At 71.9% G+C, this 115,343-nt stretch carries 91 protein-coding genes and 4 pseudogenes (2 of these 95 running past the window's edge); 49 read left to right on the forward strand and 46 right to left on the reverse strand.

Annotation, left to right across the window (positions count from 1 at the left end; all coding sequences use genetic code 11):
• The 7 genes from AB0G79_RS14400 to AB0G79_RS14430 all read left to right on the forward strand — a co-directional run.
• Nucleotides 1–494 carry the 3' portion of an AAA family ATPase gene (locus AB0G79_RS14400; RefSeq protein WP_360805615.1) on the forward strand. The gene continues 2,278 nt to the left of window position 1, outside the view, so 494 of the gene's 2,772 nt are visible here — the last part of the coding sequence; the start codon falls outside the window, past its left edge; the stop codon is at nucleotides 492–494.
• A gap of 132 nt (nucleotides 495–626) precedes the next feature.
• Nucleotides 627–1,463, forward strand: a complete 837-nt coding sequence (locus AB0G79_RS14405; protein ID WP_360805618.1) for an alpha/beta hydrolase — start codon at nucleotides 627–629, stop codon at nucleotides 1,461–1,463.
• Nucleotides 1,464–1,605: 142 nt separating this feature from the next.
• A complete protein-coding gene (locus tag AB0G79_RS14410) occupies nucleotides 1,606–2,691 on the forward strand; it encodes an LLM class flavin-dependent oxidoreductase (protein WP_360805621.1) in 1,086 nt (361 codons plus the stop codon).
• Complete coding sequence (locus tag AB0G79_RS14415; protein WP_360805624.1) at nucleotides 2,688–3,302, forward strand: FMN reductase; 615 nt, start codon at nucleotides 2,688–2,690, stop codon at nucleotides 3,300–3,302. Before AB0G79_RS14410 ends, AB0G79_RS14415 begins: the two co-directional genes overlap by 4 nt.
• 71 nt (nucleotides 3,303–3,373) lie before the next feature.
• Complete coding sequence (locus tag AB0G79_RS14420; RefSeq protein ID WP_360805627.1) at nucleotides 3,374–6,301, forward strand: AAA family ATPase; 2,928 nt, start codon at nucleotides 3,374–3,376, stop codon at nucleotides 6,299–6,301.
• 207 nt (nucleotides 6,302–6,508) lie between these two features.
• Nucleotides 6,509–7,426 (forward strand): helix-turn-helix domain-containing protein, encoded by a 918-nt coding sequence (locus tag AB0G79_RS14425; RefSeq protein WP_360805630.1) that lies wholly within the window; start codon nucleotides 6,509–6,511, stop codon nucleotides 7,424–7,426.
• Between the two features lie 40 nt (nucleotides 7,427–7,466).
• A complete protein-coding gene (locus tag AB0G79_RS14430; protein ID WP_360805633.1) occupies nucleotides 7,467–9,740 on the forward strand; it encodes an NB-ARC domain-containing protein in 2,274 nt (757 codons plus the stop codon).
• Between the two features lie 12 nt (nucleotides 9,741–9,752).
• On the opposite strand, the gene AB0G79_RS14435 is transcribed toward AB0G79_RS14430, so the two are convergent.
• Both AB0G79_RS14435 and AB0G79_RS14440 read right to left on the reverse strand, forming a co-directional pair.
• The gene (locus AB0G79_RS14435) at nucleotides 9,753–10,760 is read right to left on the reverse strand and encodes an alpha/beta hydrolase (protein ID WP_360805636.1); all 1,008 of its coding nucleotides are present in this window, start codon (nucleotides 10,758–10,760) and stop codon (nucleotides 9,753–9,755) included.
• Nucleotides 10,761–10,851: 91 nt separating this feature from the next.
• Nucleotides 10,852–11,811 (reverse strand): helix-turn-helix domain-containing protein, encoded by a 960-nt coding sequence (locus AB0G79_RS14440; protein ID WP_360805639.1) that lies wholly within the window; start codon nucleotides 11,809–11,811, stop codon nucleotides 10,852–10,854.
• Nucleotides 11,812–12,042: 231 nt separating this feature from the next.
• Here AB0G79_RS14440 and AB0G79_RS14445 point away from each other — a divergent pair, with 231 nt between their 5' ends.
• Nucleotides 12,043–12,471 (forward strand): hypothetical protein, encoded by a 429-nt coding sequence (locus AB0G79_RS14445; RefSeq protein WP_360805642.1) that lies wholly within the window; start codon nucleotides 12,043–12,045, stop codon nucleotides 12,469–12,471.
• Between the two features lie 190 nt (nucleotides 12,472–12,661).
• Nucleotides 12,662–13,180, forward strand: coding sequence for a pyridoxamine 5'-phosphate oxidase family protein (locus tag AB0G79_RS14450; RefSeq protein ID WP_360805645.1), 519 nt, complete (start codon nucleotides 12,662–12,664; stop codon nucleotides 13,178–13,180).
• Nucleotides 13,181–13,321: 141 nt separating this feature from the next.
• On the opposite strand, the gene AB0G79_RS14455 is transcribed toward AB0G79_RS14450, so the two are convergent.
• From AB0G79_RS14455 to AB0G79_RS14470, 4 genes are all read right to left on the reverse strand, one after another.
• Nucleotides 13,322–13,897: an antibiotic biosynthesis monooxygenase gene (locus AB0G79_RS14455; RefSeq protein ID WP_360805648.1), complete on the reverse strand. Its 576-nt coding sequence runs from the start codon at nucleotides 13,895–13,897 to the stop codon at nucleotides 13,322–13,324.
• 124 nt (nucleotides 13,898–14,021) lie between these two features.
• Nucleotides 14,022–15,626: a multicopper oxidase domain-containing protein gene (locus AB0G79_RS14460; protein ID WP_360805651.1), complete on the reverse strand. Its 1,605-nt coding sequence runs from the start codon at nucleotides 15,624–15,626 to the stop codon at nucleotides 14,022–14,024.
• Nucleotides 15,623–16,120: a hypothetical protein gene (locus AB0G79_RS14465; RefSeq protein WP_360805654.1), complete on the reverse strand. Its 498-nt coding sequence runs from the start codon at nucleotides 16,118–16,120 to the stop codon at nucleotides 15,623–15,625. The genes AB0G79_RS14460 and AB0G79_RS14465 overlap by 4 nt, the downstream gene beginning before the upstream one ends.
• Before the next feature lie 113 nt (nucleotides 16,121–16,233).
• The gene (locus AB0G79_RS14470) at nucleotides 16,234–16,830 is read right to left on the reverse strand and encodes a CGNR zinc finger domain-containing protein (protein ID WP_360805657.1); all 597 of its coding nucleotides are present in this window, start codon (nucleotides 16,828–16,830) and stop codon (nucleotides 16,234–16,236) included.
• Nucleotides 16,831–16,918: 88 nt separating this feature from the next.
• On the opposite strand from AB0G79_RS14470, the gene AB0G79_RS14475 reads away from it, so the two are divergent.
• On the forward strand, nucleotides 16,919–17,713 hold the full coding sequence (locus tag AB0G79_RS14475; RefSeq protein WP_360805660.1) for an MBL fold metallo-hydrolase: 795 nt from the start codon (nucleotides 16,919–16,921) through the stop codon (nucleotides 17,711–17,713).
• A gap of 6 nt (nucleotides 17,714–17,719) precedes the next feature.
• On the opposite strand, the gene AB0G79_RS14480 is transcribed toward AB0G79_RS14475, so the two are convergent.
• The 8 genes from AB0G79_RS14480 to AB0G79_RS14515 form a co-directional block, all read right to left on the reverse strand.
• Nucleotides 17,720–18,412: a D-Ala-D-Ala carboxypeptidase family metallohydrolase gene (locus AB0G79_RS14480; RefSeq protein WP_360805663.1), complete on the reverse strand. Its 693-nt coding sequence runs from the start codon at nucleotides 18,410–18,412 to the stop codon at nucleotides 17,720–17,722.
• A gap of 297 nt (nucleotides 18,413–18,709) precedes the next feature.
• On the reverse strand, nucleotides 18,710–20,062 hold the full coding sequence (locus AB0G79_RS14485; RefSeq protein WP_360805666.1) for a hypothetical protein: 1,353 nt from the start codon (nucleotides 20,060–20,062) through the stop codon (nucleotides 18,710–18,712).
• Nucleotides 20,063–20,290: 228 nt separating this feature from the next.
• Nucleotides 20,291–21,304: a methyltransferase gene (locus tag AB0G79_RS14490; protein WP_360805669.1), complete on the reverse strand. Its 1,014-nt coding sequence runs from the start codon at nucleotides 21,302–21,304 to the stop codon at nucleotides 20,291–20,293.
• Nucleotides 21,305–21,316: 12 nt separating this feature from the next.
• Nucleotides 21,317–22,381 carry a type III polyketide synthase gene (locus AB0G79_RS14495; protein WP_360805672.1) on the reverse strand — a complete coding sequence of 355 codons (1,065 nt, stop codon included), beginning with the start codon at nucleotides 22,379–22,381 and terminating at the stop codon, nucleotides 21,317–21,319.
• Nucleotides 22,382–22,746: 365 nt separating this feature from the next.
• Nucleotides 22,747–24,468 carry a lamin tail domain-containing protein gene (locus AB0G79_RS14500; protein WP_360805675.1) on the reverse strand — a complete coding sequence of 574 codons (1,722 nt, stop codon included), beginning with the start codon at nucleotides 24,466–24,468 and terminating at the stop codon, nucleotides 22,747–22,749.
• 266 nt (nucleotides 24,469–24,734) lie between these two features.
• Entirely contained in the window at nucleotides 24,735–25,451 is a 717-nt protein-coding gene (locus tag AB0G79_RS14505) for a flavodoxin family protein (protein ID WP_360805678.1), read from the reverse strand.
• Between the two features lie 148 nt (nucleotides 25,452–25,599).
• Nucleotides 25,600–26,262 (reverse strand): response regulator transcription factor, encoded by a 663-nt coding sequence (locus AB0G79_RS14510; RefSeq protein ID WP_360805681.1) that lies wholly within the window; start codon nucleotides 26,260–26,262, stop codon nucleotides 25,600–25,602.
• On the reverse strand, nucleotides 26,237–27,421 hold the full coding sequence (locus AB0G79_RS14515; protein WP_360805684.1) for a histidine kinase: 1,185 nt from the start codon (nucleotides 27,419–27,421) through the stop codon (nucleotides 26,237–26,239). Before AB0G79_RS14515 ends, AB0G79_RS14510 begins: the two co-directional genes overlap by 26 nt.
• Nucleotides 27,422–27,596: 175 nt before the next feature.
• Between AB0G79_RS14515 and AB0G79_RS14520 the strand changes: the two genes are divergently transcribed.
• Nucleotides 27,597–29,855 (forward strand): MMPL family transporter, encoded by a 2,259-nt coding sequence (locus AB0G79_RS14520; RefSeq protein WP_360805687.1) that lies wholly within the window; start codon nucleotides 27,597–27,599, stop codon nucleotides 29,853–29,855.
• A gap of 26 nt (nucleotides 29,856–29,881) precedes the next feature.
• Nucleotides 29,882–30,511: a hypothetical protein gene (locus tag AB0G79_RS14525; protein ID WP_360805690.1), complete on the forward strand. Its 630-nt coding sequence runs from the start codon at nucleotides 29,882–29,884 to the stop codon at nucleotides 30,509–30,511.
• A gap of 60 nt (nucleotides 30,512–30,571) precedes the next feature.
• Here the strand turns inward: AB0G79_RS14525 and AB0G79_RS14530 are convergent, their stop codons facing one another.
• Nucleotides 30,572–31,345, reverse strand: a complete 774-nt coding sequence (locus AB0G79_RS14530; RefSeq protein WP_360805692.1) for a glycosyltransferase family A protein — start codon at nucleotides 31,343–31,345, stop codon at nucleotides 30,572–30,574.
• A 333-nt stretch (nucleotides 31,346–31,678) separates the two neighbouring features.
• Here AB0G79_RS14530 and AB0G79_RS14535 point away from each other — a divergent pair, with 333 nt between their 5' ends.
• From AB0G79_RS14535 to AB0G79_RS14545, 3 genes are all read left to right on the forward strand, one after another.
• Nucleotides 31,679–32,590, forward strand: coding sequence for a hypothetical protein (locus AB0G79_RS14535; RefSeq protein ID WP_360805695.1), 912 nt, complete (start codon nucleotides 31,679–31,681; stop codon nucleotides 32,588–32,590).
• Nucleotides 32,591–33,065: 475 nt separating this feature from the next.
• The gene (locus AB0G79_RS14540) at nucleotides 33,066–33,905 is read left to right on the forward strand and encodes a class I SAM-dependent methyltransferase (protein WP_360805698.1); all 840 of its coding nucleotides are present in this window, start codon (nucleotides 33,066–33,068) and stop codon (nucleotides 33,903–33,905) included.
• Nucleotides 33,902–35,311 carry a phosphotransferase gene (locus AB0G79_RS14545; protein WP_360805701.1) on the forward strand — a complete coding sequence of 470 codons (1,410 nt, stop codon included), beginning with the start codon at nucleotides 33,902–33,904 and terminating at the stop codon, nucleotides 35,309–35,311. The genes AB0G79_RS14540 and AB0G79_RS14545 overlap by 4 nt, the downstream gene beginning before the upstream one ends.
• A 96-nt stretch (nucleotides 35,312–35,407) precedes the next feature.
• Here AB0G79_RS14545 and AB0G79_RS14550 read toward each other — a convergent pair whose 3' ends face one another.
• Nucleotides 35,408–35,620 (reverse strand): hypothetical protein, encoded by a 213-nt coding sequence (locus AB0G79_RS14550; RefSeq protein ID WP_360805704.1) that lies wholly within the window; start codon nucleotides 35,618–35,620, stop codon nucleotides 35,408–35,410.
• A gap of 149 nt (nucleotides 35,621–35,769) precedes the next feature.
• Here AB0G79_RS14550 and AB0G79_RS14555 point away from each other — a divergent pair, with 149 nt between their 5' ends.
• Nucleotides 35,770–36,261, forward strand: a complete 492-nt coding sequence (locus AB0G79_RS14555) for a hypothetical protein (protein WP_360805707.1) — start codon at nucleotides 35,770–35,772, stop codon at nucleotides 36,259–36,261.
• Nucleotides 36,262–36,365: 104 nt separating this feature from the next.
• On the opposite strand, the gene AB0G79_RS14560 is transcribed toward AB0G79_RS14555, so the two are convergent.
• Entirely contained in the window at nucleotides 36,366–36,944 is a 579-nt protein-coding gene (locus AB0G79_RS14560; RefSeq protein ID WP_360805710.1) for a class I SAM-dependent methyltransferase, read from the reverse strand.
• Nucleotides 36,945–37,340: 396 nt separating this feature from the next.
• Between AB0G79_RS14560 and AB0G79_RS14565 the strand changes: the two genes are divergently transcribed.
• The 8 genes from AB0G79_RS14565 (at nucleotide 37,341) to AB0G79_RS14600 (ending at nucleotide 54,028) form a co-directional block, all read left to right on the forward strand.
• Nucleotides 37,341–38,762 carry an extracellular solute-binding protein gene (locus tag AB0G79_RS14565; RefSeq protein ID WP_360805713.1) on the forward strand — a complete coding sequence of 474 codons (1,422 nt, stop codon included), beginning with the start codon at nucleotides 37,341–37,343 and terminating at the stop codon, nucleotides 38,760–38,762.
• A gap of 163 nt (nucleotides 38,763–38,925) precedes the next feature.
• Nucleotides 38,926–39,900, forward strand: a complete 975-nt coding sequence (locus AB0G79_RS14570) for a sugar ABC transporter permease (protein ID WP_360805716.1) — start codon at nucleotides 38,926–38,928, stop codon at nucleotides 39,898–39,900.
• Nucleotides 39,901–39,914: 14 nt separating this feature from the next.
• Nucleotides 39,915–40,790 carry a carbohydrate ABC transporter permease gene (locus AB0G79_RS14575; RefSeq protein ID WP_360805719.1) on the forward strand — a complete coding sequence of 292 codons (876 nt, stop codon included), beginning with the start codon at nucleotides 39,915–39,917 and terminating at the stop codon, nucleotides 40,788–40,790.
• Nucleotides 40,791–40,960: 170 nt separating this feature from the next.
• Nucleotides 40,961–42,571: a glycoside hydrolase family 13 protein gene (locus AB0G79_RS14580; protein ID WP_360805722.1), complete on the forward strand. Its 1,611-nt coding sequence runs from the start codon at nucleotides 40,961–40,963 to the stop codon at nucleotides 42,569–42,571.
• Nucleotides 42,572–42,654: 83 nt separating this feature from the next.
• A complete protein-coding gene (locus tag AB0G79_RS14585) occupies nucleotides 42,655–44,703 on the forward strand; it encodes a glycosyl hydrolase family 28-related protein (RefSeq protein WP_360805725.1) in 2,049 nt (682 codons plus the stop codon).
• Between the two features lie 204 nt (nucleotides 44,704–44,907).
• Nucleotides 44,908–45,918: a LacI family DNA-binding transcriptional regulator gene (locus AB0G79_RS14590; RefSeq protein ID WP_360805728.1), complete on the forward strand. Its 1,011-nt coding sequence runs from the start codon at nucleotides 44,908–44,910 to the stop codon at nucleotides 45,916–45,918.
• A gap of 364 nt (nucleotides 45,919–46,282) precedes the next feature.
• Complete coding sequence (locus tag AB0G79_RS14595; RefSeq protein ID WP_360805731.1) at nucleotides 46,283–49,663, forward strand: CARDB domain-containing protein; 3,381 nt, start codon at nucleotides 46,283–46,285, stop codon at nucleotides 49,661–49,663.
• A gap of 72 nt (nucleotides 49,664–49,735) precedes the next feature.
• Nucleotides 49,736–54,028 carry a discoidin domain-containing protein gene (locus AB0G79_RS14600; protein WP_360805734.1) on the forward strand — a complete coding sequence of 1,431 codons (4,293 nt, stop codon included), beginning with the start codon at nucleotides 49,736–49,738 and terminating at the stop codon, nucleotides 54,026–54,028.
• An 88-nt stretch (nucleotides 54,029–54,116) separates the two neighbouring features.
• Here AB0G79_RS14600 and AB0G79_RS14605 read toward each other — a convergent pair whose 3' ends face one another.
• The 4 genes from AB0G79_RS14605 to AB0G79_RS14620 form a co-directional block, all read right to left on the reverse strand.
• Nucleotides 54,117–55,010 (reverse strand): SDR family oxidoreductase, encoded by an 894-nt coding sequence (locus AB0G79_RS14605; protein WP_360805737.1) that lies wholly within the window; start codon nucleotides 55,008–55,010, stop codon nucleotides 54,117–54,119.
• 35 nt (nucleotides 55,011–55,045) lie between these two features.
• A complete protein-coding gene (locus AB0G79_RS14610; protein WP_360805740.1) occupies nucleotides 55,046–55,675 on the reverse strand; it encodes an NAD(P)H-dependent oxidoreductase in 630 nt (209 codons plus the stop codon).
• Nucleotides 55,676–55,795: 120 nt separating this feature from the next.
• Nucleotides 55,796–57,205: a hypothetical protein gene (locus tag AB0G79_RS14615; RefSeq protein WP_360805743.1), complete on the reverse strand. Its 1,410-nt coding sequence runs from the start codon at nucleotides 57,203–57,205 to the stop codon at nucleotides 55,796–55,798.
• A 100-nt stretch (nucleotides 57,206–57,305) separates the two neighbouring features.
• Complete coding sequence (locus AB0G79_RS14620; protein WP_360805746.1) at nucleotides 57,306–61,241, reverse strand: WD40 repeat domain-containing protein; 3,936 nt, start codon at nucleotides 61,239–61,241, stop codon at nucleotides 57,306–57,308.
• A gap of 369 nt (nucleotides 61,242–61,610) precedes the next feature.
• On the opposite strand from AB0G79_RS14620, the gene AB0G79_RS14625 reads away from it, so the two are divergent.
• The 3 genes from AB0G79_RS14625 to AB0G79_RS14635 all read left to right on the forward strand — a co-directional run bounded on the left by AB0G79_RS14625 (nucleotide 61,611) and on the right by AB0G79_RS14635 (nucleotide 64,716).
• Nucleotides 61,611–62,516 carry a hypothetical protein gene (locus tag AB0G79_RS14625; RefSeq protein ID WP_360805749.1) on the forward strand — a complete coding sequence of 302 codons (906 nt, stop codon included), beginning with the start codon at nucleotides 61,611–61,613 and terminating at the stop codon, nucleotides 62,514–62,516.
• 89 nt (nucleotides 62,517–62,605) lie between these two features.
• Nucleotides 62,606–63,091 carry a hypothetical protein gene (locus tag AB0G79_RS14630; protein ID WP_360805752.1) on the forward strand — a complete coding sequence of 162 codons (486 nt, stop codon included), beginning with the start codon at nucleotides 62,606–62,608 and terminating at the stop codon, nucleotides 63,089–63,091.
• 281 nt (nucleotides 63,092–63,372) lie between these two features.
• Nucleotides 63,373–64,716: a DUF4241 domain-containing protein gene (locus AB0G79_RS14635; RefSeq protein ID WP_360805755.1), complete on the forward strand. Its 1,344-nt coding sequence runs from the start codon at nucleotides 63,373–63,375 to the stop codon at nucleotides 64,714–64,716.
• 350 nt (nucleotides 64,717–65,066) lie between these two features.
• Here AB0G79_RS14635 and AB0G79_RS14640 read toward each other — a convergent pair whose 3' ends face one another.
• Nucleotides 65,067–65,576 carry a MarR family transcriptional regulator gene (locus AB0G79_RS14640; protein WP_360805758.1) on the reverse strand — a complete coding sequence of 170 codons (510 nt, stop codon included), beginning with the start codon at nucleotides 65,574–65,576 and terminating at the stop codon, nucleotides 65,067–65,069.
• A 134-nt stretch (nucleotides 65,577–65,710) separates the two neighbouring features.
• Between AB0G79_RS14640 and AB0G79_RS14645 the strand changes: the two genes are divergently transcribed.
• A complete protein-coding gene (locus AB0G79_RS14645; RefSeq protein ID WP_360805761.1) occupies nucleotides 65,711–67,123 on the forward strand; it encodes an FAD-binding oxidoreductase in 1,413 nt (470 codons plus the stop codon).
• Between the two features lie 151 nt (nucleotides 67,124–67,274).
• Here the strand turns inward: AB0G79_RS14645 and AB0G79_RS14650 are convergent, their stop codons facing one another.
• Nucleotides 67,275–67,745, reverse strand: coding sequence for a DUF5959 family protein (locus AB0G79_RS14650; RefSeq protein ID WP_360805764.1), 471 nt, complete (start codon nucleotides 67,743–67,745; stop codon nucleotides 67,275–67,277).
• Between the two features lie 295 nt (nucleotides 67,746–68,040).
• Here AB0G79_RS14650 and AB0G79_RS14655 point away from each other — a divergent pair, with 295 nt between their 5' ends.
• From AB0G79_RS14655 to AB0G79_RS14665, 3 genes are all read left to right on the forward strand, one after another.
• Nucleotides 68,041–68,421: a YrdB family protein gene (locus tag AB0G79_RS14655; RefSeq protein ID WP_360805767.1), complete on the forward strand. Its 381-nt coding sequence runs from the start codon at nucleotides 68,041–68,043 to the stop codon at nucleotides 68,419–68,421.
• 221 nt (nucleotides 68,422–68,642) lie between these two features.
• Nucleotides 68,643–69,383: an alpha/beta hydrolase gene (locus tag AB0G79_RS14660; protein ID WP_360805770.1), complete on the forward strand. Its 741-nt coding sequence runs from the start codon at nucleotides 68,643–68,645 to the stop codon at nucleotides 69,381–69,383.
• Between the two features lie 231 nt (nucleotides 69,384–69,614).
• The gene (locus tag AB0G79_RS14665) at nucleotides 69,615–70,403 is read left to right on the forward strand and encodes an alpha/beta hydrolase (protein WP_360805773.1); all 789 of its coding nucleotides are present in this window, start codon (nucleotides 69,615–69,617) and stop codon (nucleotides 70,401–70,403) included.
• Nucleotides 70,404–70,563: 160 nt separating this feature from the next.
• On the opposite strand, the pseudogene AB0G79_RS14670 reads toward AB0G79_RS14665, so the two are convergent.
• Nucleotides 70,564–70,713 (reverse strand): annotated as a pseudogene (locus AB0G79_RS14670) (GNAT family N-acetyltransferase); the annotation flags it as partial.
• A 237-nt stretch (nucleotides 70,714–70,950) separates the two neighbouring features.
• Here AB0G79_RS14670 and AB0G79_RS14675 point away from each other — a divergent pair.
• Nucleotides 70,951–71,703 carry a dienelactone hydrolase family protein gene (locus AB0G79_RS14675; protein ID WP_360805776.1) on the forward strand — a complete coding sequence of 251 codons (753 nt, stop codon included), beginning with the start codon at nucleotides 70,951–70,953 and terminating at the stop codon, nucleotides 71,701–71,703.
• Between the two features lie 27 nt (nucleotides 71,704–71,730).
• Here AB0G79_RS14675 and AB0G79_RS14680 read toward each other — a convergent pair whose 3' ends face one another.
• Nucleotides 71,731–71,901, reverse strand: coding sequence for a hypothetical protein (locus AB0G79_RS14680; RefSeq protein WP_360805779.1), 171 nt, complete (start codon nucleotides 71,899–71,901; stop codon nucleotides 71,731–71,733).
• Between the two features lie 837 nt (nucleotides 71,902–72,738).
• On the opposite strand from AB0G79_RS14680, the gene AB0G79_RS14685 reads away from it, so the two are divergent.
• Nucleotides 72,739–76,278, forward strand: coding sequence for an NB-ARC domain-containing protein (locus AB0G79_RS14685; RefSeq protein ID WP_360805782.1), 3,540 nt, complete (start codon nucleotides 72,739–72,741; stop codon nucleotides 76,276–76,278).
• A gap of 131 nt (nucleotides 76,279–76,409) precedes the next feature.
• Here AB0G79_RS14685 and AB0G79_RS14690 read toward each other — a convergent pair whose 3' ends face one another.
• Both AB0G79_RS14690 and AB0G79_RS14695 read right to left on the reverse strand, forming a co-directional pair.
• Complete coding sequence (locus AB0G79_RS14690; RefSeq protein ID WP_360805931.1) at nucleotides 76,410–76,892, reverse strand: hypothetical protein; 483 nt, start codon at nucleotides 76,890–76,892, stop codon at nucleotides 76,410–76,412.
• Nucleotides 76,893–77,311: 419 nt separating this feature from the next.
• Nucleotides 77,312–77,545 (reverse strand): hypothetical protein, encoded by a 234-nt coding sequence (locus AB0G79_RS14695; protein WP_360805785.1) that lies wholly within the window; start codon nucleotides 77,543–77,545, stop codon nucleotides 77,312–77,314.
• 306 nt (nucleotides 77,546–77,851) lie between these two features.
• On the opposite strand from AB0G79_RS14695, the gene AB0G79_RS14700 reads away from it, so the two are divergent.
• Nucleotides 77,852–78,436, forward strand: a complete 585-nt coding sequence (locus AB0G79_RS14700; protein WP_360805788.1) for a GNAT family protein — start codon at nucleotides 77,852–77,854, stop codon at nucleotides 78,434–78,436.
• 142 nt (nucleotides 78,437–78,578) lie between these two features.
• A complete protein-coding gene (locus AB0G79_RS14705) occupies nucleotides 78,579–78,872 on the forward strand; it encodes a hypothetical protein (RefSeq protein WP_360805791.1) in 294 nt (97 codons plus the stop codon).
• Nucleotides 78,873–79,480: 608 nt separating this feature from the next.
• Here the strand turns inward: AB0G79_RS14705 and AB0G79_RS14710 are convergent.
• A pseudogene (locus AB0G79_RS14710) lies at nucleotides 79,481–79,963 on the reverse strand (IS5 family transposase); the annotation flags it as partial.
• A gap of 38 nt (nucleotides 79,964–80,001) precedes the next feature.
• Nucleotides 80,002–81,255, reverse strand: a complete 1,254-nt coding sequence (locus AB0G79_RS14715) for a cytochrome P450 (RefSeq protein ID WP_360805794.1) — start codon at nucleotides 81,253–81,255, stop codon at nucleotides 80,002–80,004.
• Between the two features lie 261 nt (nucleotides 81,256–81,516).
• Here AB0G79_RS14715 and AB0G79_RS14720 point away from each other — a divergent pair, with 261 nt between their 5' ends.
• Entirely contained in the window at nucleotides 81,517–83,175 is a 1,659-nt protein-coding gene (locus AB0G79_RS14720; RefSeq protein WP_360805797.1) for a hypothetical protein, read from the forward strand.
• A gap of 308 nt (nucleotides 83,176–83,483) precedes the next feature.
• Here the strand turns inward: AB0G79_RS14720 and AB0G79_RS14725 are convergent, their stop codons facing one another.
• The gene (locus tag AB0G79_RS14725; protein WP_360805800.1) at nucleotides 83,484–84,164 is read right to left on the reverse strand and encodes a class I SAM-dependent methyltransferase; all 681 of its coding nucleotides are present in this window, start codon (nucleotides 84,162–84,164) and stop codon (nucleotides 83,484–83,486) included.
• A gap of 64 nt (nucleotides 84,165–84,228) precedes the next feature.
• Nucleotides 84,229–85,167: an NADP-dependent oxidoreductase gene (locus AB0G79_RS14730; protein ID WP_360805803.1), complete on the reverse strand. Its 939-nt coding sequence runs from the start codon at nucleotides 85,165–85,167 to the stop codon at nucleotides 84,229–84,231.
• Between the two features lie 543 nt (nucleotides 85,168–85,710).
• Here AB0G79_RS14730 and AB0G79_RS14735 point away from each other — a divergent pair.
• From AB0G79_RS14735 to AB0G79_RS14750, 4 genes and pseudogenes are all read left to right on the forward strand, one after another.
• A complete protein-coding gene (locus AB0G79_RS14735) occupies nucleotides 85,711–87,915 on the forward strand; it encodes a BTAD domain-containing putative transcriptional regulator (RefSeq protein ID WP_360805806.1) in 2,205 nt (734 codons plus the stop codon).
• Nucleotides 87,916–88,105: 190 nt separating this feature from the next.
• The gene (locus tag AB0G79_RS14740) at nucleotides 88,106–89,170 is read left to right on the forward strand and encodes a methyltransferase (RefSeq protein ID WP_360805809.1); all 1,065 of its coding nucleotides are present in this window, start codon (nucleotides 88,106–88,108) and stop codon (nucleotides 89,168–89,170) included.
• Between the two features lie 71 nt (nucleotides 89,171–89,241).
• Nucleotides 89,242–89,544: pseudogene (locus AB0G79_RS14745) on the forward strand (S-adenosylmethionine synthetase N-terminal domain-containing protein); the annotation flags it as partial.
• 20 nt (nucleotides 89,545–89,564) lie between these two features.
• Nucleotides 89,565–90,692: an FAD-dependent oxidoreductase gene (locus AB0G79_RS14750; protein ID WP_360805812.1), complete on the forward strand. Its 1,128-nt coding sequence runs from the start codon at nucleotides 89,565–89,567 to the stop codon at nucleotides 90,690–90,692.
• 179 nt (nucleotides 90,693–90,871) lie between these two features.
• On the opposite strand, the gene pheA is transcribed toward AB0G79_RS14750, so the two are convergent.
• The 8 genes and pseudogenes from pheA to AB0G79_RS14790 all read right to left on the reverse strand — a co-directional run bounded on the left by pheA (nucleotide 90,872) and on the right by AB0G79_RS14790 (nucleotide 98,149).
• Nucleotides 90,872–91,723, reverse strand: coding sequence for a prephenate dehydratase (pheA, locus tag AB0G79_RS14755; protein WP_360805815.1), 852 nt, complete (start codon nucleotides 91,721–91,723; stop codon nucleotides 90,872–90,874).
• Between the two features lie 22 nt (nucleotides 91,724–91,745).
• Nucleotides 91,746–92,900 carry a 3-deoxy-7-phosphoheptulonate synthase gene (locus AB0G79_RS14760; RefSeq protein WP_360805818.1) on the reverse strand — a complete coding sequence of 385 codons (1,155 nt, stop codon included), beginning with the start codon at nucleotides 92,898–92,900 and terminating at the stop codon, nucleotides 91,746–91,748.
• A 284-nt stretch (nucleotides 92,901–93,184) separates the two neighbouring features.
• Nucleotides 93,185–93,580: pseudogene (gene aroH / locus AB0G79_RS14765) on the reverse strand (chorismate mutase); the annotation flags it as partial.
• Between the two features lie 67 nt (nucleotides 93,581–93,647).
• Nucleotides 93,648–93,893, reverse strand: coding sequence for an acyl carrier protein (locus AB0G79_RS14770; RefSeq protein ID WP_360805821.1), 246 nt, complete (start codon nucleotides 93,891–93,893; stop codon nucleotides 93,648–93,650).
• A gap of 45 nt (nucleotides 93,894–93,938) precedes the next feature.
• The gene (locus AB0G79_RS14775) at nucleotides 93,939–94,556 is read right to left on the reverse strand and encodes a beta-hydroxyacyl-ACP dehydratase (RefSeq protein ID WP_360805824.1); all 618 of its coding nucleotides are present in this window, start codon (nucleotides 94,554–94,556) and stop codon (nucleotides 93,939–93,941) included.
• The gene (locus AB0G79_RS14780; RefSeq protein WP_360805826.1) at nucleotides 94,546–94,959 is read right to left on the reverse strand and encodes a hypothetical protein; all 414 of its coding nucleotides are present in this window, start codon (nucleotides 94,957–94,959) and stop codon (nucleotides 94,546–94,548) included. The genes AB0G79_RS14775 and AB0G79_RS14780 overlap by 11 nt, the downstream gene beginning before the upstream one ends.
• Before the next feature lie 7 nt (nucleotides 94,960–94,966).
• Nucleotides 94,967–96,520: a phenylalanine aminomutase (D-beta-phenylalanine forming) gene (locus AB0G79_RS14785; protein ID WP_360805829.1), complete on the reverse strand. Its 1,554-nt coding sequence runs from the start codon at nucleotides 96,518–96,520 to the stop codon at nucleotides 94,967–94,969.
• Between the two features lie 9 nt (nucleotides 96,521–96,529).
• A complete protein-coding gene (locus AB0G79_RS14790) occupies nucleotides 96,530–98,149 on the reverse strand; it encodes an AMP-binding protein (protein WP_360805832.1) in 1,620 nt (539 codons plus the stop codon).
• A 394-nt stretch (nucleotides 98,150–98,543) separates the two neighbouring features.
• On the opposite strand from AB0G79_RS14790, the gene AB0G79_RS14795 reads away from it, so the two are divergent.
• The 4 genes from AB0G79_RS14795 to AB0G79_RS14810 all read left to right on the forward strand — a co-directional run bounded on the left by AB0G79_RS14795 (nucleotide 98,544) and on the right by AB0G79_RS14810 (nucleotide 101,337).
• Nucleotides 98,544–99,011: a nuclear transport factor 2 family protein gene (locus AB0G79_RS14795; RefSeq protein WP_360805835.1), complete on the forward strand. Its 468-nt coding sequence runs from the start codon at nucleotides 98,544–98,546 to the stop codon at nucleotides 99,009–99,011.
• 152 nt (nucleotides 99,012–99,163) lie between these two features.
• Nucleotides 99,164–100,099, forward strand: a complete 936-nt coding sequence (locus AB0G79_RS14800; RefSeq protein WP_360805839.1) for an alpha/beta fold hydrolase — start codon at nucleotides 99,164–99,166, stop codon at nucleotides 100,097–100,099.
• A 323-nt stretch (nucleotides 100,100–100,422) separates the two neighbouring features.
• Nucleotides 100,423–100,548 carry a hypothetical protein gene (locus AB0G79_RS14805; RefSeq protein WP_360805842.1) on the forward strand — a complete coding sequence of 42 codons (126 nt, stop codon included), beginning with the start codon at nucleotides 100,423–100,425 and terminating at the stop codon, nucleotides 100,546–100,548.
• Between the two features lie 135 nt (nucleotides 100,549–100,683).
• Nucleotides 100,684–101,337, forward strand: coding sequence for an NADH oxidase (locus AB0G79_RS14810; protein ID WP_360805845.1), 654 nt, complete (start codon nucleotides 100,684–100,686; stop codon nucleotides 101,335–101,337).
• A 33-nt stretch (nucleotides 101,338–101,370) separates the two neighbouring features.
• Here AB0G79_RS14810 and AB0G79_RS14815 read toward each other — a convergent pair whose 3' ends face one another.
• The 6 genes from AB0G79_RS14815 to rfbA all read right to left on the reverse strand — a co-directional run bounded on the left by AB0G79_RS14815 (nucleotide 101,371) and on the right by rfbA (nucleotide 108,174).
• Entirely contained in the window at nucleotides 101,371–101,979 is a 609-nt protein-coding gene (locus AB0G79_RS14815) for a response regulator transcription factor (RefSeq protein ID WP_360805848.1), read from the reverse strand.
• Between the two features lie 142 nt (nucleotides 101,980–102,121).
• Nucleotides 102,122–103,282 (reverse strand): histidine kinase, encoded by a 1,161-nt coding sequence (locus AB0G79_RS14820; RefSeq protein WP_360805851.1) that lies wholly within the window; start codon nucleotides 103,280–103,282, stop codon nucleotides 102,122–102,124.
• Nucleotides 103,283–103,546: 264 nt separating this feature from the next.
• Nucleotides 103,547–105,829 (reverse strand): TOMM precursor leader peptide-binding protein, encoded by a 2,283-nt coding sequence (locus tag AB0G79_RS14825; RefSeq protein ID WP_360805854.1) that lies wholly within the window; start codon nucleotides 105,827–105,829, stop codon nucleotides 103,547–103,549.
• Between the two features lie 11 nt (nucleotides 105,830–105,840).
• Nucleotides 105,841–106,098 (reverse strand): hypothetical protein, encoded by a 258-nt coding sequence (locus tag AB0G79_RS14830; protein WP_360805857.1) that lies wholly within the window; start codon nucleotides 106,096–106,098, stop codon nucleotides 105,841–105,843.
• Nucleotides 106,099–106,211: 113 nt separating this feature from the next.
• Nucleotides 106,212–107,213 (reverse strand): dTDP-glucose 4,6-dehydratase, encoded by a 1,002-nt coding sequence (gene rfbB / locus AB0G79_RS14835; RefSeq protein WP_360805860.1) that lies wholly within the window; start codon nucleotides 107,211–107,213, stop codon nucleotides 106,212–106,214.
• Between the two features lie 64 nt (nucleotides 107,214–107,277).
• Entirely contained in the window at nucleotides 107,278–108,174 is an 897-nt protein-coding gene (rfbA, locus tag AB0G79_RS14840; RefSeq protein ID WP_360805863.1) for a glucose-1-phosphate thymidylyltransferase RfbA, read from the reverse strand.
• A gap of 417 nt (nucleotides 108,175–108,591) precedes the next feature.
• Here rfbA and AB0G79_RS14845 point away from each other — a divergent pair, with 417 nt between their 5' ends.
• From AB0G79_RS14845 to AB0G79_RS14865, 5 genes are all read left to right on the forward strand, one after another.
• The gene (locus AB0G79_RS14845; RefSeq protein ID WP_360805866.1) at nucleotides 108,592–110,082 is read left to right on the forward strand and encodes a DHA2 family efflux MFS transporter permease subunit; all 1,491 of its coding nucleotides are present in this window, start codon (nucleotides 108,592–108,594) and stop codon (nucleotides 110,080–110,082) included.
• A 193-nt stretch (nucleotides 110,083–110,275) separates the two neighbouring features.
• Nucleotides 110,276–111,445, forward strand: coding sequence for a nucleotide disphospho-sugar-binding domain-containing protein (locus AB0G79_RS14850; RefSeq protein WP_360805869.1), 1,170 nt, complete (start codon nucleotides 110,276–110,278; stop codon nucleotides 111,443–111,445).
• Nucleotides 111,446–111,658: 213 nt separating this feature from the next.
• On the forward strand, nucleotides 111,659–113,047 hold the full coding sequence (locus tag AB0G79_RS14855; protein ID WP_360805872.1) for an NDP-hexose 2,3-dehydratase family protein: 1,389 nt from the start codon (nucleotides 111,659–111,661) through the stop codon (nucleotides 113,045–113,047).
• A gap of 94 nt (nucleotides 113,048–113,141) precedes the next feature.
• Nucleotides 113,142–114,191: an NAD-dependent epimerase/dehydratase gene (locus AB0G79_RS14860; protein ID WP_360805875.1), complete on the forward strand. Its 1,050-nt coding sequence runs from the start codon at nucleotides 113,142–113,144 to the stop codon at nucleotides 114,189–114,191.
• A 51-nt stretch (nucleotides 114,192–114,242) separates the two neighbouring features.
• On the forward strand, nucleotides 114,243–115,229 hold the full coding sequence (locus AB0G79_RS14865) for an aldo/keto reductase (protein WP_360805878.1): 987 nt from the start codon (nucleotides 114,243–114,245) through the stop codon (nucleotides 115,227–115,229).
• A 103-nt stretch (nucleotides 115,230–115,332) separates the two neighbouring features.
• On the opposite strand, the gene AB0G79_RS14870 is transcribed toward AB0G79_RS14865, so the two are convergent.
• Nucleotides 115,333–115,343 carry the 3' portion of a hemerythrin domain-containing protein gene (locus AB0G79_RS14870; RefSeq protein ID WP_360805881.1) on the reverse strand. Its footprint extends 688 nt past the window's final position, so 11 of the gene's 699 nt are visible here — the last part of the coding sequence; its start codon lies beyond the right edge, outside the window; its stop codon occupies nucleotides 115,333–115,335.

The following is a 115,343-nucleotide window of genomic DNA, read 5'->3' on the forward strand; positions in this document are numbered from 1 at the left end:
CCGCCCTGGTGACGGACGACCACGCACTCCTGGAGCGGGCGGTGGACATCCTCCGGCGCGGCCCCCGCCCGCTGGCCCTCGCCGCCGCGTCCGCCGACCTCGGCCGCGCCCTGCTCGCCGCCGGCGACCCCGCCGCCCCACCGGCCCTGACCCGCGCGCACGACCTCTACGCCCGGGCGGGGGCCGACGCCGAGGCCGAGCAGCTCCGGACCGAGCGGGAACGGGCCACCAGCGGCCCCGGCCGGCGCACCCGCCGCCTCCGGCCCCGTACCGACCAGGGCTGGGAGGCACTCACCGCGTCCGAACGGAAGGTGGCCCGGCTGATCGCCGCCGGCCACACGAACCGGTCCGCCGCGGAGGCCCTCGTCGTCTCCCCGCACACGGTCAACACCCATCTGGCGTCGATCTTCCGCAAGCTCGCGGTGCGTTCCCGCGTCCACCTGGCCCGGATCGTCCTCGCGGAGGACGAGACCGCGACGGCCGCCGACGCGTGAGCGAGCCCTGCGCGCCCGTGCAAGGGGCGGTGCGCGGTACGGCAAAAGAGGGCGCGGAACCGGTTCTAGCGTGACGGGCACACCGCGCCGCTCCGACGCGCGGAGCCGTCAACCCGAAGCGAGGAAGCCACCATGCCGTACATCACCGTGGGCCAGGAGAACACCAACCCCGTCGAGCTGTACTACGAGGACCAGGGCGCCGGGCAGCCCGTCGTCCTCATCCACGGCTTCCCGCTCGACGGCCACTCCTGGGAGCGCCAGACCGCCGCGCTCCTCTCCGCCGGCTACCGCGTGATCACGTACGACCGCCGCGGCTTCGGGCGCTCCTCGCAGCCGACCACCGGCTACGACTACGACACCTTCGCCGACGACCTGAACACGGTGATGGAGACCCTCGACCTGCGGAACGCCGTCCTCGTCGGCTTCTCCATGGGCACCGGCGAGGTCGCCCGCTACGTCGCCTCGTACGGCTCCGGCCGCGTCGCCAAGGTCGCCTTCCTGGCCTCCCTGGAGCCCTGCCTGCTCAAGAGCGACGACAACCCGGACGGCGTCGCCCCGAAGGAGTTCTTCGACGGTGTCGTCGCCGCCGTCAAGGCCGACCGCTACGCCTACTACACGGCCTTCTTCCACGACTTCTACAACCTCGACGAGAACCTGGGCACCCGCATCAGCGAGGAAGCCCTCCGCAACAGCTGGGACACCGCCGCCCGCGGCGGCTCCTTCGCCGCCTCCGCCGCGCCGGCCACCTGGTACACCGACTTCCGCGCCGACATCCCCGCCGTCGACGTGCCGGCGCTGATCCTGCACGGCACCGCCGACCGCATCCTCCCGGCCGAGGGCACCGCGCGCCCCTTCCACAAGGCGCTGCCGGCGGCGGACTACGTCGAGATCGAAGGCGCCCCGCACGGCCTGCTGTGGACCCACGCCGAGGAGGTCAACGCGGCCCTCCTCGCCTTCCTGGCGAAGTGACGCCGATCCCCGGCGCACCGCCGGCGACCCACCGCTGAAACACCGTCGACCCGCCGGGGCGGCGCCGGAGACCCCGGCTCCACCCCGGCCCCCCGGTTCCCCGGGTGCGGGAACCGGACGAGCTCAGGAGAGCGCACACCCCATGCAGTTCGGCATCTTCACCGTCGGGGACGTCACCCCCGACCCCACCACCGCGCACACGCCGACCGAACGCGAGCGCATCAGGGCGATGGTCGCCATCGCGCTCAAGGCCGAGGAGGTCGGGCTCGACGTCTTCGCGACGGGCGAGCACCACAACCCGCCGTTCGTGCCCTCGTCACCGACGACCATGCTCGGCTACATCGCGGCCCGCACCGAGAGACTGATCCTGTCCACGTCCACGACCCTGATCACCACCAACGACCCGGTGAAGATCGCCGAGGACTACGCCATGCTCCAGCACCTGGCCGACGGCCGGGTCGACCTCATGCTGGGGCGCGGCAACACCGGTCCGGTGTACCCGTGGTTCGGTCAGGACATCCGCCAGGGCATCAACCTGGCCAAGGAGAACTACGCGCTGCTGCGCCGGCTGTGGCGCGAGGACGTCGTGGACTGGGAGGGCACGTTCCGCACGCCGCTCCAGGCCTTCACCTCGACACCGCGGCCCCTGGACGGCGTTCCGCCGTTCGTCTGGCACGGCTCCATCAGGTCCCCGGAGATCGCGGAGCAGGCCGCCTTCTACGGCGACGGCTTCTTCCACAACAACATCTTCTGGCCCGCCGACCACACCAGGCGCATGGTCCAGCTGTACCGGCGGCGGTTCGCGCACCACGGCCACGGCACCCCCGAGCAGGCGGTCGTCGGCCTCGGCGGGCAGGTCTTCATGCGGAAGAACTCCCAGGACGCCGTGCGGGAGTTCCGGCCCTACTTCGACAACGCGCCGGTGTACGGCCACGGGCCGTCGCTCGAGGACTTCACCGAGCAGACGCCGCTGACCGTGGGCTCGCCCCAGCAGGTCATCGAGCGGACCCTGTCGTTCCGCGAGACCGTCGGCGACTACCAGCGCCAGCTGTTCCTGATGGACCACGCCGGACTGCCCCTGAAGACCGTCCTCGAACAGCTCGACCTCCTCGGCGAGGAGGTCGTCCCCGTGCTGCGGAAGGAGATGGCCCTGGCGCGCCCGGCCGACGTGCCGGACGCCCCCACGCACGCCTCGCTCCGCGCCGTCGGGGAGGTGTCCGCCGCATGAGGCTGACCGTGGTCTCCGCCGGGCTGAGCACCCCCTCCTCCACCCGCCTGCTCGCGGACCGGCTCGCCGAGTCGGCGCGCGACGAACTCGCGGCCGCCGGACGCGAGGTCGCGACGGAGGTCGTCGAGCTGCGCGAACTGGCCGGGCACCTCGCCAACCACCTCGTGACCGGGTTCCCGCCCCCGCGCCTGAGCGCCGCGATCGAGGCGGTGACGTCGGCCGACGGCCTGATCGTGGTGACGCCCGTGTTCGCGGCCTCCTACAGCGGACTCTTCAAGTCGTTCTTCGACGTGATCGACCCCGACTCCCTCACCGGCAAGCCGGTCCTGACCGCCGCGACGGGCGGTACGGCCCGCCATTCCCTGGTCCTGGAGCACGCCGTCCGCCCCCTCTTCGCCTACCTCCGCGCCGTCGTCGTCCCCACCGCCGTGTTCGCGGCCTCCGAGGACTGGGGCTCGGGCGGCGACGCGTACACCGACGGCCTGCCCGGCCGCGTCCGCCGTGCGGGAGCCGAGCTCGCCGCGCTCATGGCGGCGCGCCCGGCGGCCGCGGAGCCCGAGGACGACGTCACCGCCCTGGAACGCCAACTGGCCGACCTGCGCTTCGACTGAGACGGGGTCTGCCCCTGACCTCGGCGGCGGGTGACGCCGGGCGGTTCGCGTGGTTCATACTGTTCCGCCGTATGAGCGTGAACCGAGTGACGACAGGGACCGTGCCCGAGGGGCCCGGCGGCGTGGGGGCACCCCTCCGGGGCAGGGACGCCGAACTGGCGTTCGTCGAGGGGCGGCTCGACGCGCTGGTCCGGGGCGAGGGCGGGATCGTCCGCGTCGAGGGCCCCGCCGGGATCGGCAGGTCCAGGCTCCTCGCCGAGGCCGCGACGGCCGCGAGACGGCGTGGCGTCCGGGTGTTCGAGGGGGCGGCCACGCCCGGCGTCACGTCCGGAGCGTCCCTGCCGCCGGAAACTCCTGTACCTCAAGTGTCTCCTGTACCTCAGGTGACTCCTGCATCTGAGGCACCTCCCGTCCCTGGCATACCCCTCGTACCCCTCGGCCCGCTCCTGGAAGCCGTACTCACCGGAGGCGATCCGCTCGCGTCCGGCCGGCGCCTCCGGGACCTCGCCGCGGCACCCGGCCAGCGGTTCTGGCTGCTCCAGGAGTTGGGGGACCGCCTGCGGGAGGCGGCCGGGAAGGCGCCCCTGCTCGTCGTCCTCGACGACCTCCAGTGGTGCGACGACCTGACCCTCCTCACCTTCCGCACCCTCGCGGCCGCACTCTCCTCGCACCCGGTCCTGTGGCTCGTCGCCGTGCGCGGCGGCACCGTGCCGCCGGGAGTGCGCACCACCCTGGACCGGATCCGTACGGCGGGCGCTCGCGAGCTGGTCCTGGACCCCCTGGACGACGGCGCGGTCGCCCGGATCGCCGAGGACGTCCTCGGCGCCGCACCCGACCCTGACGTCCTGCGCCTCGCCCGCCGCGCCGAGGGGGTGCCCCAGCTGCTGGTCGAGCTGCTCGGCCGACTGCGCGAGGAGGCGGTGACGATCGGGAACGGCACGGCCGGGCTGCCCGCCGGACCTCCCGCCCCACGGCAGCTCCCGTCCGTCGCGCGCCGCCTCGACCAGCTGTCCGGCGACGCACGGGAGCTGGTGCGGGCGGCGGCGGCCGCGGGCGGCACCGTCACCGTGGCGCGCCTCGCCGACCTGCTCGGCAGCTCGCCAGCGGGGCTCATCACCGCCCTGCGGGAAGCCCTGGACGCCGACCTGCTCGCCGAGAGCGGCGACCACCTCGCCTTCCGCCACGACCTGGTCCGCGAGTCGGTGCAGGCCGGCCTCCTCCCGCTCCCACGTCAGGCTCCGCGCCGCGAGGTCGCCGGACCGGCGCCGGGGACACCCGCCGATGCCGCCGCCCCCCACCCGAACGCCGACGCCGACGCCACCGAGGCGGCCCGGCTGCGCACCGAAGCGGCGGAACTCGCGCCCACCGCGCCCGCGGACGCCGCGGAGCGCGGCCTCAAGGCCCTGGAACTCGTCGGCGCGGCCGCGCCGGAGCGGCCGGCGCTCCTCGCCGAGACGATCCCGCTGCTCTGGCAGACGGGCCGGGCCGCCCAGGCGCGTGATCTGGGCACCGCCGCCCTCGCCGCCGGCGGTCTCGGATCCGAGGGCGAGGCGCTCGTCCGCCTCGCCCTGGCACGCCTCTCCGTACCCTTCGACTTCTCCGAGGCGGTCGCCCAGGCCCGCGCCGGCGCGGCACTGCCCGGGATCTCCGCCACCGTGCGCGGACGGCTGCTCGCCATGCTCGCCGTCGGCCTGTCGATGTCCGGCGAGCACGCGGTGGCCGAACAGGTCGCCGAGCAGGCCTGGGAGACCGCCGCGGCCACGGGCGACCGCGGCGCCGAGGCAACCCTGACGACCGTCCGCTCCGCGGTGAGCTTCCACCGCATGGCCCTGACCGAGGCCTTCCGGCAGGCCGAACGGTCCGCCGCGCTCGCCGACGCCCTGGGCGTGAGCACCTCGCTCTGGGTCCCCGAGGCCTTGTGGCACGCCCTGCTCTCGAACACCACGGGACGCACCGCCGAGGCGCTCGCCGTCGCCGAGGAGGGCATCCGGATCACCGGCGAGCAGGGCCGGACGGCCGCCACCCGCATGTGGCGCATGACCCGCTCCCGCGTCCTGCTGGAAGCCGGACGTCTGGCGGAAGCCCGTACCGACTGCGAAGCGGCGACCGCGCCCGACGACCCCGGACCGGGCAACCTCGCCGACGTGACGCTCCGGTACGTGATGCTGCGCGTCGCCCTCCACACCGGCGACCGGGCGGCCGTGCGGACGTACGCGGCGGAGGCGCGGCGCATGCGGGACGACGAGGCGCCCGTCGTCCGGCACTTCGGCTCGTGGATGCTGGCGCTGACGGCCGACTTCGACGGCAGCCCCGACCGTGCCATGGCCGAACTCGACGGGGTGATGACGTCGCCCGCCGAGGCCAGGCCCGCGTACGCCGGTCTGGTCGACCCCGCCGACGCCCCGGTGCTCGTCCGCCTGGCGCTGCGGGCGGGCGCGTTCGAGCGGGCCGCGCAGACGGTCGCCCAGGCCGAGCGGCGCGCCGCGCTCAACCCCGGCTTCCCTTTCCTCGCCGCCACGGCCGCCCACGCCCGCGGGCTCCTCGACAACGACCTGACCCTTCTCGTACGCGCCGTCCGGCTCTTCGAGGACAGCCCCAGGGTGCTGGCCCGGGCGTCGGCGCTGGAGGACGCCGGACGCAGGCTGGCGGCCACCCGCAGGTCCGAAGCGGTGCCGTACTTCGAGACCGGCCTCGCACTCTGGGAGCGCGCGGGCGCCGAACGGGACGTCGCCCGGGTGCGCCGCCGCCTGCGGGCGGCCGGAGTCCGCAAGCGGCCCGCACCGGCCGGAGCCGACCACGCCTGGCCCGAGCTGACGGCCGCGGAGACCCGTGTCGTCCGGCTCGTCGCCCGAGGGCTGACGAACCGACAGGCGGCCGAGGAGCTCTCCCTCTCCCCGCACACGGTGGGCTCGCACCTGCGCCGGGCCTTCACCAAGGTGGATGTCACCTCGCGCGCGGAGCTGACCAGGCTGGTCAGGCAGCGCGACTGCGGAGAGTAGTCGCTTCGTATCCCCCGTGGGCATCAGGGCAATGCACGATTCGTGCGATGTGCCGACGTCGTCGTTTCCTCAGACTGGTCTGGAGCCGCGAGAAGGAGAAGCCCGCGGACCCCCGACCGGGAGAGGAACCACGCGTGACCGTGAGGCAGCAGCGAGCGGGGCCCGAGCCGGCCCTCCGCCCGCACGAACCTACGGCAAGGAACCACCATGCCCCCCACACTGATCTCCCGGGCACCCGGACAGGAACCCCGGCGGACCCCCGCGCCCACCGCGCCTCCCTCCCCCTCCACATGGCTGGTCCGGATGGTCTCCGAGCTGCCGGACACGGACGACGGCAACCACGTCTACCTCGGTGTCCACGTCCGAGGGACCGTCACCGTCGGCCGTGAGCGCGCAGGGACCCTCCTGGAGCCGAACGACCTGGTCTTCTGCGCCCCCGCCCGCCGGCACCTGCTGCGGTTCGGCGAGGACGGCCGGATGATCTTCTTCCGGGTGCCCCGCTGCTACCTGGGCGTCGCCGAACCGGAGCTGGACCGGGTGCTCGGCGTCCCCGTACGCGGCGGGGAGGGCATCGGGGCGCTGGCGTCCTGCTTCCTGACCGCGCTCGCCGCCAACGCGGAGTCCCGCCGCCCCCCGATCGGGGACCGGCACGCCCGCACGGCCGTCCACCTCCTCTCCGTCCTGGTCGTGGAGCTCCTCGAAGCGGAGACGGCGGACACGGCGGAGCACGCCGACGGGGCGTCCGGGGCCGGCGACGAGATCCTCGCCCGCGTCCACGCCCACATCGAGGAGCACCTGACCGACCCCGATCTCTCGCCGGAGTCCATCGCACGCGCCCACCACATCTCCGTCCGGTACCTGCAGAAGCTGTTCCAGAACGACGGCAGCACGGTGAGCCGGTGGATACGGCAGCGCAGGCTCGCGTCCTGCCGGTTCGAACTGGGCCGCTCCACCCGCAGAACCACCATGGCCGCGATGGCCCACCGCTGGGGCTTCAGCAGCCCCTCGCACTTCAGCCGCACCTTCCGCGGCGCCTACGGCATGAGCCCCAGCGCCTGGCAGGCCCTGGCGACCTCGGCCTTCGCGCCGATGACCGCGCACACCCAGGACGAGCGACCGCGCTGAGACGCGCGGGCTCCGTCGTGCCCGACAGGAAAGGAGAGCCGTGTACGGGAAGCAGTCCTTCGCCACCGTGCTGCGCGGCCTGCGGCAGCGCGGCCGGCTGACCATGGAGGAGCTGGCCGAGGCGTCGGGAGTGAGCGTCCGGGCCATCGGCGACATGGAACGGGGACGCAGCCTGGTGCCGCAGCGGCGCACGGTGGTGGCGCTCGCGGAGGGGCTCGGACTCACGGACGAGGAGCGCGAGGCGCTCCTGAGCACGGCACGGGCGGCCCGTCCGACGCGCGCGGTCGCGGCGGCCGGAACGGTCGTCCCCCCGCGCTCGGTGGGGGACTTCACGGGCCGGGAGCCGGAGCTCGCCGTCCTCCGGGGGGCCGCCGAGCGGTCCCGCACCGGCGGCGGCGAGTCGTCGGTGTGGGTCGTCTCCGGCCCCCCGGGGTGCGGCAAGACGACGCTGGCGCTGAAGGCGGCGGCCGATCTCGCGGACGGGTTCCCCGACGGCTGCTTCGTGGTCGACCTGCACGGCGTGGACGGTCCGGTCGACACCGACGAGGCACTGCTGAAACTGCTGAAGGCCCTCGGGGTCTCGGACCGCCGGCTGGCGCAGGAGGACCCGCGGGGCCGCGCCGGGCTGCTGCGGGCGCTGCTGGGCGACCGCCGGTGCCTGGTCGTGCTGGACAACGCCCGCGACGAGCGCCAGGTCCGTGCGCTGCTGCCCGCCGGCGGGCGGAGTCTCGTCCTGGTCACCAGCCGGCGACCCCTGACCGGGCTCGAGGACGTCGACCGCCTCGCGCTGACGGAGATGGCGCGGGACGAGGCCGTCGAGCTGCTGCGGCGGATCCTCGGCGCGCGGCGGGCGGACGCGGAGGCCGACGCGGTGGCGCGCGTGGCGGAGCTGTGCGGACGACTGCCCCTGGCCCTGCGCGTGGCGGGCAACTGGCTGACCGTCCGCTCCGGATGGACCGTCGACCACCTCGTCCGACGCCTGGCCGACGAGGAACGCCGGCTCGGCGCGCTCGCCGCCGGCGACGTACGGGTCGAGGCCGCCTTCGAACTGTCCTACCGTCAGCTGACCGGCCAGGCCGCGCGGATGCTGCGGCTCCTCAGCCTGGTTCCCGGACCGGACATGACCGCCGCCCACGGTGCCGCGCTCACCGCGACCGGCGTCTTCGAGGCCGAGGACGTGATGGAGGAGCTCGTCGAGGCGGGCCTGCTCCAGGCCACCTTCACCGGGCGGTACCAACTCCACGACCTGCTCCGTCTGTTCGGCCGCCACCGGCTGTCCCGCGAGGAGTCGGCGGGGGAGCGGGCAGCGGCGGACGACCGCCTGCGCACCTGGCTCCTGGAGACGGCCGCGGTCGCCGGCCGCTGGTACAAGCCCGGGTACGGGGCGCCGCCGCGTTCCTGGCGGGGCCTGGTCCCGCTGGAGAGCGCGGAGGAGGCCCGTGACTGGCTCCAGAGCGAAGCCCCCTCCTGGCTCGCCGCGCTGCGCGCCGCCGCCCACCGGGGCGAGCACGCCCGGACCGTGGAGACCACCCACGCCATGGACTGGTTCTGCGACCTGTGGGTGCACGGGGGGCACTGGACCGAGGTCTTCCGCCTGGGGGCCGAGGCCGCGGCCGCGCTCGACGACCCGTACATGCGGGCCTTCCACCTCAACTGCCTCTCCTGGGCGTTGAACACCTGCGACCAGCGCTACCGCGAGGCCATCGAACGGGCCGACGAGGCGCTGGGACACGCCCGCCGCGCACAGGACGTCCACCAGCAGGTCTCGGCCCTGGTGCACGCGGCGAGCGGGTACCGGCAGCTCGGCGACGCCCCCCGGCTCGCCGACCGCTCCCTCGCCGCCGTCGAACTGTCGGAAGCGGCGGGCCACTACGAGGCGTGGCCCCAGGCCATGCGCCTGTACGGGAGCGCCCTGCGCCTCCTCGGCCGGGCCGAGGAAGCCCTCACCCTCCACCGGCGCGTCATCGCCTTCCTCGACGCGCCCGACTGCCCGCTCAGCGCGCATCTCGTCGCCATCTTCCGCGCCACCTCGACGCAGGCTCTCGGCCTCGACTACGCCGCACTGGGACGGTGGCGCGAGGCCGCCGACCACCTGCGCAGCGCCCAGACCCAGTCGAACCGCATCGGCATCGTCCACCGCGAGGCCGAACAACTGCTGCACCTCGGAGAGGCCCTGATCGAACTCGGCGAGACGGAGGAAGCCCGCTACGTCCTCCACCAGGTCCTCGCCCTGGGAGACGCGGCCGACGACAAGGAGCTCAAGGCGGCCCGGAGACTCCTGGACACGCGCGTCGGCGGACTGGCGGCGGCATGAAGCCGTGGCGGCTCAGCCGCGATGCCGGTGCAGGGCCACGTGCACGCTGTCGAGGACCTGGACGAGGGCGGCGCGCGCGGAATCCGTGTCGCGGAGCCGGTCGAGGACCATGAACCCGTGGATCGTCCCCTGGTAGCGCAGGGACACCACCGGCACCCCGGCCGCACGGAGCTTCGCCGCGTACGCCTCGCCCTCGTCCCGCACCACGTCGGCCTCGCTCGTGACGACCAGCGCCGGGGGGAGCCCGGCGAGCTGCTCCAGGGACGCCCGCAGCGGGCAGGCGGTCGCCTGGCCCCGCTGCCGTACGTCGGGCAGGTACTGGTCCCAGAACCAGCGCATCGTCTCGCGGCCGAGGAAGTAGCCGTCGGCGAACTCGCGGTACGAGGGCGTGTCGAAACCGGCGTCGGTGACCGGGCAGATCAGCACCTGCTGGAGCAGGCGCACCCCGCCGCGTTCCTTGGCGAGCAGGGTCAGCGCCGCCACCAGGTTGCCCCCGGCCGAGTCGCCCACGACGGCCATCCGGCTCGCGTCCAGACCGATCTCGCCACCGCGCTCGCCCACCCACCTCGCGACGGCGTAGCACTGCTCGACGGCGACCGGATAGCGCGCCTCGGGGGCACGCTCGTACTCGACGAAGACCACGGCCGCGTCCGTGCCGAGGGCGAACGCGCGCACCAGGCGCCGATGGGTCCCCGCGTCGCCGAGAACCCAGCCGAGACCGTGCAGGAACAGCACGACGGGAACCTCGCCGACGCTGTCGGCCGGCCTGACCACCTGCACGCGTACGTGCCCGGTCGGCCCGCCCGGAACGGCGAACCACTCGGTGGTGACGGCATCCTCGTCCCGCGGGTCGGAGGTGCCGGCGCCCTGGAGGACCGCGAGACCGAGACGGGCCTGCTCCAGGTCGTGGACGTGCGCGGACCGCGGATGGGTGGACGGCGGGCAGGAGTACCGGGACAGGAAGAGCCGCGTGGGGTGGTCCAGGACGGGGCGGGGGGACGAAGGGACGAAGCCGGTCACACACGGTCTCCTGCCGAGACGGGCCGAAGCGGAAGGGCGGTACGGCGTACGGGCCGCCCGCGGACGCATGCGCCCCCGCGGGCACGGGAACTCACCCCTGGGCGGCGGCGGCACGCGCGTCGCGCCACTCACGGGGAGAGACGCCGTAGGCGGCGCGGAAGGACCGGCTGAAGTGGGCCGGGCTGCCGAAGCCCCACCTCTGGGCCACGGCGGACACCGTCGGGGCCGTCCGGCCGCGCCGGGCCAGTTCGCGACCGCACTCCTCCAGGCGGCGTTGCCGGATGAGCTGCCCGACCGTGATCCCCTCGCCCTCGAACAAGCGGTGCAGGTAGCGGACGGAGATCCGCTGGGCGCGGGCGATGCGCTCCGGCGACAGATCGGGGTCGCCCAGGTTCCGGTTGATGTGGTCCCGTACGCGCCGCACCAGATGGCTGGGCGCGTCCGCGTCCGTGCCGCCCGGGTGGGCCCGCTCGGCGATCAGCGTGGCGAACAGCTCGACGACGTTGCCGGCCAGCCGGTCCGCGACGGTGGGCGGGTAGCCGGCGGCGGGGGAGGAGGCCAGGGTGGCCAGGAACGGCAGCAGCATCGCGCCGAAGCCGTCCCCGGTGCCGATGGCACTGCCGGTGACCTGCCGGATGTCGCCGTCCGGCACGCCGAGCGTCCGGCGGGGAAGCTGGAAGACGTGCGTGGCGAACCGCCGTGGATAGTCGAAGGAGTACGGCCGCGTCGTGTCGTACACCACGAGGTCACCCTCACGCACCTCGGCCCGCCTCCCGTCCTGTACGAACGTGGCCGTGCCGGCCACCTGGACGCCGACCGCCACCAGCGCCTCGGAACACCTGGCGATGAGCGCCGGCGTCCGACTGACGCGCTTCGCGTCGGCCTCCACGGTCGAGACCTGGAGGTACCCGAGACGATCGGCGGAGATCCGCCCGTCGAACGGCCCGTCACCCCGCGGGGCGACCTCCATCGGCACCAGCGTCCTGCTCACCGCGTCGTTCCAGAACGCGACCTTGTCCTGGTCCGGCACGGAGGCGGTTGTGAACACCACGCTCAATTTCTCTCCGCTCAGGGAAGTGACTCCGGGGTTGCGACGGGCGGGGACAGGACGCTGCACCTACCCGGAACACGACCGCCGGGTTCCCACCCGCGAGGAACAGCCAAGCAGCGGCCCGACGGCGGCTCCAGGCAGAACCACAGGCAGGAATCGGCAGAACCCACCGCCGACGCCACCCGCGAGGGAACAGGGCATCGAGACGGGGCGGCCGGGATACTGACGAGCGTGACGCCCACGACTCCCGCGGAGCCCAGGTCTCCCATCACGCCCACGACACCCGCCACGACTCCCGCGAACCGGCCGAAGAGCTCGGCCTCGACACCTCCCTGGCCGAGGGCGGAGACCTGCTGTGGGTCGTCGACCAGCGCGTCACCCGCCCCGGCCCCACCCCCGCCCCCGCGCAGGCTCCACCTGATCTACCGCTTCCACATCACCCCCGACGTCCGCGCCACGCTCGCCGAGCGGGAGCTGGAGGAACTCCCCGACGGGAGCCACGAAGTGGGGGCCATCGAGTGGGTCGACCACCGCAGGACGGCGGACCTGCCGATCTTCCCGCCCGTCGGCCCCGCCCTCGCCGCCCTCCACGACCCCCGCGCCACCGTCGGCGACGCCGCCCCGGCGACCGTCACGGACGACAACCACACGTGGGTGTGACCCTGCTTGACAGTCACAGGCCCGAGGCGGTGCCCCCTACCGCCGCCCCGCGGAATGACCCATCTCATGCCCCGAAACACTCCGCGACCGCTCTCCAAGGTCTGTGCCGGAACCGAGTTTTGACGGCACTGTCGACGGGCGTGGCCGCCCGGGCGGGAGAGCTCCGGGGCAGGGCGTGGGATACTTGATCATGCCTGTGACCAATCCGTGGCTGGCCGGCCCGATTCCGAAGCAGCGACTCGACCGCGAGCGGCTGGAAGAGCGCATACTCAATCTGCTGTCGTCGCAGAACATGTGCGTGATCGCGACGGCAGGACCGGAGGGGCCGCTCGCGACGCCTGTGCGGTATTTCCATCTCGACTTCGCGGTGATGTTCTCCACGGCTGCTGGTTCGCCGAAGATGAGGAATCTCGCCTCGGATCCCCGGGTGTCTGTGGGGATCTTCGCTCCGCTGGTCGGGCAGGCCAGCAGCCGAGGTGCCCAGCTCTTCGGTCGGGCTCGTGTGCTGTCCGAAGACGACGCTGATTTCGGGCACTACTGGCCGGCCTTCCGCTGGCAGTCCGACCACGTCGAACGGTCGCGTTCTCTCGACGAGTCGCCGACGGGGCCGCTGGTCGTCATCGAGGCCGAGCGGATCGTCTATACCGAGCACTGGCTGCGGCGCGAGGGGTTCACGCCGCGTCAGTTCTGGACCCGCACGGACACGTAGCCGGGATCCTTCGTCAGGCTGCCGGACTGGAACCCGCCCGATTGCCGAGACGGGTCCAGAACGCGGTGAAGCGCCGGTGGGCCGTCGCTCCCGACGGCCCACCCGTGCGGACTGCACCGTCCCTGTCACGAGAGACGACCTCTAAGACGTCAGCCAGTCGCGGAGGATCCTGCTGACGGACGGCATGGCGACGTACGTCATGAGGAGGTTGAGGACGGCGGCGGTGATCGCCGTGCTGAGCACCAGCGGGAGAGCGGTGAGGTGCGGTGTGAGGAGGAAGCCGGCGAGGAGGGCGAGGGGGTAGATCGCGAGGGTCGCGCTGATCGCCATCTTCCAGCGGGGTGGCGCGGGCCGGGTCGAACCCGGCTTCGCGAACCACGTTTCCATGCCGGTCAGGGTGCGGCGGGCTATCTCGATGTGGTGGTGTCCTCGGCAGTCGGCGAACCAGGACGCTCGCTCGGGTGACTCCTGCCAGGCCTGGCACGCCGCCGCGTTCCTGAAGCGGTGGACGAGGAACCAGGGTGCCTCGCCGCCGGAGGAACGGAAGAGGCCGTACCCGAGGTGACCGGGGAAGGCCGCGGCGGTTTCGAGGATGCCTCTCGCCCAGGCTTCGAAGGCGGCTTCGTGGCCGGGTTCGACCCGGCGGGCTATCAGGAGGGTCACCTCGCCGGTGTCGGCGGGGACGGTGGCGTGTTCGAGGCGGGTGGTGACGGACACGGCTTCTCCAGGGTGATCACGCCGCGCCACGCCGTACTGTACGCGTTCCTCTACGACGGTCGGCCCGCGCCCGTGATGTCGCGCCGGGGCGGGCCGTGCCGGGGTGAGGCCGGGTGCGGTTCGGTCATTCGGTGGTGAAGTCGCCCATCATGGCCATGTCCTCGTGTTCGAGGTTGTGGCAGTGGAGCATGTACGTGCCGGTGTACTGGGTGAACTGGGTGGCGATTTCCAGCGTTTGGGCGGGCCGGAGGTCGATGGTGTCCTTGAGGCCGTGGTCCTGGGGCCCGGGGGGCTGGTTGTTGCGGCTGAGGATCTGGAAGTGGTTGAGGTGGACGTGGAGCGGGTGGTGGAAGTTGGTGGTGAAGCGCCAGATCTCGGTGGTTCCCAGCTTGGGCTGGGCGAAGTCGTAGCCGGGGATGTAGGGGCGGCCGTTGATGGTCCAGCCGGTGTCGTTGCCGGTGAGGTGGAAGTCCCGGGTGACGACCGCCTTGGCGGGGTCGAGGCGGGGGATGGTGCTGAGCCTGGCCGGCACGCCGGTGGTGTCGCGGGGGGCGTCGTGGCCGAGGTCGAAGCGCATGACGTGGCCGGTGGGGCCGGTCGCGTACGCGTTGCGCAACTGGACCTTGGTGCCCGGCGCGTAACGGGAGAAGTCGATGACGACGTCGTAGCGTTCGGCGGGCGCGATGTCGAGGGTGTCGTGCGTGACGGGTGTCTCCAGGAGGCCGCCGTCGCTGCCGATCTGGATGAAGGCGTCGCCACCGGGGGGCGGGGGATCGAGGTACAGGCGGTAGGGACGGGCGTTGGAGGCGTTCAGCAGGCGCAGGCGGTAGCGGAGGCGCCGGGTCGGGTGGACGGGCCAGGCGGCGCCGTTGACCAGGATGACGTCGCCGAGGACGCCGTTCATGTAGTCCGTGGTGACGCCGGGGGTGCGGTGGCGGGGGTCGACGGCGGGGTACTGGAAGGTGCCGTCCTCGTTGAACGCCCGGTCGGTGATCATGAGCGGGATGTCGCGGTCGCCCTTGGGCAGGGGGAGCCGTTCCTCCTCGTCGTCGTGGACGAGGTGGAACCCCGCGAGACCCTTCCAGACCGCGGCGCCGGTGTGGCCCATGCGGTGGTCGTGGTACCAGAGCGTCGCGGCGCGCTGGTCGAAGGGATAGGTGTACGTGCGCGTGCCGTCCGCGAGGTCCATGGCGGCGGCGTGACCGCCCCCGCCGCCTCCGGAGCCGCTGTGCATCGCGTCCATGGCGGCCATCTCCTGATGGACGTCGTGGGCGGTGTACGAGCCGTCGGCGGGAAGGATCAGCGAGGTCGGGTAGCCGTCGCTGGAGGCGGGGGTGTGTCCGCCGTGGAGGTGGACGACCGTGGGAAGGTCGAGTTCGTTCCGGTGGCGCACGACGGTACGGCGACCTGACCGGGACACGATCGTGGGTCCGGGGAAGGAGCCGTTGTAGGTCCATGCCGGCGTCTTCAGGCCCGGCAGGATGCTGAGATCGGCGTGCCGCGCGGTGATCTCGTACGTGTCGGTGGTGCCCGTGGTGCCTGTGGGCCTCAGGACCGGAGGGATCGGCAGCGCGGTGGCGTAGGCGGGCGGGAGCGCGGTCCGGCTGCGCAGGAGCCGGCCGGGGTGTCCTTCGCGGGCGTACGCGCTCAGCAAGGGCCAGCCGGCCGCGGTGAGGGCACCCGTACCGAGGACCGCCCCGCCCGCGGTGAGGAGCGTACGGCGCTTCATCGGGCCGGCTCCCGGTGGACGGACACCGCGGCGGCCGGGGCGGCCGGAGCGGGCTCTCCGGCCGGGATGTCGCCGCCGCCGGTGGCGGGCGTGGCGGTGGAGGCGGGTTCGAGGGCCGGGGAGGCGGCCGGCAGGGGGGTGGTGAGGGCCCGGTGGGTGAGGAGGGCCACGCACGCGGTGAGGACGGACCCGAACAGGACGTGGAGGGCGACCGCGCGGCCGATCCCGAGGGCGATCTCACCGACGAACGCGACGACCAGGACGGCGGCGAGGGGCAGCGGCGCCTTGGGGCCTCCGGCGCGGCGCACGAAGTAGGCGGCGACAGCGGTCAGCAGGGCGGTGACCGTCAGGACGCGTGCGCTTGTTCCGTGGAGGGCGAGCATGTCGTAGTGGCCGCCGAGGAAGCCTCCGGCGAGTGCCGCCTGGAGGAGCACCAGGACGGCCAGCAGGACGGCGGTGACACGCAGGGTCAACAGGGATGCACGTAAGGACATGGCATTGATCCAACCCGAGTCGTCCGCATGGTCGCAACCGTGACTCGGTTCCCCGGCAAGGGAGTTGAGTGGCTCTCAGGTGGGACTCCAGCGGTCCTCCGGCAGCTCCCCGGTCAGGGCGAGGCGTGGGTGCGGCGGGCGTAGGCGCGGGCGGCGCGGGCGCGGTCGCCGCAGCGGACGGAGCACCACTGGCGGCGGCCGTGGCGCAGCAGGTAGCGGGTGCAGGGTGGGGACCCGCAGGCGGTGAGCCGCTCGGCGTCGGAACCGGTCAGCAGGTCGGCCGCGTTGGCGGCGAGCGTCGCCAGGGCGCGGTCGAGGATCTCGTGGGTGGGGCACTGCGTCGCGCGGTAGGGGCCGGTTTCCTCGTCCCAGCGCAGCAGTGCGGCCGCCGGGGCCCTGCCCAGTGCGTCGTTGACGGCCACCAGGGACTCGGACGGGGCGGGGAGGCCTGCCACCCGTGCGGCGAACAGCGCCCTGAGGTGCCCGCGGAGCGAACGCAGTTGTGTCGCGCACGTCTCCCGCACCCCGGCGTCGGCCGGGGCCAGTCCGTGCGCGGAGAGCCACAGGTTGGTCGTCGCGGGGGTGTCGAGCAGGTCGACGTGCTGACCGCCGGGCAGCGCGATCGCGCTGTTCACGAAGGCGATGGCGAGGTGGTCCTCGGCGCCCGGTGCGGGTGGCGGCAGGGCGTCGCCTGTCTGGGACTCATCCATGATTCTCATGTTACAGCTTGCCCTTGTCCGTGAGAGGGGGCTAGCTTCCTCTCACGGATAAGCGACTTCTCAAACGTGAGGCATTCTGATGACGGCGATACCTGTCCGTGTCTTCGGCGGTCCGACGGCCCTGTTCGTCTACGGTGGCCTGCGCTTCCTCACCGACCCCACCTTCGACGAACCGGGCGACTACGACGTGCCCGGCGCACGGCTGACCAAGACCGCGCCGTCCGCCGGCGCACCCGAGCGCGTCGACGTGGTCCTGCTCTCCCATGACGAGCACCCCGACAACCTCGACATCGCCGGGCGCGCCTTCCTCGCCGGAGTCCCGCTCACGCTCACGACCCCCGGGGGCGCCCGGCGACTCGGGGGCGCCGCCCAGGGGCTGGCCGACTGGGAGTCGGTCGAGCTGCGGCGCCCCGACGGCGGTGCGGTGACCGTGACCGGCGTGCCCGCGGTCCACGGCCCCGGCGCCCGCGAGGACGTCGAGCCGTTCACCGGTCAGGTCGTCGGCTTCGTTCTGACCGGGCAGGGCCTGCCCACGGTCTACGTCAGCGGTGACAACGCCTCCCTCGACGCCGTCGAGCGGATCGCCGAACGGTTCGGCCCCGTCGACACCGCCATCCTGTTCGCCGGAGCGCCGCGCTTCGACGTCCTCTTCGGCGGAGCGGTGATCGTCCTGGACAGCGCCCAGGCGGCCGAGGCCGCGCGGATCCTCGGCGCCCGCCGGGTGGTCCCCGTCCACTACGACGGCTGGGCCCACTTCACCGAGGGCCGCGACGCCCTGCGTGCCGCCTTCACCGCCGCGGGCCTCGTCGACCGCCTCGATCTCGATCCCGTTCTCGATCCCGTTCTCGATCCGGCTCTCGACCGCGAGGCCTGAGCATCGTCAGATGCCGCAGCTGGACGCCGACCAGAAGCGGCTGGCCCGGTGGTCGACGTGGGTGTGGTCGCCGTGGTCGGGGTAGCCGGGGCCGAGGATGCCGTTGAAGCCGTGGTTGCGGGCCTGCTGGGCGAGCAGGCACAGGGAGTGGGGCCCGGAGCCGAGGTCGGCCGCGTCTCCGTAGAGGTGGCGGCTCGTCGTGGCGCCGCCGGCCGCGGCGTTGCAGGTCTGGCTGCGGAAGCCGCTGGTGACGCGGATGCTCTGGTCGCCGAGGGCGTGGCGCAGGGCCTCCAGCTTCCACATCGTCCGCAGCGCGTTGGACTTGGCGGTGGCCGCGCTCACGGCGCCGCCGGCCCACGTGGTGTTGCAGTTGTTGAGCTCGGCGTAGGAGAAGTGGAGGGGGGTGCAGTCGTCGTCCTGAAGGGCGTAGATCTTGCTGAAGGTCGCAGGCCCCGCGATGCCGTCGGCGGCGAGTCCGTAAGCGGCCTGGAAGCGTTTGACGGCGGCGGCCGTCGCCGGGCCGTAGTCGCCGTCGATCGCCAGCACGCCGCCGTACCCGGGGTATCCGGCCACGCGGATCTGCAGCGCCGTGACGTCGGCGCCGGTCGTGCCCTGGGAGAGGGTGCGCGACCAGGTGTAGCAGGCGTCGGCCTGGGCGGTGCCTGCGGTGGCGACCACTCCGCCGAAGGAGGCAGTCATGACCATGACAATCGAGAGCAGCAGGCGAAGGGGCAGGGAACGCGGGGGGCGTCGTCGCATCGGTCCTCCATGGCCTCACGGATTCGAGGTGACCCAGTGGTGGGCGTCCCCCCGAGACTGACGGCACGGTCGACGCGCGTCAACCACGCGGGGCCGAACGTCATTTGTCGAGCCAATGGCGCCCGGACGAACGCGACGGCAGCCGCACCGACGCGACGGCATCCGCACGCCGTCCCCGCTGCCGTCCCGCGCCCCCGCCCACCAGGTCACCGCGGACGGCCCGCCGGCCGTCGTCACTCAGCGGCCGAGCAGGACGAGGGCCGCGCGGGCGAGGAACCGGGGGTCGGTGAGGGCCTTCGGGGGCAGTTCCATGTTCACCACTCCCATGTACCGGGCGTTGACGGCGGAGTCGCGGACGGACGCCTCGGTGAGGCGGTCGGCGACCCACTTCTGTACGCGGTACCCGCGCGGGTAGGGGCCGGTGACGTGGGGCTGCACGAGGTCGGCGGTCGTGGAGAGCTGCCATGCCCCGTCCACGACGGCCTCGGCGAGCCGGAAGTAGCCCCAGGCGGGATCCCGCGGAGACGGGTGGGAGCGGAGGTGGGCACCGAGGGCGTTGGCCGCCAGCGCCGACAGGGTCAGTCCCTGGCCGTAGATCGGGTTGACGCCGGCCAGGGCATCTCCGACGACGACGAGCCCACCGGGGAAGCGGCTCAGCCGTGAGTGAACCCGGCGGCGGCTCTCGACGAAGCGGTATGTCCTGACGTCGCCGATCATCTCGGAACGGTCCGCCACCGTCCTGATCGGGGCGACGCAGCGGCGCATCCGCCGGAGGAACTCCTCGCGGTCGGACCCGGGCCGGTGGTCGGCGTAACCGGCGAGGACGACCGACCACCGCTCGCCCTCCACGGCGGCGAGGGCGCCGGGTTCCGTCAGGGTGGGCTGGTAGTCGGATGCCGGACCCGGGCTGGAATGGGCGATGACGGTGCTGCCGAGCTCGTCGCCCCGGTGGAACAGGGCCGTGGCGTACCCCAGGTCGATCCTCATGCGGTCGACGGGCGCCGGGTCCCAGCCGTGACGGAGCAGCCAGTCGTCCAGCGGGCTGTTCCGGCCCATGGCGTCGACGACGAAATCGGCGTCGAGCGTCTCGCCGACCTCCGCGCCGACCGCCTTGCCGACCGGATCTCCGACCGTCTCGCCGTCGGGGGCGGCCGTGTTCACGCCCACCACCCTGCCGTCTCGGAAGACGAGTCCGGTGGCCTGCGCCCGGCTGAACCGTACGTTGTCGACGGCGGCGACGCGGCGCCGCAGGTGGCTCTCCAGGAACGGCCGGGTGGCCCCGAGCATCCGCGCGCCCCGGACGGGCGCCTTCAGCCGCCCGTCCAGGTAGAAGCGCACGTCGTCGCCCTCGCCCAGCAGGGCGCCGCCCTTCACCAGCTCGTCCGTCACCCCGGGGAACCAGCGTTCCAGCTGCGTGTGGCCCATGGACAGCAGGGCGTGGAGCTGGTGGCGCTGCGGGGTCCGCCGACCGAGGCCGTCGTCCCCGATGACGTCGGGCTCCAGCACGACGACGTCCTCGGCGTGCTCGCTCAGCACGCGGGCCGCGAACAGCCCCGCGTAGCTTCCGCCCATGACGATGGCCCGCTTCACGTCAACCCCCACCCCGGCACAGGTGCCGAGCCCTCGAACGCCGTTGCCGACGCGGTGTTCCGTACACGCCGACCTGGACCCTACCCCGCGTCCACCGGCGCCCTCGGAGCGGTCACCGCCCCGTACGTCGCAACGGATCGCTCGGACCCGTGAACGGGCCCGAGCGATCCGTGTGATGTGGGTGATCCATGTGAACCCGTGTGATCCGTGTGGTGCGGACGATCCGGATCAGTGGTCGGTGGACTTGTGGGCGATGGCGAGGGTGGCGGGGGTGCCGGTGTCGTGGAAGGTCACGCGGGTGTAGCCGGCGTCGGTGAGCCAGGTCGTGTAGTCGGCACGGGTCCAGGTTCCGCCGGTGTTGCTCTTGGCGAGCATCTCGGAGGCGAAGAGGAGGGGGAAGGACGGTCCGCTGCGGTCGTCGTCGACGATGTAGTCGCAGACGATCAGGGCGCCGCCGGGCTTGAGGGTGTCGCGGATCCTGGCGAAGACGGTCGTGTTGTCCTCGGGGCTCTCCTGGTGGGCGATGTGGGAGTACAGGGCGATGTCGTAGGTGGCAGCGGGAAGGGGGGTGGTGTGGAAGTCGCCGTCGAGCGTGGTGAACCGGTCGGCCAGGGAGTGACGGCTGAGGAGGCGTCGGGCGATGTTGTTGATGGGTTCCCAGTCGAGCTGGGTGACGTGGGCCGTGGGGTTCTGGCCGAGCCAGACGGAGGAGAAGATGCCTGATCCGCCACCGATGTCGAGGATGTCGAGGTCGGGGGTGGTCGCGATGCCGAGGACGTCGGAGGCGGTCTCGGCGGCGGGGACGGAGATGCCGGCGATGGCGGTGACGACGTTCTCCCAGTGGGGGTTGTCGGCGACCTCGACCATGGGCTGGGTGCCGGGGCCGCCGGTGGTGAAGACATCGAGCCGGCCGCCGAGTTTGTCCATCTCGGCGAGTTTGAGTTGGGCGAAGCCGCTGATGTCGGTGGGTTTTCCCTCGACGAGATAGTGATCGGCCTCGGGTGTGTTGCGGTACGCGCCGTCCTGGGTCGTCAGAAGACCGAGGCCGACGAGGCCGTCGAGGAGGGTCTGCGTTCCGCGCGGGGCGAGGCCGGTCTTCGCGGCGAGTTCGTCCGGGGTGGTCAGCCCGTGGTGGATGTGGGTGAACAGGGAGTTCCGGGTCGCGACGCCGAGGAGTCCGGTGGCCCAGTAGCCGCTGGCGATCTCCAGGATGCGGCCGGGGGAGGGCTGGGTGCTGGTCATGGATCCTTCTCCTCAGTGACGAGTGGGCGTGGTCGTGTGCCAGGACCCGAGGGCCATTTCGGCGGTGATGCCGGGGCCGAAGCCGGCCACGATGCCGGTGGCGCCCGTGGCGAGAGCGTTCTCGTCGAAGAGGCGGCGGGCGGCGTCGAGGACGACGGCGCTGGCGATGTTGCCGTACTCGGTCAGAGTGGCGGTGGAGTGCCGGAAGGTGTGGAGGTCGACGCCGAGGTACTTGGAGAGGTCCGCCAGGATGCGGGGGCCGCCGGCGTGGATGATGTAGAAGTCGAGCGCGCCGATGTCCCAGCCGTGGTCGGCGGCGAGGTCGGTGAGGACGGGGGCGAGGGGCTCCATGGTGCCGGGGACGCGGCGGTCGAGCTGGAAGTGGAAGCCGGTGGAGCGGACGGCGTACGAGATCCAGTCCTCGGTGTGGGGGATGAGGTAGGCGGCGTTGCGCTCCAGCCGGATCCCCTCTCCGCCCTGGCCGCGGACGACGGCGGCGGCCACCGCGTCGCCGAACAGGCCGTCGGACAGGAGCGAGCCGATGTTGTCGTCCGAGGGCTGGTAGCAGAGGGAGCACAGTTCGCAGGAGACGATCAGGACGTTGGCGGTCGGGTAGGCGGTGGTGAAGTCGTGGGCGCGGTTGATCGCGGCACCGCCGGCGGCGCAGCCGAGCTGGGCTATGGGGATCTGCCGGGTGTCGGTCCGGAATCCCATGCTGTTGATGAGCCACGCGGTCATCGACGGCATCATGAAGCCGGTGCAGGACACGAAGATGATGGCGTCGATGTCCCGCGCCGCGAGGCCGGCGTTCGCGAGGGCCTCCTCGATGACGGCGGGGCACCGCTTCTTCGCCTCGGCCTCGAAGACGCGGTTGCGTTCCTCGAGGCCGGGGTGGCGCAGCGTCTTCTCGATCGGCTGCACGATGTGCCGCTTCTGCACACCCGTGTTCCGGATCAGCCGGAGCGCGAGAGGCAGCTGGGGCTTTCCGCGGTGCGCCTCCTCGGCGAAGTCCAGGGTCTCTTCCATCGTGATGATGTACTCGGGCACGTTCACCGACGGTTTGCACAGTGTGGGCATGATGGTCGATCCACCTTCTGGGAGAGTCGGGAGGGCATTGGCAGCGGGGCGCCTCTGTACTCTCGGCGAAGCCGCTTGCTCTCGACTTGTCCTCAACTTGGGATCGAGTTCACCCTGACCAACGCTCGAGCACGACCGCTCCGTGGGCTTGAGGCACGCTCGGGACGTACGGAACCGGGCGCCGGCGGCGTCACGTCCCCCCGTACATGCTGATCACCCTGGGGATACTCTTCGCCGTCACCCCCGTGGTCGGCCTTCTGTACGCGCTGACGCTCGGCGAGGGCTCGGAAGCCCCGCCGTCGAGTGAGACGTGGGAGGTCTCAACCCGGCCGCGCGGAAGCCCTGTTGGTTGCCCGTCCTGTCGCTCAGTAGGCCGTTCCGTCGGCGTGCCGGCCGGGCGAGCTGGTCAGCGAGCTGATGGTGTCGTGCTTGACCCAGCCGCCGGTCGCCGAGCCGTCGGGGCTCCGGTTGACGGACACGCCGTCGGAGCCGGCCTGGGTCGAGGTGTAGGACATCGACTGGACCGTCGTTCCGGTCGAGTCCCGCAGGACGACCTGGTCACCGCTGTTGGACAGGTTGAGGTCGCCGGTGCCGGCCGCCACCGCGACGACGCCGGCGGGGATCGCCGAGACGGCGCCGAACACCGTGATCGCCTTGCCGGGCTCCAGCGTCGTACCGGCCGCGAACGTGTGGCGCACGGCCGTCCCGTCCCGGAGGGTCCATCCGCCGAGGCCGACGGCCGTGCCGCCGGTGTTCACGATCTCGACGGCCTCGCCGGCGGTGCTGCTGCCCGGTTCGTTGGCCAGCACCTCGTTGATGGCGACGTTGGCGGGGCTCCCGCCGGTGGTGACGGTGACGTTCCGGGTCGTGGTGTGGGTGGCTCCGCCGTTGTCCGTCACGGTCAGCGAGACCGCGTAGGTACCGGCCGACGCGTAGGTCACGGACGGGTTCGCCGCCGTCGAGGTCCGGCCGTTGCCGAAGTTCCAGGCGCGGTTCACGACGGTGCCGTCGGAGTCGGTGCTGCCGTCGGTGAACGTGCAGGTGAGCGCGGCACAGGAGTGCGTGTACGAGGCGGTGGGCTGCTGGTTCGCGCCGCCGCCACCGCCGACGGCGAAGTCGTAGCGGGCCAGCACCGGGTAGTGGTCACTCGTCGTCGCCGCGTAGTTCGGGACGTAGGCCTGGGGCTGGAAGGCCTTCGCCGAGCCCGCGACGTACTTGGCCTGCACCTCGTTGGTGGTGAGCTGGTGGTCGATGAAGTCCGGGTAGCCCGCCGTCGACGGCACGCCCGCCAGCGAGAGGGCCCGCGTCGGGAACGTGTAGCGCGCCGCGTCGTTCACGAAGTTGGCGTACGGCGAAGCCTTCCCCGAGGTGATGGACGTGTCCACGTCGTCGTTCCAGTCGCCGACGACGAAGACGTTCTGCGTGGGATGGGTCGCGTCGAGGTAGGACTTCAGGGCCTGCGACGCGGGGCTGCGCAGGTTCCACGCGTCCTGGGTGGAACCCGCCTTCGCGTGCAGGACGATGAAGACGAGGTCACGGGTGACACCGTCGAACGTGCCGCGCAGCGTGAACTCCACGGGCGGCCGGCCGGCGAAGTCGCTGTTCTGGGCGGTGAGGATGACCTTCGCGCCCACCAGGGTGGCCAGGCTGGAGCGCCAGACGAGGGCGACCTTCTGCTCGGTGTTGCCGAAGTCCGAGTAGTACTGGGCTCCGTTCGTCACGATCGGATCGTTGGCCACGACCCCGGTGTACCCGGGCATGCCCGCCACGAGGGTGTTGAACGCCGAGGTGCTGACGACCTCGGAGAGGCCCCACACGTCCATGTCGGTGCCCGCCATGACGTCGCGGACGTTCCGCTGCTGCAGCGCCTCGTCGGTCGGGCCGTAGTTCGAGGCGCCGAACCACTCGACGTTCCAGTTGCCGACGTCGAGCTGTGTCGACGATCCCTGCGACGGAACCGTGGCGGCGGCGCTCGCCGCGGGGGCGGTGGTGAGCGCCGCCGCCACGGTCACGGCGGCGGTCACGAGGGCGGTGGCGAGCGCGGCGGCTCGGCGGGGGCGTTGCGCCGGTATGCGGCGAGGTGACATGAGGTGCCTTTCGCGAGCAGTTGCGGACAGTTCGCGGAGCACCGCACCGGGGGTCTGTGGGGGGACACGCCGTGGCGGCAGGGCAGTTCTACGCGCGTCGGGTTGCGCGCGGGAGACGGGAGGGTTTCCCCCGCGTGTCACTTCTACGCGCGTTGCACAGTGTGCACCGGCCGCCGACCGCGACGCCATATCCCTGACACAGAGCTTCTGTTGGGCGGCGGTCCCGGTGGTCGGCGCCGGTGCCGGGACCTGCCCGGGAGGTCTGCTCAGCGGTGCTCGGGGTTCTCGAAGTCGAACCGGCAGCCGGCGTCCCACTCGGAGCGCTGGTTTCCGTACGCGGGGATGCCGCCGGCGTCCTTGAGCATCCTGGCCAGGTGGAGCTGGTTCCAGGTCATGAAGGTGGTGTTGCGGTTCGTGAAGTCGTTCTCCGGTCCGCCCGAGCCGGGATCGAGGTACGACGGGCCCGGGCCGGCCTCGCCGACCCAGCCCGCGTCCGCCTGGGGCGGGACGACGTAACCGAGGTGCTGGAGGCTGTAGAGGACGTTCATCGCGCAGTGCTTCGCGCCGTCTTCGTTGCCGGTGATCAGACAGCCGCCGACGCGCCCGTAGTAGGCGTACTGGCCGCGCTCGTTGAGGATCGACGAGCAGGCGTACAGGCGCTCGATCACCTGCTTCATGACCGAGGAGTTGTCTCCCAGCCATACGGGCCCGGCCAGGGTCAGGATGTCGGCGGCCATGACCTGCGAGTAGATCACCGGCCACTCGTCGGTCTCCCACCCGTGCTCCGTCATGTCGGGCCAGACACCGGTCGCGATGTCGATGTCCACCGCCCTCAGCACGTCGACCCGCACGCCCTGGCGCTCCATGATCCCGGTGCTGATGTCGATCAGCCCCTGCGTGTGGCTGCGCTCCGGGGAGCGCTTCAGGGTGCAGTTGATCACCAGGGCGCGCAGATCGGCGTACGACGTCGTGGGGTCCGGCACGGAATCCTCCTCCGAGCGCTCCGGGAGTCCGGACAGGACGTGACGGGACCGGAGACCACCCGGCTCAGCTCACCACCTCCTCACCCGGGGCGCTCGCGGGGCTGGGCCGGTCGCCTGACAGCGCCACCCGCTCCGGTGCCCCGCGCGCTCAGTTCCCGGGGAGGACGCGGCGCGTCTCGTACGCCCACATCGCGATCTCGACGCGGTTACGGGCCCCGAGCTTGGCCATCAGGCTGGCCAGGTGCGTCTTCACCGTGCTGAGGCTGATGTGCAGGGCGTCGGCGATCTCGGTGTTGGTCAGCCCGCGGGCGACGGCGAGGAGCACCTGCTCCTCGCGGGCGGTGACGGGGGAGACCGGCTGGGCCACGGGCCGGGCCGCGGGCAGGTCCGCGAACGCCTGGAGCAGCCGCACGGTGACGCTGGGCGCGATGAGTGCCTCGCCGCCGGACGCCGACCGCACGGCCTGGGCCAGGAGCTCCGGCCCGGTGTCCTTCAGGAGGAAGCCGCGGGCGCCGGCACGCAGCGCGCCGTAGACGTACTCGTCGAGGTCGAACGTGGTGATGACGACCACGGCCAGTGGGTCGGCCACCCCCGGCCCGGCGACGAGCCGGGTGGCCTCCAGTCCGTCGATCGCGGGCATGCGGATGTCGAACAGACAGACGTCGGGGCGCAGTTCGCCGGCCAGCCGTACCGCCTCGCGCCCGTCGGCGGCCTCGCCGACCACCTCGATGTCGGGCTGGGCGTTCAGCATGATCCGCAACCCGGTGCGGATGATCGTCTGGTCGTCAGCGACGAGGACGCGAATGGACACGGCGCTCGCTCCCCGATCTCGGAAGTTCGGCTTCGACATGCCAGCCCCGGTCGGTGCCCGGGCCGGCCCGTAGTGTGCCGCCGAGCAGCGTCGCCCGCTCGCGCAGTCCGGTGAGCCCGTATCCGTCCCGCCCCCGGCCCGTGCGCCGGCCGTTGTCGCGTACGGTCACCCGTACCGCATGCCGTTCCGCGGCGACCCGGACGACGAGGTCGGTCGCGTCGACCGCGTGGCGCAGCGCGTTGGTCACCGACTCCTGCACGATCCGGTAGACCGCCGCGTCCACGGCGGGCGGCAGCGCGTCCAGCTCGCCGTCGAGCCCCAGGTCGACCCTGAGGCGGCCCCCCGGGGTGCGCACCAGACGCTCCAGGTCCGCGACTCCGGCAGGGGGCGCGAGCTCGGCACCCACCCCCCGGTCGCGCAGCGTGGCGACCATGGCACGCATCTCCTCCAGGGTGCGCGCCCCTTCCTCCTCGACCCCCTCCAGCGCCGTGACGGCGGCGGCCGGGTCGGTTCCCGCGAGCACCCGGCCCGCCTGGGCGATGATCACCATCGCCGACACGTGGTGGGCCACCGTGTCGTGCAGTTCCCGGGCGAGCTGCTCGCGCTCGCGGGATCGCACCTGCTCCAGCTGCCGGTCGCGGGCGGTCACCCGGAACCGTACGGCGGCACCGAGCACGCCGGGCAGCATCAGGAAGGCGAGACCCACGAGCTTCTCGGCGACCGGGGTCCCGTCCACGACGACGACACACAGGGTGCCGACCGCGAGGATCACCGCGCCGCCCAGCACGATCTCGCGTCCCGATCCCCACCGGGGCAACGCGTAGACCAGGACGAACACGATCGCGGCGGTGTTCAGACCGACGGGTTCGGGCAGCGAGGCGACGAGCGCGGCCACCGGCAGCAGGGCCACCGAGGCGAACGCCAGCGCCACCGCCGTCAGCGGGTGGGTGCGACGCCACAGCGTCAGCACGCACAGCCACACCGCGAACGCCACGGCCACCGGCCGCCACACGACATCGTCGCGCAGGGCGGCCTCCAGCGCCACGACGGCAAGGCCCGCGGCGAGCAGCGCCCAGTCCCGTCGTACCCGGGCGGGCGCGCCGGGCGGCCGCGGTTCGGTCCACAGTGTCCGCAGGGTTCGCAGGTCGTCTCGGAGCACGGTATCCAGCCTACGGACCGCGGCGTGACGCGCATCGGCCGAAAGGACGGGTCGTCACTCCGCCCCGGGGCCGACGGATTCGAGGCCCCGGGGCCGATGTCCCGGAGAGCCCCGGCGACGAGCCTCGGAACAGGCGGCCGTACAAGGACGGCCGAGGAGGTCGTGGGAGGAACCGATGCTCTCGAAAGCCCTGTTGCGCGTGGGAACGAGCGCCGCCCGCCATCCCTGGCGGGTGATCGCGGCATGGCTGGTCGCCGCCACGCTCGCCGTCCTCGCCGCCGTCGCCTTCGGCGGGCGGACCGCGGACTCGATGACGGCTCCGGGACTGGACTCCCAGCGGGCGGCGGAACTGATCGAGCGGGCCGGCACCGGCCAGGAGGGGATGACCGCGCAGGTGGTCGTCACTCCGCGCGACGACGGTGCGACGTTCTTCGGAGACGGCGGCGGCGACGGCGACGACGGCGCGCGCTCCGCTCTCACCCGGCTGCGGGCCGAGCTGAACCGGCTGCCGCACGTGCTCGGCACGAGCGACCCGGTCGGGGCACTCGACGCGGGCGGGGACACCGCCGTGCGCGGCGGCCTGGTCTCGGCCGACGGGCGGATCGCGGTCGTCCGGGTGCAGTACCCCGACCAGAGCCGGCTGTCGGCCGAGGACCTCGACGCGCTCGTCGACCTCGGTGACCGACTGCGTGCCGAACTCCCCCTCCGCATAGAGATGGGCGGGGGCCTCTTCTACGCCTTCAACGACCCCGACGGCGGCGTGAGCGAACTGATCGGCCTCCTCGCCGCGGCGGCGATCCTCTTCCTGGCGTTCGGCTCGCTCGTCGCCACCGCGCTGCCGATCGGCATGGCGGTCTTCGGACTGACCGTCGGCATCGCCACGATGACGGTACTGGCGGGGGTGACGGAGGTCCCCACCTTCGCGACGGTCCTGGGCAGCATGGTCGGCCTCGGAGTGGGCATCGACTACGCCCTGTTCGTGCTCGCCAGACACCGCGAGTACCTCGCGGACGGGCTCGGTCCCCGCGAGGCGGCGGGGCGCGCGGTGGCCACGGCGGGACGGCCGGTGGTCTTCGCCGGCGGCACCGTCGTCGTATCGATCCTCGGCCTGGCGGTCGCGCACGTACCGTTCATGACGGTGGGCGGGATCGCCGTCTCGATCGTCGTGCTGACCATGGTGGTCGCGTCGGTGACGCTGCTGCCGGCCTTCCTCGGAGCGGCGGGCCCACGCCTGGGGCGCGCGGGCCGGATCGGCCGGGCTCTGCGGACCGGGAGGACGAGCCGACTCGCACGGCGGGGCGCCCCGCCGGAGGAGGCCGCCGCCCGCGCCGCCGGATGGCGTCGCTGGATCGGGCACGTCACCCGTCACCCGGTGCCGTACGCGATCGGCGCGGCGGGGCTGCTGCTGACCGCGACCGTGCCCGTCCTCGGTTTGCGCGCCGGCCTGCCCGACGACGGCTCCCTGCCCCGGAGCCGTACCGAGCGACGGGCGTACGACCTCGTCGCCGAGGGGTTCGGTCCGGGCACCAACGGCCCCCTCGTCATCGCCGCGGACCCCGCCGGTGATCCGGGTGTACTGGACCGGCTCGGCGCTTCGGTCGCGGCGGACCCGGGCATCGCGTCCGTCGCGCCGACGCGCACCGATCGGGCCACCGGCATGGCGACCCTCGTCGTGTTTCCGACCAGCAGCCCGCAGGACGAGGCCACGGCCGACACCATCGCCCGGCTGCGCGCCGACGTGCTGCCCACGGCGATCGGGAACGGCCCGGCCAGGGCCCACATCGGCGGCGCCGCGGCGAGCCTGTCCGACGTGGGCCGACGCACCAGCGAGCGGCTGCCGTTGTTCGTCACCACCGTGCTGGCGTTGTCGTTCCTGCTGCTGATGCTGGTCTTCCGCTCGGTCCTCGTCCCGCTCAAGGCGGTACTGCTGAACCTGCTGAGCATCGGCGCGTCCTACGGGATCATGGTCGCGGTGTTCCAGTGGGGCTGGGGAGGAGCGCTCATCGGGCTGGAGGCGACGGTGCCGATCGTCTCGTTCATCCCGATGTTCCTCTTCGCCATCCTGTTCGGCCTGTCGATGGACTACGAGGTGTTCCTCCTCTCCCGTGTACGCGAGGAGTACCTGCGCACCGGCGACAACCGCAGGTCGATCGTCGACGGTGTCTCGGGCACCGCCCGGATCATCACCTCGGCCGCCCTCATCATGGTCGCGGTCTTCCTGTCCTTCGTGGCCACGGAGGACCCCTCCACGAAGATGTTCGGCCTCGGCCTGGCCACCGCGATCTTCGTCGACGCCACAGTCGTCCGCATGGTCCTGGTACCCGCGACCATGACCCTCCTCGGCCGCGCGAACTGGTGGCTGCCGAAGTGGCTGGACCGTGCACTGCCGCGCGGGTCGTCAGACTCCCGTGCGGCGACCGTCGCCGGATGGTGACGGCGCAGGTCAGGTACGGTGCGAGCATGATCGAGAGCCTTCCTTCCGACGTTGACGTGCCCGGTGACGTGCTGCTCGCCGGCTACTTCGTCGCGCTGCCCGAACGGCTCCACGGCGCGGGGCTGCCCCGTGCGGAGCGGCTGACGTCGGCGTCCGCCTGCGTGATCGACCAGTTTCCGGCTGACGGCTGCTGGTTCGCCACGGCGCGGGAGGCACTCGCGGCCTGCCGGCCGCTCCCGCTGCCGGCGGAGGCGCGCCTGTACGCCCTGCTGGTGCCCTCCGAGGACGTCGGCGGCTTGGTCGCCGACATCCTCGCCGCGCGGACGGACGAGCCGGTGCTGCTCGCCCGCCTCGGCGGTCAGGGCTCCGGCGAGGCCGCCCCGCGGGTGCCCGAGGGCGGGCACGAGCTCGGCTGGGAGGTACTCGGTTACGACGGCGGCCTGCTCCACACATGGCTCTGCAACGACCTGTACGAGGACGGCAGGCTCGACCTCGGTGTGGAGACCGACGAACGCGGCCTGCTGCCCGACCGGCAGACCGCCCGACGGGTCGCCGCCTGGGCCAACGGTCGCGGAGACACCAAGCCGGTCACCTGGTTCCCCGGCACCCTGATCGAGTGGGACATCCTGGCCTGGAGCCGTTTCGGCCCCGTCTGACCGAGGCCCTGACGCCCCTGCACGGCGGTCGTGGTTCCGTGCGCGTGCGGCGGAGCGGTGTCAGATACGGGACTTCCGCAGCGAGTGCCATGCCGCACCCGCCAGGGCACGTGTGGACCGGGGGACCGAGAGCTGCTCGTGTTCGCGGTACAGGGACCAGTTGTAGGGGATCAGCGCCATCTTGTTCGACGACAGGGATCCGGCGCGGCCGGCCCGGTAGACCGCGAGAGGCTCCCGCAGCGCCGCGGCGTCCACGCCGTCGCGCATGATCGACAGCCAGAGCGCGTAGTCCTGCCGCTTGGGCATGTCCGGCATCAGCCGCGTGCCCAGGATGGTGCGGTCGTACATGGCGGTGAGGGCCCCAATGTGGTCGTGGACCAGCATCGCGCGGTAGTCGACCCGGGCCGGAGCCCACACCACGCGCTCGCTGGCGACGAAGTCGACGGCCTCCCCGCCGTAGTCGGCGTCCATCTTGTAGTACGAGGTGAACGTCAGCGGCGTCGAGGCCGTCGCCGCGAAAGCGAGCTGCTTCTCCAGCTTGGCCGGCAGCCACAGGTCGTCGGAGTCGAGGAAGGCGACGTAGTCACCGCGGGCCCGCGCGATGGCGCGGTTGCGGGCGCGGGCCGCACCCCCTTGCTCCTTCACCGGCTCCGGCAGGACCCGCTCGTCCTGTCGCGCGAACTCCCTGAGCAGGTCCATCGAACCGTCCGTGGACCCGTCGTCCGTGATCAGGAGTTCCACGTCGGCGTGGGTCTGCGCCAGCACCGATCGCACGGAGGGACCGAGCGTGGCCGCCGCGTTGTATACCGGCATCACCACGGAGACCAAGGGCACGGAGATGCTCCTCACTGAGATCGGCGGGGTCGCGATGGGGGTGTGGGGCCGGTCGTCGGCCCCGGTCAAGGCTACGCTCCCGCGCGCCGGCCGGTGGAGACGGCCCGGCAGGGCGTCGTCGGCGCCCGGTCCGCGATCCTCGGGAAGTCGGCCGCCCGCGTACCCGACACATCGTTGTCGGTGCCCACTGCTAGCTTTCCGGGGTGCTGCTGAGGAGATCATTCCGCCACCCCCTCGGCCATTGACCTGTCAGGTACCTGCCAGGTTCATGGCTTCTCGGCAGCCACCGATGTTCACGTACCGCACCACTCACGGCACAAGGAGCACCACTCCATGAACACGACCCGCACCTCCCGCCTCGCCCGCGCGGCGGCCGTCCTCGCGGCGGCGGTGACCCTCGCGGTGACGGCGGCCCCGCTGACGGGTACGGCACAGGCCCACGAGGCCGTCACGGGCACGCTCACCTTCGCCGGCGACCCCGGCGAGTACGTCTCCGGCGGACAGTCCCACACCCTCACCCCCGAGACGACCGACATGTTCGACGTCACGGGCCCCACCTCCCAGTCCTCCGCCGGTGCCACCGTGGTGACCCCGGAAGGCGAGCGCTGGTTCCTCTCCATGTCGGCGCCGTACGGGCAGAAGCTCCAGGAGGGCTTCACGTACACGAACACCCGCAGCTGGCCCGAGGCCGGACCCGAGGACCCGCAGCTCCAGTTCTCCGGTGACCGCTCCTGCGAGAGCGGCACCGGCTCCTTCACCGTCTCCCACATCGCGTACGGCCCCTACGGCTACATCCGCGAGATCGACGCCACCTTCGAGCGCACCTGCGCCGGCGCCGCCCTCCCCGTACGCGGCGAACTCCACGCCCGCATGCCCGAGCCGCCCGCCGTCCTCACGGTCGACGTCGGCCTGGACCCCGCCGGCACCGTCGACGCCCGCACCGGCGAGATCACCGTCGGCGGCACGGTCACCTGCAACAAGACGGCGTACGTCACGCTCAACGTCAGTGCCCAGCAGACCCAGAGGAAGGGCGCCGCCACGGGCTCCCACGAGAACCTCTCCGTCCCCTGCCGGCCGGGCGGCCCGGTCCCGTGGACCACGTCCTTCCCGAGCAACATCGACCCCACGGCCGCCTTCCGGCCCGGTGCCGCGACCCTCAACACGTACGCCACGGCCGACGACCGCGACTACCCGACCACGGTCACCCGCTTCGACACGACCGCGCTCACGCTGACGCGCGGCTGATCGGATCAGACGTGACCTGACGGCGAGGGCCGCCACCCCGGTACCCCGGGGTGGCGGCCCTCGCCGAGAGCGGCCCGTCCCGGCCGCACTCATCCGGTGTCGGCGTTTCGGCCATCGCCGCCTTGAGGCGGATCCCCGCCCCGTACGGGTCGATGTACAGCGCACGAACGCACTTTCGCTCAATCCCGGGGTTCGAATGGCGTCCGATTCACCTGCCCACGGAGCGGGCCCCCGCGTCGTTGAGCCCCATGACAGCCCCACACGACCTCCGGAGGCACGCGATGTCCGTCATGCCGCCATCCGCCGACCACATCCGCGACCTGCTCACCGAGTACCCCGACCGCCTCGCCGCCTCGCACGGACTGACCCCTCCGCCCGGCCCGAGGCGGCTCGGATCGACACGATGCCGACCCGCTGTACGCGCTGTAGCCGGGGTACCCGTAGGAGGACCGACCCGATGCCGGAGGGAAGAGGTATGACCGCCAGCGCGAGGAACCACCAGCCCGAGGGCCTGTTCACCTCCCTGGCAGCCGACTACGGACGCCACCGACCAGGGATTCCCGCCGGCCCGGTGGCCCTGCTCGCCGACGCGGTGAGGGAGGTGGCACGGCCGGTACTGCTCGATCTCGGCACCGGGACGGGGCAGGTGCCGGTCGCGCTGCTGCCGGCCGTACCGCGGCTCGCACGCGTGGATCTGGTGGACGCGGACGCGGACATGCTCCGCGAGGCCGCCGCCGCCCTCGCCCCGCTTCCCGACGGCAGCCCCGCGGGCTTCCACCACGCCCTCGCCCAGGACTTCACACCGCCGTACGAGGGCTACCGGGCGGACCTGATCACGTGCGCCCGGGCCTTCCACTGGATGCCCCGTGCCGACGTTCTCGCGATGGCCGACCGTGTCGCGGCTCCCGGCGCCACCGTGGCCGTCATGGGCGACGGCAGCCTGTGGACCTGCGCCGCACCGTGGGCCACGGAGCTGAAGCGCCTCATCCAGTCCCACCTCGGCGCCGAGCGCCGAGCCGGCCCCACGGGCGTGTACGGCGGACCGAAGCGTTCCTACCAGGACGACCTCGCCGAGTCGGCCTTCGCCCGTGTCACCGAGCACCGGTTCCCGGTCCGCCGCACCTGGACGCCGGACGGCGTGGTCGCCCACCTCCGCAGCACCAGCTTCGCCCGCGCCGACCTCTTCGAGGATCGGCACGCCCGGTTCGAGGACGAGGCGCTGACGCTGCTGGAGCGGCATCACGTGACCGGCGGGCTGATCGAGAACGCGGTGTTCGAAGTGCTGCTCGCACGCCGTCCGCGAGGTGGCCGGTGACCGGAGAGCGATACAAGACGCCGGTCGACGTCCACCTGATCGCCGTCCGCGACGGGGAGCGGGGGCCGGAGGTCCTGCTGTCGCGCCGCGCCGGTTCCGTCTACGCCGCGGGACTCTGGCACCTTCCCTCGGGGCACCTCGACGGCCCCTTCGAGGACATCGTCACCGCCCTCGTCCGCGAGACGGGGGAGGAGACCGGCCTCGTCGTGGATCCGGACGACGTGCGCGCCGCCCTCACCGTCCACCACCGCTCGCCGAGCGGGCACGCGAGAATCGGCGTGTTCTGCGAGGTCCGCACCTGGTCCGGGACGCCCGGGGTCATGGAGCCGGACGTCTGTGACCGGATGGAGTGGTTCGGGTTCTCCGCCCTGCCGGAGCCGATGGTGGCTTACTGCCGGGCCGGCTTGGACGCGTACCGGACGGGCGCGCGGATGGCCGTGCACTTCCAGGAGCCCGGCGACCCGATCGCGTACGACCGGTTCGTGGACCGACTGGTGGTGGTGCGGGATTCCGGCCCCTGCGGCCCGGTGACGGAGAAGGCCGCGATCCCCGAGTCGGCGGTGCGCGCCTTCGCCGAGCGGGCGATCGGCAGGATCGGCGGCTGGACGGACGTGGGCTGGCCGGCGCGAGAGGCGAGCCGTGTCTGGCGCGCGCACGGAGCCGAAGGCGGCGAGTGGTATGTCAAGGTCCACCAGAACGACCGCTTCCACCGGCGTGAAGTTGCCGCGTTGCGCGGCTGGGTCACCGCACTGGGGGCGGCGGCGCCCCGGCTGGTCGCCGCCGACCACTCGCTCCGCGCGGTGGTACTCACCGCAGTGGGCGGCCGCCCACTGCACGGCGCCGTCCACCCGCCCGAGCAGGAGCGCCGGATTTTCCACCGCATCGGGCAGACGGCGGCGGCCATCCACCGCAGCGCGCCGGCCCGAACCCCCGTGGACGCGACGCCGCTGGGAAGACTGGATCGGCACCTGACCGGGGCACGGCCCCACCTGGCGCCCGGCGACGAGGAGTTCATCGAGTCCATCCGCACCACCGCCGTGGCCGCCGCGGGCACGGCGCCCCTGGAGAGCGTGCCCACGCACGGTGACCTCCAGCTCCGCAACCTGCGCTGGGAAGAGGCCACCGACACCCTCTACGTCATCGACTTCGAACGCTCGGAAGCCGGCCCGGCGCTCCGCGACTTCGTACGCCTCTCCGACGCCTGGCACGGCCGCCCCGACCTCTTCCAGGCCGTGATGGACGGCTACGGCCGCCGGTTCACCCCCGAAGAGGAGGCCCAGCTCACCGTCCTGTCCGTCCTCGACGCCGTCTCCGGCATCTCCTACGGCGCAGCCCACGGCGACCCCGAACTGATGGAGCGCGGCCTGCGCACCCTGACCCGACTCCGCACCGCGCGGAGCTCGTGACCCCCATCCCACCCACCACGAGGAGCAGCACGCTGACGTACACCACCCGCGAGCCGCGCGTCGGCTGCTCGAAGTGGCCCCGGTGTCCGAGGCGCGTCACATGGTGTGGCTGTGGGTCCGGACCGGCACGTCCAGGCGGGCTCCGAGCGCGGTCAGGACGTCGGGGCAGAAGTAGTACCAGGGCAGGTGCGTGATAGCGCCGTCAGCCGTCTCGGCGCGCAGGACGTCCTCTCCGTCCTCGGGACCGCTGCCCTCGGCCGGAGTCGCCCACATCAGGACCAGGGGGCGGCCGTCGAGCTCCCGGACCACGGATGGTCCGACCGGCTGGATGTGATGGTGGTTCGCGCCGAGATGCCCTGTGCGGCGCCGGGGACGGCGTTATGTAGGGAATCGAACGGAATCGGATGAAAGTTCGCCATCCGGTCATTCCCGAATCATCCAACCTCAGGAGTCGCACGATGCGCCCCATCAGAGCGGTCGGCCTCGGCACGGCCACGCTGGTCACCTTCCTCGCCTTCACCCCCGTCGCGGTCGGCGCGACGGACGCGGGCTCCGCGCCGGCAGGGGGGAAGACCCTCACCTTCCTGGCGGAGGTGCAGCAGCTGACCCGCTTCCCCGTCACCCCCGGCACCGTCTCGCAGGGCGACCGGGTCGTCGTCCGCTCGGACCTCTTCGACGAGGCGCACAACAAGGTCGGCGAGACCCACGGCTCCTGCACCACCACCCGGGGCGGCACCGACGAAGCGGAGCAGTGCCTCGTGACCTACGTCCTGCCGGACGGCCAGATCACCACGCAGGGGGTGTACTTCGACTACGTCGACCAGGGACCCTTCGACTCCGCGATCACCGGCGGCACCGGGAAGTACGACAAGGTGCGCGGCTCGGTCCACTCCGAGACGATCGCCACGGACCCGAAGGTCGTGAGGCGCTTCACGATCCACTTCGTCTGACGGTCCCCGACGTCCACCTGACCCGGAACCAAGCCCTCTCCGCGGGTCAGGGGGGCGTCCAGGACGGCTCACCCTTCAGTTGCCGTCGTCGTTTCTCGCGTGCGTCAGCCTGTGCGCACCGCCATCAGCAGGCCGCTCGCCCATGCCAGACGGACGCATCGGAAGTCCTTCCGTTCGTCCAGGTCGGCGAGAAGGCGCGTGACGGAGGCTTCGTGGTCCCGGGACCGGCCGGGCTGGGGGAGGAGGTCGTCGATCAGGTACGTCCCGCCGGGAGCCACGAGGTCCAGGGCCCGGTCGAGGTGGGTGAACTTGCCTGGCCAGGTGTCCGCGAACACGAGGTCGAAGGGCGCGCCGTCGTAGTCCTCCAGCCATGAGCCGCCGTCTGCGGAAACGAAGGTCACCCGCGGGTCGGTGCCCAGCCGCTCCTGGGCGAAGGCCTGGAGCGCGGGGTCGAGTTCGAGGGTGGTCAGACGCGACGCGGGGTCCATGCCGCTGAGGAGCCAGGCCGTGCCCTCCCCGACTCCGGTGCCGAGTTCGAGGATCCGGCCTCCGGGGCGGGTGGCGGCCAGCGCCGCCAGCAGACTTCCTGTGCGGTCGTCGCTGGACATCGTGAAGCCCGCCTCGCGTGCGTCGGCACGTAACACGGGCAGGGCGGTGGGGAGATGGGCCGGGGTGTCGTCCATGTGCAGATGATGCGAGGGCCGTGTCCGTTCGGGCAAGGTCGAATCTCACCCGGTGGACGGGCCCGCCCATGTGCCGGGCCGGACCGTGTTGTTGCGGCACCGCCACCCGCCCCGGGTGGATCGCGCCCCCTCGCTCACGTCGTGTACCGCGACAGGTTCCGCAAAGACTGAAGGACATCGCGCAAATTTTGCGCTTCCGAGTGCGTCGGTCGGCGGGGCATCGGGCCTGGTCGGGTCAACGTTGGTTGGGTGAGCTTGAGTTGTCGAGCATTTACGAAATCAGCGCGATATCTTGCGTTCACTTGTCGGCGGTGGTTGAGTGTGCCGCGCCCCACCAGGCAGGTCCACGGCCGTGGTGGGGCGACCTCCACGCTCTTGCCCGAAGGGGACCACTCCATGAGAAGTGCCAGGCACCGCCGTACCCGCCGCGCCAGCGCGGTCACCCTCGTCTCCGCCGTGACCCTGACCGCGCTCGCCGCCTGCGGCACCAGCAGCAGCGGCGACGACGCCGAGGGCGCTTCCTCGAAGCCGACCGGCCCGGTCGACGCCTCCGCCCCGCTGGACCCGAAGACCAAGGTGACGGTGACGATCGACTGCATGCCGCCGGCGGCCAAGGCGGCCGAGCTCAAGGAGTGGAAGGAGGACGTCGCCGAGTTCAACAAGACGTATCCGAACGTCACGATCGAGGGCCGTTCCACGCCCGGCCAGTGCCTGGAGCCGCCGCGCTTCACCGCGATGCTCAAGGCGAAGTCCCAACCCGACGTGTTCTACACGTACTTCACCGACCTGCCGCAGGTGCTCTCCGAGAACGGCGCCGAGGACATATCGGCCTACGTCACCGACAAGTCGGTCCCCGCGCTCAAGGACATCGACCCCAACGTCCTCGGCTCCCTCAAGCAGGACGGCAAGCTCTACGGCCTGCCCACCAGCAACTACACCATGGGCCTGCTCGTCAACCGCAAGCTCTTCAAGGACGCCGGTCTCGACCCCGACGCCCCGCCGCGCACCTGGGACGAGGTCCGCGCCGCCGCGAAGAAGATCGCCGCGCTCGGCGGGGGCGTCTCCGGCTTCGGCGAGTACTCCGCGGGCAACACCGGCGGCTGGCACTTCACCGCCCAGCTCTACAGCCTCGGCGGGGACGTCGTCGACGCGAGCGGCACCAAGGCCGCCTTCAACAACGACCTGGGCAAGCAGGTCGTGAAGAACCTCCGGGCGATGCGCTGGGAGGACGACAGCATGGGCAAGACCCAGCTGCTCAAGTGGGGCGACCTCCAGAAGCAGATCGCCACCGACAAGCTCGGCATGTTCCTCGCCGCCCCCGACGACATCGCGTACATGGTCCAGCAACTCGGCGCCAAGTACGAGAACTTCGGCATGGGACCGATTCCCGGCGGCAAGAACACGCTCGCCGGCGGCAACAACTACATGATCAAGAAGGGCATCTCGTCCGACAAGATCAAGGCCGCGATCGCCTGGCTCAACTTCAAGAACCTCACCGTCGGCAAGGGCCAGTTCGACTGGGCCCGCACCAAGGCCGACCAGCTCCCGGTCGGCATCCCGCAGCCCAACTTCTGGCTGAACGGCTCCAAGACCACGGACGACGCCGCCCGCCTCCAGCACGCCACCATGCCGGTCGCCAACTTCAAGACCTTCATGGACAACCCGGTCCCGGGCAAGGCCGAGCCGCCGAAGGCGCAGGAGATCTACAAGGTCCTCGACAACGTCATGTCCGGCGTTCTCACCAACAAGGACGCCGACGTCGACAAGCTCCTGTCGACCGCGGAGACGCAGGTCAACCAGGTCCTGGCCAACCAGTGACGGCACCGGGCGGGGCGGATCCCACGGCGGACCGCCCCGCCCGGCTCCGCCCCAGCACCGCGTCGGCCCCCGCCCCAGCACCGCGTCGGCCCCCGCCCGGCCCCGTCCCGGCCGTCCCGTCGGCCGGCAGACACGGCAGTCAGTCCCGTACCAAGGAGCACGCATGTCGGCCCCGAGCCCGACCCCGAGCACGGCGGAGCGCCCCCGCCACCCCGAGCGGCACCCCGCTCGGAACCACGAGCGGCGGCCCCCGGCCACCGGTGCCTCCCTGGCCAGGAGCCTGCGACGCAACCTCACGGCCCACGGCTTCCTCCTCGGCGCCGTCGTCTGCTTCGCGCTGTTCTCGTGGTACCCGATGGTCAGGGAGTTCCTCCTCGCCTTCCAGAGGACCGAGAACGGCGAGTCCGTCTGGGTCGGCCTCGACAACTTCCGCACCGTCTTCAACGACCCGGCCTTCTGGCAAGCCTGGGCCAACACCCTCTGGTACACGGCCCTCGCCCTCGTCCTCGGCTTCCTGGTCCCCTTCCTCCTGGCGATCACGATCAACGAGTTCCGGCACGGCAAGGGATACCTGCGCCTCCTCGTCTACCTCCCGGTCATGCTGCCGCCGGTCGCCGCCGTCCTGCTCTTCCAGTACCTGTACGACCCCGGCTACGGCCTGCTCAACGAACTGCTGGGCCTCCTCCACCTGCCCGGGCAGCAGTGGCTCCAGGACGCCGACATCGCGATGCTCTCCCTCGTCGTCGCCTCGACCTGGATGAACATGGGCGGCGCCACCCTCATCTACCTCGCCGCGCTCCAGGGCATCCCGGGCGAGCTGTACGAGGCCGCCGAGCTCGACGGAGCCGGACTGCTGCGCAAGATCTGGCACGTGACGATCCCGCAGACGCGCCTGGTCCTCTCGCTGATGCTGCTCATGCAGATCATCGCGACCATGCAGGTCTTCGTCGAACCGTTCCTGCTCACCGGCGGCGCCGGCCCGGAGGGGTCCACGACCACGGTCGTCTACCTCATCTACCAGTACGCCTTCAACTTCAACAACTACGGTGCCGCAGCCGCCCTCGGCCTGCTCCTGCTCGTACTGCTCGCCGGGTTCTCGGCCGCGTACGTCAAGCTCAGCCGCTCCGAGGAAGAGTAGTCCGGGAGACCCGCATGTCCACACGTACGCTCATCTCGCCGGCCGTCCTCGCCAGGTCCCGCGGCAAGCGCCTGTACTGGGGGGCCTTCGCCCTGGTCACCGGCGGCTTCACCCTGGTCTTCCTCGGCCCCCTCTACTGGCTGGTCTCCAGCGGCTTCAAGGACACCCAGGAGGTCGTCCGCACCCCGCCGACCCTGGTGCCGGAGAGCTTCACCCCCGGCAACTACAGCCGCGCCTGGGAGGTCATGGACCTCTCCTCCCTGCTCTTCAACACCTTCTTCTACGCCTTCGGCGCGCTCGCCTTCCAACTCGTCTTCGACGTGGCGGCGGCGTACTCGCTGTCCAAGCTCCGGCCCGTGCTCGGCAAGGCCGTGCTCGGCATGATGCTCGCCACGCTGATGATCCCGGCGACCGTCCTCGTCGTCCCGCAGTACCTCACGGTGCTCGACGTGCCGATCGTCGAACGCAACCTGCTCAACAGCCCGTGGGCGATCTGGCTGCCCTCCGTCACCAACGCCTTCAACATCTTCCTGCTGAAGCGCTTCTTCGACTCCATCCCGAAGGAGCTGCTCGACGCCGCGTCCATGGACGGGGCGAGCCCGACCCGGATCCTGTGGTCGATCGTCCTGCCGGTCTCCCGGCCCGTCCTCGGGGTCGTGTCGATCTTCGCGGTGGTCGGCGTCTGGAAGGACTTCCTCTGGCCGATGCTGACCCTGCCCGACCCCGCGAAGCAGACCCTCAACGTCGGCATCTACTCGCTGTCCAACGGGGTGCCGGTCAACGTCCTCATCGCCGCCCTCACCATCGCCTCCCTCCCCACCCTGATCGTCTTCCTCGTCTTCCAGCGCAACATCATGGGCGGCCTCACCGCCGGCAGCGTCAAGGGCTGACCCGCCCCCGGCCCAGACGCCCCCGCACCACCACCAGCGCCCGCCGTACCACCTCCCCAGCCCCCCGCCGCACCGACTCCCCTGCCCCCTCGCCGTACCACCTCCCCAGCCCCCCGCCGAACCGACTCCCCGGCCCCCGCCGCCGTCCACCTGCCCGAAAGGACCGTTCCGTGGCAGCCCCTTCTCCGTCCCGCACCTCCGACTGGTGGCGCGACGCCGTCATCTACCAGGTCTACCCGCGCAGCTTCGCCGACGGCGACGGGGACGGCACCGGTGACCTGGCGGGCGTCCGGGCGAGACTGCCGCATCTGGCGGCGCTCGGCGTCGACGCCGTCTGGTTCACGCCCTGGTACGACTCCCCGATGGTCGACGGCGGCTACGACGTCGCCGACTACCGCGCCGTCGACCCCGCCTTCGGCACCCTCGACGAGGCCGAGAAGCTGATCGCGGAGGCCGCCGCACTCGGCCTCCGCGTCATCGTCGACATCGTGCCCAACCACGTCTCCGACCAGCACGCCTGGTTCCGGGAGGCGCTCGCCGCAGGACCCGGAAGCGCCGCCCGCGAGCGCTTCCACTTCCGCCCCGGAAGGGGTGAGCGGGGCGAACTCCCGCCCAACGACTGGCCGTCCCAGTTCTCCGGTTCCACCTGGACCCGCGTCCCCGACGGCGAGTGGTACCTGCACCTCTTCACGCCGGAGCAGCCCGACCTCAACTGGTCCCATCCCGATGTCCGCCGCGAACACGAGGAGGTGCTCCGCTTCTGGTTCGAGCGCGGCGTCGCCGGGGTCCGCGTCGACTCCGCCGCCCTCCTCACCAAGGACCCCGACCTCAGGGACTTCACCGAGGGCGTCGACCCCCACCCGTACATCGACCTCGACGAGATCCACGACGTCTACCGTTCCTGGCGGGCGGTGGCCGACGAGTACGGCGGCGTCTTCGTCGGCGAGGTCTGGCTCCCCGACGCCGAGCGCTTCGCCCGCTACCTCCGGCCCGACGAGCTCCACACCGCCTTCAACTTCACCTTCCTCGCCTGCCCCTGGGAACCGGACCGGCTGCGCGCCACCATCGACTCCACGCTCGCCGAGCACGCCCCCGTCCACGCCCCCGCCACCTGGGTGCTGTGCAACCACGACGTCACCCGCACCGCCACCCGGTACGGCCGCGCCGACACCGCCTTCGACTTCGCGACCAAGCGCTTCGGCACCCCCGCGGACCTGGAGCTCGGTACGCGCCGGGCCCGCGCCGCCGCGCTCCTCACCCTCGCCCTGCCCGGCTCCGTCTACGTCTACCAGGGCGAGGAACTGGGCCTCCCCGAGGCCGACATCCCCCTGGACCGCATCCAGGACCCGATGCACTTCCGCTCCGGCGGCACCGACCCCGGCCGAGACGGCTGCCGCGTACCCCTCCCCTGGGAGGCCGAGGCACCCTCGTACGGCTTCGGCCCCCCGCCCGGCACCGAACCCTGGCTGCCGCAGCCCGCCGACTGGGCCCGCTACGCCGTGGACCGGCAGCTCGCCGACCCCGGCTCCATGCTCACCCTCTACCGCACCGCCCTCGAACTGCGGCGCACCGAGCGCGGTTTCGGCGACGGACCGATGGACTGGATCCCCGCCGCCGACGGCGTCCTCGCCTTCACCCGGGACCACGGCCTGACCTGCGTCGTCAACCTCTCCGCCGAGCCCGCCACCCTGCCGCCCCACACGGCGCTCCTGCTCGTCAGCGGACCCATGGGCGCCGACGGCACCCTCCCCCCGGACACCGCCGCCTGGTTGCGCGCCTGAGCCGCCGGGCCCCCGGTCCGGCGTACGACTCCGCCGCGGCGCCCGCGCGCCGCGGCTCCCTCCCGTCCGAGAAGCGAGCCCCGATGATGAACCCCCGCCGCGTCCGTCCGCGTGCCCGCGCCGGTGCCCGAGCCACCGCCGTCGCCTGCGTGCTCCTCTGCCTCGGCCAGGCGGCCGCCACCACGGCGACCGCACGCCCCGGACCCGCCCCCGCCACGGTCACCGACTCCGCGCCCGCCGTCACCCGCGCCGGCCTCGACCCGGCGCTCGTCGCCGGCCGGGGCGCCGAGGTCGCCTTCGACGAGCAGGAGGCGGAGCACGCCCGTACCACCGGCACCGTCATCGGCCCCGACCGAACCCCGTACACCCTCCCCTCGGAGGCGTCCGGCCGGAAGGCGGTGCGACTCGTCCCCGGGCAGTACGTCGAGTTCACCCTGCCCCGCGCGGCCAACGCGCTCACCGTCCGCTACAGCATCCCCGACGCGACCGGCGGCGGCGGGATCACCGCGCCCCTGGACGTCACCGTCGACGGCCGCCACCGCAGGACGATGACGCTGACCTCCGCGTACTCCTGGCTCTACAACCAGTACCCCTTCACCAACGACCCCGGCGCCGGCCCGCTCCACCCCGACTGGTGGCTCACCGAGTGCGCCTGCGTCCCGGCCTCCACCACACCGGCGCCCGTCTTCCCCACGCCCTTCCGGCCCACGCACTTCTACGACGAGCAGCGCCTGCTGCTGGGCAGGACCTTCGGGGCGGGGGAGCGGGTACGGCTCACGGTGCCGGCCGGCAGTCCCGCGTCCTGGACCGTGATCGACCTCCTCGACACCGAGCTGGTCGCCCCGCCGCACGTCGAGCGCGGCGGGATCGACGTCCGGCTCCTGGGCGCCGACCCCACCGGCCGGGCGGACGCCGCCCCCGCGATCGAGCGGGCCATCGCCCTCGCCCGCCGCCTGGACCGGCCGGTCTACCTGCCGCCGGGTACCTACCGGGTGGACCGGCACATCGAGGTCGACGACGTCACCCTCGTCGGCGCCGGGAACTGGCACACCGTGCTCAAGGGCCGCCAGGTCACCCTGCCCGTCCCGGCGCCCGACGGCTCCCGCCTCACCGGCGTCGGCCTCTACGGCAGGCCGGCCGCCGAGGGCGGCAGCCGCGGGGTGCATCTGCGCGGGTTCGCGATCGAGGGGGACGTCCGCGAGCGGATCGACACCGACCAGGTCAACGCGATCGGCGGCGCGATGAGCGATTCCACCGTCGACGGCCTGTACCTGCACCACACCAAGGTCGGGCTCTGGTTCGACGGCCCCATGCGGAACGTCCGGGTCACGAACAACGTGATCGCCGACCAGATCGCGGACGCCCTCAACCTCCACACCGGCGTCACCGACTCGCTCGTACGGAACAACTTCGTCCGCAACACCGGAGACGACGGCATCGCCCTCTGGTCGGAGAAGACGGCCGACGCCCGCAACACCGTCGACCGCAACACCGTGCAGTCACCCACCCTCGCCAACGGCATCGCCGTCTACGGCGGCAGCGACACCACCGTCAGCGGCAACCTCGTGGCCGACCCCGTCCGGGAGGGCAGCGGTCTCCACGCGGGCGCCCGGTTCGGCGCCGAACCCTTCACGGGCGCGCTCCGCTTCACCGGCAACACCACGGTCCGCGCCGGCACCCTCGACCTGAACTGGCGGATCGGCCTGGGCGCCCTCTGGCTCTACGCCCTCGACGGTTCGATCGACGCCGACGTGCGGGTCACCGGGGACCACTACCTCGACTCCACGCACAACGCGATCATGATGGTGAGCGAGTACGGAGTGAAGGACCGGTTCTCCATCCCCGCGGTCCATTTCAAGGACATTCGCGTCGACGGGACGGGGAACTCCGTCCTCAGCGCCCGGACGAAGGGCTCCGCCACCTTCGAGAACGTCGACGCCCGCAACGTCGGGGCGGTCGGCGTCAACAACTGCGGCTCCTTCAACTTCCCGGCCACCGGGTCCGAGTTCGCGCTCACCGACCTGGGTGGCAACGACGGCGGCTGGCTGGCCCCGTGGCTGCTTCCCAACACCCTCACCTGCGACGACCGGCCGCCGGTCGTCGCACCCCCGGCCCCCGCGCCCTGGTCCTGACCCCGGGGCGCGAGGGTGCCCGCGGGGAGCTCCGCAAGGACTCCCCGCGGGCTTCGCCGCGCGTGAGGTCCGCCCGGCGATCGACCTGCCCTACTACCTGCCCTGCGACCTGCCCTCCGACCTGCCATTCACCCTGCAATCCGGCTTGCTGAACAAGGCGGGTTGACGCAATCTTTTTGCAGGATTTGCGCTAGAGTTGCGTGCATGACGCGACGACTTGCTCAAGTGGCCAAGAAGGTGGGGGTCAGCGAGGCGACGGTGAGCCGGGTCCTCAACGGCAAGCCGGGGGTCTCCGATTCCACCAGGCAGGCCGTGCTCTCGGCTCTCGACGTGCTCGGCTACGAGCGGCCCACGCAGCTGCGGGGCGAGCGCGCGCGGCTCGTCGGTCTCGTCCTCCCGGAGCTGCAGAACCCGATCTTCCCCGCGCTCGCCGAGGTCATCGGCGGGGCGCTCGCCCAGCAGGGGCTGACCCCGGTGCTCTGCACCCAGACGAAGGGCGGGGTGTCGGAGGCCGACTACGTGGAGCTCCTGCTCCAGCAGCAGGTGTCCGGCGTGGTCTTCGCCGGCGGGCTGTTCGCCCAGGCGGACGCCCCGCACGACCACTACTACCGGCTGGCGGAGCGCAACATCCCGGTCGTCCTCGTCAACGCGTCGATCGAGGGACTCGACTTCCCCTGTGTCGCCTGTGACGACGCCGTCGCCATCGAGCAGGCGTGGCGCCACCTCGCCTCCCTCGGCCACGAGCGGATCGGGCTCGTCCTGGGGCCCGAGGACCACGTGCCGTCCCGCCGCAAGCTGGAGGCGGCCCGCGTGGCCGCCGCGGCCGCGGGCACGGCGTGGGACGACGTGTACTTCGAGCGCGCCGTCTTCTCGCTGGAGGGCGGGCAGGCGGCCGCGACGCGCCTTCTGGGCCGGGGTGTCACCGGCATCGTCTGCGGCAGCGACCCGCTGGCGCTGGGCGCGATCAGGGCCGCCCGGCGGCGTGGCCTCTCGGTCCCCGGGGACGTCTCGGTGGTCGGCTTCGACGACTCCGCCTTCATGACCGTCACCGACCCCCCGCTGTCGACGGTGCGCCAGCCGATCGAGGCCATGGGGCGCGCCGCCGTGGACCTGCTGATCGCGCAGATCCAGGGCGCCCAGCACCACCTGGGGGAGCTGCTCTTCGAGCCCGAGCTCGTCGTGCGGGGATCGACGGCCCCGCCGCCGACGCGCTGACCCCCTCCGGTCACCGATAACCGAACAGAAGGCCCATCACGGCACCGATATCCCGCACCGAGCGGTGGGACATCGGTGCCGTCGGCGTTTCCGGGGAAAGTCGTGTGTCTGCGAGTCGACGGAGACCGTTGACAAAGTCGTCATCCAGTAGAAACCTTGCGGGCTGACGGCGCAAATGAGCCACAGAGTTACTCAAGAACACGGCAGTCCGTCATTCGATCCCTATTGGATTCTCGTCGGATTCCTGTCGGGCCCCAGAGCGCGTGATCCTGCCGAACCCCCCAGCCCCCTGCGCGCGACCCTGCGAGGGCCGCTGCGGGCCGAGACGGATCACAGGCCCTGCCCGCATCGCGGAGAGGTCACCATGAGAGGCACACATCCGAGCAGGCGATGGGGGGTCGGCCTGCTGACGGCGGGCCTGATCTCCGCCGGACTGCTCCCCGTCCCCGCGCAGGCCGCGGGCGAGACCAACCTCGCCCTCGGCAGAGCGGCGACGGCCGGCGGCGCGAACGGCGGCTATCCGGCCGCCAACGTCACCGACGGAAGCCAGCAGTCCTACTGGGAAGGCCCGTTGGGCTCCTTCCCGCAGTGGGTGCAGGTCGACCTGGGAGCCCAGGTCGACCTCGACCACATCACGCTCAAACTGCCGACCGGCTGGGAGACCCGCCAGCAGTCACTCGCCGTCCTCGGCAGCGCCGACGGCACCGCGTTCAGCACCCTCGCCGCCGCCCAGGCCCGGTCGTTCACCTCCTCCGCGGCCAACACGCTGACGGTCGACCTGCCGACGGCCACGGCCCGCTTCGTCAGGATCCAGGTGGGCTCCAACACCGCCTGGAACGCCGCCCAGCTCTCCGAGCTGGAGGTGTACGGCGAGACCGGAGGCGGCGGGGACCCGGGCGACCCGCCCCCGGACACCGGCACCAACCTCGCACGCGGCAAGCCCGTCGAGGCCACCTCGACCACCCAGAACTACGCCGCGGGAAACGCCAACGACGACAGCACGTCGACCTACTGGGAGTCCGCCGGCTTCCCCGCCTCGCTGACCGCGAAGCTCGGCGCGGACGCCGACGTCCAGGCCGTCGTCGTGAAGCTCAACCCGGACGCCGCCTGGGGACCCCGTACCCAGTCCCTGGAGATCCTCGGCCGCGCCGCGAACGCCACCGGCTTCACCACCCTGAAGGCCCGTGCCGACTACGCCTTCAGCCCGACGGCGGGACAGAACACGGTCACCATCCCCGTCACCGGCCGCGTGTCCGACCTGCGCCTGACCGGCTTCTCCAACAACGGGGCGCCCGGCACGCAGGTGGCGGAACTCCAGGTCATCGGCGTCTCCGCCCCGGCCCCGGACCTCGTCGTCCACGAGATCGCCTGGGAACCGGCCACCCCCTCCGAGGCCGACGCCGTCACCGCCGAGGTCACCGTCCGCAACGCGGGCACCGCCGCCTCACCCGCGACCACCGTGAACGTCAGCGCCGAGGGCGCCGTCGCCGGCGCGGCCGCGGTCCCGGCCCTCGCGGCCGGCCAGTCCGCGACCGTCGACGTGCCCCTCGGCAAGCGGCCGGAAGGCTCGTACACCGTCTCGGCGGCCGTCGACCCGACGGACACCGTGCCGGAGCTCGACAACGGCAACAACAGCCGCACCGCCGCGAACAAGCTGAACGTCACCCAGACCCCGGGCCCGGACCTCACGGTCACCGGCATCACCCCCAACCCCGCCGCCCCCGCGGTCGGCACCCCGGTCTCCTTCACCGTCAGCGTCAAGAACCGCGGCACCGCCGCCGTCCCGGCCGGCAGCGTCACCCGCCTCACCGTCGGCTCCACCACCCTGAACGGCACCACCCCCGCCCTCGGCGCGGGCGCCACCGCCGAGGTCCCCGTCAGCGGCACCTGGACGGCCACCGACGGAGGCGTCACGCTGACCGCCACCGCCGACGCCACCGCGACCGTCGCCGAGACCAACGAGAACAACAACGTCCTCGGCCGCTCCCTGGTCGTCGGGCGCGGAGCCGCCGTCCCGTACACGGAGTACGAGGCCGAGCGAGCCGCCTACCGCGGCACCCTCCTGTACACCGACGCCACCCGGCCCTTCGGCCACACCAACTTCGCCACCGAGTCCTCGGGGCGCGAGTCGGTGCGCCTCAACTCCACCGGCGACTACGTGGAGTTCACCTCCACCAACGCCGCCAACTCGATCGTCGTACGCAACTCCGTCCCGGACGCCCCGGGCGGCGGCGGCCAGGAGGCGACCCTCAGCCTGTACGCGGACGGGCAGTTCGTCCGCAAGCTGAGCCTCTCCTCCAAGCACAGCTGGCTCTACGGCACCACGGACCAGCCGGAGGGGCTCACCAACACCCCGGGCGGCGACGCGCGCCGCCTCTTCGACGAGTCCAGCGCCCTGCTGACCCAGTCCTACCCGCCCGGCACCCGGTTCCGCCTCCAGCGGGACGCGGGCGACACCGCCGCCTTCTACGTCGTCGACCTGATCGACCTGGAGCAGGTCGCCCCGCCGGCCGCGAAGCCCGCCGAGTGCGTCTCCATCACCCAGTACGGGGCCGTGCCCAACGACGGCATCGACGACACCGACGCCCTCCAGCGCGCCGTCACCGCCGACCAGAAGGGCGAGATCCCCTGCGTCTGGATCCCGGCGGGCCAGTGGCGCCAGGAACAGAAGATCCTCACCGACGACCCGCTGAACCGGGGGCAGTACAACCAGGTCGGCATCAGGGACGTCACCATCCGCGGCGCCGGCATGTGGCACTCCCAGCTCTCCACCCTGACCCCGCCGCACCTGGCCAACGGGATCAACCACCCCCACGAGGGCAACTTCGGCTTCGACATCGACGACAACACCAAGATCTCGGACATCGCCATCTTCGGCTCCGGCACCATCCGCGGCGGCGACGGCAACGCCGAGGGCGGCGTCGGCCTCAACGGCCGCTTCGGCAAGAACACGAAGATCGCCAACGTCTGGATCGAGCACGCCAACGTCGCGGCCTGGGTCGGCCGCGACTACTCCAACATCCCCGAGCTGTGGGGGCCGGGCGACGGCCTGGAGTTCAGCGGCATGCGGATCCGCAACACCTACGCCGACGGCGTCAACTTCTCCAACGGCACCCGCAACTCCACCGTCCACAACTCCTCGTTCCGCAACACCGGTGACGACGCGCTCGCGGTGTGGGCCAACAAGTACGTCAAGGACACCTCGGTCGACGTCGGCCACGACAACCACTTCCGCAACAACACCGTCCAGCTGCCCTGGCGCGCCAACGGCATCGCGATCTACGGCGGTCACGGCAACACCATCGAGAACAACGTGGTCTCCGACACCATGAACTACCCGGGGATCATGCTGGCCACCGACCACGACCCCATCCCCTTCTCCGGGCAGACCCTCATCGCCGACAACGCCCTGTACCGCACCGGCGGGGCGTTCTGGAACGAGGACCAGGAGTTCGGCGCCATCACCCTCTTCGCACAGGGGCCCGACATCCCGGGCGTCACCATCCGGGACACCGACATCCACGAATCGACCTACGACGGCATCCAGTTCAAGACCGGCGGCGGCGCCATGCCGAACGTCAAGGTCACGAACGTACGGATCGACAAGTCGCTCGGCGGCTGCGGAATCCTCGCGATGAGCGGCGCGCGCGGCAGCGCCACCCTCACCGACGTCACCGTCACCAACTCCGCCAAGGGTGACATCTGCTCCCAGCCCGGCACGCAGTTCGTCCTCAACCAGGGCTGACACCCCCAGGCCCGACGCCCCCAGGGCCGACGCCTCCCACGCTGACGCCCCGACCGCACGAAGAGAGGAACGATGAGAACCCCCACATGGCGTTCACGGTGCCTGAGCGCCGCGATCGCGACCAGCCTGCTGGCGCTCGGCGGCCCCCTGACGGCCGCCCACGCCGCCGGTGGACCGAACATCGCGCTCGGCGACCCCGCCTCCGCCTCCGGCGCCCAGTCCGGCTACGCCGCCGGCAACATCACCGACGGCGACCAGGGCACGTACTGGGAGAGCGCCGGAAGCTCCCTGCCCCAATGGGTGCAGACCGACCTCGGCACCGCCACCCGCGTCGACGAGGTCGTCCTGAAGCTGCCCGCCGGATGGGAGGCCCGGAACCAGACCCTGTCCCTCCAGGGCAGCGCCGACGGCACCAGCTTCACCACCCTGAAGAGCTCCGCCACCTACACCTTCAGCCCCGGCTCGGCCAACACGGTCACCGTCTCCTTCCCCGCCACCCAGACCCGCTTCGTCCGGGTCCACGTCACCGCCAACACCGGCTGGCAGGCCGCCCAGCTCTCCGAACTCGAGGTGCACGCCGCCGAGGGCTCCTCCGCGAACCTCGCCGCGGGCAAGACCCTCACCGCCAGCAGCCACACCGAGGTGTACGCCGCGCCCAACGCCAACGACGGCAACCGGGCCAGCTACTGGGAGAGCGCCAACAACAGCCTGCCGCAGTGGCTCCAGGCCGACCTGGGCGCCGCGCTGGCCGTCAACAAGGTCGTCCTCAAGCTCCCCGCCGGCTGGGGCGCCCGCAGCCAGACCCTGAAGATCCAGGGCAGCACCAACGGAACCCAGTTCGCCGACCTCTCCGCCTCCCAGGCGTACGCCTTCGAGCCGGGCAACGACAACACCGCGACGATGACCCTGGACTCCACCACCACGCGCTACGTGCGCGTCCTGGTGACCGCGAACACCGTCCAGCCCGCCGCGCAGATATCCGAGCTGGAGGTCTACGGCCCGGCCACCGGCGACACCCAGGCCCCCACCGCCCCGGCGAACCTGGCGTACACCCAGCCCGCCACCGGGCAGATCAAGCTCGACTGGGGCGCCTCCACCGACAACGTCGGCGTCACCGGCTACGACATCTACGCGAACAACGTCCTGCTCACCACGGTCGCGGGCAACGTCACGAGCTTCACCGACAACCGCCCCGCCGACCAGACCGTCTCCTACCGCGTCCGGGCCAAGGACGCGGCGGGGAACCAGTCCGCCGACAGCAACACCGTCACCAGGACGGGCGACGCCGGCGACACCCAGGCGCCGACCGCCCCCGCCAACCTGGCACTCGCCGAACCGGCGAGCGGCCAGGTCCGCCTGACCTGGACGGCCTCCACGGACAACAAGGCCGTCACGGCCTACGACGTCTACGCGAACAACGTCCTGCGCGGCAGCGTCCCCGGCACGACCACCACGTACACCGACACGCAGCCGGTCACCGCCACCGTCACCTACCACGTGGTGGCCAGGGACGCGGCGGGCAACTCCTCCGTCGCCTCCGCCGCCGTCACCCGCAACGGCACGGGGGGCACCGGCTCCAACCTCGCCGTCGGCAAGCCGATCGAGGCGTCCTCGGTCACGGGCTCCTTCGCCGCCGCCCGCGCCAACGACAACGACACCGCCACCTACTGGGAGAGCGGGGGAGGCGCCTATCCGGCCACCCTCACCCTCAGGCTCGGCGCCAACGCCGACCTCGACCGCCTCGTCCTCAAGCTCGACCCGGCCCAGGCGTGGCAGGCCCGCACCCAGACCGTCGAGGTCCTGGGCCGCGAGCAGAACGCGAGCGGATTCACCGGCAAGGTCGCCGCGAAGAGCTACGCCTTCGACCCCGCGAGCGGCAACACCGTCACCATCCCGCTGACCGCGCGACTGGCCGACATCCAGCTCAGGATCACCGGCAACTCCGGTGCGCCCGGCGGCCAGATCGCCGAGTTCCAGGCCATCGGCGTCCCCGCGCCCAACCCGGACCTCGCCGTCACCGGACTGTCCACGAACCCCGCCTCCCCCGACGAGGACGACGAGATCACGGTCTCCGCCGTCGTCCGCAACGGCGGTACGGCCCCGGCCGCGGCGAGCAAGGTGGCGGTACGGCTGGGCGGCACCAAGGTCGCGACCGGGCAGGTCCCGGCCCTGGCGCCGGGCGAGCAGGCCACCGTCCCCGTCTCCGTCGGCGTGCGCGCCTCCGGCTCGTACGAGCTGAGCGCGGTCGCGGACGAGGCGGGTGAGGTCCCGGAGCAGAACGAGACCGACAACCTCTACACCCGGCCCACCGCCCTCGTGGTCAAGCCGGTCGCGAGCGCGGACCTCGTCGCCGCGTCCGTGACGACCGTCCCGACGAGCCCGAGCGCCGGGGACGCCGTCACCTTCAAGGTCGCGGTCAGGAACCAGGGCACCGAGGCCACCTCGGGCCCCGGCCAGGACGTCACGCTGGAGCTCGTCAACGCGCAGGGCGGTGTCGTCAGGACGCTCACCGGCTCGCACGCCGGCGCACTGGCGGCCGGGGCCGGCGCCGAGGTGAGCCTCGGCACCTGGACCGCCGTGAACGGCTCGTACACCGTCAGGACCGTCATCGCCGCCGACCCGGGCGAGCTGCCGGTCAAGCGGGAGAACAACACCCAGAGCCGGCCGCTGTTCGTCGGCCGCGGCGCCGACATGCCGTACACGACGTACGAGGCCGAGGACGGCACCGTCGGCGGCGGGGCCGCCGTCGTCGGACCCAACAGGACCGTCGGCGACGTGGCCGGAGAGGCGTCGGGCCGCAAGGCCGTCACCCTCGACGCGACCGGCGAGTACGTCGAGTTCACCACCCGGGCCGCCACCAACACCCTCGTCACCCGCTTCTCGATCCCCGACGCCCCGGGCGGCGGCGGCATCAACACCACCCTCGACGTCTACGTGGACGGCGTCCTCAAGAAGGCCATGCCGCTCACCTCGAAGTACGCGTGGCTGTACGGTGCCGAGGCCGGCCCCGGCAACGACCCGGGCTCCGGCGCCCCCCGCCACATCTACGACGAGGCGAACCTGATGTTCGGGGAGACCATCCCCGCCGGCAGCAGGATCCGTCTCCAGAAGGGCGCGGCGAACTCCGCCGCCCACTACGCGATCGACTTCGTCAGCCTGGAGCAGGTCGCCCCGGTGGCCAACCCGGACCCGGCGACGTACACCGTCCCGGCCGGCAACACGCACCAGGACGTGCAGAACGCCCTGGACAAGGTCCGCATGGACACCACCGGGAAGCTCGTCGGCGTCTACCTGCCGCCCGGCGACTACCAGACCTCCAGCAAGTTCCAGGTCTACGGAAAGGCGGTCAAGGTCGTCGGAGCGGGGCCCTGGTACACCCGGTTCCAGGCGCCGGCCACGCAGGACAACACCGACATCGGCTTCCGCGCCGAGGCCTCCGCCAACGGCTCGCTCTTCAAGGGCTTCGCCTACTTCGGCAACTACGTCACCCGCATCGACGGGCCCGGCAAGGTCTTCGACTTCCAGAACACCGCCGACATCGTCATCGACGACATCTGGAACGAGCACATGGTGTGCCTGTACTGGGGCGCCAACACCCACCGGATGACGATCAGGAACTCCCGGATCCGGAACATGTTCGCCGACGGCGTCAACATGACCAACGGATCCACCGACAACCTGGTGACCAACAACGACGCCCGCGCCACCGGCGACGACAGCTTCGCGCTCTTCTCGGCGATCGACGCGGGCGGCGCGGACATGAAGAACAACGTCTACGAGAACCTCAGCACGACGCTCACCTGGCGCGCGGCGGGCCTGGCGGTCTACGGCGGCTACAACAACACCTTCCGCAACATCCACATCGCCGACACCCTGGTCTACTCCGGCATCACCGTCTCCTCGCTGGACTTCGGCTACCCGATGAACGGCTTCGGGACCGTCCCGACCAAATTCGAGAACATCTCGATCGTCCGCGCCGGCGGGCACTTCTGGGGCAACCAGTCCTTCCCCGGGATCTGGATCTTCTCCGCCTCGAAGGTCTTCCAGGGGATCAGGGTGAGCCACGTGGACATCGTCGACCCCACCTACAGCGGCATCATGTTCCAGACCAAGTACAACGGCTCGCAACCCGAGAACCCGGTGAAGGACACCGTCTTCACCGACATCTCCATCACGGGCGCGAAGCGGAGCGGTGACGCCTGGGACGCCAGGTCCGGCATCGGCGTCTGGGCCAACGAGATGCCCGAACCGGGACAGGGCCCCGCCGTCGGCGAGGCGACCTTCAACTGCCTGCGCATGCAGGACAACGCCGAGAACATCCGGAACACGACCAGCACCTTCAAGATCAACATCAACCCCTGCTGATCCGCGGAGGAACACGGGCGAGGCGCCCGTAGGCTCCCGCGCCGGAGGGCCGAGGTGGACGACACCTCGGCCCTTCGGCACGGGAGCGTCACGGCAGGGGCGTGCCACCGGTGGCGTTGACGATCTCGCCGGTGATGTACGAAGCCCGGTCGGAGGCCAGGAAGACGTACGCCGGAGCCATCTCGGCCGGCTGCGCGGGCCGCCCCAACGGCGACTGCTCGCCGAACGTCGTGGCGTCGGGCATCGTGGCCGGGATCAGCGGGGTCCACACCGGTCCCGGCGCGACGGCGTTGGCACGGATGCCGCGCTCGGCGAGCATCTGGGCCAGGCTGTGGGTGAACGACACGATCGCGGACTTGGTCATGGCGTAGTCGAGGAGGTGCGGACTGGGCTGGTAGCCCTGCACGGAGGCCGTGTTGATGACACAGGAGCCGCGGGGCATGTGCGCCAGCGCGGCCCTGGTGAGCCAGAACATCCCGTACAGGTTGGTCTTCATCACGCGGTCGAACTGCTCGGTGGTGATCGCCTCGATGCCGTCCGGCTGGGCCATCTGGTACGCGGCGTTGTTGACGAGCAGGTCGATGCCGCCCAGCTCACCCACCGTCCGGTCGACCAGGGCGGTGCACTCGTCCTCGTTCCGGATGTCGCACAGGACGCCGACTCCGGTGCGGCCGGCCGAGGTGATCAGGCGGGCGGTCTCCTCGGCCTCCTCGCCCTCCTCGGGCAGATGGGTGAAGACGACGTCGGCACCCTCCCGCGCGAACGCCAGGCAGACGGCCCGGCCGATCCCGGAGTCCCCTCCGGTGACCAGCGCCTTGCGGCCGCGCAGCAGCCCGGAGCCCCGGTACGTGTCCTCCCCGTGATCGGGACGGGGGTCCATCGCCTTGGTGGATCCGGGATGCTCCTGGTCCTGCTCCGGGAACGGCGGACGGGGGTGCAGCCCTACCGGATCGACGAGGTGAGCCTGCTGGGGGGACGGCATGACGGTCTCCTTTCGACGAGGCGGGGGGAGGAGGATCAGGAGGTCGGCGGGTACGGGTCCCCCTTGAGGCGGCGCGCGAGGTGCGCCGTGTTGGCCGCCAGCGCCCTGGTCGCGGCGGCGGTCTTCTCGGGGGTCTTGTCGAGGTCCTGGAAGTCGGTGCCCTGCATCGCCTCGCCGACCCAGTAGGTGACGGCGTTCGGGGCGAGGGAGAAGCCGACGTCGTTGAGGCCCTGGAAGAGCTCGGCGCTCACGTGGTGCGCCCCGTCCTCGTTGCCCACGACGCAGACGGCCGCCACCTTGCCGTAGGTGAGCATGCGGCCCTCGTCGTCGCTCTCGCCGAGCTCGGCGTCGAGACGTTCCAGGACGCGCTGCGCGACGCTCGACGGGTGGCCCAGCCAGATGGGGGTGCACAGGACCAGGATGTCGCAGCCCAGGACGGTGTCGCGGATCTCCGGCCAGGCGTCGCCGTCGCCCATGTCCACCGCGACGCCGGGTTTCACGTCATGGTCGACGACCCGGATCACCTTGCCGGTGACGCCGTGGTCGGCCAGGGCGGCCATGGCCTGCTCGGCCAGCAACTGGGAGCTGGACGGCTTCGGGGACGGGGACAGCGTGCAGACGAGCGCGACGGCACGCAGGGGAGTGGTTTCGGTCGTAGTGTTCACATGGCCCGACTACCCCGGTGATCGCGAGGCATCCCCCTGACCGTCGCGGCGCCCGCCGGACGCGGCCGGGGCTGCCGTCCGGCGGTTTCCTTCGGTGCCCGTGTGTGGCAGGGCCGCAACTCAGCGTGCCGGCAGCCCCAGACGTGCACGGGCGTTCTTCAGGTCGGCGGCGAGCGCGTCGCCCACCGGATCCCCGTCGCCCCTCAGCACGCCGACCAGAACGCCCGCTCCGGCCAAGGCCTTCTCTTCGGCCTCGCGCAGGGGCACCGTCACGGCGGAGTCGCCGCTGTTCAAGGCGGTCCAGCGCTGGGCGGCGTCGCAGAGGAGCAGCGCCTCCCAGAGCACGCGCAGGGCCGAGGAGAGGCGGTCGGACGCGATCAGCCGGTGGCCGATCCGGGTGAGTGAAGTGACCTGGTGAGGCACCGCGCTGACCACGTTCATGCGGCCGGTGGCGGAGAACCTGGCCCCGTCCCCGCCGCAGAGGGACAGCCGGAGCGTCCGGAGCTCCAGGGGATCCAGCGCGTCGGCCCGCACACCCTGCGCGAGCCTCGTGGACTCCGTCCGCTCCGCTTCCAGCAGCGCCTCTCGGAGACTCGGCGCGAGCGCCGACCTGAACTCCCGCTCGACCTCCGCGATCCGGTCCTTCGGCCCGCGGGACGCCATGGCCAGATGCCCGGCCGCCTCCGCTTCCCGCCCGGCCTCTCTCAGGTGAACACCGATCCGGGCGTGTGCGCCGGCGCTTCCGGCACCGCCCGGTTCCGAGGCCTCCAGAATCAGCCCGTCCACGGCCAGCGCCGCGTCCCACTCCCCGCGCGCCGCCTCCAGCATGGAGACGACCGGGGCGGCGAATCCGATCGCGTACGGGATCGTCCGGGGCTCGAGCCGGCCCATCTCCCGGTACCGGGCGAGGGACTCCTGGCCGCATTCCAGAGCCAGTTCATGGTCCCCCACCCGCAGTTGGACCGCCGCCCCGACCGCGAGGATCCGGGCCGCGTCCTCGGACCGGTCGGAGAAGGGGGCGAAGGCGTGCGCCCGCATGTACCCGCCGATCGACATGTCCAGATCGCTGAGGGCGCTGAACGGACGGTCCCACTCGGCATGGGCCCGGGCCCGTCGCAGCCGGACATCGGCCGTCAGCAGCACCGCGGGAACCGGGCCCGCCTCCTGCGGCTCACCCAGCCGCTCACCCTCCTCCCGGACGGCGAGCTGCTCCGACTCCATTCGCAGGTACAGCTCCTCGGCCCGGTCCAGGGCGGCGACGGCGCCGCCCGGGTCGCCGGCATCGGTCTTCGCCCGTCCCATGGCGTAGAACAGTCCCGCTCTGGCCTGGGGAACCTCAGGCAGGCCCGGGGAGCCCGCGTCCAAACGGTCCAGGGCGTGCTGTGCCCGCGCGAACTCGGCCAGCGCCTGTGCGGGCCCCTGACTCTGCTCGACGGCGAGTCCGCGTTCGTAGGCCGTCCGGTACTCCTGGATCGCCTGCTCGGTACGATCCCGGTCCTGCGAGGCTCCACGCCGCCGAAATATCTTCATGTTCCCTGTATTCCCCCGGAGTTGACTTCATTCCCTGCCGTCCAGTCCAGCGTCGACATCCTGTCACGGCGTCGCCCCGGGATGCCTGGGGTTGCGCGTCTCAAAGGGTGGAGCAGCCCCGGACGAAGGAGATGTCGGGAAGGAAGGTTCTCCAGGCCGGTTTCGGGAGTGCGCCGTGTGCGCGGCGGCAGACCGCGGTGGCGGCGGTGCGCGCGTCGATTCCGTACGACGCGAGGTCCACGTGGCGTCCGGAGACGCGCAGGGTCGTGCCGTCCGCGCTGAAGCTCAGGCCCATGACGGAGTCCCCGGCCGTGGGCAGGGGCAGGCCGAGAGGGGTGCGGGAGGCGGTCTCCCAGATCTGGACGGTGCCGTTGCCGGCCCCGACCGCCAGCAGGCGGGAGTCAGGGGAGAAGGCCAGCGCGATGACCGCCCGCGCGCCTCCCGGACCGCCCGCGCGCCTCAGCTCGCCCAGCCTCTCCCGCGCCCGCCCGTCCCAGAGCACGACCCGGCCCGTGTCGTCCCCCGCGGCCAGGAGCGTGCCGTCGGGGCTGAACGCCAGGACGCTCGCGCCGTCGACGCGCCGGTCGACCGCGACCTCGGTGCCGTCGGTACGCCGTTCCACCGCGACCTCCGTACCGTCGTTACGCCGTCCCCCCGCGCGCTCACGGTTCGCCGGCAGGCTACGGACGGCGCCGTCGGTGGTGACGAAGAAGCTGCCGTCGGGGGCGACGCCCACCCCGTGGCCCATGACACCGGGCCACGACGTGACCACCTCGCGGCGACGCAGGTCCCACAGGTGGGTCGAGTCCATGCCTGGGGGCTGCGTCAGGAGCAGTGACCGTCCGTCGGGGGTGTACGTGATCGAGCTCAGGCCCGTCAGGCGGGGCCGCCCGGGCAGGACGAGGTCCTGCCTGTCGGCGACGCGCCGCCGTGACACGTCCCAGAAGGTCACGCGCTGGGGCCGGTTCGGGGACCGGGTGCCGTCCGCCGCGTCGGTTCCGTACAGGAGTGTCCGGCTGTCGGGGCTGAACGCGAGGAACGCCAGGCAGCCCGGGAACCTTCCCTGCGCGGGCCCGCACGGCAGTCCGGGCAGCTCGGTCCAGCCGCCGCCGGGCCGCAGCTCGCGGAGGTGGAAACGGACCCGGAGCCCCTCCCGCCGGGCGACCGCGAGCAGCGTGCCGTCGTCGCTGAACACGGTGTTCAGGGCGGGCGAGCGCTGCCAGTCGGGGGTCAGGATGCCGCGTATGTCCAGCGTTCTCACCGAACTGCCCCAGCGGAGCGAGGAGGTGGAACCGACCACGTAGCTGAGGCGGCCCTCGGCGAGGTCGAAGCGCAGCTGCCCGGCGTCCTCCCCCGCGAGCGGGAACCGGAACACCGGTGCGCCGCCCGCGTCGTCGGTCCGCCAGACGAGCAGCTCCTCCCGGTCGGTCGTCGCGACGAGGCGCGCGTCGGCGCTGAACCGCGCCTCGACGATCCCCGGGTGTTCGACCAGGCGGCGCTCCCTGCCCGTGGCGATGTCCCAGGTGCGGATCCCCTCGTCGTCGACGAGCGCGAGGGCCCGGGCGTCGGGGGTGAACTGCGCCGCCTCGTTCACGCACTGGTCGCGGGACGTGGTGGGCGCCCACGCGGTCGCGAGTCTGCGCCGCCGGTCAAGATCCCACAGCTGGAGCGGCTCGCCGGGCCGGCACCAGGCCAGGAGGGTGTCGTCGCGGCTGAGGATCGCGTCCTGGACGCGCAGCGGACCGCGCCGCTCCGCCGTGTGCCGGAGATCCAGCGCGGTCGAGGTGGCGAGGGTGAGGACCTCGCCCACCCGGGGCTCGCGCCAGGGCAGGGAGGGCAGGGTCAGCCGTACCGCTCCGCTCACCGTGTCGCGCACGACGGCGCGCTGCCGTCGGCCTCCGCGTGCGCGGGCGGCGGGATCGGCTTCGTACGTGACAAGGAGGCGCCCGCCGGATCCCGTGGCGGCGCCGTCGCCGGCACCGGTCGACAGAGGCCGTCCCGTGCGTCCGGTGGCCAGGTCCCGCACGCCGACCTGCCGCGCCCGGGTCGGATCGCCGCCGAACTGGAGGACCTGCCGCCCGTCTCCCCTCACGGGCGCCGCGTGGTCCAGTGCCTTGCCGAGGCCCGGCATGACGCGTCGCTGCCGCCCCGTCCGCACGTCCCACTCGACGACGTTCCCTCGGCCGATGCTGAGCAGGGTGCGGCCGTCCTCGCTCAGGTGCCGCATCGTCCCGGCGCCCGTGTCCGGGTCCGTGAACAACCCCAGTTCGGGCTGCGTCATGCCGCTCAGCAGCGCCGACCTCGTCTCGGGCAAGTCGGCCACGTGCCAGGCCGCGAGGCCCAGGCGCATGGACGTGACCGGGTCCGACAGGCGCAGGCTCTCCGCGACCCCCGCGACGCGGCGGGCCTCGTCCTCGACGCGCCGCCGCTCGTCCGCCCGGTCCTGCTGCCAGGCGACCAGGCCCACGAGGAGGGCGAGCACCAGCAGGGTCGACAGCACGCCAGCGCGGACGCGACGGCGGCGCTGCTCGCGGGAGGCGGCCCTCGCGCTCGCGGCGAGGAACTGGCCTTCGAGTCGCGTGAGTTCGCCGCTCTCCACGGAGTGAGAGGTGAAGGACTCCTGGGCGGTGGACAAGCGGAGCCCCCGGTAGAGCGCCCCGGGGTCGCGGCCGAGCTCCTGCCAGCCGGCGGCGGCTTCGGTGAGGTGGCGGAGCCGGCGCAGCCGCTCGCGGTCCTCGTCGATCCAGCCGCGCAGCCGCGGCCAGGCGGTCAGCAGCGCCTCGTGGGCGAGATCGACGGTGTCGTGGTCGCGGGTGATCAGGCGGGCGCCGACGAGCCGTTCGAGGACGACGGCCATGTCCCCGCTCCGGGTCGCCGCTCCCTCGGTTGCCTCCGCTCCCCCTGCTCGGCCGGCTTCCCCGGTTCTCTGGGCTCCCTCGGCTCCCTCGGCTCCCTCGGCGCTGACGTCCGGGAGGAAGCCCAGTTCGGTACGGGGAACGGGACGGCGGGTGTCGTGCGCGCCCAGGCCGGGTGCGACCAGGCGCAGCAGCAGATGGCGGGCCGTCCGGCGCTGCGCGGGGGTGAGGCCGTCGTAGGAGGCCTCGGCCGTACGGGCGATCGCCCCGGCCAGGCCGCCCGTCTCGTGGTACGCCGACTCGGTGAGCGTCCGGCCGTGCCGTCGACGCCAGGTCTCCAGCAGCGCGTGCGACATCAGGGGCAGGCCGCCGGGCTGATCCGCCAGCTCGCCGATGATGCGCGCGGTCAGTGAGCGTTCCACGAGGAGCCCTTGGGCGGCGGCGGGTTTGGTGATCGCCTCGCGCAGCTCGTCCTGGCTCATCGGCCCGAGGAGCAGGGTGGCGGCACCGGCCGCGTCGGCGACGCGCTGGTCCTGGGCGAGGTGCCCGTAGAAATCGGCGCGCACCGCGATCAGGACGCGCCCACCACGCTCCGGCCGTGTCGTGTCCAGCAGTCCGTCGAGGAAACGGGCTCGCTCGGAGGCGTCCGAGCACAGGGTGAAGAGCTCCTCGAACTGGTCCACGATCAGCAGCGAACGGGGCACCGTGGCCGCGGGGTCGAGGAGAGAGGCGTGCGAGGTGGCCGGGCGCGGGCCGGGAGTGAGGACCTTGATCGCGAACGGCCGCCCCTGGGAAGCCGGCTGGTGCCTGAGCCGGGCGACGAGGCCCGCGCGGAGGAGGGAGGACTTCCCGCTGCCGGAGGGCCCCGACAGGACGGCGAACGGCTTCTCCCGGACGAGGTCCGCCAGTTGCCCGGTGACGCGGTCGCGTCCGAAGAACAGATCGCGGTCGCTCGCCTCGAACCGGGCCAGTCCGCGGTACGGCGCCGGGGCGGCGTCGTCGTCCGCGGCGAGCCGCTCCCGCGCCACCGCCCGTTCGGCCTCGCGCCACTGCTGCTCCCACGCGGCCTCGTCCCCGCCGCAGGCCCGTACGTAGGCGAGGGCCACCGGCAGGGAGGGCAGCAGTTCACCGGCGGCGGCCTGGGCCAAGGTGGTGGTGGAGTAGTGGGCCCGTCTGGCCATCTCCCGGTAGGTCAGCGGTCCGGCTTCGCTGCGTAACTTTCGTAACTCCGAGGCGAACCGGGCCACCGGCCCAGCGGTCGGATCCAGCTCTCGCTCACGGCGCCCCACGGCAGTCCCCCCATGTCTCCAAAGGTCTCGAACCATCAGTACGGGCTTTGTCCAGAGTGATGGAAGGGGGTTGCCGGACAACTCGCCGACGCCGAAAACTCGAGGTCAGCGGCCACCGGTCGCCGGTCAGCGCCGCAGCCGGCCGCCGGCGGACAGACCCACGGCGAGCAGAAGGGAACCTGCGCACATGCACATCAGCAACGTCACTTCCGGAAGAGCGGCCGTCCTCGCGTCGTCCATGTCGGCAGAGGGAGGCGGGACGTGGGACGACGACGCGTCCTGATCGCCCTGGTGGCGATGGCGGCGATCACCATCGGGGGTCTGGCGGGTTGCAGTGAGGAACGCGCCCCTGAGCCCACCGTGCCGGCCCGCGAGCTCACCGGCCCCGAACAGGCCCGACTGGGTTACGCCGAAGAACTGCTCGTGCAGCGGTGCATGGAGCGGAAGGGGTTCCGCTACCGCGCCCAGCGCCCCCTGGAAGGCGTGGAGCTGCAGAACTCCGGGTTCGTCCTCGACGACGTCGAGTGGGCCCGAGCGCACGGGTACGGCAGTGACGTCGGCCGGAAGGTGGAGGCCGCACGGCGCGACGACCCGAACCGACTCTACGCGGAAGGCCTGTCCGGAGCACGTCTCGCCCAGTACCGGGCCGCTCTCCTCGGCGGACCGGACAGCCGGAAGCTCTCCGTGGACCTGCCCACGGGACAGCGGGTCACCGCCGAACTGGGCGGCTGCCAGGCCCAGGCGGGGAAGGAGCTGTACGGCGATCCCGAGACCTGGTTCCGCGTCGACACGATCGCCGTCAACCTGCTGCCGCTCTATGTGCCCCAACTCGTCAAGGACGAGCGGTTCGCCGACGCGGTCGACGCGTGGGCACGGTGCATGCGGGGCAAGGGGCACGACTACGCCGATCCGAACGAGATAGACGCCGCGCTGCCGGCCCTCCTGAAGAAGCAGAGCCCCGCCGCCGCCCGTACCACCGAGGTACGTCTCGCGGTCGCGGAGGCCACCTGCGCCCACTCGTCCGGCCTCGCCGCCACGGGGGAACGGCTGGAGCGCGAGTACCGACTCCGGGCGAGCAAGCCGTACGCCTCGGAACTGGCCACCCGGAGCCGTCTGCAGCACACGGCACTCGCGCAGGCTGGGGAGATCGTCGGCAGCCTCGGCTGACGCGTCCGCCGAAGCCGCCGTACACACAGACTTCCGCACCACCGCGTGCGGAGAGCACATCCCGTCACCCACGAGAAGGAGCTCTTCTGATGCTGACCCTACGCACCACCCTGGCCACACTCGGCCTCCTCGCGGCCGGAACGACGCTGCCGCTGACCGTCGCCTCACCGGCCGCGGCCGCGGACTGCGGCTCGGAACTCACCACCTGGAAGGAGTCGGGATACGTCCTGGCCTGGGGCGGTCCCGGCTGCGCCGGCGACCCCCTCGGTCGCGCCGCCGGGAATGACCCGGACTGGGGTCAGAGCGGCGGCGGCTTCACCGGCTCCGACACGAACCAGGCCGAGTCCGTCGTCAACGGCGGCACCTACAGCGACGGTGTCAACATCGTGGCGTTCTACGACTACACCGCCTACAGCGCGGCCAACGGCTACGGCTGCCTCAAGCGGGGCATGAAGATCGACAACCTGTACAACGAGTACTTCATCAACCCGGCCGGGACCCAGCTGCGGCGCATGCACAACGCGATCTCGTCCCACCAGTGGGTCACGACATCAGCCTGTACGGCGTACATGTAGTCAGCCGGCCCTGCACAACCTGTCTCCCGCGGACCGAGCGGCTGCGCACCCCGGTGCGCAGCCGCTCCCTGCCGCGCCCCGCGGCGGACCAGGGCCGGACGACGTTCGTGTCGGATTCCTGGCGGACAGGAACCTCGGCCGCGACCACGTGGTGGACCTGGTCGGCCGGATCGTCGCAGGGGCCGCGGGCGTCAATATCGAGGACGGTACCCGTCCTCCGGCGGCGGCTACCTTGCAGCACAGCACAGGGGCAAGGCTCGTTGCAGGGAAGGGGAGCGGCAATGGTCGTCGAGGTGGGGTACGCGCAGGCGTGGGACACGGAGCTGTGTGCGCCCTGGCGGCCGATGTCCGCCGACGAGGCACGGGCACGGGATGCCGCCGGGCTTCCGTACGCGGTGGTGTACCGGGAGCGGGGGCCGGAGCCGGAGCCGGAGCGGGGGCGGAAGGCCCCACTGGAAGTCCGGCTGGTCTCCTGGCGGGACCACTACGTCGGTCTGTGGGTCTACGACGCCCAGGGCCGCCGCACCCACGACCTCGACATGCGGCTCCTGGACGACCCGTCGCGGCTGCTGCGCCGGTACTCCGTCGGCTGGTACTACACGGGCCCGGAGATGGCGGAGTTCGACGAGGCGTGCCCACGCGTCACCGTGGAGCTCTTCCCGGACGGCAGGGGCCGACGGACGGAGCAGCGACAGGGCGGGGGATCCTCCACCACCTCGCCCGCACTCCGGGACGACGAACGCTGGATGGACCGCCCCGCCTTCGGGGAGTGGCCACTGCTCTCGGCCCAGGTGCACGGGCTCGCCGAGCCGCCGGCCTTCGAGCCGGCCGAGGTCACCGAGGCAGCCGAAGCAGCGGAGGCAGCGGAGGCAGCCGAGGCAGCAGAACCGGGGGACGGCCGTACCCCCGCTACCTGTTGGCGTCCGCCGCGCCCCGCGCAGCCCGGGCCGATCAACGCGTTGTTCCGGCCCGGAGTGCGTGTGACCGACGGCCACCACCCCGAGATGACCGTCGTGGAGCCGCGCCGGGTCGGCACCCTGCGGGTGCCCAGCGGACGGCTGGCCGTCGCCGACCCGGACACCGACGGTGGCGACAGGCCGAGCATCACGGTCCCAGTCCCGCCAGGGGAGTACGTACTCGACGAGGCGCGGGTCCGGTACACCTACCACTGCGAGTGGCGGAACGCCGAGGTCACGAGCACGGAAACCACGGCTGTCCGGCTGCTCGTCAGTGAGACCCCGGCCGCGACCTGGGAGATGGCCCTCGGCCCGGACGACGACCCCCGGCTGTTCGTCGAGCAGCAGGCGGCCGGCTTCGACACGGACGGCGCCACCGGCTCGTTCGCCGACGCCGGAGCCTGGCAGCCGCTCACAGCGCTCTTCGAGCGGGGACTGATCCAGGGAGAGCCTGACCTGGACGGCTACGAGGACATCGACGACGAATCCCTGTTCATGCAGCGCACCTGGGACGAGCCTTCCGGCGGCGAGCTCATGGCCTTCGCGACGACGGGAGACGGCACCTACCCGGTGTGGATCGGCCGTTCCGGGGCCGGTGAGGTCACCTGCGTCGTGGTGCTGGTGGAGGGCATGCCGGAACTGCTTCCGGAGCACGACGGAGCCGTGTGACGGCCGTCATGCGGACTCTCGGACGTGGCCCGGCGCGGGCCCGGGTGTCGAGCGCGCGGCCGTGGGAGTCCGTGTTGCCGGTCGCGCGGGCCCAGCGGGAGGCGGGGCGACATCAACGGGCGAAGCCAAGGCGTGCCCCACCGGACAGGCAGCTGGCCTGAACCGCCCGGCCGCCGTTCGGTCTGCTCCGGTTCCGCTGTGGCTCCAGTCCGGCTTGAGCGGGGTCTGTTTCGGTTTGAGCCGGACTGCTTGCGCTCAGCGTCCCCGTTGGGTGCGCGGCCCGGTGTACCGGGGCTGGGTCGGCCGGTGGGGAAGCACGGCAGGTGTGTGCCCTCCTCTCTGCCTGCCCGTCAGTTCGCTTCCTGGTGGCGGTGGTTGGTGATGGTTTCGAGGGTGGTGCGGAGGGCGAGGATGGTGTGAGTGCCGTGCTGTTGGGCCCAGGTGTGTTCCATGGTGTTGAGGATGCGGGCGGCGGCTTGCTGGCCGGCCTTGCCCTGGGGGGTGAGGCGGATGAGTTTGGCGCGGCGGTCCGTGGGGTCGGGAGTGCGGGTGGTGTAGCCGGCTGCTTCGAGTTCGTCGACGATCTCGGCGATGGCTTGCTTCGTGAGGCCGGAGCGTTCGGCGAGGGTGGTGAGGCGGGTGCCGTCGGGGTCGATGAAGCGGAAGACGGCGCCGTGGCGGTACCGGATGTGAGTGAAGCCCTCGTCGTGGAGCTGTTGGTGCAGTTGCTCGATCGTGAGGTCTCTGGCCTGGGCGAGGAGGGTGGGGAGAGGGACCCGGGGCGAGTCCGTGGTGTCAGGGGTCTCGGCTGTGCCGGTCGGCTCGGCCGTGCCGGGGCTCTCGGGGCTCTCGGGGGTCATGGGGGTCCCTTCTGGCGGGGTCGATATCGTCAGGGGGCTTGACTATAAATTGGTTCGGTTGCTTGACTAACTCTAGCGGTGTGAGGTTCCCGGCCGCGAGAGACCGTATGTCACCGATGAGGAAGAAGGATGTCGTGAGTGGTTCGGGTGTGGAGAACGGTCAGGCCGCCGGCGTCGGACGTGAGGTGCTGGAGGCGTTACGCGGCCGGGTGACCGGGCCGGTGCTCGTCGCGGGCGACGAGGGGTACGACGAGGAGCGTGCGGGGAACCAGACCGCGCGTTCGCACCAGCCCGCCGTCCTGGTCGGCGCGGCCTCCGCGGCGGACGTACAGGCCGCGGTCGAGTTCGCCGATGCTCAGGGGTTGCCGGTCGCGGTGCAGGGCACCGGGCACGCGCTCGCCGCGGTCGCGGCCGAGGGCGGTGTCCTGGTCAACACCTCCCGGATGACGGAGGTCCGTATCGACGCGCAGGCCCGGACGGCGTGGGCGGCGGCGGGGGTGAGCTGGAACCAGGTCATCCAGGAAGCCGCTGAGGTCGGGCTCGCGCCGCTCGCGGGCTCCGCCCCCGGCGTCGGCGTCATCTCGTACACCCTGGGCGGTGGCCTCGGCGTGCTGTCCCGCCGTTACGGCTACGCCGCCGACCACGTCCGGTCCATCGAGGTCGTCACCGCCGACGGTCAGCTGCGGCAGGTGACGCAGGAGTCGGATCCGGACCTGTTCTGGGCGCTGCGCGGAGGCCGGGACAACTTCGGTGTGGTCACCGGTATCGAGATCGACCTGATGCCCGTTCCCACCCTCTACGGCGGCGGGCTGTTCTTCGACTTCGCTTCCGCCCCCGAGGTCCTCCAGGCCTACATCGACTGGACGGCGGGTGTGCCCGAGGAGATGACGTCGTCGCTGGCGATCATCTTCTTCCCCGACGCGCCGGTCCTCCCGCCGCCGCTGCGCGGCCGGCACGTCGTCCACGTCCGGATCGCCTACTCCGCCGATGACCTGGGGCCGGGCAAGGACCTGATCGCACCGCTGCGGGCTCTCGGCCCGTTCAACGACACGGTGCGCGAGCTGCCGTACGCGGAGATCGGCACGATCCACAACGACCCGCCCGTGCCCGGTGCGGCGGAGTCGGTCACCACGATGCTCCGCGAACTCGACGCGGACGCGGTCACCTCGCTGCTTCAGCTGGTCGGCCCTCACGCTCCGGTCCCGCACGTCGTCGAACTGCGCCACCTCGGCGGCGCGTTGTCCCGCCCGGCCGCGGTTCCCAACGCGGTGGGCAACCGTGACGCCGCCTACCTCCTGAACGTGGTCTCGCGTCTGGAGCGTGCGGAGCTCGTCGACATCCAGCCCGCGCACGACCGGCTCCTCGAGGCGCTTGAGCCGTGGAGCACCGGGGGGCGCGCGCTGACGTTCCTCAACGGCCGCCGGGACACCGAGCACGTGCGTTCCGCCTACGAGTCCGACGACTACCGGCGTCTGACCGAGCTGAAGGCCGTCTACGACCCGCGGAACACCTTCCGCCTCAACCACAACATCCCCCCGGCCTCCTAACGGGTCGGCGCCCGCCGACAGCGGGATGCGGCGCGGGACGCAACCGAGACCCCGTGACCCGCCACTCGCCACCGGCCACCCGCCACCGGCCGCGGTGTCGGCGGCCGGGTGCACAGCAGCCCCTGGACGGACCGTCCGGGGGCTGCCGCGTTCACGGCTTGCGACGGGGGCTGCGCCCATGGACTCCTGGCGCGGTCTCGGTGACCGTCGGAGGCCAGGCCAGCCGGACCCGATCCAGGCGTCGGCGGTGCTCGGCGATCCAGTCTTCCTGCGGCCGTGTGCCCATGGCCACGGTGAGGCGGTCGGGGTCGCTGACATGGATCGACAGCCAGCCGTCGTGATGCACGTGAACGCCGAGGCTCAGACCGCGGTCTCCGCCGAGGTCGGCTGTCCGGCCCGGTCCCAGGCCGGACAGCTCCTGTTCCCAGCCGTCCAGGTCGCGGGGGAAGAGGTAGAGCTTGAGCCGGGCGTCGACGAAACTCGCGGAGACGAGCACGTCCGCCTGGAGAACGTCCTGGCCGGCCAGGACGCCCGGCTCGGAGCGCCCTGTGACACGCACGATGCACCGGTTCCCCTCCTGATCGGCGAGGTGGATCAGATCCAGCGGAGCGGGTTCCGTCATCGAGCTGCTCGCTTTCCTTCGTGGGCCGGCGCGGGCGCCCATCGTCTCCTGCGGCCGTACGGGCGAAACAACCGGCCCCAGGCCTGGAGTTGATGACTGCCCCAGGTGCTATTTCCTCAGGCCGTGAGGATCTGGCCCGGTACAGTGACGCCTCGGTCGAGGGAGGCTCGCGTGGCGGCCGGGGCCTGCGGGTCGGGCGGGGTGAGGGAAGTCAGAGGTCCTGTCCGGCATGTCGAGGGACGGGTGGGGCGGCGGCTCACGCCCGCTCAGGGGACACAGGGGAGGGATTTCGCGCATGTCGTCAGGATTCGGGTTTCGCCCGTCCGTACTCGCTGTTCGGTTCGTTCTGGAACTGGTGTCGCTCGTGTGCTTCGGGGTCTGGGCCTGGACGGCCACCCCAGGGCCCTTTCGGTACGTCCTCGCGGTCGCGGTCCCGGTCCTCGTGGCCGTGCTGTGGGGCGTGTTCGCCACCCCCGGCGACCAGTCCCGCTCCGGGGAGACGGTGGTGGCGACCCCCGGCGCGCTGCGGTTCCTCCTTGAGCTGGCCGTCTTCTTCGGCGGCGCCGCGGCCCTGTACGCGGCGGGATCCCATGTGCTGGCCCTCACGCTGGCCGGCGTGCTGGTCGTCTACCACGCCCTGTCGTGGGACCGCGTGGTCTGGCTGTTCCGGAACTGACCCTGGACATGACTGCACGCCGCCCGGGGCCGCACCCCGCGTAAAACCCGTTGGCGGGGGCGGGGCGGGCACTGCTACGTTGCCGGAGGCCGTGTGAGAGATCGAGGAGGTGGTACCCGTGAACGCAGTATCGACGTGGGTGCTCCCCTCCGGGGTCACGGTCGGGCGATAGGCAGGTCGTCCGGGAGCGCCGTTCCTGTGCACTCCCGAAAGGCACGACCATGCATGTCACTTCCGAGCAGCGCCTCGATGACGGCGTCCTCGAACGCGAATTCACCCTCGGCGAGGTCCCCGGCATCCTGTGGACGCCCGCATCCGCATCCGTATCAGCACCGGCGCCGCTGATCCTGCTCGGCCATCCTCCCCTGGGGCTGCGCAGGATGTACCCCCGGCTGGTGGCCCGGGCCCGGCAGTGCGCTGCGGACGGCTTCGCAGCGGCCACCATCGAGCTCCCGGGAAGCGGCGAGAGGCCGCGTCGGCCCGCGGCCGAGCAGGCCCGCGCTGACCTGCGCCGCGTGATGGAGACCGGCGAGCCGGTCAGCGACGAGATCGTCGATGCCCTGATCCTCCCCCTGGTGGACAAGGCGGCCCCGGAATGGCAGGCCGTCCTCGACGCCCTCCTGTCGCGGCCCGAGATCGGCGGCCCGGTCGGGTACTCGGGGGGAGTGATCTCCCTGGGCGTCCGGCTGGCGGTGGTCGAACCGCGTATTTCGGCCGCTGTTCTGTTCGCCGGGAGTTTCGTTCCTCGGGCCGTCGTCGAGGAGGCCCGACAGGTCACCATCCCCCTGCACGTGCTGTTGCAGTGGGACGACGAAGGAAACGACCGACAAGCGGCCCTGGACCTGTTCGACGCCTTCGGCTCCCCGGAGAAGTCGCTGCACGCCCACATGGGCGGGCACACCGGCGTCCCGCGGTTCGCGGGGGACGCCGCGGCCCGGTTCTTCACCCGGCATCTGAAGTGAGGCCGGGCCGTTGACGGGCAGGGGCGGACGGGCGAGGTCTACTTCGACGGCGGCTCTAGCGTCCGGAGGGGATCCGACCGGCTCTTCCGCCGTCTGGTCGAGGGGACGCCGGGCTCAATGACACCAACGCGTCGATCGGCTACCCGACCTGAGCGCGGCTGCCCCTTCGCCGGCGCCGACACGTTCTCCGGCCTCGCGACGGACTGTCAGAGCGGCCTCTAGCCTGATCCCATGGCGGTGGTGCGGTTCGGTGGTGTTGATGTCTCCTATACGAGGGCGGGCCGCGGGCCTTTGGTCGTCCTCGTTCACGGGGCGGGGATTGACGGGCGGATGTGGCGGCCGCAGGTCGATGCACTCGCGGACGAGTTCACCGTGGTGTCCTGGGACGAGCCCGGGTCGGGTCGCTCGGGCGATCTCCCTTCGGGTTTCACGCTCGGGGACTTCGCCGATGCTCTCGCCGTCGTGATCGAGGACGTGGGGCTCGGGCCGGCACAGGTCGCGGGGCTGTCCTGGGGCGGGACGGTGGTGTTGGAGCTGTATCGCCGCCGGCCGGAGCTCGTGCGGTCCCTGATGATGGTGGACACGTACGCCGGGTGGAAGGGTTCGCTGCCTCCGGCCGAGGTCGCCGCGCGCGTCGAGGGAGCACGAGCGATGCTGGCGGTGCCCCGTGAGGAGTTCGACCCGACGCTTCCCGGCCTGTACGCCTCCGGTCCACCCGAACGCTTCCTGGGCTTGCTTGAGGAGATGAGCGGTGATGTCCGGCCGGAGTCGATGGCCGTTGAACTCTCGTTGATGGCCGAGGCCGACCAGAACGATCTGCTGCCGCGGATCACCGTCCCCACGCTTCTGCTCTGGGGCGAACTCGATGCCCGCTCGCCTCTCTCCGTCGCCCGCGCCTTCCGCGACGCGATCCCGCACTCCGAGCTCGTCGTCCTTCCCGCTGTCGGGCACATGAGCAATCTCGAGGCCCCGGAGGCGTTCACCGCCGCGGTCAGGGCCTTCTGCCGTACGCACGCCTGAGGGCGGCGGGAACGCCCGCGGGACTGACGAGTCCGCGGTGGTGTCCGGTGGTGTGGTCGGCACGACGCCCCCGCCGCAGCGAGCCACGGCTGGGCGTCACCGATCGCCGTGGCCGCCGCCCCGGACGGTCGGCGGGCCGCGTGCGGTCGCGTCAGCGGGTTCAAGCGGGCGGTACGACCGGGGACCGCAGACCGAGCCACTGCTCGGCATCCCAGGCTTGGAACCGCTCCATCTCGGTGAACCCCAGCTTCGCCGCGAGACGCATCGAACCGACGTTGGCGGTCTGAGTGGCGAGCACCACTGACTCACCGACCGCACTCGATGCGGTGCCACCGTCCTGACCGGCAACCGCCTCCAGGCGTTCATCGTCGAGGCAGCCAGTCTGCGACGCCGCCATGAGCCAGTCGGATGACACACGCTCGTAAAGCCGTGCCTGCCCAGCTGCCTGCGTCCCGGGGTTCGGGAAGGGGCCGGGGAGAGATGCGCCGTTCTGCCGGAGGCGGAACAAGGCCCGCAGCGGATGCGGGGGTTACTACGGTGAGGTCCTATGACGACGATCACCGGGCGAGCGATCACGTATGCGGCTGATGGCGTGACGATGGTGGGGTACCTCGCGCTGCCGGCCGGTACCGGTCTCCGGCCTGGCGTGTTGCTCGGGCCGGAGGGTATGGGGCTCAGCGACGTCGAGCGTCGCCGGGCCGACGCTCTGGCCGGGCTGGGGTACGTGGTGCTGGCCTTCGACCTTCACGGCGGGCGGTATCTGGGGGACCCCGAGGAGATGCTGGCCCGTTGCCTGCCCCTGCTCGCCGATCCCGGGCGGATGCGGGGTATCGGTCGTGCCGCCTTGGAGGTGTTGCGTACCGAGCCACAGGTCGATCCCGGGCGGATTGCCGTTGTCGGTTACGGAACCGGGGGCGCGATCGGGGTGGAACTCGGGCGTGATGGCGTGGACCTGCGCGCGATCGGAACGGTCAATGGGCTGACCACGGGCCGTCCGGGTGAGGCGGCGCGCATAAGTTGTCCGGTATGGGCCGGGGTCGGGTCGGAGGACCCGATCATGTCGCCCGTGCTGCGGGACGCGTTCACCGCGGAGATGCAGGCCGCGGGTGTCGACTGGCGCCTGACGGTCTACGGCGGCGCTTCCCACGCCTTTCACCACCCGCCGGTCGACCACCCCACGGTTCCCGGTGTCGGCTACCACCCGCGGCACGCGGGGCGCGCCTGGCGTGACGTCGTCGGCCTCCTCGACGAGTGCCTGCCCGTGACTCAGGAGCCGGGGACTGGGGGACCGGGGGCATGACCCAGGCAGGCAGCGGACCATCCGGTGTCAGTCCTGTTCTCGGTAGGGGACGTGGTTCTCGCGGCCGGGGTGGCTGAGGACCGTGCCGACGTCGGTGGGGCGGGCGTACGGGTAGGACAGGTTTCGGTCTTCCAGCCGCTTCCAGCTGCGGCTGCCGCCGTCCCATTCCGAGCTGTCGATGGTGAGCAGGAGGCGCATCGGTGTCCCCTGCAGGTCTCGCAGTCCATGGGATACGCGTCGGTGGTGTGCCTGGAGGCGAAGCCGCCGACGCGCCAGCCGGGTGGGATGGACAGGTCGTACTGGTAGCAGACCGGCCCTGCTGCGTTCGTGTTTGCGTTCGTGTGTACCTTCGCCGGTCGCCGGGCTTCTTCCTCCCGGCCTTCCTCTTCCCGGCCTTCTTCCTCCCGGCCTTCTTCCTCCCGGCCTTCCTCTTCCTGGCCCAGAACACCTGGAGCAGGTCACAGCCGTCCGGCCCTTCCGGAAGGTCGGGGATGTCTTCGCGGTACAACCGCGCCAGGGCGATCATCGGCAGCGGATCCGCCTGCGACAGCCCAGGGATCCGATGCTCGCGGTGCAGCTCCCGCAGCAGCGCCCGTTGCTCCTCGTTCGGGCCGTGGGCCTGGTCGCGGGCCCACGCGGCGGCCAGGACCCGGCGGTACCGGTGTGTGTCGGCGGGGCGCCTGCCCCGCCCTCGGCCGTGTGCCTCACCACACACCGGCCACGGCTCGTCGGCAGGCCAGAGCATCACCCCGCCCACCGAGCCGGCCGATGCCTGCGGGCTGCCAGGACGGGAGGGTGGAGCCGTGTCGTCGTGCCTCGGTACGCGGACCGTTGCGGGAAAGGCAGGCGGTGACCCCGCCGATTCGCCCGCCGGCCCCGTTCCCTCCCGGAGCGGTGAGCAGTGCCGTTTGTCGCCGAGTGCGGGTGTCCCGGCCGGTACTTGCCGACGCATCCCGGCCGGTACTTGTCGCGGGCGGCTGACGTCCGTTCCGCGCCCTGGTTATCGTCGGGGCAGTGAGGACAGGGAGGTGGCCTGTGCGCGGTGCCGTCAGGGGTGCGTTGCTCGCCGGGATCGCGGCGGCCGTGGCCGTGCTGGGCTCGCTCGCCGCCAACGCCGCCACGTCCGCGGATCGTTGGCCGGGTGCGCTCGACCGTATCCGGCAGCAGCCGTGGTGGTGGGTCGCCGGACTCGGCGTCGCCGGGATCGCCGTGGCCGTCGTCCTGGCCTGGCGGCAGGAGCGCCCCGCCGCGGTGGCCGGTGATCCGCCCGTCCCGTCCGCGCTGACCGTTCCCGACTGGGTGGTCGACCGTGCGGAGCGGGCCCGTACGGTCAAGGCGGTGTGCCGTGCCCGGCGTGGCAGCCGTACCGTCGCCATCACGACCGCCCTCGAAGGCGCGGGCGGCTTCGGCAAGACGGTACTGGCGCGGGCGGTGGCCGCGAGTCCGCGGGTACGGCGGCACTTCCGTGGCCGGGTCTACGTCGTCACGATCGGCCGGGATGTCCGCAGCCGGGCGGCCATCGCCGCGAAGGTGGCCGAGGCCACCCGTTTCGTCACCGGGGACACGACGGTCTTCGACGACCCGGCGCTGGCGGGCGACCACCTCGGCAGGCTTCTCGACCGCCGTCCCCGCACGCTGCTTCTCCTCGACGACGTCTGGGACGCCGAGCAGCTCGACCCGTTCCTGCGCGGCGGCGCCCGCTGCGTCCGCCTCGTCACCACCCGCGTTCCCGGCGCGCTGCCGCGCGGCACCGAACGCGTGCGCGTCGACCAGATGTCCCCCGCCCAGGCCCGCGCGGTCCTGACCTGGGACCTGCCCGCTCTCCCCGAACCCCTGATCCGTGACCTCCTGGAGGCGACCGGGCGCTGGGCCCTGCTGCTGCGCCTCACCAACCGGCTGATCAGCCGCCGTATCGCCACCGGCACCGCTCCGGAGGACGCTGCGGCGGGGACTCTGCGAGGGCTCGTCGCGTACGGCCCCGCGGTGGTCGACGCGGACCCGGTCACGCTCGACCTGGACGATCCCGCCCGCCGCGCCCAGGCCGTCCGGGCCACGGTGGAGGCGGCCCGGGCCCTGCTGCCACCCGGCAGCGACCGGCGCCTCGCGGAACTGTCCGTCTTCGCGGAGGACGAGTCGATCCCGCTCGCGCTGATCGCCCGCCTGTGGGCGGCGACGGGCGGTCTGACGGAGGAGGAGAGCCGTACGCTCTGCGCCGCGTTCGACGGGTTGTCCCTGGTGTCGCTGACCCCTGACCACGGCGGCCGCGTCGGCCTCCACGACGTGCTGCGCGACTACCTGCACAAGGAGTTGGGCGACGCGGCCGCGGCCGTCCTGCACGGCACGCTCGCCGACGCCTTCGGCCCGCGTCCCTGGGAGTCGGCCGAGGGGTACGTCCTCGACCACGCGATCGAGCACCTGCTCGCAGCGGGGCGGACCGGAGACGCGGAGCGCGTCGCGAGCGACCTGCGCTGGATCGAGACCCGGCTTCACCAGCGCGGCCCCATGGCGGCCTGGGCCGACCTGTTCGACGTCCCGACCCGGAACGCGGCCCGGCTGGCCGACGACCTCACCCGAGCCGCCCACCTCCTCACCCCGACCGACCCGCCCGAGCTGCTGACGAACGTCCTGCACAGCCGCCTGGAGTCGCTGCCGCTGTGGCGCGAGCGGATCACCGGCCGGCAGGACGCCCCCGAGATCGCGGCCCGGCCGCTGCTCCGCAACCGCACCACCCCGCCTGACCTGCCCGAACCGGCGCTGCTGCGGACCTTCCTCGGACATACCGGACCCGTGTGGTCCGCCGCGGTCCGGTCCGACGGCACGTCACTCGTCACGGTGGGGGCCGACGGGATGGCCCGGGGGCTCGACCCGGACAGCGGCGGCGAGTTCACCGTCGACGTCCGGGGCCCCGGACGCTTCAGGGTCCTCGCCCTCACCCCGCACGGCACCGCCCTGGTGACGGGCGGCCCCGGTCGCCACTTCCACACCTGGACCTGCGACCGGGCCACCCCGCCGACCCGGACCGTCGGGCCGGTCGGGGGCCGCGGGGCGTCGGTGCGGGCCCTGGCGGCGTCCACCAGCCGGATCGCGACCGTCGCCACCGACGGCACCCTGGAGACATGGGACTGGAGCGGGAACCACCTCGCCCAGCACGTCCAGCAGGACGACCAGCACACCTGCGTGGCGTTCTCGCCCGACGGCGTGTGGCTGGCCGTCGGCGGCCGACGACGAGTCCGGCTGGTGTCCTCGGACCTCGCCCAGGTCCAGGACCGCGGCCCCACCGACGGGGCCCCGGTGAACGCCATCGCCATCGCGCGGGACGGCAGCTGGATCGTCTCCGCCGAGGCGAACGGGGTACTGCAGGTCTGGGACGAGACGCCGCCCCACCAGGTGCGGCGGATCTCCGCGCACCGGGGACCCGCCACCGCGGTCGCGGTCTCGCCGGACTGTACGTGGCTGGCCAGCAGCGGCGAGGACGGCACCGTCGCCGTCTGGGACCGGCGGACACGGGAGTGCCGCGCCCGCTACGCCGCCCACACCGGCCCGGTCCACGCCGTCGTGATCACACCGGACGGCCGCCGGGTCATCAGCACCGGAGAGGACGGAACGGTACGGGTCTGGGACAGCAGCGGACCGGAGCGGATCCGCTCGGGCGACGGCGAGGGCATGCGGACGGTCACCGTCGTCGGAGACGCCGACCGGCTTGCCGTCACCCACCGCGACGGGACCACCCGGCTCTGCGACTCCTACGGGGACACCTGGAGCAGGCCCCTGACGTCACGTCACGAGGAGTACCGCGGGCCGGTCGCCCTCGCACCGTACGGCGGCTGGTACGCAGCGGGCCACCTGCACGGTGTCGAGATCAGGACCGTCGGCGAGCCGGTGACCGTGGATCCCGCCGTCCTTCCGCTGGGCCCCTCCACCACCGCGCAGGCTCTCGCCGTCGCTCCCGACGGCAGGTGGCTCGCCGTCGCCGACTCCGCGGGAGCGCTGCAGCTGTGGGACCGTCTCCGGGAGGTCAGGACGGCGACGGTGCCCGGCCCGTGGGGCGCGGACGGCCAGGCGCACGCCGGGGCCGTCGCCGTCGCCGTGGCCGTTGCCGTCGCGCCGGACGGGACCTGGCTGGCCGTGCTGCGGCACCGGCCGCGGTCGGGGCGGACCGGTGCCGAGTCCCTGGTGCAGGTGGTGCGCCTCGCGGAGGGCGGCGTCGTCGCAGGCCGCCAGGTCCAGATCCACCGCAACGAGAAGCTCACCCGGCTTGCCGTCACCCCCGACGGCAGCCGCCTGGTCACCACGTCCCTGAGCGGAGACGTGAGCCAGTGGGACCCGCGCACCGGCGTTCTCCTGACCACCGTCACCGACCCCGACGGCCCCGTCAACGGCCTCGCCGTCTCACCCGACGGCAAGTGGATCGCCACCGCCGGCTCCCTGCTCCGCGTCCGGGACGCCGCCACCGGCCGGACCGTCGCCGGCGTCAGGGCCGAGACCCCGCTGCTCTCCTGCGCGTGGCTTCCCGATGGCCGCGGACTCGTCTCGGTCGGCGAACGCGGGCTGTACTCGTACGAGTTCCGTGCCTGAGGTGGCTCGACGGCCCCCCGGCATCGCGCCGCGTGCTCACCGCACGTCTCCGTGGTGCCCGTAACCAACGGCGTGCGGAAGGCATGACGGAACCCGGCGGAACCCGGCGGCACGCGGCCCGCAGGTGTGCGTCAGGCCGTGTGCTTGTGCATCACGTCGAGGTAGTGGCGGTCTCGGTGAGGCACGTGGTTGTCCCGGCCGGGGAGGCTGAAGACCGCGCAGACGTCGGCGGGCCGGGTCAGGATGCTGGACTGCTCGCCGAAGGTGAGGGTGTCGTTGACGTGGTGCGCGCAGCCGGCGTCGTCCAAGGCCGTGACCAGCTCCTCCCGCAGCACCGTGCCGTCGAACGGCTCCGCGCCGGGTAGGAGGAGCGCGGGGAGTCTCGCGGGTGCACCGGGCCAGAGGCGGATCTGGATGCCGCTGACCGCCCGCTGGGTGACGGTCAGGTCGAGTCCGCCCCAGGAGTACGGGTACCCGTCGGTGCCGGGCCCCTTCATGCGGATGACGGGGTGCGGCCGTCCCGGACCGAGGAGCTCCTCGGCCTCGGCCAGGGGCATGCCGCAGTGAAGCCGGCCGATCCGGCCGGTTCGCGCGAAGTCGACGAGCGTGTTCATCAAGGTCACGGAGCGACTGTGTCACTCCCCCCGGCCCGTACGCACGCCGGTATCAGCACGAGAACCCGCGGGTTGGCGAGGGGCGGGTGAGGGTGCTTCTGGCCGGCCGCCGACTGCGGCCGGCTCCCGGAGTTTTCCCGTACCTGGCAGATGGGGTGCGCCAGGGACGGCGGGCAGGCCTCCCAGGAGGCAGGCAGGTCAAGCAGGACGCGGTGGCCGCATCCGAAGGCCAGTGGATGCGGCACGTACCCCGCCGGGTGCGTACTCGGGAGACCGGTCTGCGGGCAAGGGCACGTGGGCGCTGTACCAGGCCCGCACGGCACCAGCTCGCTCGGCGTCCGTGCCGACCCGCAGGTACTCGACCGACGCCGCCGTCACACGGCTCGCCGGGGATCGTTCGCGCGGTACCTGAGGCCGTGTCAGTCCACGGTCGGCTCCAAGTAGTACTCGTAGGAGTCGAAGTCGAAGTCAAGCCCAGTGAGCGGGGCGAGCTTTGCCGCGTGCTCCTGTGTCACCAGGTACGTGTCACCGAGATGATCGGGAGCCGCAATCTCGAATACTTCGGCCAGCGTCTTCTCGCCGATGTGGGAGATGTCCCATCTGTCGTCGGTGAAGTCCTCGTCCTTCGGGTACTGGGCGATGCGGTAGATCACTGCTCTGCCTTTCTCGTGGGGTCGCGCGGTTCGGTCTGCTCACCGTGCGGTAGCCGAACTCCCCGACGTGTTCGCCGCTCTTGTTGTACACCTCGATCGTGCCGTGCTGGCGGTCGCGTACTCGTGGGTGGCGCCCTGGGCGTGGCGAGGCATCCGTCCATCGCGAGGGGAGCGGCATGCTCACGAATTCCGGCAGCAGCGCTGCCGCGTCAGATGCGAGGGCCCAGGTCCAGGAGCGCGTACGCGCCCCTCGGCCGTCGATAAATGGATGGTCCGGGGCGTGGGCGGCCCGGCAGGATGCTCCGCATGACATTGCCCACGCCCGAACTGCACACCGCCCGCCTGCGACTGCGTCCCCTTGACGAGGCCGATGGGGAGGCTCTTTACGCGCTGCACAGCAGCGCCTACGTGATGCGCTACTGGGACTCCCCGCCGTGGACCGATCCGGCTCGTGTGGGGCGCTTTCTCGCGACCAGCCGGAGGATCGAGGAGGAAGGCACGGGGGCGCGCCTTGCCGTCGAGCGTCTCTCCGACGGTGCGTTTCTCGGCTGGTGCGGTCTGACGAGTTGGAATCCGGAATTCCGCAGTGCGTCCCTGGGGTATGTCTTCGACCCTGAAGCGTGGGGCCACGGCTACGCGACCGAGACTGCGCATGCGGTCCTGCGGTGGGCTTTCGACACTTTGGATCTGAACCGCGTTCAGGCCGAGACCGATACGCGAAACGTGGCGTCGGCCCGGGTCCTGGAGAAGGTCGGCTTCGTCCGCGAGGGCACTCTCCGGGAGGACTGTGTCGTCAACGGAGTCGTCTCGGACTCCTGGGTCTTCGGCCTGCTGCGTCGTGAGTGGCAGCCGGAGGTTGTGCCGACGGCCGGCCTGCGCGGGGGTGCGTAGGGGCAGCCTGGGCCGGACCGGCCTGGCCCACCGTCTATCGGCGCTTGAGGGCTGTCCCGCAACTACGGTCGACAGGTACCCTCGCGTACTTCTGCACCACGCATCTGGGGCCAGTGCCGGTGGGCGTGACATCGTGGCGACCATGGGTGACTCAAGGGCGTACCCGCTGTTCAGGAGCGCCAGCGCAGCGGACACGCTCACGCTGGCACGGCGCCTGTGCTCGCTGTTGGAGAAGCGGGATGAGGTTGTCGAGCTGACCGCTGAGCTGCAAACGGCCGAGGACGTGCGGAAGATGGCGGGGGTGCTGCCGAAGGCTGTCTACAACGCACAAGGCGTGCCATTCGACTCGTATCAGTGGACTCACGAGTACCGGTTGGACACGTTGCCCAGGGATTCATACGGGCTCGTGACGTTGCTGCCGTTGCCCGGCAGGTGACCGAGGCGACGGACAGCCGCGCCGTGGCCATCAGGCATGACGCGACGATCCCGGGCTAAGTCGTCGTTTCTTATGGCGTCTCGATTGGTGGGATCCGTTGTTGCGGTTCAGTGCGGATGCCTGGTGCTGCGCACGTACGACGGGTCGGCGTCATGCGGGAGGTACCCTGCGGTGCCTGTGCGATGGCTGCTGTCGGCCTGCCCGCAGCCTGCTTCGGGTTCCCTCACCTGCTCCAGCACCGCGGATCCGTCCGGCCTGACCGTCAGACGCCCGCCGTTCGAGGCCGACCAGACCCCTTGCACGTCGCTGAGGACGAGTGGAGGGTCGTCAGGGGCATCGGTCAGGTCTATGAGGAAGTTGGTCAGTGCCGCAATGACGAGCGCTCCGGCAGCAACCGACAACCAGAGGAATACCCTTGGCCGATCATTCACTGAGGCCCTCCCTCAAGGCAGGTGACCTGGGCATCTCCCAGTTCCCGCTTTCGCCTCAATCATGATCCCGACAAGGATCAGAGGGAACCAGACTTGAAACCGGGGCGACCGTTGCTGGGTTACGAGGCGAGCGATCGGGCCTTTCCTGCTCGGACCTTGCTGCCGGAAGCCAGGGGGCTTCGCCGGCCTCTGGCGCCGAGGCCCGCGGCAGGACCGGATGGGCGGGATGCCACGCGCCAGCGGCTCCAGGCCCAGACTGTCATGCATGGTCGCGCAGGAGATGCCCAGAGACAGCGGCAGTCCGTTGCGGTCGGTGATTCAGGTGGATCTTCGATCCCAGCTTGCCGCGATCGGTCGGATTCGGTCCCGTCAGTGGCCCCCTTTGCAGCCCGCAGACTGAACGAGTCGGTCGCGCACCGCGACCAGTCCAGCTCGCCTCGCGCCCCGAGTTCGTCGAGGATCACGCGGTAGAGCCGAGCCCAAACCCGGTCCCGGCTCAACTGAGTGAACTGCCGGTAGACCGTGGGCCAGGTCAGGCCGGGCCGGGCCGAACACCGGCGGCAGCTGCCGCCACGTGCAGCCCGACTTCGCCACGAAGGTGATCGCCGCCAGAGCCTCACGGTCACCCGCCCGACGCCTGCCACCGCCCTGCGGACGTATCACCACCGTCGAACGATCGCGTGATGAGAAGCGGCGTTTTAGTGGTGGTTGAGGTGGACGGGGAGGGTGGTGGTGGAGTTGGAGAAGAGGGAGGGGACGGGGGGGAGGGTGGTGGGGTTGGTGGCGAGGGTGAGGTGGGGGTAGCGGGTGAAGAGTGGGGGGAGTGCGGCCATGGCTTCGAAGCGGGCGAGGTGGGGGCCGATGCAGATGTGGGGGCCGGTGCCGAAGGCGAGGTGGCGTTTGTTGGTGCGGTGGATGTTGAATTGGTTGGCGGTGGGGCCGTATTGGTTGGGGTCGCGGTTGACGCCGCTCCAGGGGGCGAGGATGGCGTCGCCTTTGGGGATGGTGATGCCGGCGATGGTGATGTCTTCGGTGGGGAAGCGGGCGGGGAAGTTTCCGACGGGGGAGTCGTAGCGGAGGGTTTCTTCGATGACATGGTGCCAGGTGTTTTTGTTGCCGGTTTTGATGTGGTGGTGTTGGTCGGGGTGGGTGAGGAGGGCGCGGGTGGCGTTGACGATGAGGCTGATGGAGGTTTCGTGGCCGGCGCCGATGAGGGTCCAGAGGGTGTCTTCGAGTTCTTCGTCGGTGAAGGGTTCTTCACCGTGTTCGGGTGGGGTGGTGAGGAGGGCGCTGGTGAGGTCGTCGGTGGGGTTTTTGCGGCGCATGGTGAAGAGTTGTTGGAAGTAGTCGTGGCGTTCGTTTTGTGAGTCGATGAATTGTTGGGGGGTGGTGTCGGTGCGTATGACGGTGTCGATGAGTTCGCGGAAGCGGGGCCACCAGGGTTCGGGTATGCCGATGAGTTCGCAGATGACTTGCATGGGGAACGGGTAGGCGTAGTGCTTGCGGAGGTCGACGATGCCGTCGGCGTCTGCGTGGTGGGGGAGTTCGTCGAGCATGGTGGTGACGATTTCGTCGATGCGGGGGCCCATGCGTTCGACGCGGTTGCGGGTGAAGGCTTTGGTCAGGGGTCGCCTGAGTCGGCGGTGTTCGGCGCCGTCGCGGGCCATGAGGTTGTTGAGGCGGATCATGCTGAGGAGTGGCCAGTCGTCGGGGATGTCGCCGCGTTTGAGGGCTTCCCAGGTGCGCCAGTCCCGGCCGACGCGGGGGTCGGTGGACAGTTCGGTGAGGAGGGTGTAGTCGGTGACGACCCACATGGTGACGTTGCCGGGCAGGACGGCGCGGATGACGGGGCCGAGGTCGCGCATCAGTGCTGACTCGTGGTGACGGTCCGCGCCGGTGGGGTCGAGGGGGAACAGGGGCACGGGGCTGGCGGGGGGTGTCTGGTCGGTCATGGCGGGTGTTCCTCCTGGCTGAGGTGAGACCGGCAGCCGGGACGCTACCGACGCGTCTTCGGGTTTCGCTCGAACGCCCGTGCAGCCGTGCGTGGGGTGTGTGGCCTGGGGTGTGTGGTCGGTGGTTAGTCGTTCTCAAGTGGCTGTTGGTGTGCTTTCCAGGCCGCGCTCAAGTGGGACTGGAGCCGGCCTCGAGTCGGCCTTTCGTGTTGAGAAGACAGGTGATCACCCATGACGGCCCGTACGCGTTTTGTTGCCGCCTTGAACGACGCTGTTCCCGCTCCCCGGCCCGCCGCCGTGTCCGGGCCGGTGGCGCTGTCGCGTGAGCTCAGTCCGGGGGAGCGCTGGTACTGGATCATCGACCAGCTCTCCACCCTGAACGTCTGCGCCCGTGTCCGTGTCGAGGGGGACGTCTCCGTGGCGCGGTTGCGGGCCGGGCTCGCCGCTCTCGCCGCGCGCCATCCCCAGCTGCGTGCCGCGATCCTCGCCCCTGCCACGCCCGGCGGCGGGCCGCGGTTCGTGCCCACGACGCGGCCGATCCCGCTGCGCGAGGTCCATCTCGGTGATCTCCAGCCGGACCGCTGGGTGAGCGAGGTCGACGCCCGTGAGTTCACCGAGTCCGTCGACTGGGCCGGCGGGCCGCTCGCCCGCGCCGTCGTGATCAGCCACCCCGGCCAGGTCCACGACCTCATCCTCACCGTCCCCCACGTCATCGCCGACGGCACCACCGCCCTCGCCCTGCTGCGCCAGTGGGTCCGCCTCGCCCACGACTCCCCGACCACCCCGGCCGGTCTCGACACCCCGACCAGCCCGGCCGGTCTCGACACCCCGACCGCTCAGGACACCCCGGCCGCCTCAGCCGAGCTGGAGGGTTCAGCCGAGCGGGACGGTTCAGCCGGCCCGGTCGGCCCGGTCGGTCCGGTCGGTTCGGCCGTCCGGGTCGGCCCGGTGGGTGTGGTCGGGTCTGGTGGCGAGGGTGGTGGGGGTGGTGGTGTGGTGGAGGGGTTCGAGCCGTTCGAGGCTCTCTTCCCCGAGCCGTTCCGGCTCGGTGCGGTGTCCGGGCACGACGACGGCCCCGACCCCGGTGACGGCCCCGACCCCGGTGACGGCCCCGGCCCCGGTGCCGGTACCGGTGGTGGTGCCGGTGGTGGTGGGGGAGTGGATGACGGTGGTGGTGGGGTGGCGGGGCGGTTGGTGCCGGAGGTGTTCGTGCCGTTCGCTCAGCGTCGTACGCGGGTGCTCCACCGCTCGATCGGTGCGGGGGACCTGAGGCGGCTTGTGGGGGTGTGCAAGCAGCAGGGCGCCACGTTGCACGGTGTGCTGGCCGCGGCGTTGGCGTGTGCGGTGGCCCGGGACGCGGGGGCTGTTCCCGGTGCGCCGTTCGCGGTGGGTTCGCCTCTGTCGCTGCGTGAGGAGTTGTCGCGTCCGGTGGGGCAGGACGAGGCGGGGTGTTTCGTGTCGGCTCTGCACTCGGTTGTCGATCAGCGTCCCGATGACCTGTGGACGATGGCCCGGTTCATCAAGGACGACCTCGCCACCCGCAGGAAAGCGGGCGAGCAGTACGGGGTGTTCCATCTCCTGGCGGCGCAGGGGCCGGCGGGTGTCGCCGACAGCGAGCCGTTCATCCGTTACTTCGAGGAGAACGGGCCGTTCAACTTCTTCGTCTCCAACATCGGCCGGTTCGATTTCCCCGACACCGCCGGTACGTGGCGGATGTCGCAGGCGCAGTTCGTCGGCGGGATCTCCGTCGTCGGCTACTTCGGTTCCTCCGTGACCACCAGTCATGGCCGGCTGGCCTGGAACTTCACCTACATCGACCGTGCGGTGGCCGCGGACCGGGCCGAACGTATCGCCGACACCGCCCTCGCTCTCCTCCACGACGCCACCACCACCGCCGCCGGGGCGGCCGGCGGTTCGTGACCCTGCTGCCCCGCTCCGCCTGCCCCGCCCCGCCGTGGCCTGCCGTGGCCTGCCTGGCGGTGGCCGGTCGTTCGTGCACGGCGGCGGGCCGGCCGCGGCCACCAGGAAAAGAGACGGATTCCCGGTGGCCGCGGCCGGCCCGCACCGCAAGCAGCCGCGTGAGCGGGCCGCACGAACAGCCGCACAAGCAGCCGCACAAGCAGCCACCCGAGCGGCCGTGTGAGCGGGCCGCACGAGCAGCTGTGTGAGCGGGCCGTGTGGGTGGCCGCACCTGGCCGTTACTGCCGGTGTGGCCGGTGTGGTGTGGTTCAGTGGAGTTTGAGTGCGAGTTGTACTCCCTGGTGTATCGGGAGTGTCAGTGACAGGTAGCCGTTGGCGGGGTCGGCGATGTAGTCGCGGAACTCCTCGTACACCCCGCGGCCGATGTCGAGGTCGACGTCGTCGATGACGACCAGGGCCCCGGGCCGCAGGGCGGGTTCGACGGTCTTGAGGATCGGCAGTCTGAGGTCGAGCCAGCCGTCGAGGAGGACGAGGTCGACGGGCTGGTCGAGGCCGCGGAGGGTGTCGCGGGCGTCGCCGATCCTGAGGTCGACGAGGTCGTCGACGCCTGCCGCGGTGAAGTTCTCCCCGGCTGCCTGTGCCTTGTCCTTCTGCAGTTCGGTGGTGATGACCCGCCCGCCGCCGTTGTCACGGACCGCGGCCGCCAGGTACAGCGTCGAGATCCCGAACGAGGTGCCGAACTCCACGACCGTGCGCGCCCGGACGGCGCGGGTGAGGAGGTAGAGCAGCTTCCCGCCCTCGCGTGAGACGGACATGATGATGTCCTTCGTCCGCTCCGCGAGTTCAAGGGCACTCATCTCGAAGGGGAAGTCACCGCCCAGCGGCACGCCGGCCGCCGCCCACTCGGCCGCCAGGTCCTGCTGGTCCTCGGCCGCCAGCAGACGGCCGAGGGTCGCCGCGAGGGCGCCCGATTCCAATGTCGAAGACATGACTTACGAAGCTCCTTCCATGTGCGTGTGGGCGTCGCCCGGCATGCCACCGGGCCGCCGGGTGTCAGGGGATCAGGACGGTCTTGCCCGCGAGCTTGAACGCGCCGAGCTCCTCGTGGACCTCGCGGAGTTCCGCCAGCGGCCGGCGCTGCGCGACGTGGATGCGCAGTTCGCCCGCGTCGACGAGCGCGACGAGTTCCGCGAGGCGCACCGCGTCGCTGTGGCCGAAGACCTGCGCGTTGCGCACACCGCGGCCGGTCTCGGACAAAAGGCCCGGCGGAACGGTGTTGGCGAACACGCCGCCGTCGGTGACGAGTCCGGCCAGCGCGGCGAGTTCGTCCTGTTCGGGGACGAACACCAGGTTCAGCACCACGTCGAACGTCTGCCCGGCGACGGCCTCGAGCAGCGGCGTCGCCGTGTAGTCGATGACCCGCTGCGCGCCGTAGCCCTCGACGCGCTCACGGCTCGCGGGCCCGGCCGTCGCGGTCACCTGCGCGCCGGCCCGGGCCGCGAGCTGGACGGCGTAGCCGCCCACCGCACCGCCCGCACCGTTGACCAGGACGCTCTGACCCGCCGTGAGCCCGCCGTGCTCGAACAAGGCCTGCCAGGCCGTCAGCGCCACCGACGGCAGCGCCGCCGCGTCGGCGAGCTCTCCCGTGCGCGGAGCGGCGACCAGCACCTCCGCCGGCGCCACCGCGTACTCGGCCGCCGCGCCCGGACCGTCGATGGGCAGCCAGCCCACCACCCGGTCGCCGGCCGCGAACGCCTCGACGCCCTCACCGACCTCGACGACCTCACCGGCGACGTCGTAGCACGGCACGTGCGGCAGCGCCACGTCGAACACCTGCCGCACGAACCCCGCCCGCAGCGTCGCGTCGACCGGGTTCACCGCCGCACCCGCGACCTTCACCACGACCTGCCCCGCACCCGCCACCGGACGCTCGGCGTCCTCGTGGACCAGGACATCGGACTCGCCATAGGAATGAAAACGAACAGCCTTCATGATCGAATCAGCCTTTCTTCACCATCGACTTGAAAACGCACGCCGCTGCCGGCCGGCGACGCCCCCGGCAACCGGCCGTCACTCCGGCCCGCGAAGCGGCACGGAAAAGAACGTCGCACAAAACCGGTACCCCCGGCGCCACACACACGGAAACAGGGCCGAAAACACGTGCCGATCCGGCCCGGAACTCACCGGCCCGCCGCGCACCTTCCATTTCTTAGCACCAAAACCCCGAACGCGACCAGACGAAACAGCCGTACCCGAGTCGTATTCAAGGCCCGCTCAAGCGACTTTTGAAGCCGTGTCCGTAGCGTCGGCCAACGATCCCTGACAACTGGGGTGGGCGGGTGAACCGAGCACTTTCCGGCCCGCATTGCTGTGTCAGAACCCGGTATACGGCTATCCGGAAGGGCTCGTCATGACGAACACCACGCCCCTCGCCACCCTCAAGCGTTCGGGCCCCGCACAGTGACCGCCATACCCCACACCCGCGCGCACGGAAACGGCCACGTGCACGGAAACGGCCATGCTGTTTCTTCTTCCGTGGCGGAATTCCGTGCCCTCGGCCCCGTCCAGGCATCGATATCCGGCCGTCCCGTCGATCTCGGCGCGCCGAAACAACGCACCCTTCTCGCCCTGATGGTCAGCCAGGCCGGGCAGACGGTCACCACCGACGTCATTCTCGACGCCCTCTGGGAAGGAAATCCGCCGCCCTCGGCGATGACCTCCCTCCAGGCTTACGTGGCCAAAATACGCAAGGTCCTCGAACCCGGCCGCGCCCCCAGAACCCCCGCGACCATCCTGCGTACCCGCCCCCACGGCTACGTCCTGGACACCCCGGCCACCGGCATCGACGCCCACTGCTTCACCACCCACGCCGACGCCGCCCGCCGTGCCCGCGACCACGGCGATCCCACCCGCGCCCTCGCCCACGCCGACGCCGCTCTCGCCCTGTGGCGAGGCGTGCCCTTCACCGAGGTCAGCACCGTCCCCCTCGTCGTCCCGGAAGTCGTCCGCCTGGAGGAGGTGCGCCTCTCCCTCCTGGAGATGCGCGGCGAAGCGCTCCTCGCCCTCGGCGCCCACGAAACCGCCGCCGCCGAACTCAGCGCCTTCGTCACCACCCACCCCCTGCGCGAGTACGCCTGCGAACTCCTCAGCCTCGCCCTGTACCGGGCAGGCCGGCAGGCCGACGCGCTCGACGCCCTGCGCACCTTGCAGACCAGCCTCTCCGAGGAACTCGGCATCGACCCCACCGCCCGCCTGCAGCACCTGCGCCAGCAGATCCTCCACCAGGACCCCGCCCTCGACTGGCACCCACCCCAGCCCCAACCCCCCGCCACCACCCCCGCCCCCACCCCCACCTCCGTCACTCCCGCTCCCGCCGCCACGCCCGCGCCCACGCCCGTACCCGTACCGGCTTCCGTGCCCGCTCCCGTACCGGCTTCCGTGCCCGCTGCTGTGCCCGTGCCCGTTCCGGCTCGGGGTGGTCGGAGTGCTTTCGTGGGGCGGGAGGCGGCGCTGCGGCAGCTGACCGAGGCTCTGGCTGCCGCGGAGGCCGGACGCGGGCAGGTGGTCACGGTCACCGGGGAACCCGGGGCCGGGAAGACCAGCCTGCTGCGCCGTTTCGCCGAACGCTGCGGCGTCCCGGTCCTCATGGCGACCTGCCCCGAACACATCGCCGCACCCCCTCTGTCCCTGTGGGAACAGGTCCTGCGCGCCGCCGCCACCGCCTTCCCCGGCCATCGGGCTCCCGAGTCCCTGACCGCCCTGCTCGCCGAAGCGGCCCGCACCCCCAGCGCCCCCAGCGCCCCTGAGGTGCCGGAAGGCCCGGAGGGGCTGTCCGGGGCCGTCGTCCGGCATCTTTCGGCGCTGTCGGGCCACGGAGCGCTGGTGGTGATGCTCGACCACGTCCACCGTGCCGACACCGCCTCCCTGCGCCTGCTGGCCGGCCTGGCCCGGAGCGTGCCCGGCAGCCGGCTCCTCCTCGTCGTCTCCTACCGCCCCGACGACCCGGCCCTCGCCGACACGCCCGCGGCCGACACGCCCGCGGCCGGTATGCCGCCGGCCGGTGTGCCGCCGGTCGGTGCGGCCTGGGCGACGGCGGCCCCGCCCGGTGCGAAGGCGGTACGGATCGTGCTGCGCGGCCTCACCCCGGACGACACCCGGGCCCTGGCCGGCGTGCTCATCGGCCACGAGATCAGCGGGGTGACCGCCAAGGCCCTGTGCGCCCGTTCCGGAGGCAACCCCGCCCTCCTGCGCGAAATGATCACCCTGCTCGCCGGCGAGCAGCGCAACCCTCCCTCCCACACGCCGGTAGCGGCCCCGGTCCGCGAGGTGGTCCTGCACCGGGTGGGACGGCTGCCGCCGCCCGCCGCCGAGCTCCTGGCCGTGGCCGCCGTCGCCGGCCGCCACTTCGACGTCGAGGTCGTCGCCGACGTGGCGTCGATCGAGATCGACACCGCCCTCGCGGTCCTCGACAGCGCGATCGCGGCGGGCCTGATCGACGAGGACGGCGACCGCCTGGGCTGGTTCCGCTTCACCGACACCCTGGTCGCCGACGCCCTGTACGAGACGACGGGGCGGATGCGCCGGGGACGGCTGCACCTGCGGATCGAGGCGGCGGCCGGCCGCGCCTGGGCCGACCAGCCCGCCACCTCCCTCCCCCCACCCCCCACCACCACAACCACCACCATCCCCGCCATCCCGGCCGTCCCCGCCGCCAAGGCCAGTGCCCGCCACCGCACATGAACCACCCCCACCCGCGCCACCCCAGCCACGGCACCACCCCCCAGCACCCCCAGCAACCCCACCACCCCAGCACCCCCCCCAGCACCCCCCAGCACCCCCAGCACCCCCAGCACCCCCAGCACTCCCAGTACCTCGAGTGCGTGGAGTGCTTTTTCTGCCCCGACAGTGACGACCCAAGGGATTTCGTTCGATGACTGCACATGACACCCTCGCCCGGTTCCGCGAGTACATGGTGGGACCCGCCCGGTTCGCGAACCTGCTGTCCTGCTTCGAGCTCGGCCTCATCGACGCGCTGCGCGAGCGGCCGGGCCTGAGCGCGGCCGAGCTCGGCGCCCTGTGCGGCGCCAAGCCCGACGCCGTCGCGCAGCTGCTGAACCTGCCGGTCAAGGAAGGCTTCGTCGCCCACGACGAGACGACCGGCACCTACCGTCTCGACGCGCTCGCCGACGTCGCCCAGGCCGACCTCCAGCGGGTCCTGGACTTCATGGGCAAGATCAAGGCCACCACCCTGCGCCAGCTGTACTACCTGACCGAGAGCGTGCGCACCGGCACGATCGTCGGCCTGCGGGAGCTGTACGGATTCGACGGCGACCTGTACGGGGCGATGGCCGTCCACGCGGACCTGCGCGAGCCGTGGTCGAAGCTGATGGACTCCGTCACCGACCGCATCGACCCCTGGTTCTTCGACAACATCGACATCCCCGCCGGCTCCCGCGTCCTCGACCTCGCCGGCCACACCGGCCTCGGCGCCATCCACACCTACAAGTTCAAGGGCTCGCCCGGCCTGCGGGTGACCACCTTCGACCTGCCCGACAAGCGCGAGGACGCGCTGCGCAACTTCCGCGACCACGGTGTCGAGGACACCTCGGCGTTCATCGGCGGCGACGTGTTCGACTCCGTGCCCGCCGGGTTCGACACCGTCCTGATCAAGCACTTCCTCAACATGTTCGACAAGGACGACGTCCTGCGGATCCTCGCCAACCTCCACGCCTCCCTGCGGCCCGGCGCGCAGGTCCACGTCCTCGTCCCGATCTACGCCGAGAACATCAAGGACTCCTGGAGCGTGGACTACTACCCGTCCTTCTTCCTCGGCTGCGCCACCGGGCAGGGCGGTCCGCAGAAGCTGTCCACCTTCCGCAGCTGGTTCGAGGAGGCGGGCTTCACCGTCACCCGCGAGATATCCCAGAACCCCGCCGACCTTCCCCCGGACGCGCTTCCGCTCCAGGGCATCCTCACCGCCACCCGCAACGCCTGAAACACCCCGCCGCCCGACCGCCCCGGGGCCCCCACACGCCCGCGGGCCCGAACGCTTTCGACGGGAGGACCATGTCCAGCCGCCTGTCCACCTCGCAATCCGTCACCGAGAAACACCCCGACAAGACCGCCGACCAGATCGGCGACACCATCCTCGACGCGCTCCCGCGCCTCGACCCCGCCGCACGCGTCGCCGTCGAAACCCTCGTCACCACCGGCCAGGCCCGCATCGCCGGAGAGGCCACCACCGCCCGCGTCGACATCCCCGCCCTCGTCACAGACAAGACCCTCGACATCGGCTACGACTCCGGCGCCAAGGGCTTCGACGGCGCCTCCTGCGGCATCTCCGTCTTTCTGGGGGCCCACCACCCCAACCGAACCCCCGGAGGACCACGATGACCCCGCAGGCGGCACGCCGCGTGCTGATAGTGGGCGCCGGCATCGCCGGCATGTCCGCGGCGATCACCCTGCGACGGGCCGGAGCCGAGGTCGACCTCATCGACATCCAGCCCGACTTCACCGTCGTCGGCGCCGGACTGACGATCACCGGCCCCACCCTGCGCGCCCTGGACCAGCTCGGCGTGTACGAGGAGGTCGCCGCCCACGGATACACCGGCGACGGCATCCGCGTCTGCGCCGTCGACGGCACCCACCTCACCGACATCCCCACCCCCATGCCGCCCGGCTCGAAGGTCCGCGGCTCCGGCGGCATCGGCCGGCCCGTCCTCTACCGCATCCTGTCCGGCCGCGTCCTCGCCGCCGGCGTACGCCCCCGGTTCGGCCTGTCGGTGGAGGACATCACCCAGGACACCGACGGCGTCACCGTCACCTTCAGCGACCACACCCTGGGCCGCTACGACCTCGTCGTCGGCGCGGACGGCATCTCCTCACGCACCCGCCGCCAGATCTTCCCCCACGCCCCCAGCCCCCAGTACACCGGACAGAGCGTGTGGCGCACGTTCGTCCCCCGCCCCGAAGGCGTCGACCGGCGCCACTACTTCCTCGGCGGACCGGTCAAGGTCGGCTGGACCCCCGTCTCGGCCACCCGCATGTACATGTTCGTCGTCGAACGCACCCCCCGCCGCATCCGCACCCCCGGCGAACTGCCCGCCGCCCTCGCCGAACTCCTCACCCCCTACGGCGGGCACATCGCCGGATTCCGGGACGCGATCGGCGAGGACACCGAGATCGCCTACCGGCCACTGGAGTCCTTCGACCTGCCCGGCCCCTGGTACCAAGGCAGGGTGATCCTCGTCGGGGACGCCGCCCACCCCACCACCCCGCAGCTCGCCTCGGGCGCCGGCCTCGCGGTCGAGGACGCCCTCGTCCTCGCCGAGGAACTCGCCCGCCACGACAGCGTGACGGCCGCGTTCAAGGCCTACGCCGACCGGCACGAGGCACGCTGCCGGTTCGTCGTGGACAGCTCCATCGAGATAGGCCGGCTCGAACAGATCCAGGCACCCCCCGCCGAGCAGACCGCCGTCGTCGAAGCCGCCCTCGCCCGCCTCGTCGAACCCCTCTGACAACGCGCCCCCCCCGGCAGGGCAGCGCGACACCCCCCCGGGACAGGGCCGCGCGCACCCCCGGCAGGGCAGCGCGCCGCCCCCGGGACAGGGCAGCGCGCCGCCCCCGGCCAAAGGGCATGCCGGGGGCGGCGCGCGGGTCGAAGAACAACCCCCCTCACGAACCAGGCGGGGTGTTCTCAGGTGGTGAGGACGGGGCGGGGCTGCTCCGCGCGGGGATAGCTGCCCAGCACGAACGCGGCGTGCCGGCGGGCGAGCGCCGCGACGACGAACCCGACCTGCGGGTCCTCGACGTGCCCTTCGCATTCCAGCAGGAACGAGTACGTGCCCAGCCCGAAACCGCCCGGCCGGGACAGCACCGCCGTCAGCGGCACCGACGAGCGCACGAACTCCTCCAGCACCGCGTGCAGATGCTGCATCTTGTCGGCCAGCGGAACCACCAGACTCGTACGGTCCACCCCGGTGGGGTGGGCCACCGGCATCGGCGGCCGCGTGACCTTCACGAAACGCGTCACCGCGTCCCTGCGGTCCCCGATCCCCGAGGCGAGGACCTCGAGCCCGTAGCGGCGCAGCGTGCCCGGCGCCGCGATCGCCGCACGGTGCGACGCCCCCGACGCCCCCACGTCCCGGGCGGCCTGCGCCGTCGACGGCGCGGTCACCACCGACGCCCCCGGCAGATGGGTGTGCAGCCACGTCCGGCACTGCGCGTGCGCGACCGGATGCGTCACCACCTCCCGTACCGAAGCCAGGTCACCGCCCGGCGCGACAGCGAGCGCGAACTCCACCCGCAACAGCGTCTCACCGACGATGCGCAGGTCCTTTCCCGCGGTCAGCGAATCGACGGACTCGGTGACCGACCCCTCCACCGAGTTCTCCCACGGCACCACGCCGGCCGCCGCCTCACCACGGCGGACGGCGTCTAGCGCCTGACGGACCGTCGGATACGGCACCGCCGAGGAGGCGGGCACGCCCAGCCCGTTCAACGCGGCTTCCGTGAACGAGCCGGACGGCCCCAGATAGGCGATGGACATCAACAACTACCTCCGCAATCACTCAGAGCGCACTCCACGCCCCGGCCACCGCGATGGCCTGCCGGGGATTGAGCCGCGGGTCGCACAGCGTGGTGTAACGCCGGTGGACGTCGTCCGACTGGGCCGGGCTCCAGACACACTCGGTCACATCGTCCGGCGTCGTCTCCAAGTGCAGGCCGGCCGCGACGCCACCCGCCTGCGTGACCGCCTCCTGGAAAGCCACCACCTCCTCGATGACCGTCTGCACCGACCGGGTCTTCAGCCCGCCCGGCGTCTTGATCGTGTTGCCGTGCATCGGATCGCACAGCCACGCCACCGCGTGCCCCGCCTCCCGCACCGCCGCCACCAGGCCCGGCAGCCGCCCCGCCACCTGACCCGCGCCCATCCGCGCGATCAGCGTCAGACGGCCCGCCTCACGCCCCGGATCCAGCCGGGAGCACAACTCCACCAGCTCCGCCGCCCCCATCGACGGACCGACCTTGCACGCCACCGGATTGACGACACCGGCCAGCAGCCGCACGTGCGAACCCTCCACGTCCCGCGTCCGCTCACCGATCCACGGCAGATGCGTCGACGCCAGATACCGCTCCCCGCCCTCCGCACGCCGCAGCAACGACCGCTCGTAGTCCAGGACCAGCGCCTCGTGACTCGTCCACACCGGCGCACCCGTCGGCGGCATCCACGCCCCCATCCGCTGCCGCAGCAGCGAGGTCGCACGGCCGGCCGCGTCGTAGCAGGCCAGCATCCGCTCCGCGTCCGCCCGCCGCTCCTCCACCGTCGCACCCGGCCCGTTGACCAGATGACCGCGGTAGACCGGCAGCTCACACCCGTCGACCACTTCGGTGGGAGAACTGCGCGGCTTGGCGAACTGCCCCGCGATCCGGCCGATCCGGATGACCGGCCGCCCGGTGTTGACCTTCATGACCCCCGCGAGCGCGTCGATCAGACCGATCTTCCGGTTCACCGCCTGCGGCCCGCACTCCGCCGGATCCTCCGCGCAGTCCCCGGCCTGGACGACCTGATACGTCCCGGCGGCCGCGCCCGCCATCAGCAGGCGCAGCATCTGCACCTCCTCGAAACCCACCAGACCGGGCCGGACGGCGAGCTCGGCCCGCACGGCGGCCGCACGCGACGCGTCCGCCCACACCGGCTGCTGCTCCGGCGCGACCAGCCCCACCGGCCCAACAGATCCAACAGACCCGGCGGGGTCGGCGGGTTCGGGAAGTCTCAGCTCGTGTTCACGTACGGGGGATGCGACGGGCATCGCGGACATGATCATGCTCCTAGGGGGAGAGAGTCAGCCCCTGGCGCCGGGGCGGGGGCGGGGGCGGGGGCGAGCGCAGGCACGGACGCGAGGGCCGGCACCGGCGCGAGCACCGGAGCGGGCACGGGAAAAGAAGCAGGGGAAACAGGCGAGGAAACAGGCGAGGAAACAGGCGACGAAGCGGGGGAGGGGGCGGGGGCGAGGTCGGGGCGCAGGGCGGCCGCCCCGCCGAGGTAGACGTGACGGATCGCGTCACGGGGCCGGGCACTGTGCGCGTGGACCAGGATCCGCACGACACGCGCCAGCGAACCGGGCACCGCGATCTCCGCGGTGCACAGCAGCGGCACGTCGCTCAGGCCCAGCTTCCTGGCCGCGGCCGCCGGGAACGCCGACCGCAGGTCCTCGGTCGTGGTGAAGACGATGCTGATCAGGTCGTCGTCGGCCAGCGCGTTTCGGTGAAGGATCTCCCGAAGCAGCTCGACGGTGGCCTGCTCGATGGATACGGGGTCGTCCGAGGCGACCTGGATGGCACCGCGCACACCGCGCACGGCGTAGGAGGCGGGCGCGGTCGCCTGACGGGTCGGGGTCGTCACTGGCTGGCTCCTGGATGTCTCGCGGAAAGCAGAGGAGAGAGGGAGAAAGCGCCGCGTCGGGCGGTGCTCAGACCGTCTGCCGGGTCAGCAGCTCGTGCAGCGCGGCGATCGTCCGCGCCCGCGGCAGCTCGTCCACGGGCAGCACCACCCCGTGGGTCTTCTCCACCCGCGCGACGATCTCGATCAGGTTCAGCGAGTCGGCCAGGTACTGGTCGAAGAGGTCCGCGGTGTCGTCGACCTCCTCCGGGGCCAGGACCAGGATCTCCGCGACGATCCCGCGGACACGGGCGAGCGCGCTGTCGGTGTCGTTCATCAGGGAAGTCCTTCACATCTCGAAACGGCTTACGGGACACGGGTCTCAAGCCGGGTCCGGAACCCCAGCAGGGACCGGAACCACAACAGAGACAGAGGAAGAGGCAGAGGCAGAGGCAGAGGCAGAGGCAGAGGCAGAGACCGGGGCCGGGGCCGGGGCCGGCGTGGGGGCGGAGGCGGGGGCCGGCGCGGGGGCCGGGTCGGGGAGCAGGGCCGAGGGCGGCCGGGACACGACGAGCATCGACGCCACGCTCACCACCGTCCGCCCGCCCACCCGCGTCTCGCCCGCGAACTCGTTGACCGCACCGGAACGGTGCACGAGCCGCACATGGTGCTCCAGCACGTCACCGGGCAGCGCCGGCTGCGCGTACCGCAGGCCGCGGACGCCGACCATCAGCGGGATCTCCTCGGCCGGGCCGAGCCCGGCCAGCGACCACAGCAGCGACACGGCCTGCCCGAACGACTCCAGCAGGAGCACCTGCGGATAGGCGAACGCGCCGATGCCGGCGCCTTCGGCGACGTCCCGGTAGCAGTCCTCGCCACCCGTGACCGCCTTCGTGGCCACCAGCGCGCCGGGCGGGGTGTACTCCGCCACCGTGTCCAGCAGCAGCATCGGGGCCCGCTGCCGCAGCCGGCGGCGGATCTGACCGTGGTCAAGCAGCACCGGACACCGCCCCCCGAAGCGTCACGGACACGTCCGCCGCGAGTTCGCCGTCCGCGCGCAGACCCCGCGCCCTGACCGCGACCACACCGTCCTCGCCCCTACTCACCAGCAAGGACAGCTCCAGTACGTCACCGGGGAACAGCGGGCGGGCGAAACGCGCCCGCTCGATACCGGCCAGCCACAGCTCTTCCCCCACCGCGTGGCCCGCGGCCTGCCGCACGCAGTCGACGAGCAGGACACCGGGGAAGATCGGGAAACCCGGGTAGTGGCCGGTCATCTGCGCACGCGCCCGGTCCACGGGCACCCGCACCGTGACACGCGCGCCCGCGGCCGTCCGCTCGACCACCGGCACACCGGCCAGCGCGTCGAACACCTTCGCCGTGGGGGACAGGGCAGCAGACACGGCCGGCTCAGCCCAGACCCGGCTCGGACAGGAGCCGCTTGGCGAGCTCCTCCACGTAGTCGGTGATCGTCACGTCGTGGTCCAGGTACGGCACCACCTCACGCGTCGCCTCGTACAGCCGCCGCGTCGCCGGCGACAGGCCCTCGGTGCCGCGGATGTCGACGGCCTGCGCCGCGCACAGCAGCTCGAAGGCGACGACGTAGGCGACGTTGTCGAGGACCTCGGCCGCGCGGCGGGCGGCGACGAAACCGAAGGACACGATGTCCTGGAAGTCACCGGTCGAGGTCAGCGACTGGATGGAGATCGGCATGGACTTCGCCCGGGTCTCCGCCGTCAGCGAGGCCGTCATGAACTGACCCCCCATCAGCCCGAGCCGCAGGCCCGGGTCCTCCCGGCACAAGAACGCCGGCAGGCCCTCGCTGTTGGACTTGTCGAGGAACCGGTCGATACGCCGGTTGGACAGGTTCATCAGCGTCGTCATCGCGATCGCGAGGTGGTCCATCGCCATGGCCACGTACTGGCCGTGGAAGTGCCCGTTGTGGAACACCTCCGCCTCGTCGGGGTCGATCAGCGGGTTGTCGTTGGAGGAGTTCAGCTCGTCCTCGACGACCTGCTCGATCTGCGCGAGGCTGTCCACGACGGGGCCGAGGATCTGCGGCGTGCACCGCACCGAGTAGGCGTCCTCGATGGACTTCGACCCCGCCTTCGCGGTGTCGCCCATCTCGCCCGACAGCAGGTGCTCGGTGTCCAGCTCGTCGACGGCCAGCGTCGAATCGGCCAGCGTCTCGTAGAGGAACCGGGCCACCGCCTGCTGCCCCTTGTGCGGCTTGAGCGCGTGGACCCGCGGGTCGAACGGCTTCGTCTTGCCCGCCAGCCCCTCCACCGACAGCGCCGACACCAGCAGATAGGTGTCCAGCAGCCGCCGCGCCTTGGCCAGGTTGAGACTGCCCAGGCCCACCATGCCGGACGTGCCGTTGATCAGCGCCAGGCCCTCCTTGAAACTGAGCTCCATCGGCTCGATGCCCACCCGCGCCAACGCCTCCGCACCGGGCAGCACCTCGCCGTCCAGGCGCGCCTTGCCCTGCCCTATGCACACCAGCGCGATCGCGGCCAGCGGACCGAGGTCGCCGCTCGTGCCCAGCGACCCCTTCTCCGGAACACACGGGATGACACCGGAGTTGCGGACCGCGATCAGCTTCTCCAGGTTCTTCAGCGAGATCGCCGAGTTCCCCCGCGACAGCGACACGATCCGCGACGTCATGATCGCCCGCACCGTCGTGTCGTCCAGGTGGTCGCCCACGTTCGTCGCGACCGCGTTCAGCAGGTTCTCCTGGAGCTGCCGGGCCATCGTGACCGGCACCAGGTAGTTGACGAACCCGCCCATGCTGGTGTTGACGCCGTAGATGACCCGCTCCTCGGCGACGAACTTCTCCAGCGTCGCGCGCGAGGTCGCCACGCGGGAACGGACCGTGTCGTCGATGGCCACGGGAGCGGCCCCGGTCGCCGTCGAGGCGACCTCGGCGAGCTTGACCCGCCGGCCGATGGACAGGGTGAAAGTCACGTCAGGCTCCTAAACGTTCGTCACGTGTCGTACGGAAGACGCCCCCCGCGGGGACGTCAGCGTCCTGGCGAGCGCGGCACGGTCGACCTTGCCGTTCTCGGTCAGGGGAAGCTCCGGCACCACCCGGACCTGCCGGGGCACCATGTAGGCGGGAAGCTCGGCCGCGCAGAACGCCAGCGCCGCCCCCGCATCGAAACCCTCGAAACCCTCGGGGCCGGCGGGGCCGTCGAGGACGACGGCCGCCAGCAGCACGTGGTCACCGGCCCGCGGCACCAGCAGCGCCGCGGCCGCGCCCACACCGTCCAGGCGCGTCAACGTGCTCTCGATGTCACCGAGTTCCACCCGGTTGCCGTGGATCTGCACCTGGAAGTCGGCGCGCCCCACGAACGAGCAGCCGCCGTCCGCGTCCAGACGCGCCAGGTCACCGGTCCGCAGCACCTTCTGCCCGTGCCGCGGATCGACCGGGTCGTCCACCAGCACCTTCGCCGTGGCCACGGGATCGTTCCAGTAACCGCTGAACAACGAGGGGCTGCGCAGATAGATCTCACCGGTCCGGCCGGGCTCGGTGACCACCTCGCCCCGCTCGTCCACCAGCGTCATCTCCGCACCCGTGTGCGCGCGGCCGATCGACAACCGCTCCACACCGGCCGGCAGCGGCGAGGGAACCTCGGTGAACGAGGCGGCCATCGACTCCGTCGCCCCGTAGCCGTTGACGATCCGGACACCCGGCAGCCACTCCTGCAGCCGGCGCAGCTCCGGGACGGGGAACTCCTCGCCCGCGAACACCACCGACCGCAACTCCCCGAGCTCCTTCAGCAGCTCCGGATCGTGGCGCAGCACCGGCCGCCACAGCGAGGGAACCCCGTGGACCTGCGTCACCGACGCCTGACGCAGGAAACCCGTCATGCGCCGCGGCGAGGACAGGTCCTCGCGCCTGACCGGCACCAGCGCCGCGCCACTGGCGAGCGCCACACCGATCCCGAACAGCGCGAAGTCGAACTGCAGCGGCGACGTGCTCGCCACCCGGTCCTGCGGCCCGGCCAGCCGGTCGTGCACCATCGCCCGCAGGAACGCCACGATCGACCGGTGGCTCATCACCACACCCTTGGGGCGGCCCGTCGACCCGGACGTGAACACGATGTACGCCGTGTCCCCGCCCAGCACCGACCGCCGCCGCCGCACCCGGCGGGCCGGAGCCCGCTCCACGACCAGACCGCCCCGGCCGAACCGGGCGGCGCCCTCCACCGCCACGGCCTCCCGCACGGGCAGGCCCTCGGCACGCGCCAGGAGCGCCGGCTCGACCGCGTCCACGATCGACGCCAGACGAGAATCGGGGGTCTGCGGACTCACCGTCACGAACGGCAGCCCCAGCATCGCGCAGGCCAGCAGCACCGCCACCGACGCCGCGGACGTGTTCGCCTCCACGACGACACGGTCACCGACGTCCAGACCCAAGGAGTCCAGGACGGCCGCGTACTGCTGGACCAGATCGTCCAGAGCACCGTAGGAGACCTCGCGGAGGACTCCCTCCTCGTCCGCCTCCACCACCGCGGGCTTGCCCGGGGTGACGGCCGCGGGCCCCATGAGCAACCCGTAGAGGTTGTCCACCGACGGACGCGGGCGTTCCATACTGTCTCCCTTGCCGGTTGAGTCGAGAACGGCGGACGGGCCGCCGGCCCCCGCCCGTCGCCGTCACGCGCATCGCTGTCGCTCGTGGACGCTTGCGGGGGCTGCCGGGACACACCGTGGAACACCACGATGGGCGTGCGACTGGAGCCCGTCTTGAGCAGCGGTGTACGGGCAGGTCGGCGCCCTGCCGAAAACCGGCCACCCCCACCCCCGGCCGGCCGCCGCCCCCGCCGCCGCCCGGCCGCCGGTCTTGCCGCCCGCACCGCTCCAGCGCCGTACGAGGAACAGCCGAGGGACAGCCGAGGGACAGCCGAGCGGGCCGCCCTAACGTCAGCGACCGAACCGATCCGAACAAGCCACAGGCCCGAAGCGGCCGACGTCCCAAGGAGCCCGCATGTCCTCCGAGCACGAGTTCAAGCTGCCCGGCGCCGACCTTCCCGCTCCCGACGCCGAACTGCGCAAGAAGCGCGAGGCCGTCGTCGCGGAGCACACCATCGCCGAGTCCGCCTGGGACATCGACGGCGTCCTCGCCACCTTCCCCCGCGGCGGCGTCTACCGCGTCATGGCCTACGAGGAGAGCCCCTTCATCGGCGAGGAGGCCATCAAGAAGGGCTACTTCGCCGAGCTGCAGCGCGCCTTCCCCAACCCCGAGCACGACCTCTTCCACGTCCACCACACGCCGACCGCGGTGATCCTGGAGGCGCAGATGCGCGCCAAGCAGGAGGCGGACTGGCGCGGCATACCCAACCGCGGCAAGACCGTCGAGGCCCCCGTCGCCGTCTTCTTCCACTTCGACGGCGACGTCCTGATCGACGAGACCCTCTACTTCGACATGGCCACCTTCGCCCGCCAGCTCGCCTGACACCCCCGGCGCGCACGGGCCCGGCGAGCCGGGGCGCACCCCTTCGGGGGCACCCCGGCCCCCGGCCCCCGGCCCCCGCCACCCCCTCACCGCTTCACGCCTTCACCGCTTCACGCCTTCACCGCCTCGCCCAGCGACAAGGACCACCACCCATGCGCGCGTCCAGGACCGGCACCACCCCACCCGCGCGGACCCACTCCGCCGGCGTACGCCCGCTCCTGCTCGACGCCGCGGGCCTGACCCTGTCGGGACTCCTCGCCCAGCCCGCCCACCCGCCGAAGGCGACCGTCGTCGCCGTCCACGGCGGCGGCATGCGCGCCGGCTACTTCGACGGCCAGTCCCACCCCGACCTGTCCCTGCTCACTCTGGGCGCCCGCCTCGGCTACACCGTCCTCGCCCTGGACCGGCCCGGCTACGGCCACTCCGCCCTGAAGGCCCCCGAGGGCCTGACCCTCACCGAGCAGGCCGACGTCCTCACCGACGCCCTGGCCGCCTTCGCCCGCCTCCACCCCACCGGCCAGGGCTTCTTCCTCCTGGCCCACTCCTACGGCGGGAAACTCGCCCTCACCACCGCCGCACGCCACCCCGGCCTGCTCGCCGTGGACGCCTCCGGCGTCGGCCACCGCTACGGCACCGACCCCGCCGCCCACCGCCGCCTGCGCCGCCACCTGGAATGGGAACGCAACTGGGGGCCCCTCGCCCTCTACCCGACCGGCACGTTCCGCGACGCCGAGACCCTCATCGCCCCCACCCCCGCCCGCGAAGGCGCCGAAGTACCCCTGTGGCCGGGCATGTTCGACGACCTCGCCCCCCGTGTCACCCTCCCGCTGCGCCTGACGTTCGCCGCGCACGAAGCCTGGTGGAAGCACGACGAGGCACACCTCGCCGACCTCACCGCCCGGCTCTCCCACGCCCCCGTCCTCAAGGTCGAACGCCAGGCCGGAGCCGGCCACAACATCAGCCTCGGCCACGCCGCCCGCTCCTACCACCTGCGTGCCCTCGGCTTCTTCGAGGAATGCCTCCAGGTCACCGACGACGAGCGGGCCACCACCCCCGCCCCCCGCGCCCCCGCCCCGGCCGCCGCCTGAAACCACCGGCCCCGAGCCGCAACCAGGCCCGGCTCAGGCCCGGCTCAAGCCGGACCCAACCCGTACTCAAGTCCCGCTCAAGCCGGACTCCGCTCCGGGGCAAGTCCGGCCCAGGCCGCGGGCAAGCCGGGCTCAAGTCCCCCGCAAGTCCCGCGACCGGTCACCTGCGCCACGGTGGGTCCCGTCCCGACGGCGGACCCCCCGCACCCCCGGCACCCCCGTGCTCCCGGCACCCCCGCACCCCCGTGCTCCCGCACTCCCGTGCCTGTGCGTCCCGTGCCTGTGCGTCCCGCCGTCCCCCCGTCCCTTGTGAGGGAGACATCGTGGAACGCTCCGCAAGCCCGCTGCTGACCCTGGTCCTCAAGCGCGCCCGCTTCGCCCTGCACCGGCTCGCCGCGGCGGCGAGCCCCCAGCCCGTCCCTGTCCCCGCCGCCGTCAAGACCCCATGATTTCCTCACGTCTTCGGTGTGAGTCCATCGCTGCTGAAGTCACGGCAAGCGCATTCATACTGAAGCGTGAGCGTATCCGCGGGGGAAGAGCCAGCCTTTCGGTCGGCTCCCACAGCCCGAGGAGGTGTGCCGGTCATGATTCCCGCCCCCGAAGACGCCCCCCTGCGCCTGCACCATCTGTGGTCACTCCACGAGGACACGGCCGTCGGGTGGGACGAGGAGGGCCAGGCGCTGCTGCTGAGCGGCCCGCAGGGCACCGAACGCATCGAGGCGCCGGCGAGTGTCGTGGCCGAGGCGCTGCACCGCATGGAGATGGGGCCCATCCGCCTCGCGAACCTGCTGCCGCCCCCCGACGCGTCCCACCCCGCCGCGGGAGACACCCGTCACGCCGGCCAGGACGGCTACACCGCGGTCCTGTCGGTGCTGCGGGACATCTCCCACCTGGTGATCAGGACCCTGTCCATGGAGGACCTCAAGGGGCCGGTCCTGTCCGTCGTCCCGGCCCGCCGCACCGCCCGCTTCGTCCCGGCGGCGGTGCCGCCGCAGCGGACGGTGGGTCTGCGGGCGGGGGTGACGATCACCGTGCGCGGCAACGCGTTCTGGCTGGAGTCGCGGACCCTGGAGCACCGGGTGGAGATCCACCGCCCCGAGGCGATGTGGGTGGTGTCGCTCCTGGCGTGGCCGACGACACCCGACGCCCTGGTCGAGGTCGCGCCGCTGCCCGCGGAGCTGACCCTCGCGATCCTCGCGCACCTCGCCGGCGCCGGCATGACCGTCACCGGCCCCTGACCGCCGCGCGCCGGATTCCGCGCCCCGTCCGGGTCACACGAGCCAGCCCGATTCGCGGGCGATGCGGATGGCGTCGACGCGGTTGCGGGCGTTCAGCTTGGTGACGACCGTGGTGAGGTAGTTGCGTACGGTGCCGACCGACAGGTGCAGCTGGGCGGCCATCTCCTGCGGTTCGGAGCCCTGCGCGGCCATCTGCAGCACCTCGGTCTCCCGTATCGTCAGCGGGCTCTCGCTGCCGCCCCAGGCGGCCAGGGCCAGTTGCGGGTCGATGACCCGCTGCCCGGCGGCGATGCGCCGCACGGCCTGGGCGAGGTCGCTGGGCGGGGCGTCCTTGAGGAGGAACCCCGACACGTGCGCGGACATCGCCCGGCGCAGCGTGCCGGGCCGGCCGAGGCTGGTGAGGATCAGGGTGCGGCACTCCGGCAGCCGCTCGTGGAGGAGTTCGGCCGCGCTCAGCCCGTCCATGCCGGGCAGGTCGATGTCGATGATGGCCACGTCCGGCCGGTGCTCGCGCGCCAGGCCGAGGATCTGGTCGCCGCGTTCGAGCTCGGCGACCACTTCGAGGTCGTCCTCCAGATTGAGCAGGGCCACCAGGGCGCCACGGACCATGTGCATGTCTTCGGCCAGGAGGATCCGGATCATCGTCGCCGTCCACCGTTCTTTCACTTACGGGAAACTTGTCGGACCAGCCGCTGACAAGGCTGCTTGCGCCACGCGGCTCACGGGCCGCGGCGAAAAAGGGGGGGAATGCGGGGAGGGGAAGGGAGCGCGAAGGGGGGCGGGGTCAGGCCGGTGTGCGGGCCGACGGCTCGTGCTGCCTGACCGGCGCCCGGGCCGTGAGCCGGAACAGCTCCTCCGCCTCGCCGCTGTCGGCGGGGGAACAGGTACCGCCCTGCGCGGTCAGCCGGCCGCCGATGTCCTCCAGGCGCCGCTTGAGGTTGCCCAGGCCGCTGCCGCTGTGCGGGGACGGCGGGTGGGAGCCGGCGACCAGGCCGTCGTTGGCGATCGACAACGTGACGACGTCGTCCTCGACACTCGCCGATATCCAGCAGCGTTCGGCCTTGGAGTGCCGCAGCAGATTGGTGACGCCCTCACGCAGCACGGTGGCCAGGACGGTGGACGTCACCCGGCCCAGATGGTCGATGGCGTCCTGGGTGTCGACGCTCACGTCGATGTCGGCGGCGGCCAGGACCGACTGGGCGGAGGTCAGTTCGGAGGCCAGGGACATCTCCCGGTAGCCGCTCGCCACCCGCCGCACGTCCGCCAGCGCCTGACGGGAGACGACGAGGACCTCGTCGACCTCCTCGCACGCCCGGTCCGGGTTGGCGGGGATGAGACGGCGGATCAGCTCGCTCTTGAGCGTCACCGCCGACAGGCTGTAGCCGAGCAGGTCGTGCAGGTCCCTGGAGAACCGTAACTGCTCGTTGCTGACGGCCAGCCACGCCAGGTCCGCGCGGGCCTTGTGGAGCTGGTCGACCAGCCCCGTCAGACGGCTCAGACCGTAGACGACCAGCCCCGTCAGCGCCGTCGTCTGCGCCAGGTAGGCGATGTCGACGACCCCGCGCCCGCCCAGGACACCGGTGGCGGCCATGCTCAGCGCCGTCAGCCCGTACAGCGTCCAGCCCGCCGCCCCGGTCCGCAGGACCAGCAGCACCGACCCGGCGAAGAACCCGGCCATCGCGCCCCAGTACACCCCGAACCACACCAGCGGCAGGTACGTCAGCACGCCCTGCGCGGCCAGGGTCAGCATGTTGGTGCGGGTGCGCGCCGTGTCGATGCCGGGCGCCGAGTGCCGTAACTGCAGCAGGAACACCAGCGTCAGGCAGACCACCGCCAGACCCAGGCCGTACGCGTCGAGCGACAGGGAGAGCAGGTTGAGGAACGTGATCCCCAGATAACAGCCCAGCGCGGCCAGCAGAATGCCCCGCGCGGTCCTGGTGGCCACACTGCCCTGGTCCCGCGAGGACCCGGCATGCGACGGGGATCTGTCCGGACCGGCGCCGTCCATTTCTCGTCTCCCCCTGATTTCTCGACGAAAATCCGAACAACAGGCCGCCATTCTAAGCAGGTTGGATGATCTGCGGGATCAACCCGTACGGGTGCGTCGCCGCCCCGCCGCAAAGGCCGGGGCGGACGGTCCGCACCACGGGCACGCCGCACGCGCACCACCGGGGCACCGGGGGAGCACCACCGGGGTGCCGGGGGAGCCTCAGACGAACAACGGGATCGGGTTCAGAGCCTCGTACGCGGTGGGCCGCTCCAGCCTTCCCAGCGCCACCGGCACGTCGAACAGACGGCCCGGCGCGTAGCGGGCCCAGAAGTGCCGCAGCCCCGGAACGATCACCTTCACCACCGGCATCCCGATGTCCGGCCGCGTCTGGTCCAGCGCGAGGAGCTCGAGCCCCTTGCCCGCCAGCAGCGAGGTGATCGCCGTGACGTCGTCCAGGAGATCGTCACGCACCTCGTACGCCCAGCTCGCCGGCGTCCTCGCCGAAACCGCCGGATCCGGCGCCAGATAGGGCTGGTTGGCGACGGTCGCCTGCCGCCACCAGCGCACCGGCAGCGGATCGGTGATGCCGTACCCGCCACCGGGACGGTCCCGGTTGACGGCCGGAAGCAGCTGCCCCGCCTCGGTCAGCGCCCGCCGCAGCGCCACGGCCGGGTCGAAGTGCGCCCCGAACCCGAACACGATGTCCTCCGTCGGCCCCTCCACCCGCCGCGACAGCGCCACGATCGCGGGAATCCCCAGATCCGAGGTGAGGTCCAGCGCCCACAGCTCACGGCCCAGCCGCTGGTGCCCCTCACGGATCCGCCCGATGTACGGCTCGTGGAAGGAATCCAGGTCGATGCCCGGCTGCGCCGTCCGGTTGTACCACCACAGGGCCACCGCGTCGCGCTCCACCAGCTCCATGAACCCCTGCAGCAGCGCGTCCTCCGGACTGCTGCCGGCCGCGTTGCCGTTGGAGTCCGCGTACGGGCCCGGCGCGCCGGCGGTCGCGGAGAAGTACAGCATCGAGGTGGGCAGCAGCCGCTGGCGCCGCTCGGTCAGCGACCACACCGGCGTCCACTCCACCGGCCGCGAGGCGTCGAACGGCTCGGGCACGTGGTGGAACGGCGAACCCGACCGGTTCCACCGCTCCCGCTCCCGGAACTGCCGCTCCGCGTACAACTGGCAGGCGTTGGGGTGCAGCGCCTGCTCGCCCAGGCCCCGCAGGCTGTCGACGACGACCGGCTCGTCACCGTGCCGGGTGCCGGAGTACCGCTCCACCGCCTCGCACAGCGCGCTGGTACGGGCCTCGGTGTCCGTCAGCCCCTTCCCGCCGCTCTGCGAGCGCAGCCCGGCCGGACCGCGGTCCCGCATCGCCAGGTTGTGCCCCGACACGTAGGTGGTGGCGAACTCCGGCGCGCCGGGGGAGGGCTCCAGGTGCGGCACGATCCCGGTGATCGGGCTCACCAGGTGCTGGTGGCGCTTGAGGAGCTGGTCCGGGCTGAGCGCCCGGTGGTCCCCGCCGTGCCCGGCCTTGGGCCGCGACACCGGCACGAACGGCGCCGCCACCCGCCGGCCCGTCAGACCGCTCACCCCGCACGAGGGGCACTGCGGGATCCGGGACACCGTGTGCACCCGCGTCTGCAGGGTCAGCGTGTCGACGGTGCGGACCGAGCCCTGGTCCGCGTAACGCAGCCCCGCCAGCCACTTCGCCGCCTCCAGGACCGCGCTCTGCGCGGCCATCACCCGCCCCGCCTGCAGCGACGCGGCCGGCCGCAGCAGTGGCCGGTCAAGGCCCAGAGCCCGCTGGAGCGGCCGGTCGTAGCCGCGGTGCTGCTCGAGCCGGTAGGCCAGGCACGACCAGCACGGCCCCTCACCGGGCCGGAAGAACGGACCGATCCACGGCTCGAACCCGCACAGCCGCGTCAGCAGCCACGGCCTGCCCGCCGCCCGGTGCTCCGCGTCGACCCGCTCCAGCTCGGGGGAGAGGTAGTCGTCGCACAGCACCAGCGTCAGATCGGTGTCGGAGTCGGTGACGCTGAGCCCGGACTCGACGCTCGCCGCCAGCACCGGGCCCGCGTCGACACCCGCCAGCGGAAGGACCCGAAGCCGCGACCCGTCCAGACCCGCCGCGGCCCGCGCCCCGTCCAGACCCGCCAGGTCCCAGTACGCCTCGGCGACCGGATCACGGCCCGTCGCCGCCCGCCCGGGACGGTCGAACCGCAGCAGCCCCGCGTCACACAGCAGCCGCAGCCCGTCCTCCGCCTCCTGACGCGTCAGCGCCGGCGCCGCCGCGGCCAGCACCTCGGCCGGCGACCGGGTGCCGTCCAGCAGCGGGACCAGCACATCGGCCAGCAGACCGTGCAGCGTGGTGACACCCTGACGGGAGACCAGATACGTCGCCTCACCCGGAACGGTCGCCGGACGCAGATGATGCCGGAAACCCACCAGGCTCGAAACGTCCCGGAAGAAGGCCCGCCCGGCCTGCGCGGAGAGGGGGGACACCGACTCAGGTGTCATATCCAGGCCCCCCCGACCGCGTCGCCCTCGACACCCGCGAACGCCGCGGCCGAGGCGAAACCGGTGGGGGGCGGGCCGGCGCACAGGGTGAACGAGGCGGCGCCCGGCACCGCCGGCGAGGGCGCCGCGCACAGCGTGAACAACGCGGTCGACCCGAAGGCATGGTCAGGGAGTTCGACCACGAGGAACGGACGCGCGGGAGCCTGCGGGGTCATGCGCGCCGGGACGGAGACGGTGGCACTGGCGTGGCTCATCGGAGAAGGTCCTCACTGACGCGATCGGCTGGTGCTCCAATGGCCAGGATTCTTCGTGAGCCAGTGAGGTGACGGACAGTGTCGCCTTCACCGGTGGCGGGTGAAGTTCTCACTCAACCGGAGCTCCCACCTCCGTCGGCCTCCCCCTTCAAAGGCTCCCACCAATCACGGTTCTCGCGATACCACTGAACAGTTTCGGCCAGCCCCTCCTCGAAACTCTTCCGCGGCTTGTACCCCAGCTCCCGACGGATCTTCGAGCAGTCCACCGAATACCGCCGGTCATGACCCTTGCGGTCCGCGACGTACTCGACACTGTCCTCCCAGGTCGCCCCGCACGCCGCGAGCAGCAGCCCGGTCAGCTCCCGGTTCGACAGCTCCGTACCGCCCCCGATGTTGTACACCTCGCCCGCCCGGCCCCGCGTCCGCACCAGCTCGATGCCCTGTACATGGTCATCGATATGCAGCCAGTCACGGACATTGCCACCGTCCCCGTACAACGGCACCTTCCGGCCGTCCAGGAGCCGCGTCACGAACAACGGGATGAGCTTTTCAGGGAAGTGGTGGTGCCCGTAGTTGTTCGAGCAGCGCGTCACCCGCACGTCCAGACCATGAGTCCGGTGGTACGACAGCGCGATCAGGTCACTGGACGCCTTCGACGAGGAATACGGCGAATTCGGGCTCAGCGGATCACTCTCCGGCCATGAACCCTCCTCGATCGACCCGTACACCTCGTCCGTCGACACGTGCACGAACACCTCGACACCCGCACGGTGCGCCGCGTCCACGAGCGTGTGCGTGCCCACCACGTTCGTCCGCACGAACTCCGCACCGCCGTCGATCGACCGGTCCACATGCGACTCCGCCGCGAAGTGCACCACCTGGGCGTGCTCCGCCATCAGCTTGTCGACCAGCTCCGGATCGCAGATGTCACCCTGCACGAACGAGAACTGCGGATGCGCCCGCACCTCCTCGAGGTTGGCCGGATTCCCCGCGTACGTCAGCTTGTCCAGAACGGTCACCGACACGTCCCCCGGACCGTCCGGTCCCAGGACCGTCCGCACGTAGTGCGAGCCGATGAACCCCGCCCCGCCCGTCACCAGAACACGCGTCGTCATGACACGCCCGCCCGGTCGCAGCCCGGGACAGCAGGTCGTATCGCATCCATCGGTCGTTCCCCTCTCACGCTACGCGGACGGTCGGCATCGGACGGTGGCGGGCGGCGACCTCGGAGACGTACTCCCCGTACGCCGTCCCCGCCATCTCCTCACCGAGCCGCCGGCACTGCTCGGTGGTGATGAACCCGCGGTTCAGCGCCACCTCCTCGACACAGGCGATCCACACGCCCTGCCGCTGCTCCACCAACTGCACGTACTGCGCCGCCTGCAGCAGCGAGTCGTGGGTCCCCATGTCCAGCCAGGCGAACCCGCGCCCCAGCTCCGTCAGCCGGGCCCGGCCCTGCGCCAGGTACGCCAGGTTCACATCGGTGATCTCCAGCTCGCCCCGCGCCGACGGCGAGAGGTTCTTCGCGATCCCCACCACGTCGCTGTCGTACAGGTACAGCCCCGTCACCGCGATGTCGGACCGCGGATGGACCGGCTTCTCCTCCAGCGACACCAGCCGCCCGTGCGCGTCGACCTCCCCGATCCCGTACCGGTGCGGATCACGCACCCGGTAGCCGAACAGGTGCGCCCCGTCCAGGCGGCGCAGCGCGTCGTCCAGGAGCACCGAGAACCTCGGCCCGTGGAAGATGTTGTCGCCCAGCACCAGCGCGACCTGGTCGTCGCCGATGAAGTCCGCCCCGATCACCAGGGCCTCGGCGATCCCGCGCGGCTGGTCCTGCTCCGCGTACTCGATCCGCAGACCCAGCCGCGAACCGTCCCCCAGCAGGGAACGGAAACTGCCGGAGTGATCCCGCGAGGAGATCACCAGGATGTCCCGGATCCCCGCCAGCATCAGCACCGACAACGGGTAGTAGATCATCGGCTTGTCGTAGACCGGCAGGATCTGTTTCGACAAGGCGCCGGTCAGCGGGCGCAGCCGGGTGCCGCTGCCGCCGGCGAGGATGATGCCCTTCATCGCTCGACGTTCCTCTCTTCTCGGGGGTTGATGCGGCAAGGGGGCCCCACGGCCCGCACGAGTCCCGCAAGCCCGATGGTGTGGCGGCCCGATCGAGCGCCGACGGAGAAGAACTGGAGACCCCGCCCCCCGACAGCCCCCCCGACAGCCCCCCCGAGAGACCCCCGCCCCCCGAGAGACCTCCGGGGCCCCCGAGGACTGCCCGGGGGCGCGCGGGGCGCGCGGGGAGGGCGCTTCGGGGGGCGCGTGCCGGATTCCACCGGCGCTCGAGCACACCTTCCTAGCCTCGGTGCGACGCCCGCGCGGCGTCACCAACGGCACACGGCGCCCCGCTCAGGCACACCGGCGCCGCGTCAACGGCTCACCGACGACCGGCCGTTGTCCCCCCCCCTGGTGGATTCGGAAGGAAAACCCTGAATGAGTACTGACAAGGTCACCGCCGGCGGCGGTGCGGCCGGGGCGGGGAGGTCCCCCGGCCTGGCCACACTGATCACGGCCCTCGCCACCTTCATGGCCGGGCTCGACAACCTGGTGGTCCTCGTTGCGCTGCCCACCATCAGGGACGAACTCGGTGGCAGCCTCGAAGACCTCGAATGGACGGTGAACGCCTACACCCTGTCCTTCGCCGTCCTGATGATGTTCGGCGCCGCCCTCGGCGACCGCTTCGGACGCCGCAAGGTGTTCATCGGCGGCCTGCTGGTCTTCACCGCCGCTTCGGCCGCCGCCGCCATGGCACCGGGCATCGGCGAACTCATCGCCGCCCGCGTCGTCCAGGGCGCCGGCGCCGCCGTCATCATGCCGCTCTCCCTCACCCTGCTCACCAGCGCCGTCCCCGCCGCCAAGCGCGGCGCGGCCCTCGGCATCTACAGCGCGGTCGGCGGCCTCGCCATCGCCGGCGGCCCGCTGGTCGGCGGCCTGGTCACCGAGAACCTGTCCTGGCAGTGGATCTTCTGGATCAACGTGCCCGTCGGCCTCCTCCTCGTCCCCGCCGCCTGGCGCGGACTCGCCGAGAGCCGCGGATCCGACAACCGCCTCGACATCCCCGGCACCCTCCTGGTCAGCACCGGCATCCTCGGCATCGTCTACGGCCTGATCCGCGCCAACGGCCACGAAGGCTGGGGCGCCCCCCTCGTCATCGGCCCCATGATCGCCGGCGTCGTCCTCGTCGCCGCGTTCGTCGTCTACGAACAGCGCTCCAGCGCCCCCATGCTCCCCATGCGCATGTTCCGCAACCGGGCCTTCAGCGCCGTCAACGCCGGCGGCCTGCTCCAGGCCTTCGCCATGTACGGCGTCGTCTTCCTCATCACCCAGTTCATGCAGAACATCCAGCACATGTCGCCGACCGAGGCGGGCGTGCGGATGCTGCCGTGGACCGCCATGCCCCTGCTGATCGCACCCGTCGCCGGCATCATGTCCGACAAGATCGGCGGACGGCCCGTCGCCGTCTTCGGACTCGCCCTGCTCGCCGCCGGCTTCGCCTACTGGGCGCTCGTGATGAGCCCCGACTCCTCCTACGTCGAGCAGCTCCCCGGCTACCTCCTCGGCGGAGTCGGCGTCGCCTGCTTCTTCGCCCCGCTCATCAACCTCACGATGAGCTCGGTCGACGTCGCCGAACAGGGCATCGCCTCGGGCTCCACCTCCGCCATGCGCGAGCTCGGCGCCGCCCTCGGCGTCGCCGTCCTCACCAGCGTCTTCACCCACAACGGCGGCTACGCCTCCGGGCAGAACTTCGTCGACGGCTTCGTGCCCGCCCTCTGGGTCGGCGCCGCCGCCATGGCCGTCGCCGCCGTCGCGATGCTCTTCGCCACCCGGCCCGCCGGCCAGACAGAGCAGGACGACACCGACCCGGGCACCGCGGACACCGCGGCGGCCACGAGCGCCGAACCGGTCACCTCCGGCGCCCGCTGACCCCGCCCCGCACACCGGCGACCCGCGGCCCGACACGACCCCACCTGTCGGGCCGCGGTCCGTCCCCCCCCACACACACAAACGCACACACGCACACACGCACACGCACGCACGTGGACGCGTACGCACGCCACCCGGCTCGGGCCCCCTGCCCCGGCCCCCTCCCCGCCCCGGCAGAAAGGCCGCGCACGACATGAAGGTCCTCTTCGCAAGCCTCGGAAACTACGGCCACGTCTTCCCCCTCATACCGCTCGCCCAGGCGGCGCACGAGGCCGGACACGAGGTCTGGTTCGCCACCCACGCCCAGTTCCACCCCACCGTCGAGAAGGCCGGCCTGCGGCCCGTCGCCGCCGGCCTGACCGTCCCCGAGGCGTTCATCGAGGCCGCCGGCGGCCAGGCGTTCCTCGACGCCAACGGCGGCGACGTCAAGGCCAGCGACATCCCGCCCGAGGTCCTGGCCACCCTCGCCGTCAAGGCGTTCGGCTCCGTCCTGCCGCGCCGCGTCCACGCCGACCTCACGGCCGCCATCGACACCCTCGCACCCGACCTCGTCGTCTACGAGTCCCTCAACCCCGGCGCCGCGTTCGCCGCCGCCGCCACCGGCGTGCCCGCCGTCGCCCAGTCCATCGGCCCCGCCACGCACAACCCGCAGATCGTCGCCGAACTCTTCGCCACCGCCGCCGACCTCGGCGTCGCCGGCAAGCTCGGCCACGACGCCGCCCTGGGCAACCCGTACATCGACATCTGCCCGCCCGCCGTGCAGAACCCCGACTTCCTCGCCTCCGGCGTCCACATCATCCCGCAGCGCCCCACCCCCTACGGCGAACCCGGCGAGCTGCCCGCCCACGTCACCCAGGGAACGAACCCCCTCGTCTACCTCAGCTTCGGCACCGTCGTCACCTCCGCGCAGCGCCTGCGGACCGTCATCGACGGCCTGCTGCCCCTCGACGTCCGCGTCCTGGTCGCCACCAGCTCCCTGGTCGACCCCGCCGACCTCGGCGACCTCCCCGACCACGTCACCGCCCTGCCCTGGGTCCCGCAGGCCGAGGCACTGCGCCACGCCGACGTCGTCATCCACCACGGCGGCCACGGCACCACCCTGACCACCCTCGCCGCCGGCCTGCCCCAGCTGATCCTGCCCGCCGAGGGCGACGGCTTCGGCAACGCGCCCGCCGTCCGCGCCACCGGAGCCGGCCTCACCCTCGTCGGCGACGAGGTCACCTCCGAGGCCGTCACCGACCGCGTCCGGGCCCTGCTGACCGACCCCGCCCACCAGGACGCGGCCCGCGCCCTCGCCCAGGACATCGCGGCCCTGCCCGGCCCGGCCGACACCGTCGCCCGCTTCGCCGAGTTCACCGGCTGACCCCACCCCCGTACGCACCACGCACCACCCGTACGCGGACACGACACGCACGGCCGTGCCCCGCGCCCCACAGCGAGCGCGGGGCACCGCCATACCCCCCCCGCGGGTCGTCCCGCGGGGCTCCAGCCGAGCCCGAGGCAGCAGCGAGGACCCCGCCCTAGCGTTCGCAACGAACCGGCCACCGCGCCCGTACCGTCGAAAGGAAACAGCCAGATGCAGCCCGAGGTGAACGGCGCCGACGACTTCCTCGCGTCCGCGCTGGTGTCGAAGTCCCCGCTGACCCCCGACGCAGGCGCCTTCCTCATGGAACGGGAGGAATCCGCCTCCTACGACGTCGAACGCGTGCCCCTGGCCGCCCTGCCCAACTGGCACCTCGGCGACCGCCTCACCCGCTCCGACGGCAAGTTCTTCACCGTCGAGGGACTCTCCGTCCGCACCGACTTCGGACCCCTCGCCCAGTGGTCCCAGCCCATCATCGTCCAGCCCGAGATCGGCATCCTCGGCATCATCGTCAAGCGGTTCGACGGCGTCCTGCACTTCCTCATGCAGGCCAAGATGGAACCGGGCAACACCGCCTTCGTCCAGTACGCCGCGACCGTCCAGGCCACCCAGAGCAACTACCGGCGCGTCCACGGCGGCAGGGCCACCCCCTACCTGGAGTACTTCCTCGAAGGCACCCGCCGGCGCGTCCTGTTCGACCAGCTCCTGTCCGAACACGGCTTCTGGTACCTGAACAAGAGAAACCGCAACATGATCGTCGAGGTCCCCGAGGACGAGGACGTCACCGTCGAGGACGACTTCACCTGGCTCACCCTCGGCCAGCTGCGCCACCAGCTCCAGCTCGGCAACCGCGTCAACATGAACGCCCGCACCGTGCTGTCCGGCATAGCCTACGGAAACGGCGACGGCACCCGCCCCTCCTACGCCGAGCAGCCCGACGCCTTCCACGCCGACCTCCTGGCCTCCCACCACACACCGTTCACCGACACCCACCTCGCCGCCACGCTGACCTGGCTCTTCGACCAGAAGGCCACCTACAGCCTCGACGTGCGCCGCACCAGCCTCGCCGACATGGACGAGTGGATCTGCGACGACGACAGCATCCGCCACCGCGACGGCCGCATCTTCGACATCATCGGCATGTCGGTCAAGGCCACCAGCCGCGAGGTCGGCACCTGGTACCAGCCCATGCTCGAACCCCGACCCGACAACGCCGTCGCCCTCATCTGCCAGCGCCGCGGCGGCGTCCTGCACTTCCTGCTCCAGGCCACCGTCCAGCCCGGCCTGACCGACCGCCTCGAACTCGGCCCCACCATCCAGTTCTCCCCGGGCTACCACCGCGGCCCCCAGGACTTCCCCCCGCTCACCCCCTACCTCGACGCCCCCGCCTCCTGGACCCGGCTGGACACCATCCAGTCCGAGGACGGCGGCCGCTTCTCCCAGGCCGACACCCGCCACCTCGTCGTCGAGATACCCGAGGACCACACCCTGGAGGCACCGGAGAACTACCGGTGGCTCACCCTCGGCCAGCTGGGCCACCTCACCCGCTTCGGCTACCACGTCAACGTCGAGGCCCGCAGCCTCGCCGCCTGCCTGCTGTAACCCCCCCCGGGGGGGGGACCGGCACCACCCACCCCACCCCATCCAGGTCCATCCAGGTCCATCCACCCCACCGATCCCTCATGGAGGCACGGGCGTGAGCACCACCACCCAGGCCGAGAACCCCCCGCTCATCGTGGTGCTCGGCGCCGCGGGCTTCGTCGGATCCGCGGTCCTGCGCGAACTCGCCCAACACCCCGTCCGCGTCCGGGCCGTCTCCCGCCGGCCCACCCCCGTCCCCGCCGACGCCCGCGCCCACATCGACGTCGTCCGCGCCGACCTGACCGAACCCGGCCGGATGGCCGCCGCCGTCGCCGGAGCCGACGTCGTCATCCACGCCCTCGCCTTCCTCGAAGGCGCCTCCACCTGGCGCATCGCCGACGGCGACCCCGCCGCCGAACGCGTCCACGTCGGCCTCATGCGCGACCTCCTGCGCACCCTCGCCGACAACACGGACACCGGCACCGGCACCGGCACCGGTACGGGTACGGGCGAGCCGCCCGTCGTCCTGTTCACCGGATCGGTCACCGCCGCCGGCGACTTCGACAAGGACGTCCTCGACGGCACCGAACCCGACCGCCCCAAGGGCTACTACGAACGCCTCAAACTCGAAGCGGAACGCCTGCTGCTCGCCGCCGACGCCGCCGGCACCGTACGCGGCGCCTGCCTGCGCCTGACCACCCTGTACGGCTACAGCGCCGCCTCCACCGCCCGCGACAAGGGCATCGTCTCCACCATGACCCGCCGCGCCGTGGCCGGCGAACCCCTGACGATGTGGCACGACGGATCGGTCCGCCGCGACCTCCTCCACGTCGACGACGTCGCCCGCGCCTTCTGGGCCGCCATCGGCTACATCGACGCCCTCAGGGGCCGGCACTGGCTCGTCGGCACCGGCGACGGCGTCCCCCTCGGCGACGTCTTCACCCGCGTCACCGGCCTCGTCGCCGAACAGACCGGCAAGGACCCCGTCCCCCTGGTCTCCGTCAAACCGCCCGAGTACGCCGAGGTCAGCGACTTCCGCAGCGTCCGCGTCGACTCCTCCGCCTTCCGCGCCGCCACCGGCTGGCAGCCGCGGGTCACCCTCGACGAAGGCCTGCGCTGGACCACACAGTTCTGCACCAGCGGCCGCGAAACCACCGTGTCCTGACCACCCCACCCCTCGTCCCACCCACCCCCGCCCGAACAAGGAGAAGGACGCGTGATCCACACACAGCTGGGCCGTACCGGTCTGCGGGTCAGCAGGCTCGCCCTCGGCACCGTCAACTTCGGCGGCCGGGTCGAGGAACCCGAGGCCCACGACCTCCTGGACCACGCCCTGGACCAGGGCATCAACCTGATCGACACCGCCAACATCTACGGCTGGCGCGTCTACAAGGGCCACACCGAAGAAGTCATCGGCCGCTGGCTCGCGGGCCAGCCCGCCCGCCGCGACCAGGTCGTCGTCACCACCAAGGTCGGCGACCCGATGGGCGAGGGCCCCAACGACCACGGCCTGTCCGCCCGCAACATCGTCGCCTCCTGCGAGGCGTCCCTGCGCCGCCTGGGCACCGACTGGATCGACATCTACCAGATGCACCACCTCGACCGGACCGTCGGCTGGGACGAGGTCTGGCAGGCCATGGACCTCCTGGTCACCCAGGGCAAGGTCCGCTACGTCGGCTCCTCCAACTTCGCCGGCTGGGACATCGCCGCCGCCCAGGAAGCCGCCCGCGCCAGGAACAGCCTCGGCCTGGTCACCGAACAGTGCGCCTACAACCTCGTCACCCGCCACACCGAACTCGAGGTCATCCCCGCCGCCCGCGCCTACGGCCTCGGCCTGTACGCCTGGTCACCCCTGCACGGCGGCCTCCTCAGCGGCGTCCTCGGCAAGATGGCGACCCACTCCGCCGTCAAGTCCGCCCAGGGCCGCGCCCTCGAAGCCCTCGACACCCAGCACGACACCATCGCCGCCTACGAGAAGCTCTGCGCCGACCACGGCCTGGACCCCGCCGTCGTCGGCATGGCCTGGACCCTGTCCCGCCCCGGCGTCACGGGCGTCGTCATCGGCCCCCGCACCCGCCGGCACATCGACGGCGGCATCGAAGCCCTCACCACCACCCTGCCGCCCGCCCTCCTGACCGAACTCGACACCCTCTTCCCCCCGCTCGGCAAGGGCGGCCCCGCCCCCGACGCCTGGCTCACCTGACCCGACCCGCCCCCTCGCCCCGAAACCCCGCTGCCCCGCCGAGCCGAAGCTCGACGGGGCAGCAGCACGTACGAAACCGGCACCACCCGCACCGGCCTTCCTCTCAGGCCGCGG

The sequence above is a fragment of the Streptomyces sp. NPDC020807 genome (assembly GCF_040641575.1).
Taxonomy (GTDB): domain Bacteria; phylum Actinomycetota; class Actinomycetes; order Streptomycetales; family Streptomycetaceae; genus Streptomyces.

Coding starts and splice junctions, on each gene's coding strand:
- AB0G79_RS14405 (WP_360805618.1), top strand. CDS start 627: ATGCCGTACATCACCGTGGGCCAGGAGAACACCAACCCCGTCGAGCTG.
- AB0G79_RS14410 (WP_360805621.1), top strand. CDS start 1,606: ATGCAGTTCGGCATCTTCACCGTCGGGGACGTCACCCCCGACCCCACC.
- AB0G79_RS14415 (WP_360805624.1), top strand. CDS start 2,688: ATGAGGCTGACCGTGGTCTCCGCCGGGCTGAGCACCCCCTCCTCCACC.
- AB0G79_RS14420 (WP_360805627.1), top strand. CDS start 3,374: ATGAGCGTGAACCGAGTGACGACAGGGACCGTGCCCGAGGGGCCCGGC.
- AB0G79_RS14425 (WP_360805630.1), top strand. CDS start 6,509: ATGCCCCCCACACTGATCTCCCGGGCACCCGGACAGGAACCCCGGCGG.
- AB0G79_RS14450 (WP_360805645.1), top strand. CDS start 12,662: ATGCCTGTGACCAATCCGTGGCTGGCCGGCCCGATTCCGAAGCAGCGA.
- AB0G79_RS14460 (WP_360805651.1), bottom strand. CDS start 15,626: ATGAAGCGCCGTACGCTCCTCACCGCGGGCGGGGCGGTCCTCGGTACG.
- AB0G79_RS14465 (WP_360805654.1), bottom strand. CDS start 16,120: ATGTCCTTACGTGCATCCCTGTTGACCCTGCGTGTCACCGCCGTCCTG.
- AB0G79_RS14470 (WP_360805657.1), bottom strand. CDS start 16,830: ATGGATGAGTCCCAGACAGGCGACGCCCTGCCGCCACCCGCACCGGGC.
- AB0G79_RS14475 (WP_360805660.1), top strand. CDS start 16,919: ATGACGGCGATACCTGTCCGTGTCTTCGGCGGTCCGACGGCCCTGTTC.
- AB0G79_RS14480 (WP_360805663.1), bottom strand. CDS start 18,412: ATGACTGCCTCCTTCGGCGGAGTGGTCGCCACCGCAGGCACCGCCCAG.
- AB0G79_RS14490 (WP_360805669.1), bottom strand. CDS start 21,304: ATGACCAGCACCCAGCCCTCCCCCGGCCGCATCCTGGAGATCGCCAGC.
- AB0G79_RS14495 (WP_360805672.1), bottom strand. CDS start 22,381: ATGCCCACACTGTGCAAACCGTCGGTGAACGTGCCCGAGTACATCATC.
- AB0G79_RS14500 (WP_360805675.1), bottom strand. CDS start 24,468: ATGTCACCTCGCCGCATACCGGCGCAACGCCCCCGCCGAGCCGCCGCG.
- AB0G79_RS14520 (WP_360805687.1), top strand. CDS start 27,597: ATGCTCTCGAAAGCCCTGTTGCGCGTGGGAACGAGCGCCGCCCGCCAT.
- AB0G79_RS14525 (WP_360805690.1), top strand. CDS start 29,882: ATGATCGAGAGCCTTCCTTCCGACGTTGACGTGCCCGGTGACGTGCTG.
- AB0G79_RS14535 (WP_360805695.1), top strand. CDS start 31,679: ATGAACACGACCCGCACCTCCCGCCTCGCCCGCGCGGCGGCCGTCCTC.
- AB0G79_RS14540 (WP_360805698.1), top strand. CDS start 33,066: ATGACCGCCAGCGCGAGGAACCACCAGCCCGAGGGCCTGTTCACCTCC.
- AB0G79_RS14555 (WP_360805707.1), top strand. CDS start 35,770: ATGCGCCCCATCAGAGCGGTCGGCCTCGGCACGGCCACGCTGGTCACC.
- AB0G79_RS14560 (WP_360805710.1), bottom strand. CDS start 36,944: ATGGACGACACCCCGGCCCATCTCCCCACCGCCCTGCCCGTGTTACGT.
- AB0G79_RS14565 (WP_360805713.1), top strand. CDS start 37,341: ATGAGAAGTGCCAGGCACCGCCGTACCCGCCGCGCCAGCGCGGTCACC.
- AB0G79_RS14570 (WP_360805716.1), top strand. CDS start 38,926: ATGTCGGCCCCGAGCCCGACCCCGAGCACGGCGGAGCGCCCCCGCCAC.
- AB0G79_RS14575 (WP_360805719.1), top strand. CDS start 39,915: ATGTCCACACGTACGCTCATCTCGCCGGCCGTCCTCGCCAGGTCCCGC.
- AB0G79_RS14585 (WP_360805725.1), top strand. CDS start 42,655: ATGATGAACCCCCGCCGCGTCCGTCCGCGTGCCCGCGCCGGTGCCCGA.
- AB0G79_RS14590 (WP_360805728.1), top strand. CDS start 44,908: ATGACGCGACGACTTGCTCAAGTGGCCAAGAAGGTGGGGGTCAGCGAG.
- AB0G79_RS14595 (WP_360805731.1), top strand. CDS start 46,283: ATGAGAGGCACACATCCGAGCAGGCGATGGGGGGTCGGCCTGCTGACG.
- AB0G79_RS14600 (WP_360805734.1), top strand. CDS start 49,736: ATGAGAACCCCCACATGGCGTTCACGGTGCCTGAGCGCCGCGATCGCG.
- AB0G79_RS14605 (WP_360805737.1), bottom strand. CDS start 55,010: ATGCCGTCCCCCCAGCAGGCTCACCTCGTCGATCCGGTAGGGCTGCAC.
- AB0G79_RS14615 (WP_360805743.1), bottom strand. CDS start 57,205: ATGAAGATATTTCGGCGGCGTGGAGCCTCGCAGGACCGGGATCGTACC.
- AB0G79_RS14620 (WP_360805746.1), bottom strand. CDS start 61,241: ATGGCCAGACGGGCCCACTACTCCACCACCACCTTGGCCCAGGCCGCC.
- AB0G79_RS14630 (WP_360805752.1), top strand. CDS start 62,606: ATGCTGACCCTACGCACCACCCTGGCCACACTCGGCCTCCTCGCGGCC.
- AB0G79_RS14635 (WP_360805755.1), top strand. CDS start 63,373: ATGGTCGTCGAGGTGGGGTACGCGCAGGCGTGGGACACGGAGCTGTGT.
- AB0G79_RS14640 (WP_360805758.1), bottom strand. CDS start 65,576: ATGACCCCCGAGAGCCCCGAGAGCCCCGGCACGGCCGAGCCGACCGGC.
- AB0G79_RS14650 (WP_360805764.1), bottom strand. CDS start 67,745: ATGACGGAACCCGCTCCGCTGGATCTGATCCACCTCGCCGATCAGGAG.
- AB0G79_RS14655 (WP_360805767.1), top strand. CDS start 68,041: ATGTCGTCAGGATTCGGGTTTCGCCCGTCCGTACTCGCTGTTCGGTTC.
- AB0G79_RS14660 (WP_360805770.1), top strand. CDS start 68,643: ATGCATGTCACTTCCGAGCAGCGCCTCGATGACGGCGTCCTCGAACGC.
- AB0G79_RS14665 (WP_360805773.1), top strand. CDS start 69,615: ATGGCGGTGGTGCGGTTCGGTGGTGTTGATGTCTCCTATACGAGGGCG.
- AB0G79_RS14675 (WP_360805776.1), top strand. CDS start 70,951: ATGACGACGATCACCGGGCGAGCGATCACGTATGCGGCTGATGGCGTG.
- AB0G79_RS14680 (WP_360805779.1), bottom strand. CDS start 71,901: ATGCGCCTCCTGCTCACCATCGACAGCTCGGAATGGGACGGCGGCAGC.
- AB0G79_RS14690 (WP_360805931.1), bottom strand. CDS start 76,892: ATGAACACGCTCGTCGACTTCGCGCGAACCGGCCGGATCGGCCGGCTT.
- AB0G79_RS14700 (WP_360805788.1), top strand. CDS start 77,852: ATGACATTGCCCACGCCCGAACTGCACACCGCCCGCCTGCGACTGCGT.
- AB0G79_RS14705 (WP_360805791.1), top strand. CDS start 78,579: ATGGGTGACTCAAGGGCGTACCCGCTGTTCAGGAGCGCCAGCGCAGCG.
- AB0G79_RS14715 (WP_360805794.1), bottom strand. CDS start 81,255: ATGACCGACCAGACACCCCCCGCCAGCCCCGTGCCCCTGTTCCCCCTC.
- AB0G79_RS14725 (WP_360805800.1), bottom strand. CDS start 84,164: ATGTCTTCGACATTGGAATCGGGCGCCCTCGCGGCGACCCTCGGCCGT.
- AB0G79_RS14730 (WP_360805803.1), bottom strand. CDS start 85,167: ATGAAGGCTGTTCGTTTTCATTCCTATGGCGAGTCCGATGTCCTGGTC.
- AB0G79_RS14740 (WP_360805809.1), top strand. CDS start 88,106: ATGACTGCACATGACACCCTCGCCCGGTTCCGCGAGTACATGGTGGGA.
- AB0G79_RS14750 (WP_360805812.1), top strand. CDS start 89,565: ATGACCCCGCAGGCGGCACGCCGCGTGCTGATAGTGGGCGCCGGCATC.
- pheA (WP_360805815.1), bottom strand. CDS start 91,723: ATGTCCATCGCCTATCTGGGGCCGTCCGGCTCGTTCACGGAAGCCGCG.
- AB0G79_RS14770 (WP_360805821.1), bottom strand. CDS start 93,893: ATGAACGACACCGACAGCGCGCTCGCCCGTGTCCGCGGGATCGTCGCG.
- AB0G79_RS14790 (WP_360805832.1), bottom strand. CDS start 98,149: ATGGAACGCCCGCGTCCGTCGGTGGACAACCTCTACGGGTTGCTCATG.
- AB0G79_RS14795 (WP_360805835.1), top strand. CDS start 98,544: ATGTCCTCCGAGCACGAGTTCAAGCTGCCCGGCGCCGACCTTCCCGCT.
- AB0G79_RS14800 (WP_360805839.1), top strand. CDS start 99,164: ATGCGCGCGTCCAGGACCGGCACCACCCCACCCGCGCGGACCCACTCC.
- AB0G79_RS14810 (WP_360805845.1), top strand. CDS start 100,684: ATGATTCCCGCCCCCGAAGACGCCCCCCTGCGCCTGCACCATCTGTGG.
- AB0G79_RS14815 (WP_360805848.1), bottom strand. CDS start 101,979: ATGATCCGGATCCTCCTGGCCGAAGACATGCACATGGTCCGTGGCGCC.
- AB0G79_RS14830 (WP_360805857.1), bottom strand. CDS start 106,098: ATGAGCCACGCCAGTGCCACCGTCTCCGTCCCGGCGCGCATGACCCCG.
- rfbB (WP_360805860.1), bottom strand. CDS start 107,213: ATGACGACGCGTGTTCTGGTGACGGGCGGGGCGGGGTTCATCGGCTCG.
- rfbA (WP_360805863.1), bottom strand. CDS start 108,174: ATGAAGGGCATCATCCTCGCCGGCGGCAGCGGCACCCGGCTGCGCCCG.
- AB0G79_RS14845 (WP_360805866.1), top strand. CDS start 108,592: ATGAGTACTGACAAGGTCACCGCCGGCGGCGGTGCGGCCGGGGCGGGG.
- AB0G79_RS14850 (WP_360805869.1), top strand. CDS start 110,276: ATGAAGGTCCTCTTCGCAAGCCTCGGAAACTACGGCCACGTCTTCCCC.
- AB0G79_RS14855 (WP_360805872.1), top strand. CDS start 111,659: ATGCAGCCCGAGGTGAACGGCGCCGACGACTTCCTCGCGTCCGCGCTG.